Source organism: Bradyrhizobium yuanmingense, from assembly GCF_029167105.1.
In the GTDB taxonomy this organism is placed as follows: domain Bacteria; phylum Pseudomonadota; class Alphaproteobacteria; order Rhizobiales; family Xanthobacteraceae; genus Bradyrhizobium; species Bradyrhizobium yuanmingense_A.
Genome location: NZ_JARFML010000003.1, coordinates 173,015 through 288,357 on the forward strand (window position 1 = coordinate 173,015; position 115,343 = coordinate 288,357).

Here is a 115,343-nt window from a genome sequence, read left to right on the forward strand (position 1 = left end):
TGGCCGGATGAGCTCAAGCTTGCGGTCAACGTCTCGGCCGCCCAGTTCCGAAACCCGCGCCTTATCGAGATTATCGCCAACGCACTCGCGGATTCGAAGCTATCTCCGCATCGACTTGAACTCGAAATCACGGAATCCGTTCTCCTCATGAACAGCGCGGAGACGATCGCAACGCTCCATAAGCTGAAGGCGCACGGTCTCCGAATCGCCTTGGACGATTTTGGGACCGGCTATTCCTCCCTCAGTTATCTCCGCGGCTTTCCGTTTGATAAGCTCAAGATTGACCAGTCGTTCGTCCGCGATGCGACGGCGATGACTGGATCGAAGCTGATCGTCAGGTCCATCATTGGCCTCGGAAAAAGCCTCGGCATGACCACGACAGCGGAGGGAGTCGAGACGATGGAGCAGTTGAACCAAATGAGGGCGGAAGGCTGCGATGAGGCCCAAGGGTACCTGATCAGCCGTCCGGTGCCTGCTACTCAAGTCGCGTCTACGATCCTGGCATTGAGCAAAGGCGTTAAGAAAGATCGCTGGCGCAATGTGATCGCCAGTTAGAGCGCTGGATCCGCGCAGCAGATAAGGGATCAGGACGATCCGTCCCCTCAGCCATTACGCATGGTCGGCGTACAGAACGCAGAGCCAGCAACCTCGACGAGGGGCACCCACGTTGCCGAAAGTGGGCCTGCCGAACGCAGGCAAGAGAAAATAGAGCGCCACTGCTGACCACGTCCCACGCCGGGTCGGTAAGCGGACTTACCTGTCACTGGCGAGCATCGGCGCGATCCTTCAACCTGAAGGTTTACCCTCAGTTAGGCTCGCCGCCTTATCATCATGAAATGGGATCCGGTCAGATCAATCGCAAAACGCAGGTGCCGTCGTGGCTGAATGCGGCGGCGCTGCTGATTGCGAGTTGGATCGTCATCGTGGCACTGTCGCTGCAGGTGCGCCCGGGTGCCGAGGTAGTGGCAGTGGCCTTCCCGCCATGGTGGGGCACCGAGCAAGTCTTCCTGGCCGTGGCATCCGCCAATGCCGCCATTGTCCGGACGACCGCCATATCCGTTCTCTTGGTGGTGCGGCCCGACGACCACGATGGATTGACGCGGCTGCGCCAAGCCGGCGCCTGGCTGATGCTCGACCCGCAGGCGGTCGCCGCCTGCCTCAGGGCAGATGATTTGAAGCAGACGATTTGACAAATGGGTTGAGGATAGAGAATGACGTTCGAAGGCAATGAATTGGGACGCTTGCGGCAGTCCACGACCAGGATCTTGCTCGCCGTACTCTGGGTGCATGCGCCGATTTCTGCGATCGTTGGTACGACGCTCGGTGGCAATTGGCTTATGCCTTGCTCCTTCATGGTCGCCATGGCCCTGACGGCGACGCTGTCGTGGCGTATCGCAGGGGATAGCACTTCAACTCACTTGGTCTTGGCCGTGGCCTTGATGGCCGGCGCGTCAATGCTTGTCTTCCAGTTCGCAGGTCATCATTGGCAAGTCGACATGCACATGTACTTCTTTGCAGCGCTTGCAACCCTGGTGGCCTATTGCGATTTCCGGCCGATAGTCGCCGGCACAGTGGCGGTCGCGCTGCATCATCTGACGCTAAACTACATTTTGCCGGCGGCCGTGTATCCTGGCGGTGCTGACCTCGGCCGCGTTGTTCTCCACGCCACAATCCTTCTTATCGAAGCCGGCATATTGATCTGGCTCGCACATACGCTGTCGCAATTGTTCGAAACGGCGGCACAGAAAACTGCGGAGGCCAAAGTCGCGAGCGCCGCCGAAGCGCGGGCCAATGCCGATCGCATCGAGGTCGAACGGACCAAGCTGGAGCGGGATGCAAAACGGCGAGAACTCTCCGTTGGATTTGAGCGCAAGATCAGCGATGTCGTCGAGGCCGTTGCCGTGGCGGCCAACCAGATGCAGGGTCTTTCCGCGTCGATGAATGACGGCAACGCGGAAACGGCGCGGCAGGCCGCGGCCGCTGCCGCTGCATCGACGCAGGCGTCCATGAACGTGGAAACAGTTGCGTCCGCTACTGAACAGCTTACAGCCTCGATCAACAACATCGCCGAACGGGTGGCACACGCCGCGCGAATCACCGGCAAAGCGGCTGCGGAAGCACGGCGCACCAATGCCGTCGTGGAAGGCCTTTCAACGCGTGCGCAGAAGATCGGCGAAGTGGTCACCCTGATTCAGAATATTGCCGGTCAGACCAATCTGTTGGCCTTGAATGCGACCATTGAGACCGCACGAGCCGGCGAGCACGGCCGGGGATTTGCGGTCGTCGCCAGCGAGGTCAAGGCACTGGCCAATCAGACTGCCAAGGCGACCGAGGAAATCTCCTCGCAGATTCAGAACATCCAGACAGCCACGGGCGACGCGGTCGACGCCGTCGGGGCGATCGGTAGTACTATCGCCGAGATCGACAAGATCTCCGGCGAGATCGCAGTCGCGGTCGATCAGCAGGGTGCAGCGACGCGGGAAATTGCGGGCAACCTGCAGCAGGCCAACGACCGCACCAAGGACGTCGACACGAGCATCGTTAGCGTCAATCGTGCGTCTGAGGAAAACAACCGCACAACAACACGGCTGCTCGAGGCTGCAAACGGGCTGTCATCCCAATCCGACCAGTTGAAGTCCGAGGTCGTGCGTTTTCTGGGTTCTCTGCAGGCGGCGTGAGCGTCCGGCGTGTTGACCGATGACGAATCCGCCGGGCGAGGACCCGAGACACCATCGGAGCAATCTCTGCTCGGCTTGACGGCACCGTCCGTGCCGTGCCCTGTCAGCCGCTCCTCGTCGGCGGAGGCGTTGGCGCACACGTGTCGTGCGCAGCAGCCGTCGAGGCCACCGAGCTTTTCCGCTTCGATCCGGCTTGGTTGGAAGCGGAGCTGACCCTGCAGTATGCGCGCTTACGACCGCTCCTAAGGCGCAAACCCGTAGATTCACGGACTCAAAAAATGTGGCGCGGACAGCTATTTTGTCCTGCAGCACCGGGGTTGGCCTATTTCATCGCTTTTCATGTTTTTTCCGGTGGGCCGCAGGCGGTTCGTCTGCGGCCATTTTGCACCCAGACCTCGAAGATGCTGCGGAGATGTTTGTCCTGCCGCAGCGCGCGCGATCTCTGCCTGTCCGCGGCGACTCCCGAGCCGCGAGCCGTCGACAAACGCCGGCTTTGCTCAAGCAGCCCGCAGGGCCGAAACTTCGAGGCTACGATTGCGCTTCAGATGACGAAGGAAGGTTGCTTAAGCCAGATCGGGCGGTGGCACCGAGGTCCTCTCCGAGCGGACTGGCGTCGTCTGAAGCATGCATCTCACGCTTCCGGTCCGGGCCGGAGCCCATCCGAGGCGACGGTGGTCAGAAACTGACACCGACGCCGACGTAGCTCGGACTTCCGACTTCACCTGCTATCCGCCGTTCTCCTGTGGGCACTCCGGGCAGGTATCGCGCCGATCGAATCCTGCATGTCGCGGATCTCGGTGACGGCTTCATCAGCGGAGACACCGGGCAGCGGATTCCGACGTGCGATGTCTAGGGGGCGTTCGCCTACATGCGGGTCGGCGCGGTCCTGCATCCAGCCGTGCTCCTCGCATTCGCGAATGGTACCGGCTTCCTGCAGGACGCTAAACGCCTATCCGCGCTGCGTCCACATCGTCGGGCGGTTTTTCTTGAACATCAGTATCGAGATTCTTCCTGCCGCTCTTCGTCCGGGCAGGGATTCAAGATCGTCGAGCCAGCGGCTGTCCACGTGTTCCGCCCGCCATGTGTGCAGTTACGCTGCACAGAACTCGCTGGTTCACCTCGCCTGTGCGGGGTCTTCGCCGGTCGCGGCGATCTTGAGCGCGCCACCGGGAAAGGCCGCAGCAGCGCCTTAGCCTCGTCCCATCGGGCATCCAGGACGCCGTGCTCTTCGGTCGCCGTCACGATCACCGGCATCGCCTTTGGATATTGTCCGCGCTCGGCTCGCAGGTGAGGAAGCCGTATAGGTCGCAGGTGACCTCGCCTCTCGCCTTGCGGACGCACGAAGGCGCGATGCCGGTTACCACGTCAATCTACCCAAAATTACTCAGATTGCGTTGCGCTCCTGCTAGGCGAACGCGCGCTGGATATCCTGAATGGAGCATCGATTGGCGGCCATCAGAAGCGCACCATCGCCCCGCTTCCCGCTGCCGGATGAGACCCTTCAGGAGCGCCCTCGTGTCAGTAGACCTTTGCATGCGAACCGCAGCTCACGCTTTCAAGTGGTCTGGCGACTGGAACAAGACGCGCTCGCAAGTCGCTGGGATTTGACGTGGCGACATGGATACGCTGTTTATCGCCGTATTCGAGATCTTGAGCTTCGGTGCCATTGTGGTGCTGGTCGTGCTCGGTCTTGGGATTATCGCCAGCATGATGGGCATCTTCAACTTCGCGCAGGGCGAGTTTGTCCTGCTCGGTGCCTACATCACCTATCTGGTACATAGCATTGGGTTTCCGGTCGCGCTAGGCATGATGGTCGCGCCGATTGCGGTCGGCGCGCTCGGGTTCATGCTGGAAATGGTCGTGGTGCGCCGGTTTTATGCCGCGCCGATCGTCGCCATGCTGGGCACCTACGCGCTCGGACTGATCATTCGCGAGGCAGTGCGCGGCCTGACCGGCGGCCTCTATCTTTCGGTGCCCGAGCCGATCGGCGGCTCCATTACCGTCGGCGCGTTGCATTTCGCTACCTGGCGGTGCGTTATCGTCGTCATCACCCTGCTCGTGATAGCCGCCAGCTATGCGCTGATCGCCTACACCTCGTTCGGCCTGCGGATCCGCGCCTCGCTGGAGAACCCGTCGCTGGCGCGTGTCTCAGGTATCTCTACCAGCATGATCTACAGCGTCACTTTTGCCTTTGGTGCGGCACTCGCGGGTCTCGCCGGCGCGCTGATCGTACCGGTTTTTTCGCTGTTCGCTGATCTGGGCATCCGCTTCCTTATTCAAGGCTTCGTGGCGGTGATGGTGGGTGGGATCGGATCCTTTGCCGGCCCTGTCGCCGGCGCCAGCGTAATCGGCACGTTCAGTGCCGCGCTGCCTTGGCTGATGTCGCCGGTGATAGCCGACGTGCTTGTCTTCGTGCTCGCCATCATTTTCATCAAGTTTCGGCCGCAAGGCCTTGTTTCGAGAAGAGGGGTCTGACCGATGATAAACGCCAGCCAACAACTCAGCCGCCGCCGTTTTCTTCGCAATGCCGCCTTCGCCTCCGCGGCGATTGCGATCGGCCCTGGCAGCTGGGTGATCCGCCCCAACTGGGCCAACGCCACAGAAGGCCCGATCAGGCTTGGTATCGCAACCGATCTTACCGGTTCACTCGGGTTTGCGGGCAACACGGACGCTAATGTTGCTCGCATGATCGTCAAGGAGATCAACGACAAAGGCGGTCTACTGGGACGCCCGATCGAGCTCCTGATCGAGGACACGGCCTCCAACGAGTCCGTCGCAGTCGGCAATGTCCGCAAGCTGATCCAGCGAGACAAGGTTGACCTTGTGCTCGGAGGCATTTCAAGCTCGATGCGCAATGCCATCAAGGACGTCATCATCTCTCGTGGCAAGACGCTCTACATCTATCCGGAGGGCTACGAGGGTAAAGAGTGCATGCCATATCTGTTCTGCACCGGGCCCGTACCGGCTCAGAATTGCGACCAGTTCATTCCCTGGTTGATCAAGCATGGCGGCAAACGTTTCGCGATGCCGAGCTCCAACTATATCTGGCCGCAAACGATCAATGCCTATGCGCGCAAGGTGATCGAGAACAGCGGCGGGGAGGTGATCTTCGAGGAGTACTATCCGCTCGATCAGATCGATTTCTCCTCCACAGTGAGCCGCATCATCTCCAACAAGGTGGACGTGGTGTTCAACACCATTGTCCCCCCAGGCGTCAGCCCGTTCTTCAAGCAGCTCTATGAAGCGGGCTTCGCCAAGAACGGCGGGCGTCTAGGATGCGTCTACTATGACGAGAACACACTCGAAATGAACCAGGCCCATGAGATCGAAGGTCTCGCAAGCAGCCTTGACTACTACAAGGCGTTGACAGCCGAGGATCCCGTGAGCGCCAAAATCCAGGCGGCTTACGACAAGCAGTTTCCTGCCAAGTTCCGATTCTCGGCAGGAAGCGCTGCCACAGGCACTTATCGAGGACTCAAGCTGTGGGAAGCCGCAGTCAAGGAAGCCGGTACGATCGACCGCGACGCGGTAGCTGCCGCCCTTGATCACGCCAAGATCGAGGAGGGGCCGGGCGGGCCGGCGGAGATGGTGCCCGGGACGCGCCACTGCAAGATGAACATGTACATTGGTGTGGCTAAGGGCGGCCAATACGAAATCGTAGCGCGCAGCGCCGGCCTGGTCGCCCCGAAGGAGTGCTGAATGTCGCAGCTATCGTCGACCCGCACCGGAACACGTGCAGCGCCAAGCGTGATCGAAGCGTCTCGAACTCCCACTATCGGTGCACCTGTAAGTGCCGAACCCGGAAGGGTACTTCCAATTATCGAAATGGCGGTGCTGATCATCGCCGCCGTCGCACCGCTAACGCTGCAGAACTACATGACCGTCTATGCGACCAGGGTGCTCATTCTGTGCCTGTTCGCACTATCCTTCGACTTGGTCTGGGGTTATGCGGGGATCTTGAGCTTAGGTCAGTCGCTGTTCTTCGGCATGGCCGGGTACGGCGTGGCACTACTTTCACGCGACTTCCACATTGCGTCGCTCTTTGCCGTAGTTCCCCTTGGTGCTCTGATCGGCTTAGTCGCTGCGTTGCTGCTGGCCGGTTTCCTGCTGCTCGGCCGTCACACATCAAGTGTCGTTTTCGTCTCGCTCGGCAGTATGACCGGAGCTTACGCAGCCGACCGGCTGGCGCGCGGCTCTTATTACCTCGGCGGTCAGAATGGAATCCCTTCGATTCAGTCGATGAGCATCGGGTCTTACACGCTGAACGAGGGACCGGGCTTCTATTACTTGGCCCTCATCATTCTGATTGTCGTTTACCTGTTGTCGCGCTTTTTGTTGCGCTCGCAGTTCGGGCTTGCGCTGGCGGGATTGCGGGAGAACGAACAGCGCATCGCGTTTTTCGGCTACAAAGTGCAGCACCTGAAGGCGATCATTTTCGCGATAGGTGGGGCGATCGCGGGCATCGCCGGAAGTCTTTATGCGTTCCATGAGGGCTTCGTCTGGACCACCATCCTGGGCGTCGTGATGTCAACCCAAGTCGTTCTCTATGTCCTGTTCGGCGGCTCCGGGACATTGATTGGTGCGGTGATCGGCACCGCAATCGTCGAAGGTCTCAGTTTCTGGCTCTCCGACAATTATCGCGACATCTGGCCGATCATCCTCGGCCTCTTGCTACTGCTCGTCATCCTGTTCCGCCCGCTCGGTCTGATCAGCCTGGTGCTCGGTGAGCGGGAGCGTGTCGGTACCTTCCGCCCGAGCCCGAAAGAGATACGTGATGCCGCTTCTTGAAGCCGTCGGAATATCCAAGGTCTTCGGCAAGCTGACTGCGCTGGACAATGCCGCGCTCACGGTTGACGAAAAGGAATTTCATGGCCTCATCGGGCCGAACGGATCCGGTAAGAGCACGTTGATGAAGTGCCTGGCCGGTGCGGAGGTGCCGACGCAAGGGAAGGTTAGTTTCGCCAATACTGACATTACCACTTTCACACCGACAGAGCGTGCACGAGCGGGCATGAGCCTGAAGTTTCAGATCACCTCCGTACTGCCGACGCTCACGCTGTACGACAACATCCTGCTAGCGCTACAGGCCCAATCCTCGCTGCTCGACCTGGTGTTCTCGCGCACCCGAGGACGGCAGCACGAGCAGGTCATGACGATGCTTGCCCAATTCCGCCTCGTTGATCGCGCCTTTGATGCTGCGGCCGCGTTGTCGCATGGGCAGCAGCAATGGCTGGAGATCGCAATGGCGCTCGCAGGCCGTCCACGCCTTCTGCTCTTGGACGAGCCGACCGGCGGCATGAGTCTCGAGGAGCGACGCGTCACCGGCGAACTGCTTCAGCCCATCAAACAGCATTGCTCGCTCATCATCGTCGAGCACGACCTGGATTTCATCCGCGACATCTGCGACCGGCTGACGGTGCTCGATCAGGGCAGGATCCTGGCCTCAGGTACGGTTGCGCAGATCCAGGCCAACGCCCACGTCCAGGAGATTTATCTGCGCCGTGCCTGAATTGCTCGACATCAAGCATCTCGACGCGGGCTATGGGCGCAGCCAAGTCCTGTTTGGCGTCAGTATCGCTATCCCCCCGCGCGGCGGTGTGGCTGTCCTCGGCCGCAACGGTGCTGGAAAGAGCACGCTGCTGAAGACCATCATTGGCGAACTGCCGATTTGGAAGGGCGAGGTGCAATTCGACGGCCGAGCCATCAAGCGCCGCCGGACTGAGGAGCGGGTGCGCGCCGGCATCGGCTACGTGCCGCAGGAGCATTCGGTGTTCGCGCGCCTCTCGGTTCGCGACAATCTCGCGGTCGGATCGCTTTTCCACCGGGATGCATCGGCTATGGATCGGGTAATAGGCATGTTTCCGAAGCTCGGCCAACGCCTGGATCAGCCGGCCGGAACGCTCTCAGGCGGCGAGCGCAAGATGCTGGCGATTGCGCGTGCGATGCTGGGAAAACCAAAGCTCCTGTTGCTGGATGAGCCGACCGAGGGTGTCTGGATCGGCGTTATCGAGGAGATCACCGAGCGCTTGAGCGAGCTTGCCAGGGACATAGCAGTCATTATCGTCGAGCAGCATCTCGATCTCGCAATGCGCGTAGCGGACCACACTCATGTGCTCGACCGCGGCCGGCTCGCGCTGTCGGGCCCTTCGCGGGAGTTGCGGGCTGATCCGCGGCTTTTGACCTATCTGGCACCTTAGGAGCATCAGCGCCAGGGCTGTCATCTGGCGGACGGAAAAGTAGCTTCATCGATTTTTTTACAAAGAAGGTGTGGGAGGGGGCGATGCCTGAATCGATCAGTCAGTTTGTTCATGCGTGCGAAGTCATCGATGTGCATGAACATCACATGCCAGAGATCGCACTCAGCCGCGACGTAAACCTCCTGAAGCTATTTCAACAGAGCTATGCGGCTTGGACAAGCAATGTCCTGCCATCCGAACCCAAGGCCGATAGCAGTATGATATCTGCTGCAGCTGAGCCGACCAGTTGGGAGGCTCTTGCGCCATTTTTGGAGAACAGCGGCTCGAACGCATTCGTGCGGAATCTCGTTGGTGGAATAGCTGACCTTTACGGCGTTGACGAAATTACCCGTGAAAACTGGGAGGCTGTAGACGCTTCAGTACGCTTGCGCCACAAGGATGCGAAATGGCCAGGCCAAGTCATTGAGCGTGCCGCCATCAAGAGGATCGTAACGGACCCTTTTCTCGATCCATTGCTCAACCCACGCCCGGCCCTTGGCGAGAACTACGACGCAGTTCTCCGCATCAACGCATTTGCCTTCGGCTGGCATCCGGAATCCCACGATCACAATGGAAACTCCGGACATGCGTTGCTCCGACGGCTCGGCATGCAGGTAAAAACCTTCGATGATTATTGCGCGGCGATCCGCGAGCTCGTGACCGGTTGCGTCCGGCGCAATCAAATTGCGCTCAAGAACGCGCTGGCCTATGATCGGAATCTAAGCTTTGACGAGCCGAACGAGGAGCTGGCTCGGCAGGCCTGGGGACAGATGTCTCCATCCCCAGCGGCTCGCAAGGCGTTCAGCGACTTTGTTGTCGACTTGTTTTGTCAACTCGCGGGCGAGGCGGACCTGCCGGTTCAAACGCACCTCGGAACCGCGATCATAAGCGGCTCACATCCCCTTCGGATCGCCGGATTGATTGAGCGTCATCCTCGGACCCGCTTTCTGCTGATGCATTTGGCGTATCCCTGGAGCCGGGATTTATTGGGAATGGCGTTTGCGTTCCGAAATGTCTGGCTAGATTTGTGCTGGTCGTTTCTCTTGAGCCCATCTCATTTCAAGCTCGCGTTGCACGAGGCCATTGAAGTGATGCCGGATGACTCGCGATTGATGCTCGGAGGAGATTGTCTGCACGTTGAGGAGACGTTCGCCGCGATTCAGAACGCACGCCAACTCGTTGGTGAGGTTCTGTCCGAGAAAATCGCGGGCGGCTATTTCCGATTCCGAGACGCCGAGCGCTTGGCGGTAAGAATCCTTTGCAAGAATGCGAGCGAGTTTTTTGGACTGTCTTGAATAAGAGTGCAGTGTCGACGCTAGTACGGCGGGGACTTTAGGTTCCCGCGAGCCCAAACAGTTACGGGATGGTGGGACAAAAACGGTCGTACCGAATTGTCATCGTTTCTGACGCGACTGCGGCGTCAAAAGGGGTCGTGGGGAGAATCCGACTGGCTGAGACTGTAAAGGGTTGCCTGCACGTGGAAGTCCACGAGGCGCTCTTGGGGTACTCTGGCTCAACCTCGGCCGTTTGTAGAGATTACGGGGCCGGCGAGTTGCTTGAGCGCTGGGGCGGGAAGGTCCTGCAGGACGCCGTCACCAACATCGAATACGCCGGTTTGGGTTTGTCCAAGGTGAAAGCGGGCTACGAAGCCTGAGTGCGGGCGCGGCGCAAGCGCTGATCAGGTCAACGACAGCCGCTTGTTCGCGTAACGGCACCTCCTATGATATGCGCTGCTTCCAAGGTGACCGGATGATGGCGCAGGTCCGCTCTCGGGGCCCGCGAGAACCGTCGTCGGCTATTGGACGAGGAGCGGACGACACGGCGACATCTCGGCACGTCGCAGTTTGACCATAGCGGTCCTAGTGATGGACCGGCGCGCGCGTTTGAGCGATGTCACCGCGCCACTTGGCATTCCTTTCTCTACGAGGCAAACTGGTCTCCAAAAATCTTCCATATCGGGGTATTTGATGGGCCAGATAAAAATCGTTTCGGTGCGCGACCAAGAGCGAGTGGGGGCGCGGCGCATCTACGAAGTGTTGCGCAGCCAAATCTTGGCGCGCACTTATGGCGCCGACGGTTTGCTTCCATCGTCTCGGGCTTTGGCTGGCGAACTAGGTGTGTCGCGATCAACCGTTACGGTCGCCTTTGAGCAACTTTCTGCCGAAGGCTTCATCGAAATCCGCCAAGGCGCTCGACCACGCGTGGCACGCGCTGTTGTCGATAGCAAAAACCCGTCGCGCGTCGTGGCTCGTCCTCCAACGCGTGCCATGCCGCTGTCGAAATTTGGAGAGCGGCTTCGCAGCGATCCTCCACGCTGGGACGCGCCGGCTCGTGATCTTGTGGCAAACTTCAGATATGGCGACATATCACCGGCGGACTTCCCCGTGCTCGCCTGGAGAAAGGCGATTGTTTCTGCCGTCACGAAGCGGCCCGAACGCCTGGCGTACGACGATCCCTGTGGGTCCCTACGGCTGCGAACAGCGTTGCAAGGTTATCTATGGCGCTCAAGAAGTGTACAGGCTGAAATCGATCAGATCGTGATCGTGAACGGATCTCAACAGGGGCTCGATCTCTGCGCTCGGCTGTTGCTCGACCGGGACGACCGCTTCGTCATGGAAGATCCCGGCTACCTGATGGCGCGGCATACGTTTGCGGCGACGGGAGCTATCGCTGTCCCCGTGTCCGTCGATGGCGATGGACTCGAAACTGAGCGGCTTGCTGGTATCGACGCTCGTCTCGCCTACGTGACCCCCTCGCACCAATATCCGCTCGGCGGCGTGCTGCCGATTGCGCGACGACACCAACTTCTTACTTGGGCTAAGCAACGAAATTCGTCCGTGATCGAAGACGACTACGACAGCGAGTACCGGTACGATACCAAGCCAGTGCCTCCACTTCATGCGCTCGAGGGCGGTCACAACGTCATTTACCTCGGAACGATTTCGAAGACCCTCTCGCCCACGCTCCGCGTCGGATACCTTGTCGTGCCGGCTACGCTTCGGCCCGCATTCGCTGCTGCCAAACAGATTATGGACCGACACACGCCGTTGGCCGAGCAGGAGGCGCTCGCGTCGATGCTTGAGAGCGGCGCCTATGACAGATACGTCCGGCGCGCCCGCAGACGCAACGCCGAGAGGCGCCAAGCGCTGCTTGACGCGATTGCCCGCCGGTTCGGAGACCGCGTCCGGATAGAGGGCGCGGCCGCCGGTCTTCACCTCGTCGTATGGTTTGACGATATCCCGACAAGCGCTGAGGAGGCTTTGATCCGATCGGCCCGAACACAGGGGCTCGGCATCTATCCGGTTTCCGCGCTGTACGACCGTCGCCGTCGGGGCCGCCATATTCGAACGGCAGCTGTTGGCCTTGTTATGGGGTACTCGGCGCTCGACCTTCGGCAGATTGATCTAGGCTGCAAAATACTGGCGGCGGTGGTAGGAGCGTTCGCTCGATCAACTGGACCAGCAAAATCGTCGTGAAGTGGCTGTTTCAAACAGGGCATATAGCCGGTATCCCCGCTCCGAGAACGGAGACATGCGATGTACATCCCCCCAGCCTTCAAGGACGACGACGTTGAGAGTATTCGGACGACTATCCGGAACGCACGTCTAGCCAATTTGGTTACCGCCACCGCTGATGGCCCGATTGCCACTCCTCTTCCGCTTTTCCTCGATGAGACGGAGGGCGAGTGCGGCGTGCTGTATGGACACCTCGCGAAGGGTAACCCGCAGTGGCGTCTCCCGCCGCTTGGTGAGGCTCTCGCCATTTTCAACGGCCCTGAAGCCTACGTGACGCCGTCTTGGTACGCCACCAAGCAGGAGACCGGGAAGGTCGTCCCGACATGGAATTACGTCGCCGTGCATGCTTACGGCCCGCTGGAGTTCTTTCAGGAACCGGAGCGGCTGCTCGAGGTAGTGACGCGTCTGACGAACAAGCATGAGGGGGTGCGGGCCAAACCGTGGGCGGTCTCGGATGCTCCGGCAGACTTCATCACATCCCAGTTGCGCGGCATCGTGGGGCTGCGAATCCCGGTCTCCCGATTTGAAGGCAAGCGTAAGATGAGCCAAAATAGGCCGGAGGCGGACCGCGTCGGTGTAATTTCGGGGCTTGCTGCGAGCGAGAATGCTCAAGATCGCGAGGTGGCGCCTCTCATTCCGCTTCCTACTTGAGCATTTGCTCGTTCATCGGAGCCGGCCCAAGCCCATGACGTCGGGCGCCAAGGCGGAGGGCCGGTTCGGCAAACAGGACTTCGCCTATCTGTCGGATGGGGACGTCTATCGCTGCCGGTCCGGTCAGTTGCTACCCTATCATTACACCGGCATCGACCATGGGATGACGCTGCGCCGTTACTGGTCGACGACGGCGTGCCAAGGCTGCGCGATCAAGAGCCAATGTACGCAGTCCAAGGAGCGCCGCATCACGCGCTGGGAGCATGAACATGTGGTCGGAGGTCCAAAGACGGCTCGCTTCCAATCCCGACGCCATGCGGACGCGACGCGAGACGGTCGAGCACCCCTTTGGCACGATCAAGGCTCGTATGGGGGCGACCCACTTCTTGGTGAAGTGCCTACGGAACGTCGCCGCCGAGATGGCTTTGCACGTCCTCGCCTATAACCTCACTCGGGTGATGAACATCGTCGGCAAACCGAGCCTGATTGCAGCCATCCGCGCCACCTGAAGGCGGGGAATCGCGTCCAAAAGCGCGATCGCGCGTCGCTATAACCAGCTTGGCCGGCTATTGGACGATCCGATGCCAAAACATCGGCGGCCTGAGTGTCGACCACGGCCGCTTCCGAGCTATCCGTTTCCACACAAGCAAGACCCAGAGCAGAAGTCGGCCTCTACCTAGGTCAATGATTGAACCAACACCTAATCGGCTCGCTTCCTACAATTAGCTCGGACAGAGCGGATGGAAATGAGTGCTGAAATGCAAGGTCTCTTTCGCACTTCCGTTCAAGCAAGTTCGCGAAGGATATCACTAAGATGATCGATGCAACGCCGGCAAAGTACGGCCACTGTTCGCCACTCATTGAGACTCCGTAGCAGGAGGGTTGGCAATCATCGAACGCGGCTGATCCTTTTGTCAGTGCGCGTACTTGTCGATCCAGATTCCAATGCCCGTTTAGCCGTGCGGGCGTGATGTTTGACCTGTGACAGCGTAAGCCGCTCCGTCCCAGATAGTGCGTCTGGATAACCGCCGCTCCATCTTGAGGCGGCTGGGCCCCCCGCACCATATGGCAGCCGCCGCAAGCGATGACCGCGTTGACCAAGTAGCTGCCGTGCTCGATCAGAGTCTCGGCTGCGGCTCTCGTTCCGGCGGCACACAAGGCGAGTACAGGGAGAAACCAAAACATCGCCCCGGCCCGTGGTTCTAATAACGTGCCGCTTTCATACTGCTGCCGGGCGGCCTCGCCAGATGTGAATTGGTTCACGTCCCCGCAAATGTTTTTGCTCGCTCGTTGGCTCACCTGAGCGGTCGCTCCTGCGACGCCGGCAAGTGGCCCTTGGCTGCCCATCGCTCAAAGGACCGGGACATCCGCTTTCAGGAGGCGAGCCGAACAGCAGTATCTGCGCTGCCGAGGGCAGTCTTCGACCCTGAGGAGACTTCCCATCCTCATCGGCGGCAACGCAACTCCACCTCAGCGTCCGGGTGATCTTATCGATGTGGAACAGTAGCGGGCCTTCTGCGTCTTCTGAAGAAATGAGACGCGCCGATGCCGCCAGACGAGCCCTCCAGATCCCTGCTCCGTTGCCCAAAGCCCAAGAGGCCACTCACGCTCCTAGACAAGGTATGGCACCCGAAAAAGAAGGATCATCTTCGTATCTGTAAATGCGAATGCGGCCATTTGGTTTGGAGGACTAGGAACGCCTTGCCTCTTGGCAATTACAGCGCCATGACCAAGTCACCGCCCGACCCAATTCCAGAGAAGCCGTCCGAGACGAATAAGCGCGTCATGGATGAGATTGAGCGGGAGCTGGAGGCGGACCTAAAGCGCAGGTTGCCACCACCCGACAATGAAGGACCACAAAGTTCTTCGGGCGAGGGTGATTGAGGGATATCCCTTTCCCCTGATCCATCCGGCGAGTTCCAGGCAGCGGTCGACATTTGATGGAAGCGATCGCATGGTTTGCAAGGTCGAACGGTCGGCATTGCGTGACCGTGCCGTTGCGGAAGGAATCGACCAAACGACACTATAGCCACGTGTATGAAGCATCGGGCCACAATCGAGCAGATTGCGAGCGAACAATACGATGCGGGCAAGGAGATGCCCGTTGTTTGGGGCGGCACGCCGCCGGCTCCATGAGACGAGTGTGAGGACAACTGAACGTCGCCTTTTGGCCTGATGGCGAAGTCCGGTTGCTGATCGGGAGACCGGAAGTTGCCCAGCGTCAGTCAGACGGGCGCTGTTGCCCCTCAGCGGATTTTCCGGCTAACTTGTTTACGCTTCCTTGAAGGGAGTGGACGAGCAAAGCGAACAATTGTCTTTGCTCTATCAAATGATACAACGGCACATGCACAAATCCTGCAGTCTGTCATCAACACCGAACGGCCCTTGGCATTTACCGGTGATGAGACCGCTCGTTGCGCTCCCGCCCTTCTCAAACGTGGGGCAGCAACATGCCGATCAATCGCCTTCTCCCAGACAGCTTGACGCCTGAGCAGCGGCACGTCATCCAACTCGCGTTCAATCTCACATTGCGCAAGTTGGACTTGGTGGATCGTAACGATCCCGTCTGTGAGATTGTTGCAAGGAGGGTCATCGAGATCGGGGCGTCCGCTCCCCTAAATGCCCTCACTATTGCCGAGATTGCATCGAAACAGATGGACCCGAGGTAAGTCCGCATTAGGTCGGGACGCTCCACGTTACGCCGCTCCTTCTGAAGCCGAAACAGCTCTCAAGGGGTGACCGCACCTTGCCGCTACCGGGAAACTCTGTCTATTCAGGAAGCGTGATCCTGCAATCCACATTGACCTGCCCAAATTGCGGCCATCAAATTCACGGAAACGATGCCGACCGATGGATGCCAGTTTTTCTATGACTGCAGCGGATGCGGTGCACGGCTAAAACCTAAGCCCCGGGACTGCTGCGTTTTTTGCTCCTACGGCTCGGTACCGTGCCCACCCATATAGGAAGGTGACAGCTGAAGCTGCTGCGGCCGCTAGCGCGGGGAAACTGCGCCCGCGCCGCGATGTGCCGAATCATCTCGCCGCGCGCCGATATGTGCGGCGACGTCGCCGTCCCGCTTGGCGAGAAGGCGTTGCTCCGTGGCGTAAACAATAAGGTAACTCTCCACCGCTTTCCGACCTCCAAGTTGGCTGAGTGTCTGCACCGATGTGACCTCGCCCTCGCGGGCGCGCGGAAACAGCCGAACAGCCACTTGACCCGGAAAGCGACGCCGAACTCGGTGCCTTCAATTCAACGCGGGCGGTAGAAGCGCGGTTGGAGGCAAGTTCGCGCCGGGATATTGCTGGCCGAGGCCGTCCGGCACCTAAGAGCGTGCGATCAACGTTCACGGAAAAAGCGCTCACGGCCGCTTTGCTATCTTCCGGCCGCTTTCGAGCTGCCGATCTCCGAGGAGGGTCTCAAGCGCGTCCGATCGAATCCCGGGATTATCGCCTAGCCTATGACTAAATGTTTCCGGCAGACAGGGCTCGGTCCGACGAGCCGAGTTTGCGGATAAAGCACGGCATTGTCACGACGTGGCCAATTACGCGGGCCGCTCAGTTGCCGACGATGCGCGTGATAGCTTCGGGCGCGCCGATGAACTCATAGGGATTGAACAACTGGCCGACGGCACAGGAAACTACGGTCGACGTCGCTGAGCGCAGCTTCGTCGCACACCTGCGCCTAGCGTTCCTTGATTGTCTTGATTTGCGGGTCGCGATAAGGATCGCCTCTCCCTCATTAAGCAGGAACAAGGGCGCGGCTTTCAGGCAGAGCGCGATTTGGCTCGCACGCTCCTGTCCGGTGACCGTTGCACGCAATCGCCGAAGATAACGAAGCGGATGTACGAAATGGACATGGCAAGCCCGTTGCGGCGGTCAACGATCGCGTTTCAAAGCGCGATCAATTGCATTCACAGCGCGGATGACCGCAATCGGCGCTTCGTTCATAAAGCGGCTTCGCGTGCAGCTGATATAATCTTTGCCGGGCGAGCAACATCGTCCGACAAAAGCGTCCAACAAAGCTGAAGCCTCAGAAAAATTGTTGGTTAATATCCGCGATAGTTCGGCAATCGTTTCTCGAAGAAGGCGTTCATTCCTTCCTGCTGGTCAGCCGTGCTGAATGCGCACCGAATTGCCTGCCGCTCGAATTCGAGCCCAGCATCCAAAGTGGTCTGAAAGGCGGCGAGAACGGCTGCCTTGGCGAGCTCGATCGAACGGGGCGGCTTCTGGGCGATCATTTCGGCGATTTCGAGCGCTCGCGCCTGTGCCATGCCGGTTTCAACAACTTCAGCGACGAGGCCGGCCTGCATCGCAGCACGGGCAGAAATGGGTTGGCCAGTCAGTATCATCAGCATGGCCATAGATTTCCCTGCCGCTCGCGTTAGACGCTGAGTTGCGCCGTCGCCTGGCAAAATCCCGATGCTGATCTCAGGCTGTGCAAACCGCGCTCCTTCGCCTGCAATGGCGATGTCAGCAAGCAAGGACAGTTCGTGACCGCCACCAAAGCAAATTCCCTCAACCGCGGCGATAAGAGGCTTTGGGAAACTGGCGATGTCCCGCCACGCAGAACGTCGCGCGGGATTGTCGATTGCCTCAAACCCGCGCTGCTGCATCTCCTTGATGTCGGCCCCGGCAGAGAAAAACGCTTCGTTCCCGCAAAGGACGACGCAACGAACATCCTGATCGGCCGCGGCACGCCGCAAGGTCGCTGCAAGCTCCGCGATCAGATCGTTGCTCAAGGCATTTCGTTTCGGCGCCCTGTTCAACCTCGCAACGCGCACATGGGCCTTAGGAGTGGTCGAGTGGATGAGATCGGACTTCTCCGTCATTGAGGGGGTCTCCTGAAGGAAATGAGAAAGCCTGCGATTAGGCTGAAATCGATTTCTACGCAATAGCGCCTTATCTCGGCTCATTTCATTCATTTCAGCTGCTTGCGCGCTTTGCGTTGAGCACCCGAAGGCAAGCTTTTACTGCTGATACAGTCCAAACCGCTTCGTTTCGCGGCTTGACTCCTTAATCCGATGTGCCTACGTTCATGAAATCGATTTCAGGAATGTGGGCGGCGGCCGCTAGCCAGCAGCGCCGGGCGTGCAGCTGTTGAGGAATCTCTTGGCGGCGCGGCGTCTACCAACAGAACAACAGCTTTCTCAGAAGCGCGCTTTATCAACTGGAGGAAGGAAATGGGACACAGGCTCGGACGCGTTCTATGCGCAATGCGTTCTGCGGCGTCTGCTCTTGAGCAGCCGCGCAAATCGGAAGCGCTGCTCATTATCACTTGACTAAGGTCGCCCAAAAGCCGGCCGTGGGATCGCGCGACTTAATCGCCCACCAAGCAAGCCTGTGGGCGGCATTGCTGGGTGCCTCGTGACGCCTGCGTCTCCATCGCTGCGAGCCGCCCGCTCAACTCGATGGATACCATAGGCACTGCACCACTTCGCGCAGTAGAGCCAACGAGCGATTGCTCACTCTTGCTCGACCCGCCACATCGTAAACGCCATTGACCGAGCCTGAGGACACATGAACATTATTGCTCAACCCAGTGCGCTATCCGTTCAACTTGAGAATCAGGTTGCGTTCAAAAGGATGACTGTCGGCCTCGGAGGAGGCGTAGCCCTTGAGTGGTACGACTGGGGTGTATACGGCGTGATGGCAGCTTTTCTCTCGCCACACTTTTTCCCTTCGGACGATCCCTCAACCTCGTTGCTCGCAGGGCTGGCTGTGTACGGGGCGGGTTTCTGTTCGCGGCCAGTGGGGGCGGCTTTGCTGGGTCCGGTCGCGGATCGCATTAGCCACAAACGGGTGATGATGATCTCGGTGACCGCGATGGCCGTATGCTCGCTGCTAATCTCGATCTTGCCGACTTACAAGGACATCGGTCTCACGGCAGCCGTGGCGTTGCTTATCATGCGACTCATTCAGGGGCTTGCCACTGGAGCCGAGGCGGGTGTGGCAAACGCCATCGCGATTGAACTGGCCCCGCCGGGAAAGGAAGGCCTTTATCTGGGTTTCATCGGTGGTACGTGCATTCAGCTAGGCTACCTTGGATCCAGCCTGGTCGCCTTTCTAGTGAGTGCCTCGGTGGCTCCAGAAGCGATGCGCGAGTGGGCCTGGCGTTTACCCTTCGCTGTCGGTGGCGTGCTCGGCCTGCTAGTCATCTATTTGCGCACAAGCCTGCCGGAGACCTTGATCCATCGGGCTATGCATCGCCAAGATGAATTATCGCGCATTCAAGAAACGACCATCGGTGTGTGGAAGACGCTCTGGAGTGTGCGGCTCTCGCTGCTCGCCGTTATCCTGGTGATCGGCTCGGTGCAAATCGCCAATTACGCATGGAATACGGGCCTGCCCAACATGGCCAACACCGTATTCAAGGAGGACAGCACCTGGGTATACGGGATTATGACGCTCATGGGCTTGAGCTGGATGCTTGCCGCCCCCCTTGTCGGCGCCTTCGCGGATAAGGTGCGCCCCTCGCGCGCATTCACGCTGCTGCGCCTACTGCTCATCCCATGCTTCTTTTTGACATTGCTCTATTCGCAAAAGAGTATCTCGACGTTCTTCCTTGTCACGGTGTTCGGCGGCGCCATCGTAGGTTTCAACATGGCCCTCTATAACTTCATCGCTACCACCCTGATGCCGCGTGCCGTACGCACCACCGGCGTAGCTCTTGGCTATGCGCTCGGCGTCTCATTGTTTGGCGGGACCTCGCCGTATCTGCTTGTGTGGTTGCAGCGCGAGCACATGGCCTGGATGTTTCCTGTCTATGGATCGTTGATAGCTCTCTTGAGCGTAGCGGTCTACCACTTCGCCAAGAGGCGTGGCCGCGTCTACATTGGTGACTGAACGCCTTTGCCACTTGCGCCACCAAGGCACACGCGCAGAGCTTTCATTATTAGACGCACAACATGTCGCAAGGAGCATGGGATCGGAGCGAGCATCTTCGCGAGCACCGAACACGTGAGCAGTTCTTCATCGCAGCCCGGGCCGCTTCTGGGCGATGACGTCCATGAATTGGAGTCCATCGAATGAAAACGCCATCATCGCCGCACTTCACACCCGTCGACTTGCAGCGATACTTCAATGCCAGTCGCCTCGAGCTCGACGAAGGGTTCGAAAGCCGCCCAGGCGATACCGGCTGGATCGATTCCCTGCGGGGGCCGCAGACGCATCGCGGCATGCCATTTTTGTTCGGCAACGACGCCGGGTCGGATGTGCTCGCTTTGCGGCCTGGGGAGGTTCCTGTCGTGATCGCGCTGCCACGCGCTTTGGCCAGCTACGTGCTCTTTGTGCAAGTGGTGGGGGATCATCGGCCTGCGAACCCTCAAGGATTCGGGGAGGTCGGGCCGGCGACGCTGCCGGTGGAAGGCAATTCGCTCGCCGATCGGGTGGCGACATACATGCTCCGCTACGCCGACGGCAGCGAGGCCAACGTGCCGCTGCTGCGGCGGTTCGCGATCCAGCAGAACCATATCTCCTGGAGCGCGAGTGCATTTGCGGCCCTGCCGTTGCGCGGTCCCATCGTGCACGCAAGCACCGGGGAAGATTTCACGCTCGGCAGAGCGCCGGGCAAGAGCTTCTTCCATGGCGAAACCCGTACCGAATCGGGTCGGATGGATCGACAAGGCGAAAACGTGTGGCTTTATGCGCTCCCCAATCCGCATCCGCAGAAGGAGCTCACCTCGCTAAACCTGCGCGCCGAGCTAGAAGTTTCGCTTCTCTTTGCCCTGACCACGACAAACCTCATCGAGCATCCGCTGCGCCTCCAGGGTCGTCGCAAGCTGAAGATGCGGCTGCCGCCCGGAGTGCATCTGAACAAGCTTGGCGAGCTCGACGTCGACCATCGGGGCGAACAGATCGGCATCGATCTCGGCACGGTGATCTCCGCCCGCGCGGTGCTCGACTATACGAGATCGGCCTGGCTCGGTGACGAGCACGACGTGCAGCCCCTGCGCTCCAAGGACGAGGTCATCGTCGAGTACTCTGCACATCCCGACGCACGGCTGTACCTCCGCGCCGAGGACGGCGGCTTGCACGTTGCCGACCTACGGTCGCTGACTGCCGGCAACGCGTCGGACAGCTCCTTGGAGGTGGTGCCCATCGCGCCGGCGACAAGGCCTGTCAGGATCCGCATCGTAGACAAGGGCAATGGCGTTCCTGTCGCCGCACGCCTGCACATTCATGGCGCGGATGGGGAGTATCTGCCGCCCAAGGGGCACCACCGCAAGGTCAATACCGGCAGGTTCGAGGACCTCGCCGGCGAGTTTGCGAACGGGTTGAACCAATACGCCTATGTGGATGGCAGCTGCATGGCGGACCTGCCGATCGGGCCCGTGTTCGTGGAGATCAGCAGGGGCTTCGAGGTGCGGCCCCTGCGCCGCATCGTTGAAATCACCGCGAGCACGGACGAGCTCACCTTCGAGCTGGACAGGGTGCTGCGCTGGCGCGAACAGGGCTGGGTCACTTCGGATACGCACGTCCACTTCCTGAGCCCGCAGACAGCCCTGCTGGAGGGCAAGGCGGAGGGCGTCAACGTGGTCAACCTGCTCGCGGCGCAATGGGGCGAGTTGTTCACCAACGTCGCCGATTTCGATGGGCGCACGACGCTCGGCGCGAAGGATTTCGGCGGCGATGGAGAGTTCCTGGTCCGCGTCGGTACCGAGAATCGGATGCAGGTGCTCGGGCACATATCGCTTCTCGGCTACGAGGGCGAGATCATCCATCCGCTGTCCTGCGCCGGATCCAACGAAGCGGCTATAGGCGATCCCCTGGAAGCCACCATGGCCGAGTGGGCGCAGCGTTGCCGGCAACAGGGGGGACTGGTCGTGATGCCGCATGCGCCCAACCCACAGGCGGAGCGGGCGGCCGACATCGTGCTCGGCCTGGTCGATGCTATCGAAATGATGTCGTTCAACCCGCGGACGGCGCAGATCAGCGCATTTGGCCTGGCCGACTGGTACCGTTACCTCAACATCGGTTATTACCTGCCTCTGGTCGCCGGGTCCGACAAGATGGACGCGGCCGCGCTCCTCGGAGGATCGCGGACCTATGTGCAGCTGGGCGCGCGCGATTTCACGTATCGCAACTGGATGGATGCCGTACGCAGCGGCGACACGTTCATCACGGTCGGACCGCTCGTGGACATGACAGTGGAAGGACGTCGTCCCGGGAGCAAGATCGCGCTTCCTCCTTCAGGCGGGACCGTCAACGTCGGCTGGCGCATCGAATCGGTCAGCGTCCGCCCGACAAGAGTGGAGCTGATCCGCAACGGCACCGTGGTCGATGAAGTTCGATGCGACGACTTGTCGTGCAGGGGCCACCTCGCGTTGTGTCTCACGGAGTCCTGTTGGATCGCAATACGCGTTCGAGGCAGTGTCGCCGGGCGCGAGGCGGACATCGCAGCCCACACCAGCGCGGTGTATGTCCAAGTCGGTGACCAACCGATCTTTGCCACCGCGGACGCAGTGTCGGTCCTCGCGCAGATCGAGGGATCGATAGCCTATATGGATACGCTGGCTCCCAGGGCCGATGAAGCGCGGCACTCGCGGCTACGGGCTGCTCTTGAGCTTGCACATCATCGCCTGCATCACCGGCTCCACGAGCTCGGCGCCAGCCATGAACATGCGCCGGTTCACTCCGTTCACGTAAAACGCGAGCATTAAATGACGAAGGCTTTGGAACAATCACCTGCTGGTCCCTTTCGGCCTACCTTGAGCCTGCGGCTCTGCGGCGCACCCGCGCCATAGCAGGTCCCGGCCAAGGCATCGTTGTAAGCAAAGCGCGCAGGTGCGGGGCGGAGCTTGAGTCCATACTTTCCGTTCGAGCATCGAATCGCCCGGCGAACGTCAATGAATGGCCCCTGAAGAAGCGATTTCACAAGCAGCCGCCGGCGCGCCGACGGCAGGATCACTGACCGCGAGTTCGCTGCCGCCTTGCGGGGCGTTCGCCCGACCTTGGCGGCGCTGTCGATGACCGCATGACCAAACGATACGGCAGCAGAACACTTCTGGGGACCGGGGTCCCCGCAATGGCATTGATGAGGTAATCGGCTGCGCCCCGGCCGATTTCAGCCGCGGGAACGCTAATTGTCGTGAGCGGTGGGTCCATCTGGGCTGCGAGCTCAACATCGTCAAATCCTGTGATGGAAAGGGCCGCCGGGACGATTGATCCCATTTTACGGGCTTCCGCCATTGCACCGATGGCGAGCGTATCGGTCGTGCACACCACCGCTGTGGTATCGGGATGGTCAGTGAGCAGTTGACGAAGCGCGTTACGCCCCTGGACGAGCGAATAATCTGTCCGGATGATCTGGGTCGGTTTGAGCGGGATTTCGACTTTCGCAAGTGCTCGCTGAATACCCTCCAGCCTGGCACGGGAGCGGTCGTTGGAGGGAGAATTGACATTGGCAATCACCCCGAAACGGACGTGCCCAAGCCCCAGGAGATATTCGGTCATGTCGCGGGTGGCGCCTTCATTGTCGATGCCGATCGCGGGAATGCCGCCAGCTGCCTTGGAAACGTAGGTTGTGATCACGGGGACAGCGGCTTGTTCGATCAGCGCCCTCAGCTCGCGTCCATGGGAGCCACCGACCAGCACAATACCGTCAATGCCGCGTTCGATGAGACTCTGCAGCTCCTGCAATTCGCGACGCTGGTCATATTGGGAATTGGCGATGAACAGAGTGTAGCCGCTTTCGCTAAGGCGGTTCTGCAGTGCTTCGACGCCTTCTGCAAAAATACCGAGCGCCAGCGTCGGAACGATCACGCCGATCGTACGCATGCGCCCGGATTTCAAGGCCCTCGCAGCGCTGTCGCGGGTATAGGATAGGTCGGCAATATGCCGCATCACCTTGTCGCGTAGCTCCGGCCGGACGATTTCAGGATGATTGAGGACGCGCGACACTGTCGCCGGCGAGACATTTGCCTTGCGCGCGACGTCCTCAATCTTCACACGCGCTTGTTGGCGGGCCTTGGGCTCGATTATTGGCTTCTTGTTCATCTGGGCATCGATCAGTCGAAAGAGGGCATGATCTCTGATCTCTATAAACCACCCGATTGCCACACTTCTCAAGCCCAGCGTGCGGACAGGTGACATTTTCCCCGTGCGCAAATGCTGGTCCGATCCGGCGGCACGTCGGTTGTCGGCGCTTCTTAGGCCGCTTGACTCCGCCGCTCACAATGTCTGTTTATGAAATCGATTTCAGAGATGCAATGATAGAATACCGTCACCTCAGGAAAGTTGAAGGCTACAGAGCATGGTCGATCTTCTAAGCGGCATTCGCGTGCTGAGCTTCAATTACTTCCTGATAGGCCCTGTCGGCGCGCAGTTTCTCGCAGATCTGGGTGCGGATGTGATTGCCGTCGAGCCGCCTGCGGTGCGTTTCAACGGGAGCTGTCGTCTCCCAGGTCACCGCTGTCAGGGCTTCAAGCCAATATGGCATCCTGCAGGAGTTTTTGGGTGGATCCACGCTATCGCTCGGCTCAAAATGGGAGGCGGCTTCTGGCTGCCCTGGAGCGCGAAGCGCGGGCGCGGGGGTGGATGGTCGAGGTGTCTCTTCCTTCGGCAGGCCGGTCCGATGCCGAAAGGCTCGTCGCATTCTATGAGAGCATGGGCTTCGCACCGGCCGGTGAACGGAGACGATGGAGAATTGTGTGACCTGGCTATCTGTACACACGGCACCGGCCCATCCAGCCCTCCGGGCCTTTTCGCAACTGTGACGGGGACGATCAAGCCTTCAACGGAAACGGGGATCGACTAAGCAAGATACGGAGCCGATTAGGGAGCTCGCCCGGTCCATTTTAGCTCACCAAAGTCACAAACAACGTGGTGCCGCTTCTAATGAGTCTTCATGATCCCGGCTATCTTAAGGCGCTACGAGTGGACCTCATCCGCGAGAGCCCGAGAATCACCGATCTTGCCAGAAGATATGCCGCGCTCGGCGTACCGCAGAACACATCCCTCGATGGCAGGAGTCATGCATGACTGACGTCTCCAGCCCTGATGAGGGCCTTCTTCTATTTCGCAACCACATCAACAAGCTGGACAAGCAGCTGGTGGAGATTCTCAGCCAGAGACTCTCCGTCTGAGCTGAAGTTGCACGCTACAAAACGGAACGCGGAATCGCGATGATGCAACCGTCTCGTATTGCAGAGGTAAAGGCTCGTTGCGCCAAGATCGGGACCGAACGCGGGCTGCGCAGGGATTTTATTGAAAATCTCTATGCGCGGATCATAGGAGAAGCCTGCGAGCTCGAAGCCATGATCATACACGAGCGAAAGGCCATCTCCTGATGGTCCGCATCTACACGCTCGGCCCAGCGAGAAGCTGTCGCCATCATGCAACTTCGAGGCATGAGACATCGTACTGGTAGACGATCTCGTGGCTGGAGCGGCTGAGGCTGCGGATCGCCGAGACAGCTATGTCCTCCAATGTAGCGCGCACCTGAATGTCCACCTCGTGACGGAGCAATATCGCGATCGTCTGCAGGTTGTCGACACCTTCATACTGCCCACGCAGAGCACCGCGGTTCTCAAACGCAAGGACGTAAAAGAGCCTCGGACGCTGGGTTCTTCCTGAACCAACAATGGGGTATATCGACACGAATGCTTGGAATCAGCTGATTTTAGAAACGACAAAGCCGGTTGTTGAGAAAAAACTCCTTGAAGGCGTGTATGATGCCGGCGTTGCTTACAGCAGATCGGCGCTCGAACATCCCGACGAGATCGAGGCATACAGGAGATTAGCGAGGTGGTGACGACCTGGCTGCTATATGGCCCGCGTCCCCGCTATTCCGGTACGATCATCCGCAGTCCCTATCCTGAGTTGCATGACGCGCTGCCCTGAAAAATCACAAGAACCTGAAGAGGACCGTCATGACCTCATCCCCTCCCGATGCAAGAACGAAACTCGTCCTTGTCGCTTTGACCATTGGTGCCTTCGCCATCGGCCTGGACACTTTTGTCATCATTGGCGCGCTTGATGTGATCTCTCGTGACCTCACGATTTCAACGGGTGCGGCGGGCTGGATCATCTCGATCTACGCAATCTGCTACGCCGTTTTCGCGCCGCTGAATGCCTGGATGTTTAAGACCATGAGCCGCCGCAATGTCCAGATCCTGTCCGTTTCGATTTTCATCGTTGGCAATCTGGTCTGCGCGATCGCGCCGAATTTCATAATCCTTGCGGCAGGTCGGGTCGTTTCGGCCTACGGCGCGGCGATGTTCACCCCGGCGGCTACCGCGCTGGCTACCGAGCTCCTGCTGCCCGCCCGCAAGGGGATCGCGTTGTCCCTCATCTTCGGCGGCATGACCGTTTCACAAGTTGCTGGCGTTCCGGCCACCAGCTGGATCGCAGATGCGATCGGCTGGCGCTATGCTTTCGTCCTCGTCGTCATCGCGGGGCTTCTCGCATTGCTGATCTTCACCCCCATGATGTCTGGAATCCGTGCTAACGCGCCCGAGCACGGAAAAGGTCTTACCTCGAAAGAGTTCCCCAAGATCATCTATGGTGTCCTTTCCGTGACACTGTTCGTCTCATCTCCGAATTCGTCGTCTATTCCTACGTCAGCGTCTTCATCTCCGGTTCTCTGCTTGCCGGGGTCCCGCTGCTCTCGGCCGCGCTCCTTGCTTATGGATTCGGAGCCGTGACCGGAAACGCAGCCTGTGGCTTTCTGACCGATCGTTTCGGGCCCTACATGGTCCTCATCGCGGCGGTCGGGGCACAACTACTCCTGTTGGTAGGACTTGTCGCTTTCGGACAACATGGTTTCCTCACCCTGGTCATCGCCTTCCTCTGGGGCAATGTAAGCTACATGTATCTCGTCCCCATCCAGCACCGGCTCCTCGGCGTAGCCGGGGATAGGTCGAAGCTGGTTCTGGCGATGAATAGCTCGACAACCTTCGCAGGCATCGCTATCGGCGCTTTTCTCGGCGGAGTTATCGTCGAGATCAGTGGGGTCAAATTCCTGGCCCCGGCGTCCATCCTCATTGGCCTTGTCGGCATAGGGCTTGCTGTTGCCTTCGTGCGCGATGCAGAACCGGCGAAAGCTGCGAGTGGGGAAGGTACAGGATAGACGAGTGGCGGACGCGTGTCAGCGCGCGAGATTTTGCCGGAGCGCGAGCAAATCTGGCATCGTGGTCTCAATCGGCTCGCGTGATCCAGAAACATCTCGATCTGTCAGCGCTGTGACCGCGAGCGGCACCAGAAACGAGGTGACAAGTGCATTCATACCCATGCCGAGGCTCGAACAGACGCCAGCAATCTCATCAAGCTGGAATGCGCGCGCTGTACCGATACCGTGTGCCACTACGCCCGCCGGAAAGCCCCGCGCCCGATAGTCACTGATCCCGCTTCGGTTTATCATCTCTTTCCGCTGAGTTGCACTTAATGATGCTTCGCAAATTGACCTAGCTGGCTCGCGATCCAACCGAGCGAAAGAGGGCGACAGCCGCGTTCCAGAAACTGACATTCGCGAATTGCCGAAGTCAGCGCCGGGCGGCCGTAAATGTGCTAGTTCTCTAGCTGCTTGCTAAGCTTCCGCGCTGGTCAACTACCGGACCTAGTGATTTGATCGAGGGCATGGCACATGGCAAGTGTTGGCTAATGTACGTCAGTCTTGGCCTTGGGGTGCACAGATTAGCTGAAGGATTGAGCACCGACCCTCCAACCCGCGGTATTCTGTGCGCTAAGGCGCGCTCCGACAGGTTTTTGCCAAGATCCGCGATCGAGTTTGCACGCGACTAGATCACTCGCGGCAGAGAAGCATATGGCAGAAATTGTGAAGGAAATATCTGGTACGCCGTCCTGATCCTGCAGTGTCCAGATCGGCGAGCACACTGCGATCTCATACCTCGTCAAGCCACTCTCGTTTCGGATCAGTCCAGCCTTCACGGAGAACTAGCTACAATGAGTACGATCGACGTCGAAAAGCCTCTCGATGCCAGCCGGGCAAGACGCCTGAAAGCCGCAACGAGCAGTCAGCATGACAGCATCGACAAACAGATCACGGCACAGAACCCATTTGCGAACCGCGAACGGTATGGTCGCTTCGTGACCGTGCAACGTGAATTCCACCGTGCCATCGATGGTCTGTATGTCTCTCACGAGCTCGGCCGATGGTTGCCCGGTCTCTCCTCGCGCCGGCGCCTCGGCCTGATCGAGCAGGACCTCTGCGACCTTGGCATCGCGGCAGCAAGCCCTCGCGATACGTTGGAACTCGGCTGCGAGAGCGCCGAAGTCGACCTGCCGACGGCGATCGGTTGGCTCTATGTCGCGGAAGGCTCGAATCTCGGCGCCGCATCTCTACTCAAAGCGGCCGGAAGTCTTGGGCTGTCGGAGTCCTTCGGAGCGCGTCATCTGGCGGCAGCCCCAGAGGGGCGCGCTGCGCATTGGAGGGCGTTCACGAGGGCGCTAGACGCCGTGGACCTGTCTGTTTCCGAGGACGAACGCGCCGTCGCCGGGGCGCGAGCCGCTTTCTCCCATGTGCAGGAACTGGTGTCCGACCTGCACCGACCGGCGGCGGGGATTTGACAGGAGCTTTGCTGCAGGCAGCCGAATTGATCAGCATAAGCCTCTCCCAAGTCACCGCTGTCGCGGCTTCAGGCCCATCCTGCAGGAGTCTCGGGTTGATCCACGCTATCGCTCGGCTCAACGTGAGAGGCGGCTTCTGGCTGCCCTGGACCGCGAAGCGCGAGCGGCCGGGGCGGTGGTCGAGGTGTCTCTTCTTTCGGCCGTCGCCGAGAGGCTCGTCGCATTCTATGAGACCATGGGCTTCACACGGCCGGTGAACGGAGAGGAAGAGGATTGTGCGACTGTACACAAGACACCGGCCTCATCCAGCCCTCAAGGCCTTATCGCAAACGCGACGTGATCAGCCTTCAAGGAAAACGGAGGATCGACTAAGCAAGACATGGAGCGAGCGCTTTTCTCGGCGAGGTTATCGTCGAGCTCAGCGGGGTCGATCCTGGTGCGGCGTCCACTTGCTGAGAGTGGGCGTTCGAAGTAGTGCGTGAACTCCACTACAAGAGGATGACGAAGAGGCCGATATCAGGTGATACGCTCAAATATCGACCTCCTCTTCAACGCGCCGCAGACCCCACGATAATCCGGTCGGGCTCGAATTGCCAGCATGCAGGCGCAGGCTGGGTCAATCATTTTGGTCCGGCGCGAGAATATGCGGGATCTTTACGTGTTGGTCTCGCGCCGACCTCACGCGGCTCGCGTGATCCACAAACATCTCAGCGATCTGTCGTTACCGGTCCGACTGAACGACTTGGCGAATGCATGGAGCGCTCTCGGTAAGTAGCACCTGGATTTCGTCAAGTATCCCACGCCAAAGGTTTCAGTTGAGTGGACATCGAAGCTAGTCACCGGTCTGGCGCGATGAATTCAGAATGGATCGCAGCTGCGGTATTAACGGCTGCATCGACTGGTAGATTTCCAAATGCGGGCTGACAAAGAAGATAGTTGGCGCCGGCCTCCTCCAGATGATTAAGAACGGTCTGCCGTACAGAAGCGCGCGTTCCTACGACGCACAGTTCACTTTCGATTGCGGCCTCGAAGGTCGGGGGAAGGTTGGCCGGCAGTGATATGTTATTCAACTCGTAAAGGTACTTAAAGCTGCTGAGCCAGCGTTCGTAAGCAGGTGCGGCGAGCGAATGCGCCTCTGCCTCAGAACGTCCAATCACGATCATGCGGAGCAAAGCAATAAACAGGTCCCTACCGTCGGCGGGACGCTTGGTGTTTCCATGGGCGCGAAACACGTCGGTGACTTTGCGAACAACAGAGGACGGCCCCACACACGCAAGGTTTGCGCCATTGGCCGCCGCCCAACTGGCTGACTCTGGCCGATTTGTGGCGACCCATGTCGGGGGGTGCGGACGCTGGTGAGGCGAAAGGGTCAAAGGAACACCGTCGAGAACAAAATGCTGCCCCCGATAGTTTAGAAGGCCGCCATTCATCGCATTAACAAGGATTTGGGAAGCTTCCTCGTAACGACTAGAAGCCACTTCCGCATCCACCCCGAAATAAGTCAGCTCCATCGGGAGGGAGCCACGACCAATACCCACTTCAAGTCTGCCATTACTCAAGTGATCCAACATGCAGATCTCCTCGAACGCACGCAAGGGGTGATAGAGGTTAAGCAGCATGACCAATTGACCGACACGAAGCCGCCGGGTGCGCTGTATGACGCTGGACAGAAACAAGTTCGGCGAGGGGCTTCGTCCATGGGGTGTACAGTGATGCTCCGCCAGATGATACGCGTAGAAACCGAGCCGATCGTAGGCCTCGGCCAAGACCAGACGGTCCGCGTATTGTTCGGCGATATTGCGCCCATCCTCATCAAAATGATCGAAGATGCCGCAAGTTAGATTTGAAGAAAGGATGTTAGTCACTCGATTATCTCCAGCGAGAAGTTGAGGTCCGCTGACTGTCAAACGCCGTAGCGGCCCTAAACGGAATGCGTTGCTTATGATGCAGGCCGGTATTCATCGCCTGCGGCGATAACTCTATGGATCCAGAGCGAAGGACGCCCCAAAATCGTCCGTCGCACGTGCCAGACGCTCGGATGAGTGGTCTGTCATCAAGAAGAGCGGTCTGCTCCCCGACGAACCGTGCCGACGGCTGTAAGAAATGCGTCCATCTGCTCCCTCGTGCCGATGCTAACGCGAATGCAATCTTCCAGGCCGTCATCCGGAAAGCAGGCGACAAGGACTTTCTGACTTTCCAAAGCGCTCTGCCACCATCTGCCGTCCTGACCCGCAGGCACACGGGCGAGCAGAAAATTCGTGTGCGAGGGCATTACAGAGAACCCGAAGTCGGAGAGCGCGCCCGAAACTCGCTGCCGTTCATGCTTGATGTGGCTATGGTTCTCGTCATAAGCGCGACGATGCTGAAGGATGCTCATGCCGACGGCATGACCAACCACATTCATGTTGAACACATTCTGGATGTTCCGAAGCCTCCCGATCAGCTCGGGATGACCGAACGCGAAGCCAACGCGAATGCCCGCAGCTGCGTAGCTCTTGGAGAACGTACGCAACACCAGAACATTCGAGTAACTATTCACCAGATGCAGTGCGTTCTCAGGTGCGAAATCGATATAGGCCTCGTCCAGCACGATTAATCGGTTACATTGCGCTAGGAGGCGCTCGATCTCAGCGACCGGCACGAAGGCGCCCGTTGGATTATTCGGATTAGCTAACAGAATGAACTTGGCATGTTTAGCAGGGCCGAACAGCAAGTCATCGATCGGCAGGAAGCCAAGTTCGTTGCAGCGGACTTCAAGAAACTGTGCCCCTTGTAACGTGGCAAGCTTGCGGTTGAACGAAAACCCTGGCGAGATCATTGCGATGCTGTCACCCGGAGCAAGAAAAGCTCTATAAATTAGGCTAAGAAGTTCAGATGATCCATTACCAGCCATGACGCGATCTGCGGACATGCCATAGGCAGCGGCCGCTGCTTCCCTCAGGCTGACATTGTCATTCTCAGGATACAGGTAGTGCCGCTCTAGGGCTGCAATTGCACTCCGCATCACGATGCTTGGCAACGGAAATGGATTCTCATTCGTATTTAGCTTCACGTAACTATCATCCGGGGCTGGCCGGCCAGCCGGGAGAGCGTCCAATTCGCGAGCCATCGGAGTAAGCGACGACAACAGATCTCGTAATTTTGCGTCTGTCATGATTGTTTCCCGTTTCCATCGGTAGAGGTGTTTGCGCGAGAGGCGCCGCAAGCGCGGCTAGCTGGGGGCTGGAGTGTTTGAACTAAGCAGCCTCAGTTGGGGCCGCGCATCGGGTCAGGGCCGGCAAAGGTCGGCTGAATTCACCTGGGCGGGCGAGTTATCTTCAATGTTGTAAGCAGAGGCGACACTCTCAATTGATCTGGACTATCGAGACACGTTCGCTGTCCGTCGTCTTGAGCTCTGCAAGGATTGAGCGTACCGATGTGTCCCCGCATCAGACAGGTTCCTGAAAGGATCCTGAGGTCGAGTTCTTCAACGAGTGACGCGCTCTTCAGTTGACTAGCTGGAAGCAATGCTGATTCTCGTCGGCTGTCTACGATGACCATGCGTTGCTCTGAACAGGGCAGTCAGCTGAATGGGTACTTGCGAAAAGCTGACATTTGTTGCTCCAGATGTCGCGCCGACCTCGCAGTCAACCTTCTCGTTCCTGCCGCGGTACCAGCAGTCCGGCACAATGATGCTTGACTAAGGCAGCTTGTTACGAGCAGGCGGAGCCTGTTACTGGCAGAATCAATGAGTATCAGCCGCGGACGAGCGGATCCGCATGGCTTGTCTGGCGAGGTCTCTCGTCCAGAGACTGGAGCCATATCGATCATCGTCTCGCTGTCCAGTACATTCCTCGATCCTTTGCGCCCGAGCAGTTTGTGGCCGATTATCCTGGTGGGCGACGACTCATCCGCTCCCCCGACACCTCTTGTCGAGAAGTGCCGAAGTGGCGCCTCTGCGACCCAAGCCGCGGCTTAGCCGGAGTTCGTCCGGTCTTGCGCCACCGCCTCGTTGTCTTAGACCGTACAATGTGACGCCACGTGCGATTCAAGCCCCTAGCGCTGATTTACTAGCCTCCACAGGGTCGAAAGCGTTCGAGCGAGGCTGCCGCGAGCGCGAAGCGTTCTTGAGCAGAACCCCACTAGACCAAAGGTCTACTCGTTGCACGAGCCGGAGGTGGGCTGCGTCAGAAGGAGCAGAGCACAGCGATTGTACGAGTCCGGCGTCAAGTTCTGGGCCGCCATCGGCGCACGTCAGGAGGGGCAGTTCGTAGCCAATGTGAAAGCGAAGCCGTGCAATAGCTTTGACGGCGACACCACTTGCAACCGTCATCCTCCAGATGGAGGTGATGATCAAATACCATCGAGCGCGCGGTCCGCGACAAAGGCCATCGCGGCTACGTCCCGCCTGATTAAAAGCTCAGGGTGTTGATCTCAGGACAGAAACGGCGGGTGGCGACCACAGATCAAAGGCGAGCTTCCAGGGCGTTCCACTGTCGAGCCGGTCATCGGCCAAATCAGATCCGAACCGAATATCGCGATCTTGTGTCCCGCTACGCCAGACGCGGGGTCATAACGGTTTGAGTCGCGGCCGATCGGGCCGGCCAGGTAGATACTGACCGGTGGCGCCCAATCCTTGACAATCAATTTGCCTCGGTGTGATTGCCCGAGCGGGCATCGAGGTCCTTCAACTTGAAATGCTGGATTTTGCCCAACTCCGTTCGGGGCAACTCGTCAGTAAAGATGATCTCGCGTGGCGCCTTGAAGCGTGCGAGCTGCGTTCTCACATATTCGATCAGCACGTCCGCCTCAATCCGAGCTCCAGGCTGCTTGACCACGTAGGCGACCGGCACTTCGTCCCAACGAGGATCGGGCCGGCCGACAACGGCGCATTCCGCGACATCCGGATGCTCCGTAAGCACACGCTCCACCTCCGCCGGGTAAATGTTTTCTCCGCCGGAAATGATCATATTCTTCTTGCGATCGAGCACCCAAAAATATCCATCCGCGTCGCTTCGTCCGATGTCGCCAGTATAATACCAGCCGTTCCGCAAAACCTCGCGGGTTGCGTGTTGGTTGTTCCAATATTCGCAGAAGAGATTGGGCCCGCGTACAGCAATCTCGCCCGCAGTGCCGGGCGGTAGCTTATCGCCGGCATCATTCGTGATTGCCGCTTCGCAGCATAGGCCCGCTCGTCCGGTCGAGCCATCGCGCGTGAGATCGCCGCGTAACCTTGTATAGAGAGCAATAGGACTGGTTTCCGTGGAGCCATAAACCTGCAGCACGGTTATCCCGCGTTCGGCCAATTGTCCGATAACGTGTCGCGGCACCATGGTTGAACCCGTGGAGATGGCCTTCAGGGAGCATACGTCGACCCTCGGCCATCGGGGATGATCGGCCAGAGCTTGGATCGTAGCTGGCACCAGTACGGTTAACGTGGGCCGATCGCGCTCAAACGCTGCAAGGGTTGCTTCTGGCGTAAACCGGCTGTGGAGCGTAACTGTCGCGCCGTAATGCAAGGCGGGCGTGGTCAGAATGTTGAGGCCGCCGACGTGAAACAATGGCAACACGGATAGGATATGGTCGGTCGGGCTGAGCTCATGCATGTGCCGACTCATGACGCCATTCCAAAACAACGCTTCCTGGCGCAGCACAGCGCCCTTGGGTCGTCCTGTGGTCCCCGACGTATAGACGATCAGGAGTGGACAGGACAGATCGACATACGCGTTGGAATCATCACCGCGCGCTTCCTCGAGCAGCTCACACCACTTGCTTCCGCCGACGGGATCAAAGTCGAGTCCGATAATGGCCGCAAAGGGCAACTGCTCCGCCACCGGCGGCAGAATTCCCTGGAAGGCCTGTTCTAGCACGAGGACTTTGATACCAGCATCGGACAGGATGAAGAGCTGCTCCGCGATCGCAAGTCGCCAGTTCAATGGCACGAGAATTGCGCCGAGTCGCGCGCAAGCATACAGCAGAACCAGATAATCGGGCCGGTTCAAGCTGAGGATCGCAATGCGGTCCCCTCTCTCGACGCCGAGCCGGGTTTTCAAAGCGCGCGCGGCCTGTTCGATACGACGGAGGAAAGCGACATAGCTCAAAGTCGTCCCCTCGAAATGGATTGCCGCTTTGTCGCCTTCAAACGCCGCGTTGCGCTCGATCAGTGTGCTAAGATTAATCATCAGTCGCTCGCTCTTTTTGGCGTTGACATCGTCTTCGTTCCGACGCGCTCAGAATGTGAGATTCCGATCGTGCTTCGAGGGACTCGATTGCGCTCTCATTGCTCGATTGACGAGCGGCTTCCGGGCGATCGCCAGGCCCGTGCGGCGAGCCCATCCAAGATCCCGTTTGTACCGCCACTAGGCCGCTCTCGTTGCTCCCCAATGACCGCTCGCGACAGAATGCCTCCGGCAACCGGAGGGACGACGTCTACCGGATAGGCTGCCTCGCTACGGAAATTGTTGTCCATGATCAGAATGTCCTCTCGATGTGCACGCGAATTGCGTTTGCGTCGGCATCGATCCAGTTTAGCGCTGCGGCCGATGCGATCATCTTTCGGTAGGCCGTTTCCCAGGATTTGTCGTCCGGCCGGCCCGGCAAAACAGGAATCAGATCAATAGGCACCAGTGCATTATCCCGGTCCACGATCACAATCCCTCTTAAGGAAGGCGATCCAACAGTGGCTTCGGCCTTGAACACGAGCTTAAGCTTATCGAGATCGAAGGCATCTCGCAGGTGTAGGCCACGTTCAGGTAAGTATTCGATGATCATTGCGATGTGTGTGGGAAGATCGGCCGAGCCGTCATTGATGGGAGTGGTTCTGTGCGGCCGAAGTAGTACTCAGCCCTCGGTCAACGTTCGGAGCGCGCCCCTGAAGTTTACCAGCGGCTGGCCCTGTCTCGTTCGCGCCGCGACGATGCGCCCAACAAAGATTCCGTGCGTGCCAACCATTTGATGGTGATGCAAAACGCATTCGAGCACGCAGATTGCGCTTGACAGGACCGGTATGCCCAACAGGCCTTCATCCCAAGGGGCTTCCTCAAAACGATGAACGCCTTTGGCACCGACTCGGCCGGCGAAACGCAGTGCAAGGTCTTGCTGATCACTGGCAAGAAGGCTGACGCCAAAGCCGCCGTTGGCGAGTATGGCAGTGTAAGTCTCGGAAGTCGTACCAATACAGACCAGTAAACAGGGAGGCTCCAGACAGAGCGAGGTGATAGAACTGACCGTTAGCCCTCGTCGGTCGGGCCCTGTACCCGAAGCCACAATGGCTACACCGCTCGCTAGATTCCGCATGGCTTGGCGAAATTCGTTCGCGTCGACCGACTGAATATCGCCCAGAGGCGAAGGCAAGTGCCAAGTCATGGCGCGCCTATGAAGTCATTCTTCATTCTCTTCAGCTGCGCTGCGGGAGACTGCATCGGCGCGCTAGGGGTCTCAAACCCAGCCCGGTTCTCCCTCGACAGCCGCGCGCCAGCTGCTATCGGTACGGCGAGTCTACGACCGTAACTCGGCTCCAAAGAACCCGCTATTGGCGCAGGCACCACCGTTGCTAGCCGAGGTTGCCGGTTAATGGTGTGAACCATGCAATCAGTGTGATTCATCATTGGGTGACCTGTGACGAGGTGGGTTGGACGATGCATATCGGCCAGGGCGCGTCGCGACAGCCGGCAGCTCATGGAGTCCCGGGTCGAGCAGATTGCCACCAAAAGGCATAGGCCGATGACGGTCTTGCCGAACGGAAGCCGGAGATGATGAAGCCGGAGCGAAACAGTCTGTGCTCCATCAATACGTTCCGGGGTTAACGGCAGGCTGGCGTGATAGCAGCGCAAGGGTTGCTGCCGTGACATCGGACTGCCGCATCAGACTCTCGCCGACGAGAAAGGTTGAGACGCCAGCCCGTGAGAGCCTGTGTAGATCAGCATTCGCAAAGATGCCGCTTTCGGAGACAGTTAGACGGTCTCCAGGAACCAGCGGCGCCAGCCTTTCGGTGGTCGCTAGCGTCGTAACGAAAGTACGCAAGTTCCGATTGTTGATGCCAATCAGTGGCGAACGAAGTGTTAGCGCGCGGTCTAGCTCCTCTCGACCATGGACCTCAATCAGGACGTCCATACCATATGTGTGTGCGGCGGCTTCGATCTCGCGGGCAGCGCCGTCGTCGAGAGCCGCCATGATGATCAGGATGCAATCAGATCCATAGGCGCGCGCCTCGACGACCTGATAGGTATCGAAAATGAAGTCCTTGCGCAGTATCGGCAGACTTGTTGCAGCTCGCGCTGCCGTCATGAAATCGAGATGTCCCTGAAAGGACTTCCCATCCGTCAGGACTGAGAGGCAGGCCGCTCCACCGGCCTCAAAGGCCGTCGCCAGCAAGGACGGGTCGAAGTCGGAGCGAATGAGGCCTCTGGAGGGGGAAGCCCTCTTTATCTCGGCGATAAGTGCGTACTCGCCCGCAATATGCTTGCCGCGAACCGCGCTGACAAATCCGCGTGGCGCCGGAGCACGCCGTGCGAGCGCCTCGATCTCCGATAGCGGCACCGCTCGCTTGGCGTAGACAATCTCTTCGCGCTTATAGGTCTCGATCCTGCGTAGAAAGTCAGACATTGGCTATCCCGCTGTCATGCGTTTGACACTTCAATCAGACGTTTCAGTCGTGCCGCTGCAGCGCCCGTATCGATCGATTGCTGTCCAATGGCGACGCCCTCCTTTAGAGTCTTGGCGTGGCCGGCGATGACCAGCGCCGCGGCCGCGTTGAAAGTCGCGATGTCGCGATACGGACTCAGTTTGCCGTCCAGCACGCCTTGTAGCGCGACTGCACTGGCCTCAGCATCGCCGCCCCTTAGATCTTCTTCGCTACAGCGGGTGAGGCCTGCTTCCTCCGGCGTCACTTGGAATGTGCGGATACAGCCCTCGTCAAGTGCGGCGACAAAAGTCGAGCCGGTAAGAGTGATCTCGTCGAGCCCGTCCGAACCATGCACCACCCACGCCGACTCAGCGCCAAGAGCCTTCAGCACTTGCGCGAAAGGCTGCACCCAGCGGCGCGAAAAAACTCCAACCAGCTGCCGCGTGATCCCTGCCGGATTGGCCAGCGGGCCCACCATATTGAAGATGGTGCGGGTCGCAAGCTCCACCCGTGTCGAGCGGACGTGCTTCATCACGGGATGATGGACGGGCGCATACATAAATCCAATACCAGCTTCGCGCACACAGCGACCAACCTGGTCATGATCGAGATCGAGCTTTACGCCGAGCGATGCGAGGACATCGGCAGCGCCTGAGCGCGAGGAGGCTGCTCCATTGCAATGTTTTGCAACCGGTATGCCGGCGCCTGCGACAATGAAAGCGGCACAGGTCGACACGTTCACCGAACCGGAACCATCTCCTCCCGTCCCGACAATGTCGATCGCCTGAGCGGGCGCGCTCACCCGCAGCATTTTGCTGCGCATGGCCGAAACCGCTCCGGTGATCTCCTCTACGGTTTCGCCCCGCACCCGGAGCGCCATCAGCAGACCGCCGATTTGTGAAGGCGTGGCCTCGCCGGACATGATTATCTCGAACGCTGACGCTGCTTCTTCGCGGGTCAGGCCTGCGCCGGAGGCGACTTTCCCAATGATAGACTTGAGTGAATCCATGGTGATTGCGAGCCGTACCTTGGTTGCTGCTGGTCGCGAAAGTTGATGGGTGATCTGGGCAGTCGGGTGCACGCAGAGAGTTGTCAGCTCTTGATCTCATCGGCTAAAGCCGAACATGCGCTCGGAAAGTCACGCTGCGATATCTGTTCGCGGCGTTTCTTTGCGTTCTTGCTGCAGCTCGTCGAACCCGCAGGCAAGGTGACGCTTTCGGCTGCGTCCGTTCCGGTGTGTTGCGCGGCGTACCGCCCGGTGCCTGGCTCATGAGAGTGCGCCGGTGCTCGCGGTCTGTCGGTGTCAAGGCTATTAGTTCGATGCCCAACGGTTCTTCCTCTATGCGGATCTTATGCGCGCAAATGCGCTGGCACTGTCGGCGCTCTGGTTTGAGGTTAGCGTCACGATCACCCTCAGGCTACGACCTGACGCAACGTACGGTTCAAGTCCTGCGATGCCGTTCAGCGGTCTATTCTGCCGGAGGATCGTTCACATTCGCAAACCAACAATGCAGCTGCCGACGCCAACCACGGGCAAGTAGAAGAATTATGCGTCGCGGACGAAGCGGCTATCGGCTGTACCGGAATATCGTCGTACGATGGCGATCTTTCCGAGAATAGCGCCAGAGCGCACAAAGGTTGGGCTTTGCGTCAGGGTGAGAACGAGAAGCGCTAGGTCGTCTTGCGGAGGTGAACCCTGGTTTCAACTTGGAGTGCCGGTGCAATCGTTTGGTTCGCCAAACCAGGCTAGCAAATTCGACGGTGTCGGCATTGGCGCTGCCTTTGAGATGACGCGAGTTAGCCGTGCCGAGCCGCGACATCCCGCCATCGCGTCATTTTCACTCGTACCGCAGCGCGGCGCGCCTAATGACGATCCTGGTCTGGACATGGCAAGAGCCACCATGCGCGACGGCTGCAGGCCAGCGTCCATCGGGGCAGCACGCTGCCTGATGGGGCAGGGGACCTAACTGCGCCAAAGACGTGTCAAGATTGTCTCCGTGCGAGCGATTGTCAGGCCGGCCTTCTCGAGAGCATCCAAGATCTTGCCTGCAACCACTCGTGGGCTGCCCTGGTGCTCTTCACTCAGGTCAACCGATAGCACGCCGGCGATGAGCGCAAGCGCTTTGTTGCGCGACGCGCAGTCGTAATCGGCATACTCGCCACAAGCACTACAGGCGATCACCGGCCGGCCAGTCCAGGGATCGTGCAAGGCGCTCTGGCACCATTTATCTGCGTGGCATTTCGGGCACAGCATAGTTCGATTCCATGACGGCTGAACTTCGCAAGATATGGCAGTCAGCTGGACGACTGCTTAGCTGCTCTACGTCCGCGAAAGCGCAGAGATTGCACAACCCACCTTGCAGCTCCAGGAATGAACAACACGATCGAGACGAGCGCGGTAGGAATCCAACGGACGGAGAAAGCCGTGTCTCCCAATTTGATGCGTGAGTAACCAGCGCGATCAAGGCAAGTAGGAGGGAGTCCCCAAGGAGGACCGGCTCTAAGAAACGTCGATCGACGTTCGGTTGAATTATTGTCATCAAACGGATCTGCTATCCTCCCGTAGGCTCCGCTCGATGTCAAAGTGGGCCGCGCAAAGCCGGCTCAGGCCGCGGTTCGTCACTGAGAAATTCAAGGGAGTGTTCGCTCCTGTCTGAGCCGAGCGCAAGGCGATGCTTGGCTCCGTAACGGTGCCTCGCGATCCAAGTGTTGCGGATTATACCCGACGGTGTTTCGAACTTTCCACGATGCGAGGTCCTCATTCGGGAGTGCCGATAAGCGCGGTGCTTTCGATGAGCGCGTTTAGGAACGGGAATGGCACGCCGGCTCTGATGTAACGGAGGAACACCGTGGCTTTTCCTTCATCTGATCTTGATCTCTGGTACCCACCGCTACATTCTGAAGACGCCGTAATGGGGTGGTTCGATCGGCGCATTCAGTGAGGCGCTCAGAACGATAGCAAGAGCTGTCCTGGTGTCTACCGGATCAAGAATTCCGTCGTCCCATATCTCGGAGGTCGCATAGTAGGCGTTCGAGCGCTCTCGATACTCTTCCACAATGGGCTGGCGAATGGCGGCCAGCTCCTCGTCCGAAAGGCGTCTACCATGGCGCGCCAATTGTTTTGCCTTGACATGTGTGAGCACGCCCACCGCTTGTTCGGCGCCCATTGCTGAGATCTGAGACTGCGGCCATGAAAACAAAAAGCGTGGATCGAAAGCCCGTCCTGCCATAGCGTAGGTACCGGCTCCGTGGGAGCTGTTACAAACGAGCGTGAATTTGGGCACAGAGGCTCCAGCGACGGCCATTATCAACTTAGCGCCATCCTTGGTTATGCCGCGCCTTTCGTAATCTCGGCCAACCATGAAGCCGGTGATATTCTGCAGGAAGACAAGGGGTGTTCGGTTCTTGTCGCACAGCTGAATGAAATGTGCACCTTTCAGTGCGCTTTCGCTCAGGAGCACACCATTGTTGGCCAGGACACCGATTTGATAGCCATGGAGCTGTGCAAAGCCACACACCAGAGTGTCGCCATAGCACCCCTGGTACTCATGGAATCGACTGCCGTCGACCAGACGAGCGATGACCTCTCGCATGTCTAGTTGCACGCGTGGATCCCTTGGAAGGATGCCGTAAAGTTCTGATGCGTCGTAGGCGGGAGGCTCCGGAGCGGTTCGATTGATAAGGGTCTTCGCGGGCTGATCGAAACGAGCGACGATTTCCCGAGCGATCGCAATCGCATGTGCCTCGGACGTTGCGAGATAGTCGCACGTCCCCGACACGCTGGTGTGCACGCGACCGCCGCCAAGCTCTTCGGCGGAAACCACCGCGCCAGTGGCAGCCTTGACGACCGGAGGGCCGCCGAGAAAAATCGCTCCCGTGCCCTCGACGATAATGTTGTAGTCACTGAGTGCCGGAACGTAGGCGCCTCCTGCGGTGCAATGACCCATTGCGATCGCGACCTGCGGCACTCCCATCTTCGAGAGTATGGACTGGTTCCGAAAGATTCGTCCGGCATGATACTTGTCTGCAAAGAATTCCGCTTGCATCGGTAGGAAGCCGCCGGCGCAGTCACACAAATGAACCACGGGCAGCCGATTCTCGATCGCAATGTCCAAAGCTCGCACGATCTTCTTGACCGAATGCGGATACCAAGCCCCGCCTTTCACACTGGGATCATCCGCGTGAACGATGATCTCGCGACCGGCAACGATTCCTAGACCGACGACTTGGGCCGCACCCGGCACCTCACCGTCGTACGCCCTGTTGCCAGCTAATGTCGAAAGCTCCAGGAACGGCGTATCAGGATCGAGCAAGGCCTCGATCCGATCACGAACAAACATCTTGTTCTGCTGCTGCAGCCGCTCGATTTCTCGCGCCGGCCGGTCGAAGCGGATGGCATGCTGGAGTGCCTTCAATTCGGTTGCAAGCCGCTTATTGTGAAGTTCGTTGAGCCGAAACCCTTCCGATCTTGGGTCTACCAGAGAGGCAATCCGCTGCATTCTAGATTCCTTCCTCTAAAAGGCTAACCAGCAAAGCGTCACGCTCGAAGCTTTCACCTTCCTTGAAGTGAATGCGGCTGACAACGCCATCCCTTGGAGCGCGTATAGTGGTTTCCAACTTCATGCTCTCGATGGTCATCAAGGGCGTGCCGGCGGACACGGATTGCTCAGGCGAAATGGTGATCGAAACCACGATCCCTGGAATTGGCGCGCGAGCCATCAGATGATTGGCTTCTCGGCTTGCCGAAGCGAGAGCTCGCATCGGATCACGATAGCGCAAACTGCGCGTCAGTCCGCGCATATGCAAATGGATTGTCTCACCATCGATGACGAACCTGACTGGCTCGCGTTCGCCCGCGATGGTGAGAGTACCGCGACCCTCCCCTTGGTGGGAGAAACTCAGTAAGGCAATCACCCCATTATCCAATCGAAGGCGATATCCATCCTTGCAGCGTACCAGCCATAACGGATAATCGATGCCATCGATCTCAAAGCAGTGTTTCACCTCAATTTCTCCAGCTGCCTAGCGCTGCGTGAAGCTCGGGCACGGCATCTGCCGAGTCACGGACCGGTCTTGTCAGCAGAGCGGCTGCCGCCAAGAAAGCTGGGAGTGCGGATCCGGAGTCGCCCTCGGCAAGCGAAGGGTTTTCGTCCAGGTATCCCGTATGAACTTGCCCGCGCAAAAATCCGTCGTCCGCTAGCATACGCGCCAGGAAGCTCGCGTTTGTTTCACAGCCAAGAAGTACCAGTTCCCGTATGGCGCGACACGCCTTCTGCGCAGTTTCGATGCGGGTGGGCGAATGTACGATAATCTTCGCAAGCAATGGATCGAACGCTGTCGTAACTCGCTGACCTTCCAAGATGCCACTGTCGATCCGCACGCCATCGCCTTCGGGATAATCGAGCATAAGTATCCTGCCGGTTGTGGGGGCGTACCCGCGTTCCGGCGCTTCTGCACACAGCCGGACTTCGATCGCATGCCCTTTTTGCACGATGTCGGATTGCGCAAATCCGAGGCGGAAACCAGCGGCGGCATAGATCTGTTCGGCAACAAGATCGATGCCGGTGATCATTTCGGTCACTGCATGCTCGACCTGTAAGCGCGTGTTCATCTCGAGAAAATAGAAGTCTACTCCGTCGAAAATGAATTCGACAGTGCCAGCATTACGATAATCGGCGGCACGCGCGATTCCGACCGCAGCGTTGCACAGCCGTTGTCGCATCTCGGAGGACAGCGACGGCGACGGCGTCTCCTCGATAATCTTTTGGAATCGTCGCTGGACTGAGCACTCGCGCTCGAAAAGATGCACCACGTGTCCAAACGTATCGCCGAGCACCTGAACTTCAAGATGCCGGGGGCGTTCGACGTATCGTTCGACGTAGAGCCGACCGTCTCCGAAGTACCGTTGAGCCTCACTGCGAGCTTGTGCAATCGCGTCCTCCAGCGAATCGAGATCGCGTACAATCCGCATGCCCTTGCCACCACCCCCCGCCGAAGGTTTGACGAGCAAAGGCGCGCCAACTGCTCGAGCTCGGCTTAAGAATGTTCCCGGATCGTCCTCTTCAACTGCGCTAGGTACGACCGGAAATCCGTTCCGCTGGACGAAGTTGCGAGCCCGAATCTTATCGCCCATCAGTGCTATGCTTTCGGGAGCTGGACCCACGAACGTGATGCCGGCCTTCATCACCTCGCGGGCGAACTCTACATTCTCCGATAAAAAGCCGTAACCAGGATGAAGAGCGCCGGCACGCGCTTTGTGGGTAGCAGCGATGATCTGGGCGATATCGAGATAAGCCGCAATGGGCGTACGCCCGCTAATGGCGATAGCGATGTCGGCCATGGAGACGGCGAGAGTGCCCGCATCGACCTCGTGGTATACGATAGCAGAGCGAAGGCCGAGCTTGCGTAAGGTCTTGATGATACGTACAGCAATCTCGCCCCTATTGGCGATCAAAACTGTATCAAAGGGCAATTGCTTCATTTTCCAGATCGTTCGTCAAAAACCAAGCCCACGATTAGCTCGCAAGCCCTTGGGGGGCTATCGCAGCGACGGAGGTCAGCCTGGGGAGCACTCACTTGGGAGTGTTGAACTTCTTCGGAGCTGACGGGGCCGAGAGACTCGGAGGTCTCCGGCTGATCGACTTCGAGCCGCTCTATCTGCAAGACGTCGTGTTGCGCAGCTCACTCCAACCACTGGTGGCCATCGATGACAGGCCGCTACGTCTGACCACCTGATGAAAGACTGAGACCAAGTACGCGCGCTCCTGTTCTGTGTCTTGTTCGCTTGGTGATGGGCGTCCTCGGCAGGCAGCACGATGATTGCTGAAAGATGTCTCTTCTCGCCATTGCTGATGCGCTACATGCGCAAGCTCCTGGTCGTTAAAGTGAGAAATCTGATAGGCGCGCCGAGAAGTACCTCGGCGATTGCTACTGGCGAAGTCCACTAGCTGAGGCATTTGACGAGACTCGCCAGCCGCCGAGGCATGAAACGAGAAGGGTGCACCGGGGCGCAATGGGAGCGCAAGATTGTGAGACATACCAATTCTCTTAGCCGGAAGCGGTTGAATGGCCAGACACGGCCGTCACCTGGTTAGAACCTTACAATCTGACGCCACGTGCGATTCAAGCTTTATGTCGCGACTCGCACATTTCACGAACGATTGTCTGAAAGACGGGCAGACAAGGCTCATCTTCATTGCCGCTGAGATGTCCAAGCGGTTCGTCAAGCGAACCGGCGATCCGAAAAGCTTGTTCGCCGCGCTTGACCCCTTGCTACGCCGCTTTACCGAATACCAAGCCATCTTTGTAAGTGATCGACAGACGATGACAAATGGGGCTGCATTGTGAAGCGCGACCTACGGGATCTTACGTAGGCCACGTGTCGCATTTTCTTGATATATCGAATGCATGTTCGTTTGCATGAAAGAAAAGAAAGCATTCTGCGATGCCAAACACTGGCGGCGCCGTGCGGAAGCGACGCGGTCGAAAGCGGCGTCCCTTGATAGCGAAAGATCCAGAGACAGGCTCATCAAGATCGCCGAGGAATACGAGAAGCTGGCCCGATTAGCGGAGGGGCGGCAGGCGAGTGATAATGAGCCAGAGTGTTGATCGCTAGTTCTGGCGCTTCATCGCCTTCGAGAAAAGTCGCAAGCGAGCTGCACGCATAGACTTGCTGGTCTGGCGAGGACGTCCATGTCCGCGCCGGCCTACGGCGCGATGGCAGCTCGGCGATCTAATGTGTTCAGATGAGCTACGGGGCTCGTGCGGCCATAGCGTTATGTTGGTATAGCAATGAGCTAATGATCACTTGCTGGTGGTAACGCGTCCGCCGGCATGACGAGCGTTCGTGCACGGAAGAGGCCCGATCCGTGCTGCCAGCGCTGCGCGTACCCTCATTATTGGCTAGCCACCCTGTCGCGCTGGACTGGGCCTGAGCCAAGCTTATGTCGGATTGCCCAACAGCCGGCGAACCTGGCATAGCGACGCGTTGGTCTGCGCTTGGACCGGGTAGGGCAAGTCGTAGCGATCTGCGGCCCGGGAACGCACTCAGTACGACTGGTAAGTGCGGCAAACGTATCCAAAGCCAGGCCGCTTGCGGCGCCTTTTCCATCATGATAGAGCCCCGGCAGACGAGCGAAGACAGACGAAGACCAGTGCCGCCAAGCATGATGGCCGCAAACATCGAAACATCTGAAGCGGTCCGCGACTGCGATGCTTAGGGACTCTACACGCGAACAGGGCCGTCGCCATCAAGGCCAGGTCTTGTGTTGCGTCATTCACGTCTCCTCTTTGCATTGCGAGTGAGACACAGGGCTTGCAATACTGTCCGCCAGCCATGACGAAATCCCAGCCGAGACCCCGTCTGAATAATGCTCCGGTTTACACAACACAGCGGTCGCTCACGTGAGCGAGCTTGTTGCATGATGTGAGCCGCACAATTGCTGCGGCTGGGGAATATGACTTCGGTCCGAAAAGCAGGACAAGTTTCTCGACCTTTCACATAAAAGGGTGCGGTGATTGCCGCATCGATGTTGCATGCCTCGCGACGATCGGTTCGGCTTCGGTGAGGCGTTGGAACTACTTTGAAAACGAAAAGAGAATCTCGACCGCACTATCGACGGACCGTTATCGCCGCCGTCGGTTTCCAAACACCGGCGGCTTGAATCAGAGACGATCCGTACAACGGAGGGAAAAAGGTACCTATGATCCCGATCCCGATCCAATTAGGTTTTCCGTTGCGATGGAGCGAACGTAGCTATACGAAGTGTGCGTCGGTGTTTAGCCATCGGCTCGCCGTCACGCCGAGCGAACGATCATGTTCACTAAGGCGTTTTTTTGAGGAGCGACTGAAGTGGCGATGGGAACTGTGAAGTGGTTCAATGCGATCAAAGGCTATGGATTCATCAAACCAGACGAAGGCGGTCCTGACGTGTTCGTGCACATCTCTGCGTTGAAGAAAGCAGGACTGACCGAGCTGCCAGAAGGGCGCAAGATCAGCTACGAACCAGTGACCGGCCGCCATGGCAAAACATCAGCCGAGAACTTGCGCACTGATTAAGCTCTGCTTTCGTGCGGCCTCGATGGTGACGCGCGGCATGGGTAGGGATTGCGCCTGCGCTACGGTAGCAAGTCGCGGCGAGGATATGAAAAGCGATCCGCATAATAGGCAGCGAGCGGGATCGTGATTGGCGCCGACGACTTGCAGACAATCCCTCTGAGCCGGGCGCCGGAAAACCGAGCCTGATCACGATCGGCGCGAAGAAGCAGCGCCCGTGCAAGCATGACGCTAGCGAGCTAAGCTTGGGACGCGTAACTCCCATTGCAAGCTCGAACAAGTGCTCCCGTTCGCAGACGATCGCTCGCTAAGCGAGGTGGTTCTCGGGCAAGGAAGTTACACTCACTGGCGCGCTGTCGTCACATTGGGGGAGGCTCGTGCCTCCCCAATTCGACGGCGCAATTGGGTGTTGGTACACGCGCTGACCACGCCCGCTTTCGCGATTATCGCGTCCGCGGCGAAGAACAGTTGAGAAACCCACCAGCCTGCCAGTAGGTCTCGTGGGAAAAGGAGCACAACTGAGCGCGGTGTATCGCCCGGACACCACCAGCTGCGGTTCGGCCGTTGGGGGCGCTGCGGTGCCGCCCACCATGAGGCGCGCAGCGGCGGCCGAAAACTGCGCTGGCGCAAAAGATCGATTGGGTGGGCCGCGTCAGCGGTTGGCACCTATAGACATTGCCAACCTGCGAAGAAGGCCATTCGTTGCGTGACGCATCGGCTCATCTCATATGGAAAGTGTTGCTCGTTGCACCATGGGTGTTGACATAGGTCAATATGGTCTGCCGCAAAGTATGCTAGAATGTAGGCTAAACGAAAGCGAGAGCGTAGGCCTTGTACAAACTCCTCGAGCAAATAGTTGCCGATTACATGACACTTCAGCCGAGGACGGTCAGGCGCGACACGACGATGCGCGAGCTCGGCGATCTCTTCAAGAAGGAAGACTTCAACGCTTATCCAGCCACGGATGACGGGCGGGTGCTCGGCATAGTCTCAAAGTTCGACTACCTATCCTGCTTTGTCTTCTCGGCCGCGCGCATGGTTCCGAGATACCCCGATCTGATGCAGCGTACGGTAGCCGATGTAATGACCTCAGAATTCATCTATGTTGCCCCGGACACCAAGCTCACGCGGGTACTTGAGCTGATGGTCAGCCATGATCTCAGGAGCATGCCGGTGCTCGAGGCGGATCAGCGGCTCGCCGGCATTATTTCCCGGGAAGATGTCTTGCACGCCGTCCAGGATTGCGCGCAAGCAGCGCAGTCCTGGTCAAAGGCATCTGAGCTCGGGGCTAGCTCACCTTCACCCGGTTTCGATTAGCAATTCAAGTTAAGGCATTCACTTAGCTCTCCTCTATAAGCTCAAGGCCGAAAGATGGCGTCCAAGTCGCAGTTTCTTAGCATCAGCTTCGCTAGTGATTTGGGTGTACAAGCACAGCTTCGGCCATCCAAAGTTATACCCGACGCCCGGCTTGCGTCTGCACGGGAGGTCGCAGCGGCGTGATACCGGCTTAGCGGAGGTGACCGAGTTCAAGATCGCAATCGTCTGAGACGAGCGCGAGCGGAAGCCCCGCCTTGGTGGCTGGCAGCACTGCGCATTAGCGAACACTCCGTCGCCGCTGGCGCCAATGTCAGGCTACTGACGCTCTCCTCTTGGCGCGAGGGAGTGCTGCTCCGTCTGCCATAGGACTAAAGGGCGCGCAAACGAGCATAATCTCTTCACATTCTACGTTCCTATTTGGTCGGTTCGATTCCAGCGCATGTCCGGAACTGCTTGCCATCCGCCAGCACGTGATCGTCAAGCCGCGTCGCAGAAATCATCTCATGCTTGGCGCGCATCGGTTTGAGAATTACCGCGTGCTCCTCCCGGACCGTTGAACTACCGGAGCTGGATGCGGAGATAAGACGCGCAAGCGCTATGCGACGCGAAGGCCTGATCAACGATAAAACCATTGCGGCTCATGCAGTAGATCGCTTCGTTGAAATAGCGCTTGTCGGCGTGCACTGTTCGCTATCGCTTTCCGCAGTTCCTTCGCGCCCGATGTGCAGCTTCGAAAGTTGGCCCATTCTCGAGCGAAAGCGACGCGTCATCTGTCGCAAAAGCGCCGATGTCCACGGCGCAACATCTCAACCAACCCTATGGAATGCTGTAGATCGCGCCACGCGGCACGGCGTTCATGAAAACCTTCGTCGAGCTGAGCCGCGGCTCTGGGATGGGATCCGCGCCTTTCGTGTGTCAAATTCCGTTGGGATACACTGAGAGCAATCCTTCCGAGACGCGGAATGGAACCACGGTCGCCGTACAGAGCTACTAATTCGCGCGCTCAAGTCTGAAACTTTGCTCGCATCTGCAGGTTACACGAATTGTAGACATGGATCGCTATGACATACTCGTTGGTTGAAAATTCCGCTAGCTGTGCTAACAGCGCCGCCTAACGAGGAGTAAGGAGCTAACAAGTTGAAACGTCCTACCAAAAAGAAACTAACGCGACGCGAGTGGACGCCCGCTGATCTGCGGGTTCTCAAGAAGCATTCAAAGGATCGAACACCGGTTTCGAGAATATCGAAGGAGATGAAGCGAACTGCCGGCTCACTTCGTCAAAAGGCACTCGTATTGGGCATCGGCCTGGGTCATCAGCGCTAACAAAGCTGAGGAGTTGCGCAGCGAGTAGGCTGCGTGGCCTTCCTCTTGTGCATATAATCTCGGCGGCGTCAGCTTAGTAGATCGCCTCGTTAGCGGCGGTCGCAAGACGTGCGCGGTGTCCTACCGCTCGAATGAAGCTGGCGCCTCGTAACTGCACGCTGCACCCGGTTGACGTTGTTGGTGTAGGCAGGGCGCGTTGAGCTCGTTCGTCAGGTCCTAGACGTGGAACGTGATGCGGGTCCGGTCAACGACGGGTAAATACGCCTTGGGAATGTCAATAAACGCGAACACATCGAACGTTGTGTATATCGCGGAGATCTTTTCGGCAAGGCAACAAATGAGACCGCCGCTCAACTCACGCGCATCGGGCTGACATTCCTTGGTACAGCCGCGCTTTGTCTTCTGGCCTTAATCAGTCCGGACAGTGCCCGTCTAGGCGGCAGCGAAAAGATAAAATTGCCTTGGCCGGCCAAGTGTCGTTCTTCGCGTTGATGTTACTTGGGGTCTTTGTTCTTTAGCTCGAGATAACCTCTTGAAGGAGCTTCTCACCGCGAAGACCATCAGCCGTCCGGAAAGGGATCTATTGGCTGCTGGCGATCTTTTTCGTTCGAGGGCGTGCTAAGAGGCGGTTCGTGCGATGCCTCATCAACAAGCGCGAATTGAGATCTGCTTCTGCATAGTCACTAATACTCCGGCTGGAAAGGTTCATGAGCTCACAGGCGTTAGGATGCGGATTGTTGTCGCGACATATTCAGCACGATTTGTCAGCCTGAATAGCGTGCTCTTAGTTCTTGCTTGCCGGCTGTGAATCGTTAGACGGGCAGCCGAAGCCAAACGTCGTGGCTGGACAACGTACCCGCCGGAGTTGCTACCTCCATATCGACGACGCGCAATGACCCCGGCTGGTCATCATACAGGTAGCGAAGGTGCCAGATCGGACCGAGTTCCGGTATAATGGCGAGGTCATCTAACGCAGTCGCGATGTATCGAACGGCATCGCGATGCGCTATCGGCGCGGAGAACATCGTGTCCATCAGCGTGGCAAGGCTCATACCCTCCACGAGCATGGTTCGCGCGACTCCGTCTCCATGTACGTGCCTAAGGGCCGATACGACGGCCGCGATCGCGTCAGGATACTTGAGAGGCACGGTAGATTCGGTGTGTCCGCGGTCGGTGATTGCTTGTGTTTCGCAGGGCGACCGACGTGCACTATAGCACCTCGGCACGAACCTGAGCCACGCCGCGATCCATAATCCGCAAGCTGCCCGCGGCGGCTAGCGAGATATCGAGGAGGCGGCCATGGACCCATGGTCCGCGGTCGGTGATACGAACCACCACCGACTTATTCCTGTCAAGATCAATGACGCGGATTTTCGTCCCGAACGGCAGATGGCGGTGCACCTCGGTCAGCAGATTCCGATCAAACGATGGACCGCTCGCTGTCTTGCGTTTGGGATGCGAATACTATGAGGTCTTTCCGGAAAAGACTCTATTGAATACGGAGTGCCTGTACGATCATTCAAGGGCCTTGTTCGTTCGGAGCTTGGGCTTGCGGCTCATCCTTTTTGTCTCATCAAGTCCTTCAGGAGCGGGCTCGCGTGAGCCTTTGGGATGATGGACCATCTGTCATTGAACGTTTGCCCGACAGCAGAAGTCGCGTGAAGCCCGGTCCAAGCGGTAAGGCCTTTGCGCTGTTAGATCATTCGGCGGCGTTCAGACCCTGCTCCGTGGACTCATAGCGCTGCCCGTGCTTTACCAGCCAACCACCTTCAACCATATTCTGCGCCAATCGTAACGAACATGCCGGTTGGCTGCCGCCTGGTGATATACGCCATCTCGGCGCTCGGCCAGAAAGCCGTTAGACGCGCACGAACCGCAGCGTCTTAAGCATGCGGGGGAATGAGGATGATGGAGTTCGCCATTATTCCCCGAGCGCGCGCCCTCAGAACGTTCCGGAGCTCAGCCTGGGCGACGAGAACGGAGCGACCTTAAATGCCACGCCGCTCGTGCCCGCGTGGCGGGTGACAGGACGATGAGGTGCAGTACGAAGCGAAGAAGACGCGCCGATTGGCCTTGAAGAAACCGGCTGGGCAGCAGCCGTAAGAAAGGCTGACCGGCGGGGCGTCCATTATTCTTAGGAACGAGCGTCTCCGCAGCCAGTTTAAAATTCAGTCTTGCGTGCCCATACTTTCGCAAGGCATGTTGCCAACGAGGCCCCAGTTCCCCCGGCTGGGGTCTTCGTTTTGCGTCCGATTCACAAAGTTGAATGCGCAAGGGATGTTTTTTTGCAGGGGAAACGGCGTTTGCCGAGCAGACAGCGGCAGACCACTCGGTCCCAGCTCGCTTTCGATCCGAAAACCCTAAAGCCTGGGCCGGTGTGGTCTACGCCCGGGGCAAGTCTTTTCCTTCCAGCAGCCGCACATCAGTACATAGGTCCCGCTTTCATGGAGATCACCTGTTCTTCGGCAGATGTATGGATCGAACTGATCGACCTCACTCTCTAGCGGCGTGCCTTAAGCCCGAGCGCGCAGAAAGAACGACCCCAGGCCTGGATCAAGGACCCAGGGCTGGGGCCGCTCCGGCTATGGACTGCATAGCCTTGCGCCTAAGCACATGTTGATCAATGTCATTCGGGAGCAGGGGTTGCGGAGCAGATGTGAAAATAGATGAACTTCCAAAGAAACTTTCGGCCGGTGAGCTAGCTTAGGTTAATTGTTGAGAAAGCTAACGGCTTGTGCTCCGCTTTTCCCCGCTCCCGCAGCCCGCACACCATCAATTCCGCACCTGCGGTCACTAGCGGTCGACTGAGCCGAGTGGAAAGCTCACTCCGATAACCTGTTAGCATTTACAAGTGCGCCGATTGCCAGAAGCTCACCTGGGACGATTGACCCCACCCCGAATAGAAATTAGCAGGGAACACTTGGACTGAAGGTCCATTAATTGCGTGAACGATTCAATCGGGGAGCGGCCATGGGTATCGAGCGGATGCACACGCCCAGATATTGGCAAATGCGCGCTGAAGAGTTTCGCACGAAGGCCGACAACGCCGAGCATAGTCAGATCCGAGAAACATTGCGCAAGGCTGCCCAAAGTTACGATGAACTAGCCAAGCGCGCCGAGCAAATTCGAACCGTGCAGGACGCCGCCGAGTAAGGCCTTAGTTGGCGCCATGCCCTAGATCTAACTCAAACGACCGCCGCATGAAACCCCGGGGTTGGACAGTCGAACGCTGCAGCCATGCTTCCTTCCTAGGGCACGGACCAGGTGACGAGACCATGACCGAGGGACAGAATGTTCTGCGGGTTAGGGGAGGCCGGCCCCACCCATCTTACGATCCTCGAAATTACTCCGGCTCCGGCGTGCGCTTCAAATAACAGATTAACGCCATTGCAGGGAATGAAATCAGCTATGGCGCAGACCGACCTTCTGCACTTGCCGTTTCGCTAAGCAAGACACACGAATAGAAGCAGCCGGGACAAGTGCAAGAGCCCCGTTCCAGAATTGATCGGCACGATTCCGTTGCCTGCAGCAACTGGGCGCTTCGGATGATGTTGCCGGGTGACGAGGCCTGCGGGACGAGAAAACAGTAGCCTCTCGTTCGCTTTCGGCCCAGAACTACTCCGCCACGCCGCCGCGATCGCAGATATCCACTTGAGCAATGACTAGAAGCCACATCCTATCAGGCGGATACGCCGTCCCGGGCCGATGAAAGTCTCGCGGGCGTCTTTGCGAAGTTAGGAACGAGCTCTGGGCTTCCTATTCCTTTTAGACGCAATCGGGAGCCTCATCATGGCGACGCAAATCGTGATGGATCACAGCGGCGACAGCAGGCACTTCTAACCAGGATCACCTCTTTCGATCCGACCGCCGAAGAGACGTTGTTCTTCCCTCGGCTGGTCGGCGGGTGATCACCAAGTGAAGAGAAAGATTGGTCACGTCGGCCGGTGGCCCATTCGAAGCGTGGCGGCTGGTAGGCTGTATCAGGCAGCTAAGGACGAGAGAACGATTCAGGCTCGTGCGCTACGAGATCTGCGTACTTGGCTTTCGCCCCAGCAAGGTTCGAGTTTGATACGAAGGGGTACTTCGACGTCCTAGGATGCGATACCGGGAAGCGGTACCTCATCCGGCAGGGAACGTCCGCTAACGTCAACGAGATCGAAGAGTATGGGCGGCGCGGAATCGGGTGGTGCTTCGTCCTGCTGGGGGCTTGGCCCAGGGTGACGCTCGCCCAGAAAATAGCTCTGAAAACGGACGTGGAGCGCGCCTTGAATATCGCCGACGCAAGCCATCCGGACCAATCATACTCCAGGGTTCGTGAGCGAAGTCAATGACATGGCGTGGAGCCCCACAGTGAGCCGTGCCGACTTGGGTCAGGCGAAAGGCGTGGTTCCGAGGCGGGTACTGAATTCCATTGTGGAAGGCCGACGGCCCAGCCACTCCAGCTGTCAGATCAGGCCTGAATTGTCCTGGAGCGGCTGCCAGGCGAGGGGCACCTTTTCTCCGGCCGCGAGTCCAGCCTCGGGGAAGGCACCGCCGGGGGGCGCTGGGCCGGCATTCTCCCAAAGGACAAGGCCGCGTATGTCCCCCGCGGCCCCGTCCCAAAGGACACCTTGGGCCTGATGGTCACCGAATTCTGTAATGACGTCGGGTTGCGGGTTTTCTCCAATGGGCTACGATGCAACCTACTTTAGAATTTTGTATTTGGACCTACCCATTGGCAACAAGCATTGAATCGATCGTTTCGGCTTATGTTCGTCTGAAGAACCGGCAAGCCTTGGAAAATATGCGAGACCTTCGGCGCCACTTGCTCGAGCAGCTACGGTCCACATCAGGCATTAATCCAACTGACTCTCGGGATGCTTTACTTGATGATCTCCGAGTGATCGAGGAGGGATTGGAGCAGCTCCAGCTGAGGCACTAACGGGCGGCCCGCCAGTTCACGGTGGCGAGCCTGTGTTTCGGTTTCGCGGGATGTTCTTACGCACCATTGGGCACCTGGCCTGCTCTGCTGATCCAATTTACTTTTTAGTGTAGGCACGTCCACCAACTCTCTCGTGGAGGCGCATGTCGCCCGAAGTAACCCGGCACATTGCAGAGCAAGAGCAGAGGGTCGCGAATTTTGTCCGCAATGGCTATGATACGACCCAGGCCCAAGAGCTGCTCGATAACTTCTACGAATCTCATATGCAGCACATCGCAGACCGTGACCGAATCCTCGGAGAGCTGGGGCAGTAAGGCCGCTTCAGCAGGCAGCTCCGGCGCTGATCTGTTCCGACCTTTAGCGGCCTAGTTCGAATTTGAGGGACCTGTTTTGCGGAGGCATAAACGGGCATGCGCGATTCTTACCAATCTTGTCAGTGCGGCGCGGTCTACATCTGAACCGAGGCAATGGCCTCGTCGGCAGATCGCCAGGAAGGGGACCACGGCAGAGGGAATGCCAGTCAGACGCTTTTTGGCCGGCAAGAGGCTTGAGTCAGATCGAGGGGGCGGGCCAAGAGTGGAATTTCAGTCATCGGTTGTCGAAATTTGTTCGTCCTGCCGCGGGATGATTGTGGTGACCAAAGCCACAAGTGAATGGGAGCACTCCCTCGTACAGAAGCCCTGGCGCCCAAGTCCCCTTCACAGGGACCGATCCATTCTCTGTTCTACGCTTTCCTGATCGTTTGAGCGAGGACGTGCCCAATCATGCGATGCAGGAGAGTGGATACTTTATGCGAATGTAAGTCTCTGCAAATGATGATTGGTCTGCTCGTATGAGCTCCACCACAGCTGAAAAGCGTCGATGCCAGATCGAGCGCAACCTGAAATTACACCTGATACACCTCTTCGCCTTGCTGATGCCGTGAAGAGAGCGTTTCCTCTAGGAGGAATGACTGTCGCGGGATTGCGCCGTGAGCGTGATCGTAGCCGGTTGATCATCGAGAAGATTGCCGGCAAGGAATTTACAACGCTGGCGTATATCGAACGGATGCGAGAGCTATGCCGCGAAGAAGCAAGGGCGCCAGACTCCAGCTCAAGGCCACCCGCCGCGATAAAAACGGAAAGGTCACTCACCAAGCAACATGGATCATCAGAGACAACGGACGGGATGTCAGCACAGGCTGCGCTCCAGATGAGATTGCGGTCGCAGAAGAAAGACTAAGGGACTACATAACCTCCAAGCACACCCCGAAGCGACGAGTTCGGCACATAGACGATATCGCAATTGCAGATGTCCTCTCGATTTATTTGGATGCGCAACTAGACAAGCTTCGCAGTCGCTTCAATGTCCACTTCGAAAACGAAGATACCATCCCCGACGTCCGTAAGCTCAAGAAGCGAATCGAACGATTGAATGATTGGTGGGGCGCAAAAATGCTTGGCGAGGTCAATGGTGAAGCATGTCGCTCCTACACCAAAAAACGTCGCCAAAGGGGCGGTGCTCGCCGAGACCTTGAAGATCTCCGTGCCGCCATCGGTCACCATGCAGACGAAGGGTATCATCGGGAAATCGTGAAGGTCTCTCTGCCTGAGAAGGGTGAGCCGAGAGACAAGTGGTTGACGCGCAGCGATGCGGCCAAACTGATCTGGACCTGCTGGCGCTATCGCGAAATGCAGAAGGGCTCGCGTCAGCCGTTGAATGATATAAAGGTCCCAACGAGCAAACGCCCACTCCGACATCTTGCTCGCTTCATCTTATTGGGAATTTACAGCGGCACCCGTGCGGGGGCTATCGCAACCGCATCTCCTATCCCAGCGCTTGGTCGCTCATACGTGGATCTGGAGCGAGGTCGCTATTACCGTCTGAAGCAGGGCGCCGCGAAAACCAACAAGCGACAGCCGACTGTGCCGATCCCGGTGCGCTTGCTTGCTCACCTGCGGCGCTGGCATCGGATTGATCCAGAGGCAAAGCACTTTGTCGAGTACAATTCAAAGCCTGTGAACTCGGTAAAAACGGCATTCAGGACTGCCGTTAGGCTTGCCGGAATTGGTCCAGGAATCTCACCTCACACTTTGCGGCACACCGCAGCGACTTGGCTCATGCAGAGAGGTGCGGATCCTTGGCAGGTCGCAGGTTATCTCGGAATGTCGCTCGAGGTGCTACTCAACACGTACGGCCATCACCATCCCGACTATTTGTCCGATGCGGTTGAGAAAATAGCCAAGCGCGGACCAGCCGGCGAACGAAAGGAGCACGTTTCTGGTGCGGTTTCTGGTGCGGTGATCCCGATGAAGCGAAACGACTCCTCGTAAGTCTTTGATTTCATTGGTGGGCCCGGCAGGACTCGAACCTGCAACCAGACCGTTATGAGCGGCCGGCTCTAACCATTGAGCTACAGGCCCCGCCGCGAGGCGGCCGCGTGCTAAGCGCGGCCGGCAACGGTGCGCGGTTCGTTTACAGGGCCGGAGGCGGGGGTGCAATGCTGGCTCTGGGCGGATAGGAACGCCGGCACGGCCTCATGGGTCGTTTTCGAATACCCGAAATTTGCCAATGATGCCTGTATAACCCTGTTTTGCCCGACGGAGCAAGCCGCCTTTTCGGGAGGTTTTTCAGTGTGGGTGGTAACCCATTGAAATCACTGGACCCGTCTACTGTGCATGGGGTTGTTTTCGCAGTTTTGTTTTGAGAGGGCCTGTTGGCCCCCTCGAACATGGTGCGGCTGCGCTCGGCGGCACGGCCGCCGCCTAGTCCACCGAGACCCCGGCGAACTCGACCACCTTGCGCCACTTCGCGGTCTCGTTCGCGACCAGCTTGCCGAACTCGGCCGGCGTCATCGGCTTGGGGATGCCGCCGGTCTCGGCGAGCTTCGCCACCAGCTTCGGGTCCTTCAGTGCTTCGCCGACGGCCTTGTTGAGGATCTCGATCACCTCGGGCGGGGTGCCCTTCGGCGCGGAGATGCCGTAGAAGCCGACCGATTCGAAGCCCGGCACGGTCTCGGCGATTGAGGGCACGTCGGGCACGCTCGGCCAGCGCTGCGGCGAGGTCACCCCGAGCGCGCGGACGTTGCCGCCCTTCACCTGCTCCATTGCCGAGGGCAGATTGTCGAAGATCAGCTGCACCTTGTTGGAGATGATGTCGGGGAAGGCGACGGCCGAGCCGCGATAGGGCACGTGCACCATGTCGCACTTCGTCATCGCCTTGAACAGCTCGGCCGACATGTGCACCGAGGTGCCGTTGCCGGAGGAGGCATAGGTGATCTTGCCGGGATTGGCCTTGCAATAATCGATGAACTCCTGAACCGTCTTCGGCGGAAACGCGTTGGAGACGACCAGCATGTTGGTGAGCTGCATGATGCTGGCCACCGGGGTGGTGTCGCGCAAAGAGTCGAACGGCAGCTTCTTGTAGAGCGAGGTCGAGATCGCGTTGTTCGGCGCGACGAACAGCAGCGTGTAGCCGTCCGGCGGGGCGTTGATCGCAGCGGCGGCGGCGATGTTGCCGCCGGAGCCGGTGCGGTTCTCGACGATGAATTGCTGGCCGAGCCGCTCCGACAGCCACTGCGCCATGATCCGCGCCACGATGTCGACCGGGCCGCCGGGGGAAAAGCCGATCAGCCAGTGTACGGGACGATCGGGATAGGCTGCGGCGGCGGGAGGGGTGGCGCTGAAAAGACCCAACAGCACTGCGAGCCCGAAAACACCGTGACGCAAAATTCGCAACATGACACCTCCCATTGTTCTATTGTCGTTGCGCGGCATGCTTTCATAAAAACCGGCGGCTGCCTACATCGCCGCAAGTCGGTGTTGACGCAGACCCGTCAGGGACGACCATGAGATTCGCGATGATCCTTCTCGGTGCGGCGCTGCTCGCCAGCCCCGCCACCGCCCAGACCGGAGGCACGGCCATTCCGACCGCGACGATCAGCTCGACGCTCAGTCTGGGAACCGCGACGCCCGGCGGCGGCTTCCCGCTCTATGGCAACGCCTTCGCGGAGCTGATGAACGCGGCCGATCCGCAAATCATCATCGCCCCGCGCAACACCAAAGGCAGCAACGAGAACATCCCGCTCTTGGAGAAGGGCGAGCTCGATCTCGCGCTGGTCGCGGGCGAGCCGGCCTACGAGGCCTTCGCCGGCATCGGCCGGGCGAAGGTAGCGTTGAAGATCCTCACGGCGATCTATTCCAACCCCGGCATGTTCGTGGTGCGCGCCGACAGCCCGTACACGACCATCCGCGATCTCGTCGGTCAGCCCGTCGCGTTCGGCGCCAGGGGCTCGGGCCTGCCGATCCTGGCTCGCTATGTGCTCGATGGTCTCGGCCTCAAGCAGGACGAGGACTTCAAGGCTGTTTATCTCGACCGCGCCAGCGACGGCCCCGCGATGGTCGAGGACGGCCGCGTCGCTGCGCTCTGGGGCGCCGGCATCGGCTGGCCCGGCTTTGCCGCGGTCGCCGCGAGCGCGTCGGGCGCGCGCTTCATCGCGCCAGTAGCGGACGAGATCGCCCGCATCCGCGCCAAGCATGCGTTCCTGAAGCCGCTGACCGTGCCGGCCGGCTCCTACCCGAAGCAGACCGAGCCGATCGCCTCGCTCGGTTCCTGGAGCTTCATCCTCACGCGCGAGGATCTGCCTGACGACGTCGCCTACCGTCTCGCCAAGACGCTGCACGGCGTCGAGGCGACGTTCTGCAGGAAGCTCGCGCAGGCCTGCGAGACCACCGCCACGAACACCGTCGCGGCGGCGCCGAGGCCGGAGCTGCTTCATCCGGGCGTCGCTAAGTACTTCCGTGAGATTGGCGTGATGAAATAGCTCTCTTACTTCCCTTCTCCCCTTGTTGTGGGAGAAGGTGGCGCGAAGCGCCGGATGAGGGGTTCTCTCCATTCGCAACGCTGTCCGTGAGGAGAGAACCCCTCACCCGGCTTCGCTTCGCGAATCCACCCTCTCCCACAAGGGGGAGAGGGTGCACCGTCATCGCGGCCTCATACTCGCCAATCTCACTTCTTCACCAGCGGACAGGCCGGGTCCGGCGGGCCGAACGCCTTGTCGCCGGAAATCGTCGTGAGGATCTTGTAATAGTCCCAGGGATACTTGCTCTCCTCGGGCGTCTTCACCTGCACCAGCCAGAGATCGTGCACCATCAGATTGTCCTCGCGAAGCTTGCCGTTGCGGGCGAAGAAATCCTCGATCGGCTTCTCGCGCATCTTGGCCGCCACCTTCAGCGGATCGTCGGTGCCGGTCTCCTTGATGGCGTTGAGATAGTGCAACACGCTGGAATAGACGCCGGCCTGCCACATCGACGGCATCTTGTTCATCTTGGCGAAATAGCGCTTCGACCATTCGCGCGTCTTGTCGTCCATGTCCCAGTAGAACGAGGTGGTCAGCAGCAGGCCTTGCGCTGCCTGCAGGCCGATGCCGTGGATGTCGGTGATCAGCGCGAGCAGCGCCGCCATCTGCTGGCCGCCCTTGAACACGCCGAACTCGGCGCCGGTCTTGATCTCGTTCATGTTGTTGGGGGGACCGGCGGCGATGCCGATGATCTTGGCCTTGGAGGCCTGCGCCTGCAGCACGAAGGAGGAGAGATCGGGCGTCGCCAGCGGCGGCCGCACCGAGCCCAGCACCTTGCCGCCATTGGCGGTGACGACGGCGGAAGCATCGCGCTCCAGCGAATGGCCGAAGGCGTAATCGTCGGTGATGAAGAACCAGCTGTCGCCGCCGCGCTTGACCACCGCATCCGCAGTGCCGACCGCGAGCGCGCGGGTGTCGAACACCCATTGGATGGCGTAAGGCGAGCAGAACTTGCCGTGGAAGTCCGCGGTGCCGGTGGAGTGGGTGATGAACAGCCGCTTCTTCTCGTTGGCGATGGTCTGCACCGCGAGCCCGACCGCCGAGACCGGCACGTCCACGATCAGATCGACCTGCTCGACGTCGAACCAGCGCCGCGCCAGCGAGGCGCCGATGTCCGCCTTGAGCTGGTGGTCGCCGATCACGACGCTGATCGGCTTGCCGAGCACCTTGCCGCCGAAATCGTCGATCGCCATCTGCGCCGCGGTCACCGAGCCCTGGCCGGTCGGCGCCGAGGCCGGGCCGTTCATGTCGGTGAGCACGCCGATCTTGACGACGTCGTCGGAAACCTGCGCCGACGCCGCGCCGGACAGCAGGGTCGCCAGCAAGGCGGCCGCGACCGGCACTCCAAATCTGATTGGGTTCACGCTCGTCCTCCCTGATCCGGCTCGTTGGCCGGTGTTGCTTGTCCGGGTATGGCCCGGTCGAATTGGTTTCTTTTGCAACTATTAGGGGGCTGGCGTCAATGTCAGGCTGCGAAGCGGATTTGTCCTGCGGGAGAGGGATCGTAGCCGGTCAGCTCCTCCGCGCGCTGTCGCAGCCGCCGCTCGTTCAGGAAGCGGAGCAAGGCCTGCATGGCGGGGCGGAAATAGCTGCGCTGCCGCATCGCGAGGTCGAAATTCTCCCAGACCAGCGGCACGAAATCGAGACCGGCCGAGCGCGCCGCGGCGCGCGTCGCGATGCCGCAATCGGCCTGGCCGGCGCGAACCAGCTCGGCCAGATCCGGGCCGGTCAGCGCCGGCGTCTCGATCCGGCGCAAGTCCCGCATCGAGGCGCCGGCGCGCTTGAGCAGCACGTCGAGCAGCATCTGCGCGCCCGTGCCCTGTTGCCGCATCGCCATCCGGGCCCCGGCTGCGAGCACGTCGGGCAGGCTGTGCAGGTGCTTGGGATTGTCGTGTGGCAGCAGGAGACCTTCTTCGCGGCGGACGAACGCGACCAGCACCGCATCATGCAGGTCCGGCGTGGTGCGCAGGGCTTCGACACTGGCATCGCTGGCGAAATTGTCGCCGGCGTCGAGCGCGTGGAAGTGCACCGCCGCAGCCATCACCTCATTGCGCTGCAAGCGCTCGAGCCCGCGCGCGCTGCCCTCGCTCATCGATCCGAGCCCGGAGCCGGACTCGCGCAGGCTCCAATCGAGCAATTCGTCGTGGCTGCCGCCGACGACCGGCGGCGGCTCGGCGATCAACATGCCGGCCGGGCGCGCGAGGCCCGACAGGACCCAGAGGTCGAGCTCGTGCCGTGGGAACAGCCATTTCCCCGTCACCTTGCTGCAGGGGATCGCACCGGTGGTGACGAGTTCGTAAAGCTTGCGTTCGCCGAGCCGAAGGTAGTCGGCGGCTTCGCTGGTGGTCAGGAATTCCATCCTGCATTCCTATGCAAATTCTTGCTTCTTTTTGACGTCCGACGCAGGTGGAATTCTGCATTTCAGATTTTTGTCGCGGGGAACCATGCCCGATCATCTCGCTGCTTTGCAACACATCCGCACGCGCGATTTCTGCTTTGGTGAACGATCCTCAGGAGATCGCGCGCGGTGCGCCTCGATGCAGTTGCCGAAATTTCCCGGCCGGCAGCGCAAAAGCGCGTCACGAGTGCGGCGCAATCGATCATCATCATGACGGCGTCATAACCGAGGGAACCCGATCATGGGCCGCCTGTCCGTTGCACTTGCGCTTCTCTGCGGCCTTACCGCAGGCTTTGCGGCGTCGGCCGCGGAGGACCGCAGCATCGTCCTCGCTTCGACGACGGCGACGCAGGAATCCGGGCTGCTCGACTATCTGCTGTCGATCTTCCGCGACAAGACCGGCATCGACGTCACCGTGATCGCGCGGCGTGCCGACGAAGTGCTCGATGGGGCGCGGCGGGGCGAGGTCGACGTCGTGCTGATGCACGCGCGGCCTCAGGAGGAGAAGTTCGTCGCCGACGGCTTTGGCGTGAAGCGCTACGATGTGATGTACAGCGACTATGTGCTGATCGGGCCGAAGAGCGATCCCGCGGGCGTGAAGGGCAAGGACATCGCGACGGCGCTGAAGGCGATCGAAGCCAAGGGCGCGCCGTTCGTGACGCGCGGCGATCGATCGGGCACTCATGCCGCGGAGCTCGCGCTTTGGATCGTCGCCGGCATCGACATTGCCCGCGCCAAGGGCGCCTGGTATCGCGAGGCCGGGCCCGGCATGGCCGCGTCGCTCGAGACCGCGCGCGCCGCCAATGCCTATGTGCTGGCGGATCGCGGCAGCTGGATCGCCTTCGTCGATCGCGGCGATCTCGACATCGTCGTCGAAGGCGACCGGCGGCTGCTCAACCAATATGGCGTGATGCTGGTGAACCCTGCGAAGTTCCCGAACGTGAAGAAGGACCTCGCGCAGACTTTCGTCGACTGGCTGACGTCGCCGGAGGGGCAGGCGGCGATCGCCGGCTACAAGGTGGACGGGCAGCAGCTGTTCTTTCCCAATTCGGACAGGTCGGGCGGCTGAGGCCGGCACCGCCGGCGGTTGCCAAACCGGACGATGCATGGTCCTCATGGCGCATGACCCAGCGCCTGCCGCCCTCGCTCACGCCGCTCGACACCGCGCTCGCCGCGCTGCTGCGGGGCGTTGATCCCGTCGCGCCGATGGAGGTGCCGCTGGCGGACGCAATCGGCTGCATCGCTGCGGGTGCGCCGCTGCTTGCCGGCTATCCTTCGCGGGACGTTGCGGCCGTAGATGGTTGGGCGCTATCTGCCAACGATCTCGTCGGGGCGTCCGCTTACTCGCCTGTGCCGCTGGCAATGGCTCCTGTATGGGTCGAGGCGGGCGAGGCGATGCCGGCGGGATGCGACTGCGTGCTCGATGTCGACGCTGTGGAGACGTCGGGGCCGCTTGCCCAGGTGCTCGCAGAGGGCGCGCCGGGGCAGGGTGTCAGGCGCGCAGGCAGCGACATCGCCGCGCGCAGGGCCGTGGGGGACGCCGGCCATCCCATCCGTGCGGCGGACCTGTTGCTGGCGCGTGTGGCGGGCGTGGAGAAAATCGCTGTAAGGCGGCCGCGGCTGCGCATCGTCAATGTGCCGGGTGGGACGGTCACGGCGCAGACGATTGCCGAGATCGCGCACAGAGCGGGACTGGATGTGGAAACGCGTCCAGCGCGTGCGCGCGATGCAGCGTCGATTGCCGATGCGCTCGATGCGTCCTCCTGCGATGTTCTGCTGATCATCGGCGGCAGCGGCGTCGGCCGCCAGGACGCCGCCATCGCCGCCCTGGCCCGGCGCGGCGAGGTGATGGCGCACGGCCTTGCGCTGCAGCCGGGACGCACCGCTGCGGTCGGACGGCTGGGACGGGTTCCCGTCGTCGCCTTGCCCGGCCCACCCGATCATGCGCTTGCAGCTTGGCTTGCACTGGTGCTGCCGCTCGTCGATCGTTTGTCGGCGCGTCGGCCGCGTCGAAAAGTGTCGCTGCCGCTTGCGCGAAAAATCGCCTCCAGCGTCGGCATCACGGAGATCGCTCTGCTGGCTGAGGAACATCGTGCCTGGATGCCGCTTGCCGTGGGCGAATGGCCGCTTCAGGCCATCGCCCGTGCGGACGCATGGCTGCTCATTTCCGCCAGCGACGAGGGATTTGCGGCAGGTACGCCGATCGATGCGTATCTGATGCGGGCGTGATAAGGGTTCTGGCATGACGATGATCCCGAAATCACCGGACCGCAGCGCGCTCGAGCAGGAGCAGTTCCTCAAGATCCTGTCGCGCGAAGAGGCCTTGGCGCGCTTCGAGGCGGCCTTGTTCCCGCGCGCGCTTCGAACTGAAACGCGCAAGCTCGCAGCCGCGCTGGGCGCTGCCCTCGCCGAAGATATCACGGCGCCGATCGACGTGCCGCCGTTCGACCGCTCCAATGTCGACGGCTTTGCCGTGCGTTCCGCCGACCTTGCGGCGGCCGGGGAGGGCGCGCCCGTGCGCCTCGCGCTGAATGGCGAGACCGTTCATTGCGGGACCGCGCCGGCGCTGCAGGTGGCGGCCGGAACCGCAACGGCGATCGCCACCGGCGGTCCGTTGCCGCGCGGCGCCGATGCCGTGGTCATGGTCGAGCACACCCAGCCGGCCGGCCAGGATGCGATCGATGTCCGTCGCGCCGTCTCGCCGGGGCAATTCGTCTCGTATGCCGGGTCCGACATCGCGCGGGGCGAGGCGCTGCTGCGCGCCGGCACCATCATCGGCTCGCGCGAGATCGGCATGCTGGCGGCTTGCGGCATCGCCGAGGTGAGTGTCGCGCGCAGGCCGCGGGTTGCCGTGATCTCCACCGGCGATGAGCTGGTTCAGCCCGGCGAGGTGCTCGCGCCCGCCGGGATCTACGATACCAATGGCGCCATCGTCGCGGCCGCGGTCGACGAAAACGGTGGCGAGGCCGTCTTCCTCGGCGCCGTGCCGGACGACGAAGCCAGGCTCGAAGCCGCCATGCGCAACGCGCTTGCGGAAGCCGACATGCTGGTGCTCTCGGGCGGCACGTCGAAAGGTGCGGGCGATCTCTCTCATCGCATCATCAGCCGACTCGGCGCACCCGGCATCATCGCCCATGGCGTCGCGCTCAAGCCCGGCAAGCCGTTGTGCCTTGCGGTGTGCGACGGCAAGCCCGTCGTGATCCTGCCGGGCTTTCCGACCTCGGCGATGTTCACCTTCCACGACATGATCGTGCCGGTGCTGCGCCGGATGGCCGGACTGCCGCCGCGCTCCGATGCCAAGGTGAACGCAACGGTGCCGGTGCGCATCGCCTCCGAGCTCGGCCGCACCGAATTCGTCATGGTCTCGCTGGTTGAGGGCAGGGAGGGCCTCATCGCCTATCCCTCCGGCAAGGGGTCTGGTGCGATCACGTCCTTTGCTCAGGCAGACGGCTTTCTGCGCATCGATGCACTTGCCGACCAGATGCCGGCCGGCACCGAAACCGAGGTGACGCTGTTCACGCCGCATGTGCGCGTGCCGGATCTCGTCATCGTCGGCAGCCATTGCACCGGCCTTGATCTCGTCACCGCACAGCTCGCGCATGCTGGTCTCACCGTGCGCTCGATCGCGGTCGGCAGCCTCGGCGGGCTTGCAGCAGCCAAACGTGGCGAATGCGATCTCGCGCCGATCCATCTGTTCGACGATCGCAGCGAGAGCTACAACACGCCCTATCTCGTCGAGGGACTCGAGCTGGTCGCCGGCTGGCGGCGGATGCAGGGCATTGTCTTCCGCAAGGGCGACAAACGTTTCGAGGGCCTGAGCGCAAAGGATGCTGTTGCCGCAGCGCTCGCCGATCCCGCCTGCATCATGGTCAACCGCAACCAGGGCGCCGGCACGCGCATCCTGATCGACCGGCTGCTCGGCGGTGCGCGTCCGGAAGGCTACTGGAACCAGCCGCGTTCGCACAATGCGGTGGCGGCGGCCGTCGCGCAGCACCGGGCCGATTGGGGCGTGACCATTGCGCCGGTCGCCCATGCGGCCGGCCTCGATTTCATTCCGCTCGCCGAAGAGCACTACGATTTCGCGCTGGTGACCGCGCGCAAGGACCGGCCGGCGGTGCGGGCTTTTCTCGATGCGCTCGGCTCGAACGCAGCGCGCGCCGCACTCGAGCGCGCGGGTTTCCGGCCAGCGTAGATATCAGCTGGATCTACGGTTGCGACGCCTGGTCGGTGGCGCCGGCGGCCTGAGCGGCCTGCTCTCGCTTGCGCTCCCGTTCCTCGGCCTCGGCCAGCGCACGCCGTGCGGCGGCCGGCAATGGCTTGGGGTCGGGCGGCACCTCGACGATGTCAGGCTTGCTCAGCTGCCTCGTGCGATCGATCGTCTCGGAGAGTTCGAAGACGAAGTCGACGAATTCGAAGATCGTATTCAAGAGAGGGGCGGCCATGGCTTCGTCCGGGGAATGTCCAGACCTGTGGTCGCTCCCGTTCCAGGTCCGGTTCAAGACGTCATGAACTTGGGGGGGCGCCGCAGCGACCAAGGAACATGAGCCAGGTCATGACCGCATCGACGCCCCTCAATTTCCGCAAAATCGCTGCTCTCGTCGCGGCGGCCGGCACGCTGTTCTGGCTCTACACCTTCCATTACATCGCGAATGTCCCGCCCGGAGACGGCAGCGGCTTTCAATGGCTCGCGGTGTTTCCGCTGGGCATGGTTTTCGGGGCGTTCTTCCTGCCGGCCTGGGTGCTGGTTGCGATCGGCCGTTTGCCGCGCTTCACCACTGCCGTCGGCATTTGCGGCCTGATCGCCTTCGCGATCATCTGGGCGCAGCTCCTCAACGAGTTTCCGAAATCATAGAGTCGCTAGGATGCCTCATCCAGCGCCGCCAGCCGCTCGGCCTCGGCAATGTCCTCGACCGTGTTGGCATTGAAGAACGGATCGAGCGGCTCGTTCGGCCAGGTCACCGTTGCGAGCGGATAGCGCGCGGTCCAGCGGTCGATCTTGCGGAGGTCTTCGTCCACGAGCGCGTGGCGCAGCTCATCGCGCAAGGCGACTCGCCACAGGCCGATCACCGGATGCGACTGCTCGCCTGAGGCTGCGACCGCAAGCTGCGCATTCTCACGCGCGCGCGCCTCATGCAGCTGCGCGACGAGGTCGCGCGGCAGGAACGGGCAATCGCCGGCGGCGCTGAGCACCCATTCGATCTGCGGCCGGTTCGCCGCGGTCCAGTCGAGCGCCGCGAGGATGCCGGCGAGGGGACCCGGGAAGCCGGGCACGTCGTCGGCGACGACCGGCAAGCCGTACGCGGCAAAGCGGGCGGGATCGCCGTTGGCGTTGAGGATCAGTCCGCTGCACTGGGGCGCAAGGCGCGCGATCACACGCTCCAGAATGGTGCGGCCGCCGATGATGCGCATCGGCTTGTCGCCGCCGCCCATGCGCCGCGCGAGCCCGCCGGCGAGCAGCACGCCGAGCGTCGGCGGAACGCGCGCCGCGAAAATGTCAGTCGTCACCGCCTTCACCCTTGCGCTTGTGCTTGGCCGATTCCTCTTCGACATAAGCGAGGTTCTGGTCGTAGACGATACGCTCTTCGCCTGCGAGCGCGATGAAGCGCTTTCCGCGGGTGCGCCCGACCAGCGTCAGGCCGACCTGCCGTGCGAGATCGACGCCCCAGGCGGTGAAGCCGGAGCGCGACACCAGGATCGGAATGCCCATGCGCACGGTCTTGATCACCATCTCCGAGGTGAGGCGCCCCGTGGTGTAGAGGATCTTGTCGGACGCGTCGACGCCGTGGCGGTACATCCAGCCCGCGATCTTGTCGACGGCGTTGTGGCGGCCGACATCCTCGGTGTAGCAGAGCGGCGTGCCCTCCTTGCACAGCACACAGCCGTGGATCGCGCCGGCCTCCAGATAAAGCGAGGGCATGGTGTTGATGGTCTGCGTCATCTGGTAGAGCCAGGAGGTGCGCAGCTCCGCCTTCGGCAGCGCGACGCTCTCGACCGCCTCCAAGAGGTCGCCGAAGGCGGTGCCCTGCGCGCAGCCCGAAGTCTGCGTGCGTTTCTTCAGCTTGGCCTCGAAATTGGTGTGGTGTGAGGTGCGCACGACGACCACCTGGAGGTCGTCGTCGTACTCGACCTCGGTGACCACGTCATTATACTTCAGCATGTTCTGGTTCAGCAGATAGCCGAGCGCCAGATATTCCGGGTAGTCGCCGATCGTCATCATGGTGACGATCTCCTGGGCGTTCAGATAGAGCGTCAGCGGCCGCTCCATCGGCACCTTGATCTCGACCCTGGCGCCGGTCTGGTCGGTGCCGGTCACGCTCTGGGTCAGGCGCGGGTCGTCCGGATTGGGGACGATCAGGGGCACCGGGGCTTTGTCGATCTTCATCATGGCGGCGAGGTTAGCATGACATTCGGGTCAAGCCGATATAAGCATGGCGGGGAGAGAGCGAAATGCCGCCTTGTCGTCATTGCGAGCGCAGCGAAGCAATCCAGGATCTTTCCGCAGCGGCAGTCTGGATTGCTTCGCTGCGCTCGCAATGACGGGGAGGGGATGGTGGTTCCATCGGCGAGTGCTGGTTGCTGGAAAAGAGAGCTGGGATGAAAGTCATCGGCCTTGCAGGCTGGAGCGGTGCGGGCAAGACAACGCTGTTGACGCGGCTGATCCCGCACTTCAACGCGCAGGGCCTGCGCGTCTCCGTGATCAAGCATGCGCATCATCAGTTCGACGTGGACGTGCCCGGCAAGGATTCCTGGCGCCATCGCGAGGCCGGCGCGGCCGAGGTTCTGGTGGCTTCGTCCAAACGCTGGGCGCTGATGCACGAGTTGCGCGGGGCGGCGGAGCCGCGGCTGCCGGAGCTGCTCGACAAGCTCTCCGCGGTCGATCTCGTCGTGGTCGAGGGATTCAAGCGCGAGCCGCACCGCAAGATCGAGGTGCATCGTGCCGCCAACGGCAAGCCGCTGCTGTTTCCGGACGATCCCGGAATTGCCGGGATTGCGACCGACGTCGCGATTGACACCAGGCTGCCGGCTGTCCATCTCGACGATATCGCAGCTGCCGCGGCGTTGATGCTACGGGCGGCGATGCCGGTCGAGGAAGCGGTAGCAAGAAGCGCCGCGACACGCTGACGAGGCACCATGGCGCAACTGTCGGACGATTGCTTTGCCTTTGGCGGCCCGATGATGTCGGTCGACGAAGCCGTCGACCTCATCACGACGCGCGTCAACGCCATCGTCGATCTCGAGACGGTGGCGCTGGTCGATGCAGACGGGCGCGTGCTCGCGCGCGATGTGGCCGCGCCTTTGCCGCTGCCGCCGTTCACCAACTCCGCCGTCGACGGTTACGCCGTGCGCAATGCCGACCTTCCGGCAAGCGCAGAGCAGGCCTTCCCGCTTGACGGCCGCATCCAGGCCGGCGGCCTTGCGCAAGCGCCGATCAAGCCCGGCCACACCGCGCGCATCTTCACCGGCGCGCCGATGCCGCCGGATGCGGAGACCGTCTTCATGCAGGAGGACGTCCGCATCGATGCTTCAGGCCGAATCGTGCTGCCGCCGGGGCTGAAGCCCGGCGCAAATGTGCGGCCTGCAGGCGAGGACATTCCCCAAGGTCAGGTCGCGCTGCGCGCCGGCCAGCGCCTGCGGCCGCAGCATGTCGCCCTTGCCGCCGCGTTCGGCCTGACAAGGCTCGACGTCGTCAGGCGCATCCGTGTCGCCGTGTTTTCGACCGGCGACGAGCTCGCCTCGCCCGGCGAGCCGCGCGCCGCCTCGCAATTGTTCGATTCCAATCGCTTCATGCTGATGGCGATGCTGCGGCGGCTCGGCTGCGAGGTCAGCGATCTCGGCATTCTGCGCGATGAGCGAGCGTCGCTGGCGCGCGGCCTGAAGCAGGTCGGAGGCGACCATGACCTGATTCTCACCACTGGCGGCGTCTCGACCGGCGAGGAAGATCACGTCAAGGCGGCGGTGGAGAGCATCGGCTCGCTGGTGCTGTGGCGGATGGCGATCAAGCCGGGCCGTCCCGTGGCGATGGGCATCATCGACGGCACGCCGTTGATCGGGCTTCCCGGCAATCCCGTCGCGAGCTTCGTGACATTCGTCCACGTGGTGCGCCCGACGGTGTTGGCGCTGGCGGGCGCCTTGCCGGAGCCGCTTTTGGCGATCCCGCTGCGCGCGGCGTTCACCTACAAGAAGAAGTCCGGCCGGCGTGAATATGTGCGCGCCTCGCTGCGGCGCGCGCAGGACGGCGGGCTCGAGGCGATCAAGTTCCCGCGCGAAGGGGCAGGGCTCCTATCCTCGCTGGTCGAGACCGATGGCCTCGTCGAACTCGGCGAGGACATCACGAATGTCGAGCCGGGGCAGGATGTCGGCTTCCTGCCCTACGCCAGCCTGATCTGATGCCTCCTGCCGTTGACGCAGCCGCTCCGCCTCGCCATGGTGCGGCCATGACCAGGACGACACTCGATCTCACCGGGCTGAAATGCCCGCTGCCGGCCCTCAAGACGCGCAAGGCGCTCAAGCCGCTCAAGGCAGGCGACCAGCTCGAAGTTCACTGCACCGATCCACTCTCGGTGATCGATATTCCCAATCTGATCCGCGAGACCGGCGACAAGGTCGAGATCACCGAGCGCAACGAGGCGCGCATCGTGTTCCTGGTCGAAAAGAGTAACGCCCGGTAGAAAGGCGAATGTTCACGGCGGCGTGGTTTGACTATGCTGCGCGTGCGGGAGAAATGGCCGGAGCTTCGCTGCAATGCGAAGGCGCCGATTATTTCGGTGGATGATCTCAAACCAATTTCTCAAACCTAAGACATCGGGCATGACTTTCTCAACACCGAGGGCAAGCGCAGCCGCAAGTCCCGCGGCGGGCCGCGAGCCTGCCGTCAAGCCCGGCAAGTCGGCCGCGGGGCCGGAATTCAGCGCGCTGGCGCAGGCTTCCATCCTGATCGTCGACGACGAGCCGGGCATGCGCAATTTCCTGGTGCGCACCCTTGCGCCGCGCTGCAAGCTGGTGGACGAGGCGGCCGATACCGACCAGGCCTCGCGCAAGCTCGATTCCAACCGCTACGACGTCGTCATTCTCGACAACATCATGCCGGGCAAGAACGGCGTCGACTGGCTCGCCGAGCAGCGCGCCGTCGGCTTCTTCGCCGATGCCATCCTGATCACCGCCTATGCCGATCTCGACACTGCGATCCAGGCGCTGCGCGCCGGTGCGGCCGATTTCGTGCTCAAGCCGTTCCGCTCCAACCAGATCCTCAACGCCGTGGCACGATGCCTCGACCGGGTTCGCCTCCAGCGCGAGAACTATGTGCTGCGCTATGCTCTGCGTGCCTCGTCCGACCGAACCCTCCTGCGCGACAATCTGATCGGACAATCGGCAGCGACGCTGCGCGTGCGCGAGACCATCGCACGCGTGGCGCACCTGCCCACCTCGGTTCTCCTCACCGGCGCATCCGGCACCGGCAAGGAGGTCGCGGCACGCTCGATCCACTCGCTGTCCGACCGCGCCGACAAGCCCTTCGTGCCGGTGAATTGCGCGGCGATCCCGCCCGACATGATCGAGGCCGAGCTGTTCGGACACCTCAAGGGCGCCTTCACCGGCGCCGATTCGGGGCGCGAGGGCCTGTTCCTGTATGCGCATGGCGGGACGCTTTTCCTAGACGAGATCGGGGAGCTGCCGCTGCCGATGCAGAGCAAGCTGCTCCGCGTGCTCGAAGACCGCCGGGTCCGCCCGGTCGGCTCCGAGCGCGAGGTTCCGGTCGACCTGCGCCTCATCTTCGCGACCAATGCCGAGCTGCAGAAGGAGGTCGAGAAGGGCCGTTTCCGCGCCGATCTGTTCTACCGGCTCAACGTGATGCAGATCCGCCTGCCGCTCCTGAAGGACCGCGGCGACGACGTGCAGGAGCTCGCCACCATCTTCATGAGCAAGCTCTCGGTCCAGCTCGGCATGCCGCCGGTGCCGATCGACGCCTCGGTGCGGGCGGCGCTCGCAAGCTACGACTGGCCGGGCAACGTGCGGGAGCTGCGCAATCTGATCGAGCGCACGCTGATCCTCGGCGCCTTCCCCGACGATTTCGCCGGTCCCCGCAACGACAGTCAGCCGGCGCCCGCCGACAGTCTCGCCGAGCTCGAGCGCCATCACATCCTCGGCGTGCTGAAGGAGGTCAATGGCAATCGCGAGGAGGCGGCGCGGCGCCTCGGTATCTCGCGCAAGACCATCGACCGCAAATGCGCGTTGTGGGATGTCTGATGCGGCCGGCCGCAGCGGCGAGCCGGTGCGGGGGCGCTCCGTCCGCTTCCGGCTGCTCGCGATCGCGCTGCTGCCGATGCTGGTCATCCTGCCGCTCCTGCTCGGCGTTGCGATCTATCGCTGGAACGCGAAGTTCGACGCGACCCTGATCTCCAAGGTGAACGGCGATCTCACCATCGCCCATCAATATCTCGCCCGCATCCTGGAGAAGACCGGCGTCCAGCTGCGGGCGCTCAGCCTGTCGGCCCGCTTCCACGAGGTGCTGGCGACGGATGCGCGCGGCTCCTTGCGCGACCTGCTCGACGAAACCCGCAAGGAAACCGGCCTCGATTTCCTGTATCTGACCAACGCTCGCGGCGACGTCCTGGCCTCGTCGCCGCCGCTGCAGCATCGACCGAGAAGTGACTGGCCGATCATCACGTCGGCGCTGTCGGGCGAGGTCCCTGCGACCGGCATCGACATTTTCGGCAATGACGAGCTCGCCGCCATCTCGTCGGCCTTGGCCGAGCGCGCGCGATTGGACCTCGTGCCGACCCCGAACGCGGTGCCGACCGACCGCAGCACGGAGACGCGCGGCATGGTCGTGCATGCGGCGAGCCGGGCGATGCTGCCGGATGGCGGCGCCGCCGCGCTGGTCGGCGGCACGCTGCTCAACCAGAATCTCGAATTCATCGACACGATCAACGATCTCGTCTATCGCGCGGCGAGCCTGCCGGAAGGCAGCCAGGGCACCGCGACGCTGTTCCTGGACGACGTGCGGATATCGACCAACGTCCGTCTGTTCGAGGGACGGCGCGCGCTCGGCACGCGCGTGTCGGCCGCGGTGCGCTCGGCCGTGCTGGGCGAGGGGCGCACCTGGCTCGACAGCGCCTTCGTGGTCAACGACTGGTACATCTCCGCCTACGAGCCGCTGGTCGACAGCTACGGCAAGCGCGTCGGCATGTCGGCTTTCTGGAGAAGCCATTCAGCGAAGCCAAATACCAGACATTGGTGATCATCGTCGCTGCGTTCATCGCAATTACCGCCGCGACGGTGCCTATCTTCCTGCGCTGGGCGAGTTCCATCTTCATGCCGCTGGAGCGCGTCACGGCGACGATCTCCGAGGTGGAGCGCGGCAATCTCTCCGCCCGCACCAAGATGCCGGCGTCGGGTGACGAGATCGGCCGCGTCGCTGTTCATCTTGACAGCCTGCTCGACCAGATCCAGGAACGCGACCGACAGCTGCGGGAATGGAACGAGGAGCTGAATGTCCGCGTGCGCGAGCGCACCCGGGACCTCGAGCACGCCAATCTCAAGCTCGAGGCGACCACCAAGCAGCTCATCATGTCCGAGAAGCTCGCTGCGATCGGGGAGGTCACTGCCGGCGTTGCGCACGAGATCAACAACCCGATCGCGGTGATGCAGGGCAATCTCGACGTCATCCGCAGCGTGTTCGGCGCCGATGCCGACAAGGCGAAGGTCGAGTTTCGCCTGCTGGACGAGCAGATTCACCGCATCAGCCAGATCGTGACCAAGCTGCTGCAGTTCGCGAGGCCGGAGGAATATGCCGGTTATGTCGAGCGCCATGCCCCGGCCAGCGTGATCTCCGACTGTCTGCCGCTGGTGCAGCATCTTCTGAACAAGACCGAGATTGCGGTGGTGAGGGACGACCGCGCCAGCCGGCTCGTGCTGATGAACCGCAACGAGCTGCAGCAGGTCCTGATCAATCTCATCGTCAACGCGATTCACGCTATGCCCGACGGCGGAACCCTGACGCTCCGCTCTTTCGATGCCGAGCGCGACGGCCATCAAGGCGTCGCCGTCGAGGTTGCCGACACCGGCATCGGCATGAGCACTGAGGTGATCGAGAAGATCTTCGATCCCTTCTACACGACGAAGCAGCGGCAAGGCACCGGGCTCGGCCTCTCCATCAGCCAGATGCTGATCGAGCGACAGGGCGGACAAATCACGGCGGAAAGCCGCGTCGGCTCCGGAAGTACATTCACGGTCTGGCTGCCGGAAGCCGCCTGATTGGACATTTTGTCCGAGGCCTTCCGGACATTCTGTCCGGCGCAGCGCATTGCGCTGCGGGAAGTCGTTGAATCGTCACGATGCGACTTCTGGCACGCGCGTTGCTCATCTCAAGTCAGGGTGTTTGAGGGGAATGAGGGCGCGCTAGCCGTCACTGCAACACTGCTCGCGAGGCGAAGGGACCTCGCCGCGATCAGCTGCTTGCTAGGTGCAAACGAGGCAATGCGCACCAGACGATTCCGCTTCGGCACGAAATCCGACCTGTCATGCGCTGCTGCCAGGCGCGCACGGCCGGTCTCAAACCGATGTGCCGGCAAGGCCGCGCCTGGGAGGAAACGCTGATGACGACTGCCGATACCGTTCTTGCACCGGTTGGTGCTCCCGGCTTTCTCGATCGTGAACGCACGATCGCGACGGCCGGTTTCAATCGCTGGCTGGTGCCGCCGGCCGCACTGTGCATCCATCTGTGCATCGGCATGGCCTACGGTTTCTCGGTGTTCTGGCTGCCGCTGTCGCGCGCGATCGGCGTGACCGCGCCGAAGGCGTGTCCCGACATGTCGCTGGTGCAGGAGCTGTTCACGACCAGCTGCGACTGGCGGGTCGCCAGCATGGGCTGGATGTACACGCTGTTCTTCGTGCTGCTCGGCATTGCGGCGGCGGTCTGGGGCGGCTGGTTGGAGCGCGTCGGCCCGCGCAAGGCCGGCTTCGTCTCGGCGCTGTGCTGGTGCGGCGGTCTCTTCCTCGGCGCGATCGGCATCTACACCCATCAGCTCTGGCTGCTGTGGCTGGGGTCGGGCGTGATCGGCGGCATCGGTCTCGGCCTCGGCTACATCTCGCCGGTGTCGACGCTGGTGAAGTGGTTCCCGGATCGACGCGGCATGGCGACCGGCATGGCCATCATGGGCTTTGGCGGCGGCGCCATGATCGGCGCGCCATTGGCGAACCTGTTGATGAACTACTTCAAGAGCCCGAGTTCGGTCGGCGTCTGGGAGACCTTCGTCGCGATGGGCGTCATCTACTTCGTGTTCATGATGATTGGCGCATTCCGCTATCGTCTTCCGCCGGCCGGTTGGCAACCCGAGGGCTGGACGGCGCCGGTCAAGGCCAACGCGATGATCTCGAAGAACAACGTGCATCTCAATGATGCGCACAAGACGCCGCAGTTCTGGCTGATCTGGTGGGTGCTGTGCCTGAACGTGTCGGCGGGCATCGGCGTGATCGGCATGGCCTCGCCGATGCTGCAGGAGATTTTCGGCGGCAAGCTGATCGGCCTGCCGGACGTCGGCTTCAATCAGCTCGATGCCGGACAGAAGGCGCAGATCGCCGCGATCGCGGCCGGCTTCGCCGGGCTGCTGTCGTTATTCAACATCGGCGGCCGTTTCTTCTGGGCCTCGCTGTCGGACAAGATAGGGCGCAAGAACACCTACTATACGTTCTTCATCCTCGGCATCGCACTCTATGCGCTGGCGCCGACGTTCGCTGCGATGGGTTCGAAGCTGCTGTTCGTGCTCGGCTTCGGCATTATCCTGTCGATGTATGGCGGGGGCTTTGCGACCGTGCCGGCCTATCTCGCCGACATGTTCGGAACCCAGTTCGTCGGTGCCATCCACGGTCGGCTCCTGACGGCATGGTCGACCGCGGGCATCATCGGCCCCGTCGTGGTCAACTATATCCGCGAGTTCCAGCTTGCGGCCGGCGTGCCGCGTGACCAGCTCTACAACACGACGATGTACATCCTGTGTGCGATGCTGATCGCGGGCCTGATCTGCAACTATCTGATCAGGCCGGTCGATGCGAAGTGGCACATGAAGGACGCCGATGTGGCCAAGCTGCAGGCGGCGAGCGCCAGTGCCGCAGCCTTGGGGCCGCACGGCTCCTACGGCATCGGCTTTGGCGGACTCGACACCAAGGCGGCGCTGTTCTGGGCCTTCGTCGGCGTTCCCCTGGCCTGGGGTGTGTGGAAGACGCTGGAGAGCGCGGTCAAGATCTTCTGATCGTGCCTGCGCCGCGAGCGGGAGCGCGCCATTCGCGCTCCCGCGATACGATTTCGCTATCGCAGCATGGGAAGCCTTTATTGATCTCCAGACCAATTCAGGCTTCGTTGACAATCAGGCGCGTTGTGACCAGCGCAAGACCGTGTCCGGGCAGCAATCATGGTTGACCTTGGGTCGCGCTTAACTGCTTTCATCACCATGATATTCTTCTTGGCATCTGGCATGCCAGAGGTTTAGACTGGAGTCGTTCCAAAAGACGAGATCGAGACGAATCGATGAGCCACGACGTGCATGAGGTCCGCCCCTTCGAGCATCCCGGTGAGGGACGCCGGCGCGCCAAGGCCACGCCCAAGGGGCGCCAGGTCGATCCGACCGCCGCGCACGAGATCGAGCAGCTGCTCGGCGACCGACCTCGGCGGCGCGATCTCCTGATCGAATATTTGCACCTGATCCAGGACAAGTACCACCAGATCTCGGCTGCGCATCTGGCCGCGCTCGCCGACGAGATGAAGCTCGCCTTTGCCGAAGTGTTCGAGACCGCGACGTTCTACGCGCATTTCGACGTGGTGAAGGAAGGCGAGCCCGACATTCCCCCGCTGACGATCCGCGTCTGCGATTCGCTCACCTGCGCGATGCTTGGCGGCGAGAAGCTGCTCGAAGATCTGCAGAGCAGGTCAGGTCCCGGCATCCGCGTCGTGCGCGCGCCCTGTGTCGGCCGCTGCGACACCGCACCCGCTGCCGAGGTCGGTCACAACTTCGTCGATCACGCCACCGTCGCCAATGTGATGGCGGCGGCCAAGGCCGGCGACACTCACGCGCATCTGCCCGAATATGTCGACTACGACGCCTATGTCGCCGGCGGCGGTTACAAGCTGCTGGGCCGCCTGCGCTCCGGCGAGTTGTCGAAGGACGATCTCCTGAAAGCGCTCGACGATGCCTCGCTGCGCGGGCTCGGCGGGGCCGGCTTCCCCACGGGACGCAAATGGCGCGCGGTGCTGGGCGAGCCCGGGCCGCGGCTGATGGCTATCAATGGCGACGAGGGCGAGCCGGGCACGTTCAAGGACCGGTACTATCTGGAAACCGATCCGCATCGTTTCATCGAGGGCATGCTGATCGGCGCGCATGTGGTCCAGGCCTCCGACGTCTACATCTATCTGCGCGACGAATATCCGGCCTCGCGCGAGATCCTCCAGCGCGAGATCGCAAAGCTTCCGCCGGGCGGCCCGACGCTGCATCTGCGGCGCGGCGCCGGCGCTTACATCTGCGGCGAGGAATCCTCGCTGCTGGAGAGCATCGAGGGCAAGCGCGGCCTGCCCCGGCACAAGCCGCCTTACCCGTTCCAGGTTGGCCTGTTCGGCCTGCCGACGCTGATCAACAATATCGAGACGCTGTGGTGGGTGCGCGACATCGTCGAGAAGGGCGCCGATTGGTGGAAGGGCCATGGCCGCCACGAGCGCCATGGTCTGCGCAGCTTCTCGGTCTCGGGACGCGTCAAGAATCCCGGCATGAAGCTCGCGCCCGCGGGCATCACCGTGCGGGAGCTGATCGCGGAATATTGCGGCGGCATGGCCGACGGCCATCAGTTCTATGCGTATCTGCCGGGCGGCGCGTCCGGCGGCATTCTGCCGGCCTCGATGGACGACATCCCGCTCGATTTCGGCACGCTGGAGAAATACGGCTGCTTCATCGGCTCGGCTGCGATCGTGATCCTGTCGCACAAGGACAGCGTGCGGGCAGCCGCACTGAACCTGATGAAGTTCTTCGAGGACGAGAGTTGCGGCCAGTGCACGCCGTGTCGCGTCGGTACCCAGAAGGCGGCGCTGCTGATGCAAAGGCCGGTCTGGAACCGTGCCTTGCTGGAAGAATTGAGCCAGGCGATGCGCGATGCCTCGATCTGCGGGCTCGGACAGGCGGCATCGAATCCGCTGTCGTCCGTGATCAAATATTTCCCTGACGAGTTCAAGGAAGCGGCCGAATGACCAAGATTACGTTCGAGCTCGACGGCAAGCAGGTCGAGGCCAAGCCCGGCGAGACCATCTGGCAGGTCGCCAAGCGGCAGGGCCGCGACATTCCGCATCTGTGCTATTCGCCGGCGCCGGACTATCGCCCCGACGGCAATTGCCGTGCCTGCATGGTCGAGATCGAGGGCGAGCGCGTGCTGGCCGCGTCCTGCAAGCGCACGCCGTCGGTCGGCATGAAGGTGAAGACCGAGAGCGCCCGCGCGACGGCTGCGCAGAAGATGGTGATGGAGCTGCTGGTTGCCGACCAGCCGGCGCGCGAGACCAGCCACGATCCGGATTCGAAGTTCTGGCACTGGGCCGAGACCACTGGCGTCACCGAGAGCCGCTTTCCCGCCGCCGAGCGCTGGGCGACCGACGCCAGCCATCCGGCAATGCGCGTCAACCTTGATGCCTGCATCCAGTGTGGCCTGTGCGTGCGCGCCTGCCGCGAGGTCCAGGTCAACGACGTCATCGGCATGGCCTACCGCAATGCCGGCGCAAAGATCGTGTTCGACTTCGACGATCCCATGGGCGAGTCGACCTGCGTTGCCTGCGGCGAATGCGTGCAGGCCTGCCCGACCGGCGCCTTGATGCCGGCCGTGATGCTCGACGACAAGCAGACGCGCGTCACCTATGCCGACAAGAAGGTCGATTCGCTCTGCCCGTTCTGCGGCGTCGGCTGCCAGGTCACTTACGAGGTCAAGGACGAGAAGGTGATCTATGCGGAAGGCCGCGACGGCCCCGCCAACCACAATCGTCTTTGTGTGAAGGGCCGCTTCGGCTTCGACTACATCCACCATCCGCATCGCCTGACGAAGCCGCTGGTGCGGCTGCCGAACGCGAAGAAGGATGCCAACGACCAGGTCGATCCGGCCAATCCGTACACGCATTTCCGCGAGGCGAGTTGGGAAGAGGCGCTCGACATCGCCGCCAAGGGCCTCGTCAAGATTCGCGACGAGAAGGGCGTGAAGGCGCTCGCCGGCTTCGGTTCGGCCAAAGGTTCGAACGAAGAGGCCTATCTGTTCCAGAAGCTGGTGCGCACCGGTTTCGGCTCCAACAACGTCGATCACTGCACCCGGTTGTGCCACGCATCCTCGGTCGCGGCCCTGTTCGAGGGCCTGAGCTCGGGCGCGGTGTCGGCGCCGTTCGCTGCCGCCATGGACGCCGAAGTCATCGTCGTGATCGGCGCCAATCCGACCGTGAACCATCCGGTCGCCGCGACCTTCATCAAGAACGCGGTCAAGCAGAACGGCGCAAAGCTGTTCGTGATGGACCCGCGCCGGCAGTCGCTGTCGCGTCATGCGACCAAGCATCTGCAGTTCAAGCCGGGTTCCGACGTCGCCATGCTGAACGCGATGATCAACACGATCATCACCGAAGGCCTGACCGACGACCAGTACATCGCCGGCTATACCGAGGGCTTCGAGGACCTCAAGGAGAAGATCAAGGAGTTCACGCCGGAGAAGATGGAGCCGATCTGCGGCATCCCGGCGCAGACCTTGCGCGAGGTGGCGCGCACCTATGCACGGGCAAAATCCTCGATCATCTTCTGGGGCATGGGCATCAGCCAGCACGTCCACGGCACCGACAATGCACGCTGCCTGATTGCGCTCGCGCTGATCACCGGCCAGGTCGGCCGTCCCGGCACCGGCCTGCATCCGCTGCGCGGCCAGAACAACGTGCAGGGCGCTTCCGATGCCGGCCTGATCCCGATGTTCCTGCCGGACTACCAGCCGGTCGGGCGCGATGACCTGCGCGGCAGCTTCGAAAAGCTCTGGCAGCAGGATCTCGACCCCGTCCGCGGCCTGACCGTGGTCGAGATCATGAACGCGATCCATGCCGGCGAGATCACGGGCATGTATATCGAGGGCGAGAATCCCGCGATGTCCGATCCCGATCTGCAGCACGCGCGCCACGCGCTGGCGATGCTCGATCATCTCGTGGTGCAGGACCTCTTCGTCACCGAGACCGCGTTCCACGCCGACGTGATCCTGCCGGCCTCGGCCTTCGCCGAGAAGGACGGCTCCTTCACCAACACAGACCGCCGCGTGCAGCTGGCGCGTCAGGTGATCAAGCCGCCCGGCGATGCGCGTCAGGACCTCTGGATCATCCAGGAGATCGGCAAGCGCATGGGCCTGCCGTGGAATTATGCCGGACCCGGCGACGTCTTCACCGAGATGGCGGAACTGATGCCGTCGCTGAAGAACATCACCTGGGAGCGGCTGGTGCGCGAAGGCGCGGTGACCTATCCGGTCGACGATCCGAACAAGCCCGGCAACGAGATCATCTTCACCACGGGCTTCCCGACCGCGAGCGGCCGCGGCAAGATCGTGCCGGCCAAGGTCATCCCGCCGGACGAGATTCCCGACGACGAATATCCGATGGTGCTCTCGACCGGCCGCGTGCTGGAGCACTGGCACACCGGCTCGATGACGCGCCGCGCCCAGGTGCTCGACCAGATCGAGCCCGAGGCGGTCGCGTTCATGTCGCCGAAGGACATGCGCAAGAAGAAGCTGGCGCCCGGCGATTTCATTCGCCTGGAGACCCGCCGCGGCGCCGTCGAGGTCAAGGTCCGCTCCGACCGCGACGTGCCGGAGAACATGGTGTTCATGCCGTTCTGCTACGCCGAGGCGGCGGCGAACCTGCTCACCAACCCGGCGCTGGATCCGTTCGGCAAGATCCCGGAGTTCAAGTTCTGCGCGGCGAGGGCCGAACGCGCCGTGATGCAGGACGCGGCGGAGTAGGCCTCGCCGGGAACGACGGCTGGAGCGTGGCGGGAAATTTCCACCCACACCGTCATTGCGAGCCACCGGGTCCGCGCGACGCGGCCCGATGACAGGCTCCGCGAAGCAATCCAGACTGCCTTCGCGGCAAGATTCTGGATTGCTTCGTCGCTTCGCTCCTCGCAATGACGGTGGTAAATACCGTTCATGTCCAAAGTCACCCCCGCCACACGCGCACTCGCGGCCGCTGGTGTTGCCTTCACCGTGCACACCTACGACTATGATCCCGACGCCGAGAGCATCGGGCTCCAGGCGGCGGCCGCGCTCGGCGAGGACCCGGTGCGCGTCCTGAAGACGTTGATGGCGCTGGTCGACGGCAAGCCGGTCTGCGTGGTCGTGCCGTCCGACCAGGAAGTCTCGATGAAGAAGCTGGCGACGGCGGCGAGCGGCAAGTCGGCGCAGATGATGAAGCCGCCCGAGGCCGAGCGCGTCACCGGCTACAAGGTCGGCGGCATTAGCCCGTTCGGGCAGCGCAAGCCTGTGCGCACCGTGATCGAGCAGAGCGCGCTCGCCCATGATCTGGTCTATCTCAATGGAGGCCAGCGCGGCTTGCAGGTCCGGCTGAAGCCCACCGATGTGCGGGATGTTCTGAAGGCGGTCGTGGCGGATGTGCTGGCTTGAAGGCAAAGGGGTGGGATCATGAGGTGGCCGCTGTTCCTGTGGCTTCAGGTCCTGCTCTGCGTGCCGGCCGAGGCGCATCAGATCAACCTCGTGACGGCGCGCGTGGCGCTGGCCGGCGATCGCACGGTGAGCGTCGAACTGGGACTGAAGGGCAGCGATGTCGATCGCCTGATCGGTTCGAGAATCTATGATGCGCGCCAGGACGCGGTCGATCCGACTGCAGTCGAAGCAGCTAGGCCCGCGATCCTCGACTATCTCGACAGGCACCTGGTCGTGACGGGCGGCGGCACGGCTTGCCCGCGGCGCGATGCCGCGGTCCTGCCCGACGGTGACGGCGTCATTTATCGCACCAGTTTCGCTTGCGCGAACGCGCCCGGCGACATCGTCTATCGTTCCACCGTGTTGACCGAGCAGGACAAGACTGCGCGCCAGGTGGTGCTGATCGCGCAAGGAAAGTCCGAGGCGCAGGCCTTGCTCGATGCCACCACGACGACGGTCACGCTCTCCACGGCGCCGCCGTCGCTGGTCTCGACCGCGCAGCGCTATCTCGTGACGGGCATCGAGCACATCTTCCTCGGCTACGATCACATCGCATTTCTGGTTGCAGTCGTCTTGTGGGCACGCAGGTTCGTTCCCGTGGTCAAGATCGTCACCGCCTTCACCGTCGCTCATTCGTTGACGTTGTCCCTCGCGGCGTTGAACGTCCTGGTCATCCCCAGCCGAATCGTGGAGCCCGCAATTGCGGCTTCGATCGTGTTCGTGGCTGTCGAGAACTTCTTTTCGCGCGATGTCGACCGGCGCTGGCGCGTCGCTTTTGTGTTCGGCCTGATCCACGGCTTCGGCTTCGCCGGCGTGCTGCGCGAGATCGGCCTGCCGCCGGATGCGGTCGTGCCGGCGCTGGCTGCCTTCAATGTCGGCGTCGAGATCGGGCAGATCGCGATCGTCGCGCTGATGTTGCCGGCGCTCGGCTTGTTGGACAGGCTGACCGCGGTCGGCCGGGAGGAGCCGGCGCGGGCGGCGCGGCTGGTGTACGCCATGTCCGGCGGGATCGGTCTTCTGGGCGGATATTGGCTGCTGATACGAGTGTTCGAGGCATGATCGCGCCGGCGATCGGCCCTATTGCTTCTGCAACAATTTCAGCCGGCAGCGCAGTGCCTCGCGGATATGCGCACGCGCCAATTGCTCGGCCTTGTCGCCATCGCGTGCGGCGATGGCGTCGATGATGGCGCGATGCTCGCCGTGACTCGTCTTGGGCCGGCCTGAGACCGTGAACGTGGTTGGGCCGAGCAGGGCGATCCAGTCCTGCAATTCCCGCGAGGCGTTGTCGAGATAGCGGTTGCGCGCCGCGCGGCAGATGGCCTCGTGGAAGGCGCGGTTGAGCCTTGCCATTTCCTTTGCCATCTCGGCGGCGTCCGTCGCGGATGCCTCGACAAAGGCCTGCTCGATATCGCGGAGCGCGTCGATCTCCGGCGCCGAGGCGTGCTCGGCGGCGAGGCGCGCGGCGGCGCCTTCCATAATCTCACGCATGGCATAGAGCTCGAGCACCTCGGAGATGTCGAGATTGCGGACGATCAGCCCGCGGCCGCCGGCAGGCGCGACGAAGCCGCGCGCGGCGAGCCGGCCCAGCGCTTCCCGCACCGGCGTGCGACTGACCTTCAGCCGCTGGGCGACCTCTTCCTCGCGCAGCCGGTCGCCGGCGCGGTAGCTTCCGGCCTGGAGCGCTTCGCACAGCGAGCGGAACACGGCCTCGCCGAGCGCAACGCCGCCGCCGCGCGCGATCGTTCCACTTGAGCTTGCCGGACGCCTGGCCATGATCCCTCGATGCGCATCCTGCCCATGCAGAGACGCCGCTTGCATCTCTAACGTATATCTTTGTATACAAAAGTGCGCAATGGCGGATCAGGGCGTTCAAGGCCGCCTGCTGGAAGAATGTCTCCAATTTGGCCGCATCGGGCGGACGGGATGAGCAGCAAATACGACGTGCTGGTGATCGGCGGCGGCAATGCGGCCCTGTGCGCGGCGATCAGTGCGCGGCGCGGCGGAGCGTCAGTGCTGGTGCTCGAGGCCGCACCAAAATTCTACCGCGGCGGCAACACCCGCCACACCCGCAACATGCGCTGCGCCCATGATGCGGCGACCGAAATCCTGACCGGCCCCTACACCGAGGAGGAATTCTGGGAGGATCTGCTGCGCGTCACCGGCGGGCAAACCGACGAGGTGCTCGCCCGACATATGATCCGCGAATCCAAGGACATCCTGAACTGGATCGTGGAGCAGGGCGTGCGCTGGCAGCCCTCGCTCGGCGGCACGCTGAGCCTCGGCCGCACCAATTCCTTCTTCCTCGGCGGCGGGCGGGCGATGCTGAACGCGCTGTATCTCACCGCCGAACGGCTTGGCGTCGCCGTCGAATACGACGCCGAGGTCACCGATCTAGTGATCGAGGACGGCATGTTCCTCGCCGCCCGCCTCAAGCGGCCGATCAAGGGCGAGACCGAGATCCGCGCGACGTCATTGGTCGCCGCCGCCGGCGGGTTCGAGGCCAACATCGAATGGCTGAAGCAATATTGGGGCGAGGCGGCCGACAACTTCCTGATCCGCGGCACGCCCTATAATCGCGGCTCGATCCTGAAGATGCTGCTCGACAAGGGCGTGCAGGAGGTCGGCGATCCCACTCAATGTCATGCGGTCGCGATCGATGCCCGCGCGCCGAAATTCGACGGCGGCATCATCACGCGGCACGACTCCGTCGTGTTCGGCATCGTCGTCAACAAGCATGCCCAGCGCTTCTACGACGAGGGCGAGGACCTCTGGCCGAAGCGGTACGCGATCTGGGGCCGGCTGGTCGCGGCGCAGCCCGACCAGATCGCCTACATCATCTTCGATTCCACCGTCGTGACCAGCTTCATGCCGACGTTGTTTCCGCCGATTGCCGGGCAGACAATTGCGGAGCTCGCCGGCAAGCTCGCGCTCGATCCGGTCGCGCTGGAAAAGACCATCACCGAGTTCAACGCCGCGGTGCGGCCCGGGACCTTCGACCACACCATTCTGGATGATTGCGTGACGGAGGGCATCACGCCGCCCAAGACGCATTGGGCGCGCCGGATCGAGACGCCGCCTTTTCTCGCCTATCCGGTGCGGCCCGGCATCACCTTCACCTATCTCGGCACGCGCGTGAACAAGGAGGCGCGGATGCTGATGAAGGGCGGCAAGCCGTCGGCCAACATGTTCGCGGCCGGCGAGATCATGGCCGGCAATGTGCTCGGCAAGGGCTACGCGGCCGGCATGGGCATGACGATCGGCAGCGTGTTCGGGCGAATCGCAGGACGGGAAGCGGCGAAACATGCACGGAACTAGGATTCTCGACGAAGCCGACCGTCTGATGACGGTCTGCAATTCCTGCCGCTATTGCGAGGGCCTGTGCGCGGTGTTTCCGGCCATGGAGATGCGCCGCGCCTTCTCGGACGGCGATCTCAACTATCTCGCCAATCTCTGCCATTCCTGCGGCGCCTGCTACGTCGATTGCCAGTTTTCGCCGCCGCACGAATTCAACGTCAACGTCCCCAAGACGCTGGCGGTCGCGCGCGCGGAATCCTATGCGGCCTATGCCTGGCCGCGGCCGCTATCCGGCGCCTTCGCGCGCAACGGCCTCGTCATCAGCATCACCGCCGCGCTCAGCATGGCGGTCTTCATTCTCGGCTTTGCCGTCCTGAATGACCGCGGCGTGTTGTTCGGCGTGCACACCGGGCCGGGCGCCTTCTACAAGCTGATGCCGCACAACGCGATGGTCGCGCTGTTTGGCGCCGCATTCCTCTACGCGATCCTCGCACTCGTCATGAGCGTGCGTGCCTTCTGGCGCGACATCGGCACACCGATCGGCGGCCGCGCTGACGGCGGCTCGATCTTTCAGGCGATCCGCGACGCCGGCGAGCTGCGCTACCTCCATGGCGGCGGCGTCGGCTGCTACAACGAGGGCGACAAGCCGACCGACCGGCGCAAGCTCTATCACCACCTGACCTTCTACGGCTTCCTGCTATGCTTTGCAGCGACGTCGGTCGCCACGCTCTATCACTATCTGCTCGGCCGCGAGGCGCCGTATCCGTGGTGGGACCTGCCCGTGGTGCTCGGCACGCTCGGCGGCATCGGCCTGATCGTCGGGCCGATCGGGCTGTTCACAGCCAAGATGCGGCGCGATCCCGCGCTGCTCGACGAATACAGCTACGGCATGGACGTCGGTTTCATCGCCATGCTGTTCCTGACCGGCCTCACCGGCATGCTGCTGCTGGTGCTGCGCGAGACCGGCGCGATGGGACCGCTGCTCGCCCTGCATCTCGGCGCCGTGTTCGCGTTGTTCATCACCGTGCCCTACGGCAAATTCGTGCACGGCATCTATCGCTTCATGGCCCTGGTGCGCTATGCGCAGGAGCGGCGCAGCGAAGCCGGCTCTTGAGGGCCGTGCGAGGCTGAATTATCCCTTGAGCCATTCGCGAGGAGTTGCGAATCGCCCTGGGGAGCCCGCGCTCATGTTCATGTTCCTGCCCATTCTGCTGGCGCTGGCGGGCTGCGCCTTCGCGTGGCGCTCGCGCGCCGGACTGAGCTATGCGCTCTGGAGCGCAACGATCCTCGTCACAGTCGCCTGGTTCTTCCACCATGCCACCGACCCGCTGAAGTTCTCGTTCTGACCGCGCGACAAAGGGAGACGGCAATGAGCGGGCAACGATCAGTCGGCGCGATCCTGAACATGCTGGGGCTGCTCGGCATCTCCTCGGTTCTGGCGGTCGCGTTCTATTATCAACTGGCGCTCGGCGAATTGCCTTGCCCGCTTTGCCTGCTGCAACGGGCCGGCTTCATCGCGATCGGCATGGGCTTCCTGTTCAACCTGCGCCTCGGCGAACGTCCGTCTCACTACGCGATGATCCTCATCGCCAGTCTCGTCACCGGCTTCATCTCGTTGCGGCAGGTGTCGCTGCATCTTGCGCCCGGCGATCCCGGCTACGGCTCGGCGCTGTTCGGGCTGCACTTCTATACTTGGGCGCTGATCGCGGCGGTCGGGGTGGTCTGCTATGTCGCGGTCGTCTTCGTCCTGAAGGATGTGGCGGGCGAACGGGAGGGAAACGCGCCGATAGGCGGGCTGGCTTCGAACGCAGCGTTCGCGATCTTCACCCTGCTGGTCGCCGCAAATCTCCTGTCCACCGTGCTGGAGTGTGGGGCCGGTCAGTGCGATGACAATCCGGTCCGCTATCTCTTGCTGAGGTGAGGAGGCCGTCGCGCCGGCGTTGGTCGGTGCGACGGCCGTAGCCTTATGCCACCTCGCGCTCGGGCGGGGATGCCTGCTCGCGGGCCATCGTCGTGGCCGTGACATAGTCGGTCTTGCCGGTGCCGAGCAGCGGCACCTTGTCGACCACCATGATCGTCGCGGGCACGGTCAGCTCGGAGGCCCCGATCGCCTTGGCCTGAGCCTGCATCGCGCTGCGCTCGGCGTTCTTCTCCGTCGTCAGCAGCACGATGCGCTCGCCCTTGCGCTGGTCGGGGATCGAGACCGCGACCGAGCCGGCCTGCGGCCACAACGACGCCGCGATGGCTTCGACCGCCGACAGCGAGACCATTTCGCCCGCGATCTTGGCAAAGCGCTTGGCTCGGCCCTTGATGGTGATGAAGCCCGCCGCGTCGATCGAAACGATGTCGCCGGTGTCGTGCCAGCCGTCGGGGAGCACCTCGAGCACACCGGGATTTTCGGCCCTGAGGTAGCCGAGCATCACGTTCGGGCCGCGCACCGAGAGCCGCCCGCCTTCCTCGATGCCGGGGACCGGATCGAGGCGGCTTTCCATCAGCGGCGACAGGCGTCCGACGGTGCCGGGGCGGTTGGCCATCGGCGTGTTCATCGCCAGCACCGGCGCCGTCTCGGTGACGCCATAGCCTTCGAGGATGCGAATGCCGTAGCGCTCCATGAAGACCTGCCGCGTGCGGTCCTTGACCGCCTCGGCGCCGGCGATCACGAGGCGCAGGGTGCGGAAGTCGTAGGCGTGCGCCGAGCGGGCATAGCCGGTGAGGAACGTATCCGTGCCGAACAGGATCGTGGCGCCGGTCTGGTAGATCAGCTCGGGCACGATCCGGTAGTGCAGCGGCGAGGGATACATGTAGATCGGAATGCCCGCCAGCATCGGCATCATCATTCCGCCCGTGAGTCCAAACGAGTGGAACACCGGCAGCACGTTGAACACCTTGTCGTTGGCGTTGGCGTCGACCCGCGCCAGCGCCTGCGCCGCGTTGGCGAGGATGTTGCGGTGGGACAGCACCACGCCCTTGGGCGTGCCTTCCGAGCCCGAGGTGAACAGCACGACGGCGGGATCGTTGGCCTGGCGGGGCACGCGCGGCGTGGTGCCCGCGAGCAGGCCCTTGATCTTGTCGGCGAGGCCGATCGAGGCGCGGACGTCCTCGAGATAGACCACGCGCGCTTCCGCCGCGATCGCGGTCATCAGCTTGTCGAGCTTGCCTTTCTCGATGAAGGCCTTCGACGTCAGCACGGTCTTGACCTGCGCGGCCTTCATGGCGGCGAGCACGTTGACCGGACCGGCCGAGAAATTGAGCATCGCCGGCACCCGGCCGCTGTTCTGCAGCGCCATGAAGACGACGGCGACGCCCGCCGAGTTCGGCAGCAGCACGCCGACATTCTCGCCGACGGCGGTGCCGCTCTCGAGCTTGCGGCTCAGGACCTGCGCGCCGAGGATCAGCTTGCGATAGGTTAGCTTGGTGCCGAGCGCGTCCTCGATGATGACCTTGCCGGTGTCGCGGTCGCGATAGGCGTGTCCGAGTGCTTCGAACAGCGTGTGATCGAGCATGGCGTTCTTGACGAGGGCGTCGATCATGACGTCCTGCAGTGCGGCGCCGGCGGCGTTGCGGCGTGCCTTGCCCTTGAGCGTTTCGTCGACCGGAAGCTTGACCGGCGGCAGGATCGTGACCGTCACGCGCGGAAACCAGGACCGCTTGATCTGGCTGGAGTTGAGATAGCTGAGATAGGAGCGCTGCGCGCCTTCGATGCGGACCGGAACGACCACGGCGTCGGCCTTGTCCGCGATCATCGCGGTGCCGTCATACACCTTCATCAGCGAGCCCGAGACGGTGATCCGTCCTTCCGGGAAGATCACGACGGGCTCGCCCGCGGCGACGAGCTTGATCAGGTCGCGCGCGGCCAGCGGCTTGGTCGGGTCCATGGTGTAGTGCTTGACCGCGCGCAGGAACGGCTTGGCCCACCAGGCCTTGGCGATGCCGGTATCGACTGCAAAGCTCGCGTCGATCGGCAGCACGGCGTGCAGCAACGGGCCGTCGATCAGGCTGACATGGTTCGGCGCGATCAGCATGCGCGTGCCCGGAGGCGGCAGGTTTTCGAGGCCGCGCACCTCGGTACGGAACAGGGCACGGAACAGAAGGCCACCGGCATCGCGCACGCCTTCCTTGCCCCACTTGGTCAGCACGAACCACACCGCGCCGAAGCTGGCGACGCCGAGGCCGAAGAAGATCCAGCCGATGTGGAGACCGGCCGCCTGCAACAGCGCGACGAACAGCGAGCCGACCACCATGAAGGCGGCCTGCAGAACGTTGCCGGCGGCGATGATGCGGGCGCGTTCGGAAGGTTCGGACCAGGCCTGGACCGCGGCAAAGGACGGGACGACGAAAAGACCGCCGCCGAACGCGAAGGCAACGAAGTCGGCCAGCATGCGCAGCCCGCCGAACGAGGTGGCGAAGCCGAGCGCGGTGATGTCCTGCCCCTTGGCGGTCACGCCGATCGCCCAGGCGAGATCGAGGCCCGCAAACCCCATGATGATGGCGCCGATCGGCACCAGCGCAAGGTTCGGGCGAACGTGGCTGAGACTGGCGGCAAACAGCGAGCCGATGGCGATGCCGATCGCGAAGATGGCAAGGCACAGCGTCACGACGCCCTCGGTGCCGCCGACCACCTCCTTGATCAGCGCCGGCAGCAGCGACAGCACGATGGCGCCGACCAGCCAGAACCAGGAGACGATCACGGTGCCGTCCCACAGGCGACGGTCGGCGTAGAGCGTCCTGAGCAGGCTCACCGTCGAGGTCCAGGGATTGGCGTCGACGGGCAGCTCGGGCGCGGAGGGCGTCGTCTGCGGGATGCGGGAGGCGAACGCCCAGGACAACACGGCCAGCACGACCACGGCGGACGCGACCCAGCCCATATGCGCGGAGCCGGCCACGAACTGGCCGCCTGCGACGGTGCCGAGCAGGATCGCCATGAAGGTCGCGCCTTCGACCAGCGCGTTGCCGGTCGCGAGTTCGCCGAGCTCGAGCTGGTCCGGTAGCATCGCGTATTTCACCGGGCCGAACAGGGCGGCGATGGTGCCGAACAGCGCGAGCGCCGCGAACAGCAGCGGCACCGAATGCAGGAAGAAGCCGGCCGCGGCGAAGCAGGCTGCGAAGATCTCGACGAATTTGAGCCGCCTTGCGACGACGGATTTGACGTATTTGTCGGCGAGCTGGCCGCCGAGCCCGGACAGGATGAAGTAGGGGAAGATGAAGACGGCGCCTGCCACCGTCACCAGCGCATCGCCATGGCTCGTCGCGGCGCTGTAGAGCAGGATGATGACGAGCGCGTTCTTGAGCACGTTGTCATTGAGCGCCGAGAAGAATTGCGCCCAGAACAGCGGCGCGAAGCGGCGTGACGACATCAATTCCCTGATCATGACTAGTCCTGTTTTGGCAAGGCAGACTGAGGTTGTTACGTTGTCTGTGAAACGTCACGACCGGAAGCATAGGGCGAACGATTGCGCGGCAACCAAGTTGCTGGCCTGCTCTGTCCCCTCGGTTCCTCCGATCCTGTTGGTCTCCAATCGGCATCGTTAGGTTCGCAAATATCCGGTCGAGGTCGGGCGGAGCGGCCTCGCTCGCCCGGATATGGCGCCGGGCGATGAAGGAAAAGCTGACCCGCATCGTCGAAATCCGCCGGATCGGCCACGCCCGTCCGGACATGGTGAGTCCATCCTTGCAGTCGGCGCTTGCATTCGAGCCGACCTGCGTGCGCGCGCCTCAGGTGAGATGGGCGAGGTGGCGAAACGGCGAGAAGCGGCCGAGCAGGCTGAACCGGCGCTGCTCCTGACGCGCACGGGCACGATTGGTCCGCCACAGCCGAAAGGTCGCCCGGCGCTCGGCGAGCACGCCCGCGACGTCGCAGGCATTGGCGATGCGATTGATCGGCGCCATGGCGAACCGCAGCACGGCCCGGCCGAGCCCGGTCGCGAGGGCGGCGGCGTCATCGACGAAGGTAGTGGCGATATCGACAGCAAGGATTTGCATTTTCCAGGTCTCCAGGCTAAATTGAACAATGTTCACATGAGTAGCTTGAAAATGAACAATGTTCAAGAAGAATCGCTGCGCGACCAGAAAAAATTTCGGCGCCGGCTCCAGATCGTCGAGATCGCCCGCGGCATCATCTCAGCTAAGGGATTGAGATCATTGAAGGTTCGGGACGTTGCCGAGGCTGCCGGGTGCTCGGTCGGCAGCGTCTATAATGAGTTTGGCGACTTCGACGGGGTCATTCTGACGGTGAACCGGGAAACGGTTCAGGCGCTCACGGCCCGGCTCCGTGGTGTTCCTGCCGAGGATCCGGTCCGCCAGCTTTATGGGCTCGCCGAGACTTATCTCGACTTCTTCGCCGCGCACGCCAATTTGCTGCGCTCCCTGTTCGAGCATCGGATGGAGGACGATCGCCCCTATCCGGACGACATCCTCCAGATGGTGATGGATGCGTTCGCGCTGATGCATCCGCCCCTGGTGCGGCTTTTGCCGGATGCGGACGACGTGAAGATCGCACTGCTGTCACGCACGCTGTTTTCCGCCGTGCATGGCATCATCTCGCTCGGCCTCGAGGAGCGCATGGTGGCCGTGCCGCCGCAGATGCTGCGCCAGCAGATCGAACAATTCGTCGACACCCATCTCGCAGGACTTGGAATTGCAGGACTTGGAATTGCAGGACTTGGAATTCGGCCCCTGCGGTGACGATGCCATTAGCCTCGTGCAGCGACCGCTTCGCGCGGGCGAGGCGCAACGACGACAACGTCCGATCGCCCATTCTCGACCTGAACGCGGTTGCGGCCCTTTTCCTTGGCGCGGTAGCAGGCCGCATCCGCGCGCCGCATCGCATCCTCGAGCGTGATGTTGCCGTCGGCGATGCAGGCGACGCCGATGCTTGCGGTCACGGCAAAGCAACGGTCGTCCCAGGCGAAATTGAACAGCTCCAGCGACCGGCGCAGACGCTCGGCGATGTCGACGGCATCGAAGGGCGAGCATCGCGGCAGGATCAGGCCGAATTCGTCGCCGCCGAGCCGGGCCACCAGATCATGCGCATGCCGGTCCTGCTGCAGCAGGCGCGAGACCTGGCAGAGCAGGCGGTCGCCGGCGAGGTGGCCGCAACTGTCGTTGACGCTCTTGAATTGGTCGAGGTCGAGCAGGATGATGGCGAGCGCACCCGCTGCGGCGTTGTCCAGCTCGGCTTGCAGGCGCGCCTCGAAGGCGCGGCGGTTGGAGAGGCCGGTCAACCAATCATGCGATGCCTGCCAGGCCAGGCGCTCCTTCTCGGCATGCAAGGCGTCTTCGAAGGTCTGCCGTTGCCGCACCAGGCGCCGCGTATGCCAGATCAGGAGCAGGATCAGCGCCGCGGCCGTGAGGATGTTGATGCCCGTCAGCGTCAGCTTGATCGCCCGGGATCCTTCGCCGAGGACGGTGGAGAATTGCTTGGCATGCACCGTGAACTGGGCATTGAGCTCCGATAGCCGCGACGACAGGAATTGCAGGCGGTCGTCGTCCTGAATGGGACCTTTCTTCAGCTCGGATCGAATGACCTCGCCGAACACGCTGAGCTCCAGCAGCATGGGATCGGTGGCGGTCCATTCCCTGATCGCGTCCTGGAGGAAGCTGACGCGATTGAAATAGCGAAACAGCCAGATCAGTCCCGGGACGTCATCGGGATGGTTGCCGCCTTGCAGAAAGCCGACGCGGGCGGCCTCGACGTCGACCGGATCGCGTTCCAGCGCCCAGCGCGCGAACTCGTCGCCGATGGGGACGGCGAGTGAAGCCTGATATTGCGCGAACTGGCTCGGTTCGCCCGAATGCAGATAGAGATTGAGGAAGTAGACCGCGTTCTTCTGCGAGCGCGACCAGAGTGCTTCGCCGGCGACATAGGCGCGGACCGACGACATCACCTCGAGACTGAATCCGGCGATCGCCGCCTGCAGCACGACGACCATCACGAAAGGCGAGACGAGCTTGATGACGTGAAGGAGGTTGCCGCCCTCCGCCGACGCCGCTGTTCTGCGAAACACACTGGTCCCCAAGTCGATCGACGCGCCCTAGAGGGCGTTGCGCCTGCAACGCAAAGTAGACGAGATGGTTGCTTAACTCGACCTGAAAAGTGCGAGGGATTGTGACGGACGGTGAAGGTAATGTGACCTGGATGCGCGCAGATCGTTTCAAATGCCGCGAAATCGGAGCTGATGCGATATCGCGAACCAATGCCTTGTCATTGCGAGCGCAGCGAAGCAATCCAGCCTGCCTCCGCGGCATCATTCTGGATTGCTTCGTCGCAAGAGCTCCTCGCAATGACGACGTAGCGGCGGACGGGCGCTACACGCTCTCCGTGGACGTGTGTCCTACACCAGCACCGGCTTGCGCACGCGACCGGCGTCGCCGAACACGCGCAGATAACGCTCGATTTCCGAGGGCAGGCCGGTCGCCTTCTCCGGATTGTCGGAGAGCTTGACGGCCGGACGGCCGTCGACCGATGAGACCTTGCAGACCAGCGAGATCGGATCGAGGCTGATCGAGCCGTCCGGCGTGCAGCCGACGAAATCGTTGGTGAGGTTGGTGCCCCAGCCGAAGGAGAGCCGCACGCGCCCTGCGAAGTGGCGATAGGTGTCCTCGATCGAGCCGACGTCCATCGCGTCGGAGAAGACGAGTAGCTTGTCCTTGGGGTTGCGACCCTGCTTCTGCCACCAGGCGATGATCTCCTCGCCGGCCTGGATCGGCGGCGCGCTGTCGGGGCGGAAGCCGGTCCAATCGGCGACCCATTCCGGTGCATCGCGCAGGAAGGTCCTGGTACCGAAGGCGTCGGGCAGCGCGATCAGGAGGTTGCCGCCGTAAGTCTGACGCCACTGGTCGAGAATGCGGTAGGGCGCCCAGCGCAATTCCTCGTCGTCCCTGGCGAGCGCGGCGGCCACCATCGGCAGCTCGTGCGCGTTGGTGCCGATGGCTTCGAGATCGTTGTCCATCGCGAGCAGCACGTTGGACGTGCCGATGAAGGAGGGGCCGAGGCCTTCCTTCACCGCCTCGACGCACCAGCGCTGCCAGAGGAAGCCGTGACGGCGGCGGGTGCCGAAGTCGGACAGTCGCAGGTTCTCGAGCTTGCGCAGCCGTTCGACCTTGGTCCACAACTTGGCCTTGGCGCGGGCGTAGAGCACGTCGAGCTCGAAACGGCCGCGGCCCTTCATGGCCGCACGCGAACGCAGCTCGTTGAGGATCGCAAGCGCCGGAATCTCCCACATCGTGGTGTGGGTCCAGGGTCCGTGGAAATGCAGCTCGTACTGGCCCTCGACCTTGCGCAGCTCGTATTCGGGAAGGCGGAATTCCGCCAGCCAGCGGATGAAATCCGCCGAGAACATATGGGTCTTGCCGTAGAAGGTGTTGCCGGCCAGCCAGATCAGCTCCTTCTTGGTGAAGCGGATGGTGCGGGCATGGTCGAGCTGGGCGCGCAGCTCGCCCTCGTCGATGATCTCGGCAAGGCGCACATGGCGCGAGCGGTTGATGACCGAGAAGGTCACATTCTGACTCGGGTAATCCTCCCGAATCATCTGCAACATCAATAGTTTGTAGAAGTCGGTATCGAGCAGGCTGCGGATGATGGGATCCAGCCGCCAGCTGTGATTGTAGGTCCGGTTCGCAATGTCAGTCACTGTCATGGGGGGATTTTAGCGCGGCTCCCCCTGCGCAACCAGTGGGTTTGGGAAGGGCAGTCTTGCGGAGCGAGGCGCCTGATATCAGGACATGAGAACGGCAGGTCAGAACGTGGCGGCCGTCGCCGCGACGGCCTCAAGCTGGCTCCTGACCCAGCGGTGGGCCGGGTCCTTCTGGTAGCGCTGGTGCCAGACCATGAACATCGGCAGCTCGGCCAGGGTCTTCGTGCGGGACGCCAGCGGGATCGGTGTTTGCGCAAAGCCGCGCATTACGCCGGACGCGAGCAGGCTCGGCATGCTCGCCAGCATCTGTGAGCCGCGCAGGAACGACGGCACGCCGGAGAAGCTCGGCACGGAGATCGCGATGTCGCGGTGGAGCCCGTTCGCTGCCAGCCGGCGGTCGAAGTCGAGTCGCTCATTGTCGGTATAGACCACGGTGATGTGACGCGCCGCGAGATAAGCGCTGTGGCTGGCCGGCGCGGCGCGCGCTTTGGGATCGTAGTAGCAGACGTAGTGATCCCTCAGCAGCCGCTTCTGCACGATGTCGACGCCGGACGGCGGCAGCGGCGTGATCAGGAGGTCGCAGCGGTTTTCGCGCAGCATCGCGGGCGAGGGCGATTGCGAGGGGATCACGCGCAAATTCAGGCTCTTCACTTGTGCGGCGACATGATCGAAGAACCGCGGCAGCAGCAGGTCGCGCTGGAAATCGTTGGCCGCGATCGTCAACGACAGCTGTGCGCGGGGCGGCTCAAAGCTGACGCCGCCGGCGAAGCTGCGCATCTCGTCGATCAGCGCGCGTGCCTTGCCGGCCAGTGCCTGCGCATGGGCCGTCGCAACGATGCCGCGGCCGGACTTGGCGAACAGCGGATCGCCGGCAATCCGCCGCAGCTTGTTCAACCCGTGGCTGACGGCAGACTGGGTGAGGCCGAGCCGCGTCGCTGCCGCCGTCACCGAGCCTTCCTCCAGCACCGCCAGGAACAGCTCGAGGGCATGGCCGTCGAGGGCTAAATGATCGATTTCCTTCATGCAATTCATTATAATTCATCTATTTATCTTGAGAATAGGGCGGCTCATGCTCTCCCGATAGGCCGGCCCGATTTCCGGCTCCCAGGGAGAGACAACGCCGATGAATGCCCAGGCGCCAGCCTTGCGGGATCCCCGCCTCAACCGTCCCGAGCCCTTCACGCCGCCGCTCGGCGACAACGGCTTCTTCCAACGCGACCGCGCGATCCATCCGCCGGCGCATGCGCCCGGCTACAAGTCCTCGGTGCTGCGCTCGCCGCGCCAGTCGCTGCTGTCCTTGGAGAACTCGATCTCGGAGATCACGGGGCCGGTGTTCGGCCACAACGATCTCGGGCCGCTCGACAATGATTTGATCCGCAATTACGCCAAGGACGGCGATCCCGTCGGCGAGCGCATCATCGTCCACGGCCGCGTGCTGGACGAGACCGGCCGAGGCGTTCCGAACACGCTGGTCGAATTCTGGCAGGCCAATGCCGGCGGCCGCTACCGGCACAAGAAGGACACCTATCTGGCGCCGATCGATCCGAATTTCGGCGGCTGCGGCCGCGCGCTCACCGACGACACCGGGTATTACTATTTCCGCACCGTGAAGCCGGGCCCCTATCCCTGGCGCAACTACGTCAACAGCTGGCGCCCCGCCCACATCCACTTCTCGGTGTTCGGCTCGGGCTTCGCCCAGCGGCTGATCACGCAGATGTATTTCGAAGGCGATCCGCTGATCCCGGTCTGCCCGATCCTGACGACGATCCCGGACAAGGACGCGCTCGACCGCCTCGTGGCGCCGCTCGACCTCAACGCCTCGACGCCGTTCGACTCGCTCGCCTACCGCTTCGACATCGTGCTGCGCGGCCAGCGCTCCACTTACTTCGAAAATCGCACCGCGGGGAACTGACGCCCATGCCGCAACCGCTCAATTATCTCAAGGAAACCGCCTCGCAGACCGCCGGGCCCTACGTCCACATCGGCCTGATCCCTGCGATGGCCGGCTTCGACATCTTCGAGAAGAACTTCTCCAACGTCCTGGTGACGCCCAACACCAAGGGCGAGCGCATCACGCTGGAGGGCAAGGTGCTCGACGGCACCGGCACGCCGCTGCGCGACGTGCTGCTGGAGATCTGGCAGGCCAATGCGGCCGGCCGCTACAACCACCCCGCCGATCGCTCGGCTGGCGCGCTGGATGACGAGTTTCGCGGCTGGGGCCGCGCCGGCTCCGATTTCGACAGCGGCCTCGTCACTTTCGAGACCATCAAGCCGGGCGCGATCACCGACAGGACGGGGCGGAAATGCGCGCCGCACGTCAACGTCTGGATCGTCGCGCGCGGCATCAATATCGGCCTCAACACGCGGCTCTACTTCTCGGACGAGGAAGCGGCCAACGCTGCCGATCCCGTGCTCAACCTGATCGAGCAGCCGGTGCGCCGCAAGACATTGATCGCAACCCGCAGCGAGCGCGCCGGCAAGATCGTGTATTCCTTCACGATCAATCTGCAGGGGCCGGAGGAGACGGTGTTCTTCGACGTGTGAGGTGCCGGGCGGCCGTCCTCCGATCATTCCACCCGGTCGTCGCGCCTGATCGTTCCGCGCGCGAGGAATTGCTGCCGCACTTCGCGCGATCCCGGCCGATCGGGTGGATCGCGCCCAACTTGTGGTTTCAACTCCACCAGATCGATGAATACGTCGGCCTGCCGGCGCAGGTCGTCGGCGACCATGGGCGGCTGAGTGGAGAGTGTGGAGACGACCGTCACGCGGACTCCGCGGCGTTGCAAGGCCTCGACCAGCGAACGGAAATCCCCATCGCCCGAGCACAACACGATCTGATCGACGTGCTGGGCGAGCTCCATTGCACTCACGGCAAGGTCCACATCCATGCTGCCCTTCACCTTGCGGCGGCCGCTAGCGGCGTCGATGAACTCCTTGGAGAGCTTGGTGACGACGGTGTATCCATTGTAGTCGAGCCAATCGATCAAGGGCCGGATCGACGAATATTCCTGATCCTCGATGATGGTCGTGTAGTAGAAGGCCCGGAGCAACGTACCTCGGCTCTGAAATTCGCTGAGCAGGCGCCTGTAGTCGATCTCGAAGCCGAGCGCCTTGGCGGTGGCATGGAAATTGGAGCCGTCGATAAAGAGCGCGCTCTTCCCAAGCGAAGACATTATGCACAACTCCCGGGTTCGGCACGAAAGCCGACCGTCCAGCCGAAATGGCGCGACGTATCGGCGGGAAACTGCTTGAGCGCGCCGATGGCTTGCTGAAAAAGCGGCGCAGACGACCGGACAGGGTTGGCCGCCTTGCGCCAAGGTTAGGGAGGTTCGATGCCACCAGCGCCAGGGCGCCGAATGCCGTCACGCTAGGGCGAGGGCATGCCCCGCTCAATTGTACGGAGGTAAAGCGCCTCTATCCAAAGGATGGGGCGCTATATACGAAGGTAAGTGGCACCGAGAGACATCGCGGTTCTGCGGCGCGTCGATCAGACGTGCCCTGGTCCTTTGTCCGATGCGTCAGCCTTCGCCGTCATGCAGCCGCGCGCGAAACGCGCGCGGTGAGACCCCCGTGGCGGCAGCGTAGACCCGGCTGAAATAGGCGGGGTCCTCGAAGCCGAGGGCGTAGGCGATCGTCGAGACCGGCAGGTTGGTGTAGACGAGGTTGCGTCGCGCCTCCCGGATCAGGCGGTTGAGGATCAGATGCGAGGCGGTGTCGCCGGTCGCCGCCCGCGTGATCCGGTTGAGATGCGTCGGTGTCACCGCCAGCGCCTCGGCATAGTCGGCGACGCTCCAGCGCTCCAGATGATGCTGCTCCAGCAGCGCCTCGAAGCGGCGGAACAACCCGCTTTCCGCGGTGCCGTTGCCGCCGCTCTCGCCCGTGAGCGCGCGGGCCACGAGCCCGATCATGGCCGACGACAAGGCGCGCAGCACATGCGCACGGCCGAAGTCGCGCGCGGCGTGCTCGGCGAAGATCTGCTTCATCGTGGCGCGGATCTGCGGCGTGCCGCGCACCACGGCGGACCGCGACAGCGCACCGCGCAGGCCCTCGGCGGCGAGCAGCGCTTCATCGAGAATCTCCGCGGCGATGGTCAACACCCACCCTTGCGTGTCGGGCACGAAGCGGAAGCCGTGGACGTGGCCGACTGGCACGTTGACGACCTGCATCGGCCTCAGCGGCACAACACGCCCGTCGAGCGTCGCCTCGCCGCCGCCGCGCTCGATCAGCAGCACCTGGTGCAGCCGGGCATGGCGGTGCACGGCCAGCGTCCAGTCGTGCAGTACCGAACGCGAGGCGATCGTCTCGCAATGTACGACATCGGGCAGATCGCCGGACTCGCCGAACAGATTGTAGACCCGGATGGCCGGGGCGGGGGGCGCGCTTCTCATGTTCGAATAGTACAAGACAAAGGCGAAACCCTCCATCGGTTTGCGGCTTAGTGTATGCAAAAAAATGCCGACGGGAGGACGCAAAAATGAAAGTTCAGGTCTGTATCATCGGCGGCGGGCCGTCCGGGCTGTTGCTGTCCCAGCTCCTGCACCTCAAGGGCATCGACACCATCGTGCTGGAGAAATACAGCCGCGACCACGTGCTGGCCCGGATCCGTGCCGGCGTGCTCGAGCACGGCTTTGCCAAGCTGATGCGCGAGGCGCAATGCGGCGAGCGGATGGACCGCGAGGGCGAGATCCACAACGGGTTCGAGATCGCCCATGACGGCGTGCTCTCCCACATCGACCTGCACAAGCATTCCGGCGGCAATTCGGTCCTGGTCTACGGCCAGACCGAGCTGACGCGCGACCTCTACGAGGCGCGCGACCGGGTCGGCGGCAAGGTCGTGCACAATGCCGAGGACGTCACGCCGCACGATCTGACGTCGGACCGGCCCTACGTGACGTATCGCGCCAACGGGCAGACGCTCCGCGTCGATTGCGACTACATCGTCGGCGCCGACGGCTTCCATGGCGTCAGCCGCAAGTCGATCCCGAAGGACGTGCTGCGCGAATATGAGAAGGTCTATCCGTTCGGCTGGCTCGGCGTGCTGTCGCGCACCAAACCGGTATCGCCCGAGCTGATCTACGTGAAGCACGAGCGCGGCTTTGCGCTGTGCTCGCTGCGCTCGCAGGTGCTGAGCCGCTACTACATCCAGGTGCCTTTGACCGACAAGGTTGAGGATTGGAGCGACGATGCGTTCTGGGCCGAGCTGAAGCGCCGCCTGCCGGACGAGGTCGCCGGCCGCCTGATCACCGGCCCGTCGATCGAGAAGAGCATCGCGCCGCTGCGCAGCTTCGTCGCCGAGCCGATGAGCTATGGCCGCCTGTTCCTCGCCGGCGATGCCGCGCACATCGTGCCGCCGACCGGCGCGCGCGGATTGAACAGCGCGGCGTCCGACATCTACTATCTCTATCACGCGCTGCTCGCGCATTATCAGAGCGGCGACGATGCCGGTCTCAAGGGCTATTCCGCCAAGGCGCTCGCGCGAATCTGGAAGGCACAACGCTTCTCCTGGTGGATGACGATGATGCTGCACCGCTTCCCCGACCGGATCGAATATGAGGATCGTCTGCAGCAGACGGAGCTCGACTACCTGCTCTCGTCCGAGACGGCGCAGCGTCTGCTTGCGGAGAATTATACGGGGCTGCCGTTTTGAGTTAGCTGCGCCAGCGCTGGTGTTTTTCCTTCTCCCCTCGTGGGAGAAGGTGGCTAGGCGGCCTTCGGCCGCCGTCCTTAAGAACGCCGAAGCGGAGCTTCGGCTATGGCGCCGGATGAGGGGTTGCTTCGGCGCGCTCTCATGCGAGAGTTTTGCGCGCGGAGAGAAACCCCTCACCCGTCTCGCCGCTACGCGGCGAGCCACCCTCTCCCACAAGGGAGAGGGGGATCAGCGCCCGTGGCTGGCTGCGCTACTTTCCTTCCAGCGTATTGACCGGAATCCAGTCCGGCGGCGGCGGAGTCTGCGTCAGCACGTTCGCACGCTTGGCGAACCGGGCTGACGCAGGATCGATCTTCGCGACGCCATCGAACGCGTCGGCCGCCTTGGCAAACTCCCGTGCCCGCCAGCACGCCAGCCCCTCTGCATAGGCAGCGGCGACCTTCGCCTGCTCGGCGCTCTCCGCGCCCCTTTCCGCCAGCGGCTCGAACACCCTGATCGCCTCGCCGCGGCCCTGCACCCTGATCGCATCGAGCTCGCGCCAGGCGAAGCTATCGCCGGTCTGCGCCATCGTGGTTTCCGAGGCCATGATCGCGGTGCCGTAATATTTGTTGGCGCCTTCGAGCCGCGAGGCGACGTTCACGGTGTCGCTCATCACGGTGTAGTTGAAGCGGCGGCGCGAGCCGATATTGCCGACCACGGCTTCGCCGCTGTTGAGCCCGATACGGTGCGACAGGCCGTGACCGGCGAAGGCGGGATGTCCTTCATTGAGCTCGGCCAGCGTCTCGTGGCATTTCAGCGCAGCACGCACCGCATTGCGCGCGTGGGCGGGATCGTCGGCCGGGGCGCCGAACATGGCGACGATGGAATCGCCGATATATTTGTCGACGTAACCGCCATGGCCTTCGATGATGTCGGTCATGGCGGACAGATATTCGTTCATCAGCGTCACCAGCTCGACCGGCGTCATCGTCTCGGCGATCGACGAGAAGCCGCTGAGGTCGGAGAAGAACATGGTGACGTTGCGCATCTCGCCGCCGAGCGCCGGCATCTTGCCGGAGGCCACCATGGTCTCGATCACCTCGGGCGCAAGGTAAAAGGCAAAGCTCTTGCGCAGGAAGCGCTCGTCGCGGTCGGCCAGCACGAAGCGATAGCCGATCATGATCGCGAGCGCGGCAAGGCTGGCGAGCGCCGGCTCGGTCAGCGGCAGCGCCAAGGCATGGACGAATGCGCCGACGGCAGCGACCGCGTAGGCGATCGTGAGACCGAGCCAGGCGATCAGGGCGCCACTCGGCGCAAACACGCCGGCTGCGCAGGCGATGACGGCCGCGAACGCGATCGTGAGAAGGGTGCGCGAGGGAAAGCCGAGCTCGGTCACGGCATCGCGCTCGACCAGGTTCCGGACCGCAGTGGCGTGCACGAACACACCGGCGATGTCGCTGCGGGCCTTTTGCGCGGTGCCGGCAGCCGCGGGCAGGGCACATCGCGCCGACGGCGTTCCGTCATAGCCGCCGGACAGGCGCATCGAGGTGAGCTTGCGGTCCTCGAAGTTGAGGACGGTCCCGAGCAGCACGACCTTGCCCTCGAAGGCGCGCCGGAAGAAATCGCGGTCGCCTTTTTCGACGCAGGCACGCAGATCGGCAAAGGAGAAGGTCGGAACGTCGCGGCTGAGGCCGCGGAAGTTGAGCGTCAGCGTGTTCGGCACGGCGCTCGGGATTGCGTAGCCGGATAGCTCCGCCGCACCGGATCGCGCAATTTCGAGCTTGGCGCCGAGCGCGCGGGCGGCGAGCTCGACCGCCATTGTGGGCACCGGCTTGCCGTCGATCGAGAAGCTGAGCGGCATCCGCCGGATGACATCGTCGGCGTCGGTGTGGACATTGAGCGCACGGACGTTGTTTCGCACCGCCAGCTGCTGTGCACGGTAGGGCACTTCCGGATGGTCGTTGCTCAGGATCTCGCCGAGCACCAGCTTGCCGTTGTCGGAGATCTGCCGCAGCGCGATCAGATAGTCCCGGTCAAATCCGCGCATGCGGGCGCCGAGCGGCGCGTCACCAAAGGGAATCTCGGATTGCTCGATCGAGTTCTTGAAGATAACGTCGAAGCCGATCACCTTGGCGCCGCCGTCGCTGATACTGCCGAGCACCCGGCCGAGCTCGCGCGTCCAGGTCTGCGTCGGCGATCCCTTGAAGGGCGGGGTCTCGTAGGTTTCGCCGTCGATGGCCACGACGACGACCGGCGACGTCGCGGGATCGCGGCGCTCGCCGACAACCTTCCCACGCAGTGCGGTGAGGATGTCGAGCGAGAGGCCTTGCAGTGCCTGTAGCGGCGGGGACGTGAAGACCGCGCCCGCAAGGAGCGCGATCAGGATTGCCGCAACGATGTCCCGTCCCCCGATCCGCCGCATCGCCCCGTCGCCAATTCCGCTTATTCGAGTCCGCCTATTCGAGCCGCAGCAGGCGGCCGATGATCGGGGTCGGCGAGGAGGTGGCGCTGGCGTCGATCTGGAAGGTGTAGCGTTTGGCACCGAGAATGGCGAGGTAGCTGCCGCCCGGGGTCAGTGTCGTTCCGGCCTTGGCGAAATCATAGAACTTGCCGCCGACCATGGCGTCGCGCTTGAGCGGCACGCTGATCGTGGGCTCCTTGCCGTCGGTGCGTTCGATCACCAGCGTGCCGCCGGCTTTGGCCTGCACCAGTGGCGAGACGCCGTAGAGCGTCGGCAGCTTGGCGGGTGCACCCTTGGGGTCCGAGCGCACGGTGCGGAAGGTCGTCGCGGCGCTCTGGTTCGCTTCGCGCTCGGACAGTTTTGCCGCATTGGTGTCGCAGGGCACCTTTTCCCGCTTGACCTCGCCCAGCTGCACGGTGCTCTGCTCGGCGCCGACCAGGACGACACCTTCGCTGATGGTCTCGCGCTGGCAGGATTTCAGGTAGCTGAGCGTGATGCTGGCCTTGGGCCCGAGCTTGATGATCTTGCCCGGCGCCACGTAGTCCATGAACGCGATGCCGTCGACCTTGCCCTGGACGTCCTCGACGATCGCGGCGGGAGTCTCCGCCAAAGCGGGGGCCGCAAGGCAGAATGCGCCGACATAGGCACCGATCAGGCTTTTCATGGGAATTCTCATCCAATTCGACGATGCTCTGGTGCCCGTCCTGGTTCGATGCCTAGCAGCAGGGGGCCGGGGCAAGTGTGACCAGAATCACTCTCAGCTCTTGGTGCCACTTTAGCAGGAACAGGTTCAAACCGGCGACCGGAGAAAAATGGTGCGGCGGCAAGATGTTGGCGGATCGATCGGGTCAGGCGGTCGAGCCGCCGGCCTCGGCCGCATGGTCTGCGTCTGACGAGCTCGCCGCCGCACTCTCTATTTCGGGAGCGAGAGGGGCGGCGGCGCTCGGCAAGGGACTTGTCCGCTGACCGCCGGCGATCTCGACCACCTCGTCCCAGCGCAACAGGAAAGCCTCGACGCAGCCAGGGTCGAACTGTCGCCCGGCGTTCTCGACCAGGTAGCCGCGCGCGACCTCGAGCGGCATTGGCTCCTTATATGGTCGCCGCGTCGTCAGGGCGTCGAAGACGTCGGCGACCGCGACCACGCGCGCGGCGATGGGGATGTCATCCGCCCTCAGGCCGCTCGGATAGCCCGCGCCGTCCCAGCGCTCGTGATGGCCCGCGGCGATTTGCGCGCCAAGCCGGATCAGCTCGCAGCTGGAATCGGCCAGGATCCGCTCGCCGATCGTCGCATGCGTTTGGATCACCGCCATCTCCTCGTCGGTGAGCCTGCCCGGCTTGAGCAGGATATGGTCGGGAATCGCGACCTTGCCGACGTCGTGCAGGGGGGCGGCGAGATAGATGTCGCGGCAGAGCCGAGCCGGCAGGCCGATCGGCTCGGCGATGATGCGGCTGTAGCGGGCGACCCGCAGCGTGTGCTCCCGGTGTCGCTGTCGCGGTATTCGACCGCCAGCGCGAGCCGCAGGATGATCTCCTCCTCGCGCTCGCCGAGCTTTCGTGTCGCAACCGCGACTTCGCTGGCCAGATGCGCGGCGCGGTCGTTCAGCTTGCGTACGGCTGCACCAAGCTGAACCAGATTCCGCAGGCGCACCGTCATCTCGACGCTCTGCGGCTGCTTGGGCAGGAAATCGGTTGCACCGGCTTGCAGCGCTTCCATCTTCACGTCATCGGTCTGACGCGAGGTGATCATCGCGATCGGAATGTCGGCGCGGCCGGGAAGTCTGCGGAAAGTGCGGATGAAGCTGATGCCGTCCATATGCGGCATCTCGTAGTCGACCAGCACCAGATCGAAGGCGCGCTGCTGCGCGCAAGCCAGCGCCTCCACGGGATCGAGGAAGGTCGTGGCCTCGACGAGGCCTTCAGCCTCGATGTGGTGTTTCAGGAAGTTGAGGACGGAGCGGCTGTCGTCAACCAGGAGCGCTTGGGTCAGCATCGGGCTCTGTTTGCTGGCAAAGGCACGAACCCAAGCCATTACCTCAAGCCAATTTAACGCGAAGCAAATGCGAGGCGAGTGCACGTCCGATGCCAATGCCCGGCAGGTTGTGCATGCCCGCACGCGGTTGCGCGAATTCCATGCGAATGTGACCCGTAGTTGTACGGATGCCCGCGTTAGGAGTTTGCTCACCGGATTCGCGTCAAACGAGTAGCGGAATTTTAGCAAAGGCGGATGCAGCGATGGCGCTCAATCCCACGGAGCCGAAGTGGTCGTTGCGGTTGCCCGCCGATTGCAGCATTGCGGCCATCCGCAATGTTTATGATCTCATTCGCGAGGCGTTCGGCCGCCAGGAACGGCTCGAGATCGACTGCTCCAGCGTCGACAAGGCCGACGTGACCTCGATCCAGCTGCTGCTGTCGACCGCCAAGACCGGCGAAGCCCAGGGCCGCCCGGTGGTCCTGACCTCATTCTCACAGTCGCTGCGCAACACACTTCGCCGTGCCGGCTTCGCCAGCGAGGCGATGATCGATCAGCATTTCCCGCAAAAGAAAGATGGCACCTGATGGCCACGATTCTGACCGTCGACGATTCCCCCAGCATCCGGCAAATGATCAAGGTCGTGCTCGAGCCGGCCGGGCACAATGTGATCGAGGCCGGCGACGGCGCGCAAGGGCTCGCCAAAGCCCAGGCCGGCAAGCTCGACCTCGTCATTACCGACCTCAACATGCCCGTCATGAACGGGCTTGAGCTGATCCGCGCATTGCGCAAGCTGCCGAGCGCGGTCGGCATGCCCATCGTGTTCCTGACCACCGAGTCCAACGACACGGTGAAGCAGGAAGCCAAGAGCGCCGGCGCCACCGGCTGGATCACCAAACCGTTCAAGCCTGAGCAGTTGCTGGCCGTGGTCGGCAAGCTGGTGCGCGCATGAGCGCAATGGACCCGACCGAGATCTTCCGACAAGAAGCCAGCGAGCTGTTCGAAGTTCTCGAAGGGGCCCTGCTCGATCTCGGCCAGCGTCCCGACGATCGCGAACTGGTCGATTCCGCCTTCCGCGCCCTGCACACGATCAAGGGCTCGGGCGCCATGTTCGGCTTCGACAAGGTCGCCTCCTTCACCCACGAATTCGAAACCGCCTTCGACCGCGTCCGCAAGGGCGAGATCAAACCGACGCAGCAGCTGATCTCGGTCGCGCTCGCCGCCAAGGACTACATCCGCGCCTTGATCGAAGATCCGCAGTCGACCGACGACATCATCGGCGAAGCCATCCTCGACGACCTCAGGCGCTTCGTGTCGTCGGACCAGCCTTACGGCCCGGTTGCCGAGGTCGCCGAGGCGCCGCCGCTGGCACCCAGCGAGAGCAGGCAGGCCGGCTGGCACCTCTACATCGAGTTCGAATCCCATATCCTGCGCAACGGCTCGAACCCGCTCGACCTGTTGGAGGACCTTTGCAAGCTCGGCCCCTGCTTCGTCGTCCCCGTCACCGATGGCATCCCCTTCCTCGACGAGATGGACCCGGAAGACTGTTATCTGAAGTGGGACGTCAAGCTGCACGCTGCCTGCGACAAGGACGCGATCGACGACGTCTTCATGTTCGTTCAGGACGAGATGAGGCTGACGCTCTCGCCCCTCGAGCAGGTCGAAGCGCCTGCGCCGGCGCCTTTGTTCCAACTCCTCGACGAAGAGCCGGCCCCGCCGGTCGAGACGGTTGCGCAAGTGGTGGAATCGGCTGCCCCCGTCGCGGCGCCTCCCGCTGCACAACCCGAGCGCAAGGCTGAAGTTGCAAGCGAACCGAAGTCCGACATCAAGCTCGAGACGGCGCCCGTGCGCCGGGAGGATGCCAAGCAGGAACGGGGCATCGCCACCGTCCGCGTCCAGGCCGAGCGCCTCGATGAGCTGATGGACCGCGTCGGCGAGCTCGTCATCGCCCAGGCGCGGCTGACCCAGCTCGCGTCGACCGGCTCGGACCTTTCGATCAAGATGATCGCCGAGGAAATCGAGCGGCTTGCATCCTCCTTGCGCGACACCACGATGGGCGCGCGCATGGTGCCGATCGGCTCGCTGTTCGGCCGCTTCCGCCGCCTCGTGCACGATCTGTCGCGCGATCTCTCGAAGCCGGTCGAATTCGTCACCTCCGGCGAAGACACCGAGCTCGACAAGACCATGATCGAGTGCCTGGCCGACCCGCTGGTGCACCTGATCCGCAATGCCATCGACCACGGCATCGAGGACACCGCGACGCGCGCTGCCAATGGCAAGATTGAGCAGGGCCGCATCGAGCTCGCCGCCGTGCATTCCGGCGCCCAGGTGCTGGTCACCGTGAAGGACAACGGCGGCGGTCTCAACACCGCACGCATTCGTGCGAAGGCGGAAGAGCAGGGGCTGATCGCAGCCGGCGCCGTGCTGAGCGACCACGATATCCACCAATTCCTGTTCCACCCGGGCTTCTCGACCGCGCAGACGATCTCGGCGTTGTCGGGCCGCGGCGTCGGCATGGACGTGGTCAAGCGCACCATCGAGAACATGCGCGGCTCGATCGACCTGTCGACCCGGCCGGGCCAGGGCACCATTGTGACGCTGCGTCTGCCGCTCACGCTTGCGATCATCGAGGGCCTCCTGATCCGGGTCGGCGAAGGCCGCTACATCATCCCGCTGTCGGCGGTGGAGGAATGCATCGAGCTGACCGCCGAGGACGAACGCTCCCGCGGCCGCAATTTCCTCAACGTGCGCGGCAATCTCGTGCCCTTCCTCCGGTTGCGCGAGATCATGACCGCCTCCGGCGTGCCCGATCAGCACCAGAAGACGATCATCATCTCGACCGGCGAGACCCACGTCGGTCTGGTCGCCGACCAGATCATCGGCAACCACCAGACCGTGATCAAGTCGCTGTCCAAGCTGCACTCCGACGTCACCATCTTCTCCGGCGCGACGATTCTGGGTGACGGCACGGCGGCGCTGATCCTCGACGTCGCGCAGCTCGTCGCGCTGGCCCAGTCGAAGGTCGAGAAGCAGCATATCAGCGAGGCGGCGTGATGAACGGTGGTTTGGCGGGTGAGCATCAGTCCGGCGCGATGCAGGTCGTGATGATCGGCCTCGGCGAGGAGAAGTTCGCGCTCGACGCCGGTCTCGTGCGCGAGATCATCGATCCCGTCCCGGCGACCAGGGTGGCGGGCGCGCGCGCCTTCGTTCCGAGCGTGATCAATGTGCGCGGCAACGTCATTCCGCTCGCCGACCTGCGCATTCGCTTCGGCATGCCGCAGCTCGACAACTCGGCCGACACGCGCATCGTCGTCATCGAGCTCGAGCTGGACGGAGAGCCGGTTCTGGTCGGCGTCACCGCCGACAAGGTCTATGAGGTCACGGAGATCTCGCAGACCGACGTGCAGCAGACGCCGCGCGTCGGCATGCACTGGAAGCCGGAATTCATCCGCTTCATCGCGAAGTGGCGCGAAGAGTTCGTCATCGTACCGAACATGGAACGCATTCTGAATTGAGGTCAGGTCTCGGGCGAGACCTTCGGTAGGGGCTGGAAATGAGATTCACCGTTAAGGCAAAGCTTGCCAGTGCATTCGGCGTGGTCCTGTTGCTCTCGATGGCGGCGGGCGGTCTGGCTTACGTGAAGCTGAGCGAGATGATCGACATCGCGGACAGCCTGGTATCACGCTCTGGGCGGATGGAACGCGCGGCGGAGATCGAGAAGGGAATCTTGCTCCAGGTTCGCGCCGAGAAGAACCTCATTCTGGCACCCGAAAGCGAAGCGGATCGCTATATCGCCGAAATCGCCAAGCAGCGCGAGGTGCTTCTCAAGCTGAAGGATGAGATCCACGCTGCGGCCTCACCCGAAGGTAAGAAATTGCTTGAGCGTTTCGGCGTCGCCTATGCGCACATGAACGCGGTTCAGGATGAAGCGCTCAAGACCGCACGGACCGACAGGGCGAAGGCAGCCGAGCGCTCCATGGCCGAGGTTCGCAAGGCTCTCGACGAAGCAATGGAAGCTGCCGACGCATACATTGTGAACTCGAGGAAGAACATGGCCAGTCAGGCCGCCCAGGCGCACGCCGATGGCGATCGGGCCCACCTCATGCTGATAGCTTTCGTCGTTGCCTCGCTCGCGATCGGACTGGTTGCGGCAATCTGGATCTCGATCAGCATCTCCCGTGGTCTCGGCCGGGCGGTCGGGCTCGCCGGCTCGGTCGCCGCAGGCGATCTCACCCAGACGATCAAGGTCTCCAGTAACGACGAGATCGGCGATCTCACCAAGTCGCTGAATGCGATGGTCGAGAACCTCCGTCGAATCGTCTCCGAGGCGCTCACAGCGGCGCAGAACGTCTCCGCCGGCAGCCAGGAGCTCTCGGCAAGCGCCGAGCAGCTGTCGCAGGGCGCGACCGAGCAGGCCTCCTCGGCGGAAGAGGCCTCGTCCTCGATGGAGGAGATGGCGTCCAACGTCAAGCAGAACGCCGACAACGCCAAACAGACCGAGAAGATCGCGGGTCAGTCGGCGAAGGACGCGGAAGTCAGCGGCGCTGCGGTGAGCCGCGCGGTTGAGGCCATGCAGACGATCGCCGAGAAGATCACGATCGTGCAGGAGATCGCGCGCCAGACCGACCTGCTCGCGCTCAACGCCGCCGTCGAGGCCGCCCGCGCCGGCGAGCACGGCAAGGGCTTTGCCGTCGTCGCCTCCGAGGTGCGCAAGCTTGCCGAACGCAGCCAGGCCGCGGCCGCCGAGATCGGCACGTTGTCGACGGAGAGCGTGAAGGTCGCGCAGGAGGCGGGACAAATGCTGTCCAAGCTCGTGCCCGACATCAAGAAGACCGCCGAATTGGTCCAGGAGATCACCGCGGCCTGCCGCGAGCAGGACGTCGGCTCGGCCCAGATCAACCAGGCCATCCAGCAGCTCGACAAGGTCGGCCAGCAGAACGCCAGCGCCTCCGAGCAGGTGTCCTCGACCTCCGAGGAGCTCGCTTCGCAAGCCGAGCAACTCCAGTCCACCATCTCGTTCTTCCGGATCGAGCATTCCGGGCGGGACGAAGCGGCGACGCCCGCGCCGATCGACCGCGCCGTCAGCCAGCTCAGGGCCAAAGCCGCGCACATGGCGGCGGCGGATCGCAGCACCAGGAAGCCGGCCCCGGTTCGCAAACCGGCTCGCGCGATGAAGGTCGCCGGCGGCGGCGGTTTCGCCTTCGACATGCATGACGGCGAGGACGAGCGCGACGCCGAGTTCCAACGCTGATCAGCCGGTCCGGCCCCTAAGCCGGACCGCATTCATTTCCAAACCCCCGGATCCCTGGACTGCATCATGGCCGCAACTTCGCAATATCTGACGCTCGGGCTCGCCGGCGAGACGTTCGGCATCAGCATCCGCAATGTCCGTGAGATCCTCGACATGCGGCCGATCTCGCGGCTTCCGCACGCCCCGAGCTTCCTGCTCGGCATGATCGACGTGCGCGGCAGCGGCTATCCGATTGTCGACCTCCGGACCAAGCTCGGCCTGCCGAGCGTGGCCGCCACGGAAGCCACCCGCATCATCATCCTCGACGTGCCGATGAAGGATCGCCTGGTCGGCGTCGGCTTCGTCGCCGATTGCGTATTCGAGGTCACCGACATCGACGAGCAGGCGATCGAGCCGGTGCCGGAAGTCGGTGGGAAATGGCAGTCCGACTATGCAGCCGGCATCGGCCGCAAGGGCGAGAAGTTCGTCGTGATCTTCGATCTGGCCAAGCTGATGGCCAACGAGGAGATTCCCGGCCGGGCCGGCGCGGAGGCCCCGCGGGCCGCCTGAGTTCTAGTGCGAAGCGTTGCAGATCGTAAGCACCCACAATCAATGAGACAGAAAATGAGATTCACCGTCAAATCCAAGCTAGCGAGCGCCTTCGGCGTGGTCATCGCGCTGTCCATGACCGCTGGTGCGGTCGGCTACATCAAATTGTCCGAGATGATCGCGACCGCCGACCAGCTGGTCAGCCGCTCCAATCGCATTGAGAGGGCTGCCGAACTCAAGGAGGGCGTGCTGTTCCTGTTGCGCGACGAGAAGAACGCGATCCTCGCCGCGACCGACGCGGAGAGTGACGAGATCGCCGCTGGTCTCGTCAAGACCCGCGAAGCGATCACCAAGTCCAAGGACGAAATCTACTCCGCCGCGAGCGAAGGCGGAAAGAAGCTGATCGATAGGTTCTCGGCGGCATTGGGCAGGATGAATGCGTTCCAGGACGAGACAATCAGGCTGGCCCGCACCGACAAGGCGAAGGCCCTCGAGCGCTCGATGCGCGAAGGGCGCAGGTTGGTCGAAGATGCGCTGGAGAGCGTTGACGGCTACATCAAGTACGCGAAGAAGAACATGGCCGACCAGGCGGAGCAGTCAAAGCAGGACGGCGTGCGAGCCGAGATGCTGCTGATCAGCCTGGTCATCGCCTCGCTTCTGATCGCGGTCGCTTCCGCGACGTGGATCGCCGTCAATATCAGCCGCGGGTTGGCCCGTGCAGTCGGTCTTGCCAATGCGGTGGCGGTCGGCGACCTCAGCCAGAAGATCGCCGTGTCCAGCAATGACGAACTCGGCGATCTCGTGTCATCTCTCAACGCGATGACCGCCAACCTGAATGCCACCGCCGCGATCGCCAACGAGATCGCGCAAGGCAACCTGACCGTGGAAGCCAGGCCGCTGTCGGACAAGGACACGCTGGGCCTCGCGCTGGAACGCATGATCGAGAAGCTTCGCCACATTGTGTCAGAAGCTCTCACCGCGGCGCAGAACGTCTCGGCCGGCAGCCAGGAACTGTCCGCCAGCGCCGAGCAGCTCTCGCAAGGCGCGACCGAGCAGGCTTCGTCCGCAGAGGAGGCCTCCTCCTCGATGGAGGAGATGGCTGCGAACGTGAAGCAAAACGCCGACAACGCCAGCCAGACCGAGAAGATCGCTGCGCAGTCCGCCAAGGATGCGGAAGCTTCCGGTGCTGCGGTCGGCCGCGCCGTCAACGCGATGCAGACCATCGCCGAGAAGATCACGATCGTCCAGGAGATCGCGCGCCAGACCGATCTGCTCGCGCTCAACGCGGCCGTGGAAGCCGCACGCGCAGGCGAGCACGGCAAGGGCTTTGCGGTGGTCGCCTCCGAAGTGCGCAAGCTCGCCGAACGCAGCCAGGCGGCTGCGGCCGAGATCGGCACGCTGTCGACCGACACCGTCAAGGTGGCACAGGAGGCCGGCGCCATGCTCTCCAAGCTCGTTCCGGACATCAAGAAGACGGCCGAGCTCGTCGAAGAGATTACCGCAGCCTGCCGCGAACAGGACGTTGGCTCGGCCCAGATCAACCAGGCGATCCAGCAGCTCGACAAGGTCGGCCAGCAGAACGCCAGCGCATCCGAGCAGGTGTCCTCGACTTCCGAGGAGCTCGCCTCGCAGGCCGAGCAGCTGCAGTCGACCATCGCCTTTTTCCGCATCGAGCAGGGCGCAAAGAGCCAGGCCGCCGCGCCGATCGACCGCGCGGTCAACCAGCTGCGTGCCAAGGCGGCCACCATGGCAGCCGCCGAACGTCCGGCGAAGAAGCCGCAGGCCAAGCCGGCGCGCGCCGTGAAAGCTGCCGGTGGCGGCGGTTTCGCCTTCGACCTGAATGACGGCGAGGACGATCGCGACGCCGATTTCCAGCGCTGAAGTCACCAGATAATCGACCCGCCTTTACGGGGCGGGTCGACCTATCGTCCGTAACGGCGTGAACGCGTGAGACGTAAGATGGCCCCAACGGCCCGACATTCAGTGCAGGCGACGGCCATACCGGACGGGGGCATGCAGCCATGATGCCCGCCCTGCAGGATACGGCCGTGCACCTGTCGGACCGCCACTTCCGGACCATCGCCGAATTGATCGAGAGCCAGGTCGGCATCAAGCTGCCGCAGGGTAAGCGGCTGATGCTGGAGGGGCGGCTGCACAAGCGCGTGCGCGCGCTGAACTTCTCCGACCTCAACGAATATGTCGAGAACCTGTTCGAGGCGGATCATTTCGAGACCGAGCTGACCCATCTCATCGATGTGGTGACGACCAACAAGACCGACTTTTTCCGCGAGCCGCAGCACTTCACCTTCATGCGGGACGTCGCGGTCCCCGCCTTGCTCAGATCGCACGGACGGAAAGACGCCAACCTGAAGATCTGGAGCTCGGCGAGCTCCACCGGCATGGAGGCCTACACCGCCGCGATGGTGCTGGATGACATGACGCGGAACGGCTCGCGATTCCATTACCGCATCCTCGGCACCGACATCTCGACTGCGGTGCTGCGCCTCGCCAGGACCGCGATCTACACCCGCGACGTGCTCGCGCCGGTGCCGGAGCCGTTCGTGAAGCGCTATTTCTCGTCCTCGCGCGACAAATCGCGCGGCGAAGTGCGGATCATACCCGAGCTACGGCGCATGACGCACTTCATGAGGATGAACCTCATGGACAAGTCCTATCCCGTCGATCGCGACGTCGACATCATCTTCTGCCGCAACGTCCTGATCTATTTCGAGCGCGAGACCCAGCGCAAGGTCGTCGAGCAATTGTGCGGCCATCTGCGTCCGGGCGGCTATCTGCTGGTCGGGCATTCGGAATCGATGATTCACAGTGCCGTGCCGGGGCTGAAGCAGGTTCAGCCAACCATCTTCCAGGTCTAGGCGGAGCGCAACCACGATGCCGAGGGAGAAAGTTCGCGTTCTGATCGTGGACGATTCGGCGTCGGTGCGCCAAATCCTGCTGACGATCCTGAGTGAAGACCCCGAGATCGAGGTGATGGCGACGGCGTCCGACCCGTTCGTGGCGGCCAAGCGGCTCGAGAAGGAGCTGCCCGACGTCATCATTCTCGACCTCGAAATGCCGCGCATGGACGGCATGACTTTCCTGCGCAAGATCATGGCGCAGCATCCGATCCCGGTGATCATCTGCTCCTCTCTGACGGAAGAGGGCTCGAACGTGATGTTCGAGGCGTTCGAGGCGGGGGCGGTCGACATCGTGCCGAAGCCGAAGATCGACACGCGGCAGGCGCTGCTCGAATGCTCGACGCGGCTGCGCGAGGCCGTGAAGTCGGCGGCGCGCGCCCGGGTGCGCCCGCGGGCGGAACGCCGCGCGATCGAGAAGAAGCTGACCGCCGATGCGATCATCCCGCCGCCGGTGCCGGGCAAGGTGCGGCCGACCACGGAACGCATCGTGTGCATCGGCGCCTCGACCGGCGGCACCGAAGCGCTCAACGACGTCCTGGAGATGCTGCCGCCGCATTGTCCGCCGCTTCTCATCGTCCAGCACATGCCGGCGGGCTTCACCGCGGCCTTTGCCAAGCGGCTCGACGGCATCTGCCAGATCAGGGTCAAGGAGGCCGAGGACGGTGAGCCGGTGCTGCCGGGCTGGGCCTATATCGCGCCCGGCGCGCGGCACATGCTGCTCCAGCGCATCGGCCTGCGCTATCAGATCGCGATCAAGGACGGGCCGCCGGTGTCCCGGCACCGCCCCTCGGTCGACGTGCTGTTCCGCTCCGCCGCCCAGCATGCCGGCGCCAACGCGCTCGGCGTGATCATGACCGGCATGGGCGATGACGGCGCGCGCGGCATGCTGGAGATGAAGAAGCTCGGCGCCGCGACGCGCGCGCAGGATGAAGACAGCTCCGTGGTGTTCGGCATGCCCAAGGAAGCCATCGCCCATGGCGGTGTCGAGAAGGTCGTTTCGCTGCACCAGATCCCGCGCGAGATCATGCTCTGGTATCAGGCGGGACATCCTGCGGTGGCAGGCTGATGGCAATGTCGCTCATTCCGGCCAATACGCTCACCGAGGCGATCGCAGGGATCGAGGACGTCTCCTCGCGCATCGAGGACGTGTTCGCGCGCGTCGGCCACGAGCTCGGATGCGGCCATCTCATCTTCAAGGAGCTGAACCAGGGTCTCGCGGTGCTTTCCGCCGAGCTCTCCGGCGCAGAGATCGAGGGCGCTGCGACGGCACTGCAGGAGATCGCCGCGCGGCTCAGCGAGCTGGCGCAGGCGCTGCCGGCCGAGACCGCGCTGCTCGAGACGATCGGCAGGAGCACGGCGGAGGCGTCCACTCTGCTCAAGCCGCTATTCAAGCACATCCAGATGATCACCATCATCGCCCGCAGTGCGCGGATCGAGGCGGCCTCGCTCGATGGAGATCGCGAGGGCTTCCTCGCCTTCACGCAGGAGGCCTACGATCTCGGCAAGGCGGTGCAGGGTGCGATCGCGGGCTGCGCGCGCGATCAGCAGCACCTGTCGGAGGCGGTCGCCACCGCATTCGGCCGGCAGAAGGAGTTCGAGGGCCGTTACCGCAATCAACTGGCCGCGGAGAGCGCCGAGCTCGGCTCCGCCCATTCCGGCCTGCGCGACCAGCGCGGCAACAGCAGGCACCTCGCCGATCTCGCGAGCGCCAGCACCAGGAAGATCGCCGAGGCCGTCGGCAGCGCGATCATCTCCCTGCAGGCCGGTGACAGCACGCGCCAGCGCCTCGAGCACGTCTCTTTCGGCCTCCGCCTCGCTTCGGGATCCGCCCCGAGCCTCGTTCCGGAACCTGTCGCCAGCGGGGACGGCGCGCGCGCGATTTGCCAATTGCAGGCGGCCCAGCTCAGGGATGCCCAGCGCGAGTTCGGCGGCGACATCGGCCAGATCGTTCGCGCGCTGACCGCCATCCTGCATGACGCGGGCAGTGTCGTCGGCCACGGCCGCACGCTGTTCGGCGGCGAGGACGGCGGCTCGTCCTCGTTCCTGGCGCGCATCAAGCAGACGCTGGCGCACGCCTCGGCCCTCATTACGACCTGCGAAGGCGCCGGCCGCTCCGTGGACGAGGCGCTCGCGATCGTCGAGGATACGCTGACGAAGTTCCGCCAGGCGATCGCCGGCCTCGCCGAGGCGACGGTCGACATCACGCTGATCGGCATGAATGCGGGCCTCAAGGCGAGCCATCTCGGCAGCCGCGGCAGCGCCTTCGTCGTCATCGCCAACGAGCTCAAGGCCACCGCCGACCAGGTCTCGCTGGGAGCGGGACGCTTGAGGCCCGTGCTCGACGGCATCGAGCGCTCGGCGACGGAACTGAAGCAGCTCCGCGTGCAGGGTGATCCCACCCAGCTCGCCAAGCTCGAGCCGCAGATTCTCCAGGCGCTGCGCGAGGTCGAGGCCGGCAATGAACGGCTCGGCAAGCTGATGAGCCGGCTCGTCGATGAAGGCGCGGAGTTCGAGCGGCTGATGAACTCGGCGCAAGGCCTGATGAGCACGCTAGGCGAAGATTCCGCGGCGTTGCCCGCGGTCGCCGCGCGGCTCGAGACCGCGAGCGCGGGCGCCCAGAGGCCGCGGCCGCAGGCGCAGGACGAGGCGATGCTCGACGAGCTGTTTGCGCGCTACACGATGGAACGCGAGCGGGACGTCCACCGCCAGTTCCTGCAGACGCTCGGGCTGAGCTCGCTCGCCACCACGCGCCGCGTCGAAGTCGTGGAAACGGCTGACGACGGCATCGAATTGTTTTGACGTCGCTGCGTGCCGCCGGGTGCGGCCGCAGAAATTTAACGGATTGATTTTGCAGGGCGTTAACCGTGGCGGAATGCTCGCCGTGTCTGTCATTGTCGCGCCTCAAGCTTCGTTGCAAA

Annotated in this window: 85 protein-coding genes, 1 tRNA gene and 8 pseudogenes (1 of these 94 cut by a window edge); 61 read left to right on the top strand and 33 right to left on the bottom strand. The window is 62.1% G+C overall.

Annotation, left to right across the window (positions count from 1 at the left end; all coding sequences use genetic code 11):
* From P0R31_RS05605 to P0R31_RS05675, 13 genes and pseudogenes are all read left to right on the top strand, one after another.
* Positions 1 to 555: the end of an EAL domain-containing protein gene (locus tag P0R31_RS05605; RefSeq protein WP_275513181.1), read on the top strand. 2,343 nt of this gene lie to the left of the window's left edge; the window shows 555 of its 2,898 coding nt (coding positions 2,344–2,898); its start codon lies beyond the left edge, outside the window; its stop codon occupies positions 553 to 555.
* A 281-nt stretch (positions 556 to 836) separates the two neighbouring features.
* Positions 837 to 1,190, top strand: coding sequence for a hypothetical protein (locus P0R31_RS05610; protein ID WP_275513182.1), 354 nt, complete (start codon positions 837 to 839; stop codon positions 1,188 to 1,190).
* 21 nt (positions 1,191 to 1,211) lie between these two features.
* Entirely contained in the window at positions 1,212 to 2,678 is a 1,467-nt protein-coding gene (locus P0R31_RS05615) for a methyl-accepting chemotaxis protein (protein WP_275513183.1), read from the top strand.
* Positions 2,679 to 4,295: 1,617 nt separating this feature from the next.
* The gene (locus P0R31_RS05630) at positions 4,296 to 5,153 is read left to right on the top strand and encodes a branched-chain amino acid ABC transporter permease (protein ID WP_275513184.1); all 858 of its coding nucleotides are present in this window, start codon (positions 4,296 to 4,298) and stop codon (positions 5,151 to 5,153) included.
* Positions 5,154 to 5,156: 3 nt separating this feature from the next.
* Positions 5,157 to 6,377 (top strand): substrate-binding protein, encoded by a 1,221-nt coding sequence (locus P0R31_RS05635; RefSeq protein ID WP_275513185.1) that lies wholly within the window; start codon positions 5,157 to 5,159, stop codon positions 6,375 to 6,377.
* A gap of 126 nt (positions 6,378 to 6,503) precedes the next feature.
* Positions 6,504 to 7,466, top strand: a complete 963-nt coding sequence (locus tag P0R31_RS05640) for a branched-chain amino acid ABC transporter permease (protein ID WP_275513338.1) — start codon at positions 6,504 to 6,506, stop codon at positions 7,464 to 7,466.
* Positions 7,453 to 8,187: an ABC transporter ATP-binding protein gene (locus tag P0R31_RS05645; RefSeq protein ID WP_275513186.1), complete on the top strand. Its 735-nt coding sequence runs from the start codon at positions 7,453 to 7,455 to the stop codon at positions 8,185 to 8,187. The genes P0R31_RS05640 and P0R31_RS05645 overlap by 14 nt, the downstream gene beginning before the upstream one ends.
* A complete protein-coding gene (locus P0R31_RS05650) occupies positions 8,180 to 8,875 on the top strand; it encodes an ABC transporter ATP-binding protein (protein WP_260380518.1) in 696 nt (231 codons plus the stop codon). The genes P0R31_RS05645 and P0R31_RS05650 overlap by 8 nt, the downstream gene beginning before the upstream one ends.
* Before the next feature lie 83 nt (positions 8,876 to 8,958).
* The gene (locus P0R31_RS05655) at positions 8,959 to 10,209 is read left to right on the top strand and encodes an amidohydrolase family protein (RefSeq protein ID WP_275513187.1); all 1,251 of its coding nucleotides are present in this window, start codon (positions 8,959 to 8,961) and stop codon (positions 10,207 to 10,209) included.
* Between the two features lie 672 nt (positions 10,210 to 10,881).
* Positions 10,882 to 12,390 carry a PLP-dependent aminotransferase family protein gene (locus P0R31_RS05660; protein WP_275513339.1) on the top strand — a complete coding sequence of 503 codons (1,509 nt, stop codon included), beginning with the start codon at positions 10,882 to 10,884 and terminating at the stop codon, positions 12,388 to 12,390.
* 60 nt (positions 12,391 to 12,450) lie between these two features.
* Positions 12,451 to 13,080: an FMN-binding negative transcriptional regulator gene (locus P0R31_RS05665; protein ID WP_157285425.1), complete on the top strand. Its 630-nt coding sequence runs from the start codon at positions 12,451 to 12,453 to the stop codon at positions 13,078 to 13,080.
* A gap of 25 nt (positions 13,081 to 13,105) precedes the next feature.
* A pseudogene (locus P0R31_RS05670) lies at positions 13,106 to 13,589 on the top strand (transposase); the annotation flags it as partial.
* Positions 13,590 to 15,862: 2,273 nt separating this feature from the next.
* A pseudogene (locus P0R31_RS05675) lies at positions 15,863 to 16,043 on the top strand (GDCCVxC domain-containing (seleno)protein).
* Between the two features lie 1,082 nt (positions 16,044 to 17,125).
* On the opposite strand, the gene P0R31_RS05680 reads toward P0R31_RS05675, so the two are convergent.
* A complete protein-coding gene (locus P0R31_RS05680; RefSeq protein WP_275513188.1) occupies positions 17,126 to 17,908 on the bottom strand; it encodes an enoyl-CoA hydratase-related protein in 783 nt (260 codons plus the stop codon).
* A 688-nt stretch (positions 17,909 to 18,596) separates the two neighbouring features.
* Here P0R31_RS05680 and P0R31_RS05685 point away from each other — a divergent pair.
* Both P0R31_RS05685 and P0R31_RS05690 read left to right on the top strand, forming a co-directional pair.
* Entirely contained in the window at positions 18,597 to 19,922 is a 1,326-nt protein-coding gene (locus P0R31_RS05685; protein WP_275513189.1) for an MFS transporter, read from the top strand.
* A 182-nt stretch (positions 19,923 to 20,104) separates the two neighbouring features.
* The gene (locus P0R31_RS05690; protein ID WP_275513190.1) at positions 20,105 to 22,738 is read left to right on the top strand and encodes a CehA/McbA family metallohydrolase; all 2,634 of its coding nucleotides are present in this window, start codon (positions 20,105 to 20,107) and stop codon (positions 22,736 to 22,738) included.
* Positions 22,739 to 22,982: 244 nt separating this feature from the next.
* Here the strand turns inward: P0R31_RS05690 and P0R31_RS05695 are convergent, their stop codons facing one another.
* A complete protein-coding gene (locus tag P0R31_RS05695; RefSeq protein ID WP_275513191.1) occupies positions 22,983 to 24,074 on the bottom strand; it encodes a LacI family DNA-binding transcriptional regulator in 1,092 nt (363 codons plus the stop codon).
* Positions 24,075 to 24,330: 256 nt separating this feature from the next.
* Between P0R31_RS05695 and P0R31_RS41010 the strand changes: the two are divergent.
* The 6 genes and pseudogenes from P0R31_RS41010 to P0R31_RS05715 all read left to right on the top strand — a co-directional run.
* Positions 24,331 to 24,399: pseudogene (locus P0R31_RS41010) on the top strand (hypothetical protein); the annotation flags it as partial.
* Positions 24,400 to 24,509: 110 nt separating this feature from the next.
* The gene (locus P0R31_RS41015) at positions 24,510 to 24,731 is read left to right on the top strand and encodes a GNAT family N-acetyltransferase (protein WP_430516804.1); all 222 of its coding nucleotides are present in this window, start codon (positions 24,510 to 24,512) and stop codon (positions 24,729 to 24,731) included.
* A 446-nt stretch (positions 24,732 to 25,177) separates the two neighbouring features.
* Positions 25,178 to 25,366, top strand: a pseudogene (locus P0R31_RS41020) (chorismate mutase); the annotation flags it as partial.
* Between the two features lie 293 nt (positions 25,367 to 25,659).
* Positions 25,660 to 25,830, top strand: a complete 171-nt coding sequence (locus P0R31_RS05705; RefSeq protein WP_275513192.1) for a hypothetical protein — start codon at positions 25,660 to 25,662, stop codon at positions 25,828 to 25,830.
* Positions 25,831 to 25,948: 118 nt separating this feature from the next.
* Complete coding sequence (locus tag P0R31_RS05710) at positions 25,949 to 26,722, top strand: MFS transporter (RefSeq protein WP_275513193.1); 774 nt, start codon at positions 25,949 to 25,951, stop codon at positions 26,720 to 26,722.
* On the top strand, positions 26,662 to 27,147 hold the full coding sequence (locus tag P0R31_RS05715; protein ID WP_343299300.1) for an MFS transporter: 486 nt from the start codon (positions 26,662 to 26,664) through the stop codon (positions 27,145 to 27,147). The genes P0R31_RS05710 and P0R31_RS05715 overlap by 61 nt, the downstream gene beginning before the upstream one ends.
* 105 nt (positions 27,148 to 27,252) lie before the next feature.
* Here P0R31_RS05715 and P0R31_RS05720 read toward each other — a convergent pair.
* Positions 27,253 to 27,543 (bottom strand): annotated as a pseudogene (locus tag P0R31_RS05720) (LrgB family protein); the annotation flags it as partial.
* A 437-nt stretch (positions 27,544 to 27,980) separates the two neighbouring features.
* On the opposite strand from P0R31_RS05720, the gene P0R31_RS05725 reads away from it, so the two are divergent.
* A complete protein-coding gene (locus tag P0R31_RS05725; RefSeq protein ID WP_275513195.1) occupies positions 27,981 to 28,604 on the top strand; it encodes a biliverdin-producing heme oxygenase in 624 nt (207 codons plus the stop codon).
* Positions 28,605 to 29,440: 836 nt separating this feature from the next.
* Here P0R31_RS05725 and P0R31_RS05730 read toward each other — a convergent pair.
* The 10 genes from P0R31_RS05730 to P0R31_RS05775 all read right to left on the bottom strand — a co-directional run bounded on the left by P0R31_RS05730 (position 29,441) and on the right by P0R31_RS05775 (position 43,687).
* Positions 29,441 to 30,469, bottom strand: coding sequence for an LLM class flavin-dependent oxidoreductase (locus P0R31_RS05730; protein ID WP_275513196.1), 1,029 nt, complete (start codon positions 30,467 to 30,469; stop codon positions 29,441 to 29,443).
* Positions 30,470 to 30,657: 188 nt separating this feature from the next.
* On the bottom strand, positions 30,658 to 31,758 hold the full coding sequence (gene hisC, locus P0R31_RS05735) for a histidinol-phosphate transaminase (RefSeq protein WP_275513197.1): 1,101 nt from the start codon (positions 31,756 to 31,758) through the stop codon (positions 30,658 to 30,660).
* A gap of 1,468 nt (positions 31,759 to 33,226) precedes the next feature.
* Positions 33,227 to 34,762, bottom strand: a complete 1,536-nt coding sequence (locus tag P0R31_RS05740; protein ID WP_275513340.1) for a class I adenylate-forming enzyme family protein — start codon at positions 34,760 to 34,762, stop codon at positions 33,227 to 33,229.
* A gap of 292 nt (positions 34,763 to 35,054) precedes the next feature.
* Positions 35,055 to 35,354 carry a hypothetical protein gene (locus tag P0R31_RS05745; RefSeq protein WP_157285440.1) on the bottom strand — a complete coding sequence of 100 codons (300 nt, stop codon included), beginning with the start codon at positions 35,352 to 35,354 and terminating at the stop codon, positions 35,055 to 35,057.
* 69 nt (positions 35,355 to 35,423) lie between these two features.
* A complete protein-coding gene (locus P0R31_RS05750; RefSeq protein WP_157285441.1) occupies positions 35,424 to 35,948 on the bottom strand; it encodes a flavin reductase in 525 nt (174 codons plus the stop codon).
* 420 nt (positions 35,949 to 36,368) lie between these two features.
* Positions 36,369 to 37,187 (bottom strand): indole-3-glycerol phosphate synthase TrpC, encoded by an 819-nt coding sequence (gene trpC / locus P0R31_RS05755; protein ID WP_275513198.1) that lies wholly within the window; start codon positions 37,185 to 37,187, stop codon positions 36,369 to 36,371.
* Positions 37,188 to 37,201: 14 nt separating this feature from the next.
* On the bottom strand, positions 37,202 to 38,215 hold the full coding sequence (gene trpD, locus P0R31_RS05760) for an anthranilate phosphoribosyltransferase (RefSeq protein ID WP_275513199.1): 1,014 nt from the start codon (positions 38,213 to 38,215) through the stop codon (positions 37,202 to 37,204).
* Between the two features lie 1,882 nt (positions 38,216 to 40,097).
* On the bottom strand, positions 40,098 to 41,705 hold the full coding sequence (locus P0R31_RS05765; protein ID WP_275513200.1) for an acyl-CoA carboxylase subunit beta: 1,608 nt from the start codon (positions 41,703 to 41,705) through the stop codon (positions 40,098 to 40,100).
* A 1-nt stretch (position 41,706) separates the two neighbouring features.
* The gene (locus P0R31_RS05770) at positions 41,707 to 42,210 is read right to left on the bottom strand and encodes a biotin/lipoyl-containing protein (protein WP_275513201.1); all 504 of its coding nucleotides are present in this window, start codon (positions 42,208 to 42,210) and stop codon (positions 41,707 to 41,709) included.
* 1 nt (position 42,211) lies between these two features.
* Positions 42,212 to 43,687, bottom strand: a complete 1,476-nt coding sequence (locus P0R31_RS05775) for an acetyl-CoA carboxylase biotin carboxylase subunit (RefSeq protein WP_275513202.1) — start codon at positions 43,685 to 43,687, stop codon at positions 42,212 to 42,214.
* 650 nt (positions 43,688 to 44,337) lie between these two features.
* Between P0R31_RS05775 and P0R31_RS05780 the strand changes: the two genes are divergently transcribed.
* The 4 genes from P0R31_RS05780 to P0R31_RS40840 all read left to right on the top strand — a co-directional run bounded on the left by P0R31_RS05780 (position 44,338) and on the right by P0R31_RS40840 (position 48,901).
* Positions 44,338 to 44,553 (top strand): hypothetical protein, encoded by a 216-nt coding sequence (locus P0R31_RS05780; RefSeq protein ID WP_275513203.1) that lies wholly within the window; start codon positions 44,338 to 44,340, stop codon positions 44,551 to 44,553.
* A 1,504-nt stretch (positions 44,554 to 46,057) separates the two neighbouring features.
* Positions 46,058 to 46,264 (top strand): cold-shock protein, encoded by a 207-nt coding sequence (locus tag P0R31_RS05785; protein ID WP_275513204.1) that lies wholly within the window; start codon positions 46,058 to 46,060, stop codon positions 46,262 to 46,264.
* Between the two features lie 828 nt (positions 46,265 to 47,092).
* A complete protein-coding gene (locus tag P0R31_RS05790; RefSeq protein WP_275513205.1) occupies positions 47,093 to 47,578 on the top strand; it encodes a CBS domain-containing protein in 486 nt (161 codons plus the stop codon).
* Between the two features lie 1,137 nt (positions 47,579 to 48,715).
* The gene (locus P0R31_RS40840) at positions 48,716 to 48,901 is read left to right on the top strand and encodes a hypothetical protein (protein WP_343299298.1); all 186 of its coding nucleotides are present in this window, start codon (positions 48,716 to 48,718) and stop codon (positions 48,899 to 48,901) included.
* A gap of 812 nt (positions 48,902 to 49,713) precedes the next feature.
* Here the strand turns inward: P0R31_RS40840 and P0R31_RS05795 are convergent.
* Entirely contained in the window at positions 49,714 to 49,953 is a 240-nt protein-coding gene (locus P0R31_RS05795; protein ID WP_275513206.1) for a hypothetical protein, read from the bottom strand.
* 157 nt (positions 49,954 to 50,110) lie between these two features.
* Positions 50,111 to 50,341 (bottom strand): annotated as a pseudogene (locus tag P0R31_RS41025) (septal ring lytic transglycosylase RlpA family protein); the annotation flags it as partial.
* Between the two features lie 1,530 nt (positions 50,342 to 51,871).
* Here P0R31_RS41025 and P0R31_RS05800 point away from each other — a divergent pair.
* Together P0R31_RS05800 and P0R31_RS05805 are read left to right on the top strand one after the other, a co-directional pair.
* Positions 51,872 to 52,054: a hypothetical protein gene (locus tag P0R31_RS05800; RefSeq protein WP_260380497.1), complete on the top strand. Its 183-nt coding sequence runs from the start codon at positions 51,872 to 51,874 to the stop codon at positions 52,052 to 52,054.
* Positions 52,055 to 54,880: 2,826 nt separating this feature from the next.
* Positions 54,881 to 56,134 (top strand): tyrosine-type recombinase/integrase, encoded by a 1,254-nt coding sequence (locus tag P0R31_RS05805; protein ID WP_275513207.1) that lies wholly within the window; start codon positions 54,881 to 54,883, stop codon positions 56,132 to 56,134.
* Between the two features lie 14 nt (positions 56,135 to 56,148).
* Here the strand turns inward: P0R31_RS05805 and P0R31_RS05810 are convergent.
* Both P0R31_RS05810 and P0R31_RS05815 read right to left on the bottom strand, forming a co-directional pair.
* Positions 56,149 to 56,224, bottom strand: a tRNA-Ile gene (locus P0R31_RS05810).
* Between the two features lie 342 nt (positions 56,225 to 56,566).
* Positions 56,567 to 57,541, bottom strand: coding sequence for a Bug family tripartite tricarboxylate transporter substrate binding protein (locus tag P0R31_RS05815; RefSeq protein ID WP_275513208.1), 975 nt, complete (start codon positions 57,539 to 57,541; stop codon positions 56,567 to 56,569).
* Positions 57,542 to 57,648: 107 nt separating this feature from the next.
* On the opposite strand from P0R31_RS05815, the gene P0R31_RS05820 reads away from it, so the two are divergent.
* Complete coding sequence (locus P0R31_RS05820) at positions 57,649 to 58,623, top strand: TAXI family TRAP transporter solute-binding subunit (RefSeq protein WP_275513209.1); 975 nt, start codon at positions 57,649 to 57,651, stop codon at positions 58,621 to 58,623.
* Positions 58,624 to 58,808: 185 nt separating this feature from the next.
* Here the strand turns inward: P0R31_RS05820 and P0R31_RS05825 are convergent, their stop codons facing one another.
* Both P0R31_RS05825 and P0R31_RS05830 read right to left on the bottom strand, forming a co-directional pair.
* The gene (locus P0R31_RS05825) at positions 58,809 to 60,023 is read right to left on the bottom strand and encodes an ABC transporter substrate-binding protein (RefSeq protein WP_275513210.1); all 1,215 of its coding nucleotides are present in this window, start codon (positions 60,021 to 60,023) and stop codon (positions 58,809 to 58,811) included.
* A gap of 101 nt (positions 60,024 to 60,124) precedes the next feature.
* Positions 60,125 to 61,018, bottom strand: a complete 894-nt coding sequence (locus P0R31_RS05830; protein WP_275513211.1) for a helix-turn-helix transcriptional regulator — start codon at positions 61,016 to 61,018, stop codon at positions 60,125 to 60,127.
* 280 nt (positions 61,019 to 61,298) lie between these two features.
* Here P0R31_RS05830 and P0R31_RS05835 point away from each other — a divergent pair, with 280 nt between their 5' ends.
* The 3 genes from P0R31_RS05835 to P0R31_RS05845 are packed head-to-tail and all read left to right on the top strand — an operon-like array spanning position 61,299 to position 65,249.
* Entirely contained in the window at positions 61,299 to 62,126 is an 828-nt protein-coding gene (locus P0R31_RS05835) for a substrate-binding domain-containing protein (RefSeq protein WP_275513212.1), read from the top strand.
* 53 nt (positions 62,127 to 62,179) lie between these two features.
* Positions 62,180 to 63,286, top strand: a complete 1,107-nt coding sequence (locus P0R31_RS05840; protein ID WP_275513213.1) for a molybdopterin-binding protein — start codon at positions 62,180 to 62,182, stop codon at positions 63,284 to 63,286.
* A 13-nt stretch (positions 63,287 to 63,299) separates the two neighbouring features.
* Entirely contained in the window at positions 63,300 to 65,249 is a 1,950-nt protein-coding gene (locus tag P0R31_RS05845; RefSeq protein WP_275513214.1) for a molybdopterin biosynthesis protein, read from the top strand.
* Between the two features lie 13 nt (positions 65,250 to 65,262).
* Here P0R31_RS05845 and P0R31_RS05850 read toward each other — a convergent pair whose 3' ends face one another.
* Positions 65,263 to 65,499: a hypothetical protein gene (locus P0R31_RS05850; RefSeq protein WP_275513215.1), complete on the bottom strand. Its 237-nt coding sequence runs from the start codon at positions 65,497 to 65,499 to the stop codon at positions 65,263 to 65,265.
* A 110-nt stretch (positions 65,500 to 65,609) separates the two neighbouring features.
* Between P0R31_RS05850 and P0R31_RS05855 the strand changes: the two genes are divergently transcribed.
* Complete coding sequence (locus P0R31_RS05855; protein ID WP_109145958.1) at positions 65,610 to 65,909, top strand: hypothetical protein; 300 nt, start codon at positions 65,610 to 65,612, stop codon at positions 65,907 to 65,909.
* A 5-nt stretch (positions 65,910 to 65,914) separates the two neighbouring features.
* On the opposite strand, the gene mobA is transcribed toward P0R31_RS05855, so the two are convergent.
* Complete coding sequence (mobA, locus tag P0R31_RS05860; protein WP_275513216.1) at positions 65,915 to 66,571, bottom strand: molybdenum cofactor guanylyltransferase MobA; 657 nt, start codon at positions 66,569 to 66,571, stop codon at positions 65,915 to 65,917.
* The gene (gene fdhD, locus P0R31_RS05865) at positions 66,552 to 67,442 is read right to left on the bottom strand and encodes a formate dehydrogenase accessory sulfurtransferase FdhD (protein ID WP_036011418.1); all 891 of its coding nucleotides are present in this window, start codon (positions 67,440 to 67,442) and stop codon (positions 66,552 to 66,554) included. Before fdhD ends, mobA begins: the two co-directional genes overlap by 20 nt.
* A gap of 209 nt (positions 67,443 to 67,651) precedes the next feature.
* Between fdhD and mobB the strand changes: the two genes are divergently transcribed.
* The 10 genes and pseudogenes from mobB to P0R31_RS05915 all read left to right on the top strand — a co-directional run bounded on the left by mobB (position 67,652) and on the right by P0R31_RS05915 (position 81,805).
* Positions 67,652 to 68,179 (top strand): molybdopterin-guanine dinucleotide biosynthesis protein B, encoded by a 528-nt coding sequence (mobB, locus tag P0R31_RS05870; protein ID WP_275513217.1) that lies wholly within the window; start codon positions 67,652 to 67,654, stop codon positions 68,177 to 68,179.
* 9 nt (positions 68,180 to 68,188) lie between these two features.
* Entirely contained in the window at positions 68,189 to 69,445 is a 1,257-nt protein-coding gene (locus tag P0R31_RS05875) for a molybdopterin molybdotransferase MoeA (protein ID WP_275513218.1), read from the top strand.
* 47 nt (positions 69,446 to 69,492) lie between these two features.
* Positions 69,493 to 69,726: a sulfurtransferase TusA family protein gene (locus P0R31_RS05880; RefSeq protein ID WP_275513219.1), complete on the top strand. Its 234-nt coding sequence runs from the start codon at positions 69,493 to 69,495 to the stop codon at positions 69,724 to 69,726.
* 139 nt (positions 69,727 to 69,865) lie between these two features.
* Positions 69,866 to 71,299 (top strand): sigma-54-dependent transcriptional regulator, encoded by a 1,434-nt coding sequence (locus P0R31_RS05885; protein WP_275513220.1) that lies wholly within the window; start codon positions 69,866 to 69,868, stop codon positions 71,297 to 71,299.
* Positions 71,292 to 73,309 (top strand): annotated as a pseudogene (locus P0R31_RS05890) (sensor histidine kinase). The gene P0R31_RS05885 and the pseudogene P0R31_RS05890 overlap by 8 nt, the downstream one beginning before the upstream one ends.
* A 341-nt stretch (positions 73,310 to 73,650) precedes the next feature.
* Positions 73,651 to 75,303, top strand: a complete 1,653-nt coding sequence (locus P0R31_RS05895; protein ID WP_275513221.1) for an OFA family MFS transporter — start codon at positions 73,651 to 73,653, stop codon at positions 75,301 to 75,303.
* 275 nt (positions 75,304 to 75,578) lie between these two features.
* The gene (locus P0R31_RS05900; RefSeq protein WP_275513222.1) at positions 75,579 to 77,282 is read left to right on the top strand and encodes an NADH-ubiquinone oxidoreductase-F iron-sulfur binding region domain-containing protein; all 1,704 of its coding nucleotides are present in this window, start codon (positions 75,579 to 75,581) and stop codon (positions 77,280 to 77,282) included.
* Positions 77,279 to 80,047, top strand: a complete 2,769-nt coding sequence (fdhF, locus tag P0R31_RS05905) for a formate dehydrogenase subunit alpha (RefSeq protein ID WP_275513223.1) — start codon at positions 77,279 to 77,281, stop codon at positions 80,045 to 80,047. Before P0R31_RS05900 ends, fdhF begins: the two co-directional genes overlap by 4 nt.
* Before the next feature lie 186 nt (positions 80,048 to 80,233).
* Entirely contained in the window at positions 80,234 to 80,707 is a 474-nt protein-coding gene (gene ybaK / locus P0R31_RS05910) for a Cys-tRNA(Pro) deacylase (protein ID WP_275513224.1), read from the top strand.
* Positions 80,708 to 80,725: 18 nt separating this feature from the next.
* Positions 80,726 to 81,805 (top strand): HupE/UreJ family protein, encoded by a 1,080-nt coding sequence (locus tag P0R31_RS05915; protein WP_275513225.1) that lies wholly within the window; start codon positions 80,726 to 80,728, stop codon positions 81,803 to 81,805.
* Between the two features lie 18 nt (positions 81,806 to 81,823).
* Here P0R31_RS05915 and P0R31_RS05920 read toward each other — a convergent pair whose 3' ends face one another.
* Positions 81,824 to 82,519: a GntR family transcriptional regulator gene (locus tag P0R31_RS05920; protein WP_275513226.1), complete on the bottom strand. Its 696-nt coding sequence runs from the start codon at positions 82,517 to 82,519 to the stop codon at positions 81,824 to 81,826.
* A 150-nt stretch (positions 82,520 to 82,669) separates the two neighbouring features.
* Here P0R31_RS05920 and tcuA point away from each other — a divergent pair, with 150 nt between their 5' ends.
* The 4 genes from tcuA to P0R31_RS05940 all read left to right on the top strand — a co-directional run bounded on the left by tcuA (position 82,670) and on the right by P0R31_RS05940 (position 85,961).
* Positions 82,670 to 84,061 carry an FAD-dependent tricarballylate dehydrogenase TcuA gene (tcuA, locus tag P0R31_RS05925; RefSeq protein ID WP_275513227.1) on the top strand — a complete coding sequence of 464 codons (1,392 nt, stop codon included), beginning with the start codon at positions 82,670 to 82,672 and terminating at the stop codon, positions 84,059 to 84,061.
* The gene (gene tcuB, locus P0R31_RS05930; protein WP_275513228.1) at positions 84,048 to 85,154 is read left to right on the top strand and encodes a tricarballylate utilization 4Fe-4S protein TcuB; all 1,107 of its coding nucleotides are present in this window, start codon (positions 84,048 to 84,050) and stop codon (positions 85,152 to 85,154) included. Before tcuA ends, tcuB begins: the two co-directional genes overlap by 14 nt.
* A 73-nt stretch (positions 85,155 to 85,227) precedes the next feature.
* Positions 85,228 to 85,386, top strand: a complete 159-nt coding sequence (locus P0R31_RS05935; protein ID WP_275513229.1) for a DUF5993 family protein — start codon at positions 85,228 to 85,230, stop codon at positions 85,384 to 85,386.
* A gap of 23 nt (positions 85,387 to 85,409) precedes the next feature.
* Positions 85,410 to 85,961 (top strand): disulfide bond formation protein B, encoded by a 552-nt coding sequence (locus P0R31_RS05940; protein ID WP_275513230.1) that lies wholly within the window; start codon positions 85,410 to 85,412, stop codon positions 85,959 to 85,961.
* A 43-nt stretch (positions 85,962 to 86,004) separates the two neighbouring features.
* Here the strand turns inward: P0R31_RS05940 and P0R31_RS05945 are convergent, their stop codons facing one another.
* Both P0R31_RS05945 and P0R31_RS40845 read right to left on the bottom strand, forming a co-directional pair.
* Positions 86,005 to 89,409 carry an acyl-[ACP]--phospholipid O-acyltransferase gene (locus tag P0R31_RS05945; protein WP_275513231.1) on the bottom strand — a complete coding sequence of 1,135 codons (3,405 nt, stop codon included), beginning with the start codon at positions 89,407 to 89,409 and terminating at the stop codon, positions 86,005 to 86,007.
* 343 nt (positions 89,410 to 89,752) lie between these two features.
* Positions 89,753 to 90,019 carry a hypothetical protein gene (locus tag P0R31_RS40845; RefSeq protein ID WP_343299299.1) on the bottom strand — a complete coding sequence of 89 codons (267 nt, stop codon included), beginning with the start codon at positions 90,017 to 90,019 and terminating at the stop codon, positions 89,753 to 89,755.
* A 51-nt stretch (positions 90,020 to 90,070) separates the two neighbouring features.
* Here P0R31_RS40845 and P0R31_RS05950 point away from each other — a divergent pair, with 51 nt between their 5' ends.
* On the top strand, positions 90,071 to 90,721 hold the full coding sequence (locus P0R31_RS05950) for a TetR/AcrR family transcriptional regulator (RefSeq protein WP_275513341.1): 651 nt from the start codon (positions 90,071 to 90,073) through the stop codon (positions 90,719 to 90,721).
* 8 nt (positions 90,722 to 90,729) lie between these two features.
* On the opposite strand, the gene P0R31_RS05955 is transcribed toward P0R31_RS05950, so the two are convergent.
* The 3 genes from P0R31_RS05955 to P0R31_RS05965 form a co-directional block, all read right to left on the bottom strand.
* Positions 90,730 to 92,043 carry a GGDEF domain-containing protein gene (locus P0R31_RS05955; RefSeq protein WP_275513232.1) on the bottom strand — a complete coding sequence of 438 codons (1,314 nt, stop codon included), beginning with the start codon at positions 92,041 to 92,043 and terminating at the stop codon, positions 90,730 to 90,732.
* A gap of 327 nt (positions 92,044 to 92,370) precedes the next feature.
* On the bottom strand, positions 92,371 to 93,675 hold the full coding sequence (gene pncB, locus P0R31_RS05960; RefSeq protein ID WP_275513233.1) for a nicotinate phosphoribosyltransferase: 1,305 nt from the start codon (positions 93,673 to 93,675) through the stop codon (positions 92,371 to 92,373).
* A gap of 99 nt (positions 93,676 to 93,774) precedes the next feature.
* Positions 93,775 to 94,704: a LysR family transcriptional regulator gene (locus tag P0R31_RS05965; RefSeq protein WP_275513234.1), complete on the bottom strand. Its 930-nt coding sequence runs from the start codon at positions 94,702 to 94,704 to the stop codon at positions 93,775 to 93,777.
* 91 nt (positions 94,705 to 94,795) lie between these two features.
* Here P0R31_RS05965 and pcaH point away from each other — a divergent pair, with 91 nt between their 5' ends.
* Positions 94,796 to 95,584 carry a protocatechuate 3,4-dioxygenase subunit beta gene (pcaH, locus tag P0R31_RS05970; RefSeq protein ID WP_275513235.1) on the top strand — a complete coding sequence of 263 codons (789 nt, stop codon included), beginning with the start codon at positions 94,796 to 94,798 and terminating at the stop codon, positions 95,582 to 95,584.
* Positions 95,585 to 95,589: 5 nt separating this feature from the next.
* Complete coding sequence (gene pcaG, locus P0R31_RS05975; protein ID WP_275513236.1) at positions 95,590 to 96,216, top strand: protocatechuate 3,4-dioxygenase subunit alpha; 627 nt, start codon at positions 95,590 to 95,592, stop codon at positions 96,214 to 96,216.
* 23 nt (positions 96,217 to 96,239) lie between these two features.
* Here pcaG and P0R31_RS05980 read toward each other — a convergent pair whose 3' ends face one another.
* Together P0R31_RS05980 and P0R31_RS05985 are read right to left on the bottom strand one after the other, a co-directional pair.
* On the bottom strand, positions 96,240 to 96,845 hold the full coding sequence (locus P0R31_RS05980; protein ID WP_275513237.1) for an NYN domain-containing protein: 606 nt from the start codon (positions 96,843 to 96,845) through the stop codon (positions 96,240 to 96,242).
* Between the two features lie 345 nt (positions 96,846 to 97,190).
* Positions 97,191 to 98,096, bottom strand: a complete 906-nt coding sequence (locus tag P0R31_RS05985; RefSeq protein ID WP_275513238.1) for a helix-turn-helix domain-containing protein — start codon at positions 98,094 to 98,096, stop codon at positions 97,191 to 97,193.
* Positions 98,097 to 98,146: 50 nt separating this feature from the next.
* On the opposite strand from P0R31_RS05985, the gene pobA reads away from it, so the two are divergent.
* Entirely contained in the window at positions 98,147 to 99,319 is a 1,173-nt protein-coding gene (pobA, locus tag P0R31_RS05990; protein ID WP_275508241.1) for a 4-hydroxybenzoate 3-monooxygenase, read from the top strand.
* Positions 99,320 to 99,569: 250 nt separating this feature from the next.
* On the opposite strand, the gene P0R31_RS05995 is transcribed toward pobA, so the two are convergent.
* From P0R31_RS05995 to P0R31_RS06005, 3 genes and pseudogenes are all read right to left on the bottom strand, one after another.
* Entirely contained in the window at positions 99,570 to 101,720 is a 2,151-nt protein-coding gene (locus tag P0R31_RS05995) for a CHASE2 domain-containing protein (protein ID WP_275513239.1), read from the bottom strand.
* Between the two features lie 34 nt (positions 101,721 to 101,754).
* Complete coding sequence (locus P0R31_RS06000; protein ID WP_275513240.1) at positions 101,755 to 102,423, bottom strand: hypothetical protein; 669 nt, start codon at positions 102,421 to 102,423, stop codon at positions 101,755 to 101,757.
* A 184-nt stretch (positions 102,424 to 102,607) separates the two neighbouring features.
* Positions 102,608 to 103,749: pseudogene (locus tag P0R31_RS06005) on the bottom strand (HD domain-containing phosphohydrolase).
* A 242-nt stretch (positions 103,750 to 103,991) separates the two neighbouring features.
* Here P0R31_RS06005 and P0R31_RS06010 point away from each other — a divergent pair.
* The 10 genes from P0R31_RS06010 (at position 103,992) to P0R31_RS06055 (ending at position 115,224) form a co-directional block, all read left to right on the top strand.
* Positions 103,992 to 104,315: an STAS domain-containing protein gene (locus P0R31_RS06010; RefSeq protein WP_197961182.1), complete on the top strand. Its 324-nt coding sequence runs from the start codon at positions 103,992 to 103,994 to the stop codon at positions 104,313 to 104,315.
* A complete protein-coding gene (locus tag P0R31_RS06015; RefSeq protein ID WP_008142319.1) occupies positions 104,315 to 104,680 on the top strand; it encodes a response regulator in 366 nt (121 codons plus the stop codon). The genes P0R31_RS06010 and P0R31_RS06015 overlap by 1 nt, the downstream gene beginning before the upstream one ends.
* Positions 104,677 to 106,782, top strand: coding sequence for a chemotaxis protein CheA (locus P0R31_RS06020; RefSeq protein ID WP_275513241.1), 2,106 nt, complete (start codon positions 104,677 to 104,679; stop codon positions 106,780 to 106,782). Before P0R31_RS06015 ends, P0R31_RS06020 begins: the two co-directional genes overlap by 4 nt.
* Positions 106,782 to 107,243 (top strand): chemotaxis protein CheW, encoded by a 462-nt coding sequence (locus tag P0R31_RS06025; protein ID WP_275513242.1) that lies wholly within the window; start codon positions 106,782 to 106,784, stop codon positions 107,241 to 107,243. Before P0R31_RS06020 ends, P0R31_RS06025 begins: the two co-directional genes overlap by 1 nt.
* A 38-nt stretch (positions 107,244 to 107,281) precedes the next feature.
* Complete coding sequence (locus tag P0R31_RS06030; protein WP_275513243.1) at positions 107,282 to 108,979, top strand: methyl-accepting chemotaxis protein; 1,698 nt, start codon at positions 107,282 to 107,284, stop codon at positions 108,977 to 108,979.
* A 66-nt stretch (positions 108,980 to 109,045) separates the two neighbouring features.
* Complete coding sequence (locus P0R31_RS06035) at positions 109,046 to 109,528, top strand: chemotaxis protein CheW (RefSeq protein ID WP_275513244.1); 483 nt, start codon at positions 109,046 to 109,048, stop codon at positions 109,526 to 109,528.
* Between the two features lie 54 nt (positions 109,529 to 109,582).
* Positions 109,583 to 111,388, top strand: coding sequence for a methyl-accepting chemotaxis protein (locus tag P0R31_RS06040; RefSeq protein WP_275513245.1), 1,806 nt, complete (start codon positions 109,583 to 109,585; stop codon positions 111,386 to 111,388).
* A 140-nt stretch (positions 111,389 to 111,528) separates the two neighbouring features.
* A complete protein-coding gene (locus P0R31_RS06045; protein WP_275513246.1) occupies positions 111,529 to 112,383 on the top strand; it encodes a CheR family methyltransferase in 855 nt (284 codons plus the stop codon).
* Positions 112,384 to 112,399: 16 nt separating this feature from the next.
* Complete coding sequence (locus P0R31_RS06050; protein ID WP_275513247.1) at positions 112,400 to 113,491, top strand: protein-glutamate methylesterase/protein-glutamine glutaminase; 1,092 nt, start codon at positions 112,400 to 112,402, stop codon at positions 113,489 to 113,491.
* A gap of 5 nt (positions 113,492 to 113,496) precedes the next feature.
* Positions 113,497 to 115,224: a chemotaxis protein gene (locus tag P0R31_RS06055; protein ID WP_343299301.1), complete on the top strand. Its 1,728-nt coding sequence runs from the start codon at positions 113,497 to 113,499 to the stop codon at positions 115,222 to 115,224.
* Positions 115,225 to 115,343 lie beyond the last annotated feature (119 nt).

What these genes read in the sequence shown, in the direction of transcription:
- P0R31_RS05610 (WP_275513182.1), top strand. Translation starts at nt 837, where the DNA reads ATGGGATCCGGTCAGATCAATCGCAAAACGCAGGTGCCGTCGTGGCTG.
- P0R31_RS05615 (WP_275513183.1), top strand. Translation starts at nt 1,212, where the DNA reads ATGACGTTCGAAGGCAATGAATTGGGACGCTTGCGGCAGTCCACGACC.
- P0R31_RS05630 (WP_275513184.1), top strand. Translation starts at nt 4,296, where the DNA reads ATGGATACGCTGTTTATCGCCGTATTCGAGATCTTGAGCTTCGGTGCC.
- P0R31_RS05635 (WP_275513185.1), top strand. Translation starts at nt 5,157, where the DNA reads ATGATAAACGCCAGCCAACAACTCAGCCGCCGCCGTTTTCTTCGCAAT.
- P0R31_RS05640 (WP_275513338.1), top strand. Translation starts at nt 6,504, where the DNA reads ATGGCGGTGCTGATCATCGCCGCCGTCGCACCGCTAACGCTGCAGAAC.
- P0R31_RS05645 (WP_275513186.1), top strand. Translation starts at nt 7,453, where the DNA reads ATGCCGCTTCTTGAAGCCGTCGGAATATCCAAGGTCTTCGGCAAGCTG.
- P0R31_RS05655 (WP_275513187.1), top strand. Translation starts at nt 8,959, where the DNA reads ATGCCTGAATCGATCAGTCAGTTTGTTCATGCGTGCGAAGTCATCGAT.
- P0R31_RS05660 (WP_275513339.1), top strand. Translation starts at nt 10,882, where the DNA reads ATGGGCCAGATAAAAATCGTTTCGGTGCGCGACCAAGAGCGAGTGGGG.
- P0R31_RS05665 (WP_157285425.1), top strand. Translation starts at nt 12,451, where the DNA reads ATGTACATCCCCCCAGCCTTCAAGGACGACGACGTTGAGAGTATTCGG.
- P0R31_RS05680 (WP_275513188.1), bottom strand. Translation starts at nt 17,908, where the DNA reads ATGACGGAGAAGTCCGATCTCATCCACTCGACCACTCCTAAGGCCCAT.
- P0R31_RS05685 (WP_275513189.1), top strand. Translation starts at nt 18,597, where the DNA reads ATGAACATTATTGCTCAACCCAGTGCGCTATCCGTTCAACTTGAGAAT.
- P0R31_RS05690 (WP_275513190.1), top strand. Translation starts at nt 20,105, where the DNA reads ATGAAAACGCCATCATCGCCGCACTTCACACCCGTCGACTTGCAGCGA.
- P0R31_RS05695 (WP_275513191.1), bottom strand. Translation starts at nt 24,074, where the DNA reads ATGAACAAGAAGCCAATAATCGAGCCCAAGGCCCGCCAACAAGCGCGT.
- P0R31_RS41015 (WP_430516804.1), top strand. Translation starts at nt 24,510, where the DNA reads ATGGCATCCTGCAGGAGTTTTTGGGTGGATCCACGCTATCGCTCGGCT.
- P0R31_RS05705 (WP_275513192.1), top strand. Translation starts at nt 25,660, where the DNA reads ATGGGGTATATCGACACGAATGCTTGGAATCAGCTGATTTTAGAAACG.
- P0R31_RS05710 (WP_275513193.1), top strand. Translation starts at nt 25,949, where the DNA reads ATGACCTCATCCCCTCCCGATGCAAGAACGAAACTCGTCCTTGTCGCT.
- P0R31_RS05725 (WP_275513195.1), top strand. Translation starts at nt 27,981, where the DNA reads ATGAGTACGATCGACGTCGAAAAGCCTCTCGATGCCAGCCGGGCAAGA.
- hisC (WP_275513197.1), bottom strand. Translation starts at nt 31,758, where the DNA reads ATGACAGACGCAAAATTACGAGATCTGTTGTCGTCGCTTACTCCGATG.
- P0R31_RS05745 (WP_157285440.1), bottom strand. Translation starts at nt 35,354, where the DNA reads ATGATCATCGAATACTTACCTGAACGTGGCCTACACCTGCGAGATGCC.
- P0R31_RS05750 (WP_157285441.1), bottom strand. Translation starts at nt 35,948, where the DNA reads ATGACTTGGCACTTGCCTTCGCCTCTGGGCGATATTCAGTCGGTCGAC.
- trpC (WP_275513198.1), bottom strand. Translation starts at nt 37,187, where the DNA reads ATGTCTGACTTTCTACGCAGGATCGAGACCTATAAGCGCGAAGAGATT.
- trpD (WP_275513199.1), bottom strand. Translation starts at nt 38,215, where the DNA reads ATGGATTCACTCAAGTCTATCATTGGGAAAGTCGCCTCCGGCGCAGGC.
- P0R31_RS05765 (WP_275513200.1), bottom strand. Translation starts at nt 41,705, where the DNA reads ATGCAGCGGATTGCCTCTCTGGTAGACCCAAGATCGGAAGGGTTTCGG.
- P0R31_RS05775 (WP_275513202.1), bottom strand. Translation starts at nt 43,687, where the DNA reads ATGAAGCAATTGCCCTTTGATACAGTTTTGATCGCCAATAGGGGCGAG.
- P0R31_RS05780 (WP_275513203.1), top strand. Translation starts at nt 44,338, where the DNA reads ATGTCGCGACTCGCACATTTCACGAACGATTGTCTGAAAGACGGGCAG.
- P0R31_RS05795 (WP_275513206.1), bottom strand. Translation starts at nt 49,953, where the DNA reads ATGAGCCTTGCCACGCTGATGGACACGATGTTCTCCGCGCCGATAGCG.
- P0R31_RS05800 (WP_260380497.1), top strand. Translation starts at nt 51,872, where the DNA reads ATGGGTATCGAGCGGATGCACACGCCCAGATATTGGCAAATGCGCGCT.
- P0R31_RS05805 (WP_275513207.1), top strand. Translation starts at nt 54,881, where the DNA reads ATGCCGCGAAGAAGCAAGGGCGCCAGACTCCAGCTCAAGGCCACCCGC.
- P0R31_RS05815 (WP_275513208.1), bottom strand. Translation starts at nt 57,541, where the DNA reads ATGTTGCGAATTTTGCGTCACGGTGTTTTCGGGCTCGCAGTGCTGTTG.
- P0R31_RS05820 (WP_275513209.1), top strand. Translation starts at nt 57,649, where the DNA reads ATGAGATTCGCGATGATCCTTCTCGGTGCGGCGCTGCTCGCCAGCCCC.
- P0R31_RS05830 (WP_275513211.1), bottom strand. Translation starts at nt 61,018, where the DNA reads ATGGAATTCCTGACCACCAGCGAAGCCGCCGACTACCTTCGGCTCGGC.
- P0R31_RS05835 (WP_275513212.1), top strand. Translation starts at nt 61,299, where the DNA reads ATGGGCCGCCTGTCCGTTGCACTTGCGCTTCTCTGCGGCCTTACCGCA.
- P0R31_RS05840 (WP_275513213.1), top strand. Translation starts at nt 62,180, where the DNA reads ATGACCCAGCGCCTGCCGCCCTCGCTCACGCCGCTCGACACCGCGCTC.
- P0R31_RS05845 (WP_275513214.1), top strand. Translation starts at nt 63,300, where the DNA reads ATGACGATGATCCCGAAATCACCGGACCGCAGCGCGCTCGAGCAGGAG.
- P0R31_RS05850 (WP_275513215.1), bottom strand. Translation starts at nt 65,499, where the DNA reads ATGGCCGCCCCTCTCTTGAATACGATCTTCGAATTCGTCGACTTCGTC.
- P0R31_RS05855 (WP_109145958.1), top strand. Translation starts at nt 65,610, where the DNA reads ATGACCGCATCGACGCCCCTCAATTTCCGCAAAATCGCTGCTCTCGTC.
- fdhD (WP_036011418.1), bottom strand. Translation starts at nt 67,442, where the DNA reads ATGATGAAGATCGACAAAGCCCCGGTGCCCCTGATCGTCCCCAATCCG.
- mobB (WP_275513217.1), top strand. Translation starts at nt 67,652, where the DNA reads ATGAAAGTCATCGGCCTTGCAGGCTGGAGCGGTGCGGGCAAGACAACG.
- P0R31_RS05875 (WP_275513218.1), top strand. Translation starts at nt 68,189, where the DNA reads ATGGCGCAACTGTCGGACGATTGCTTTGCCTTTGGCGGCCCGATGATG.
- P0R31_RS05880 (WP_275513219.1), top strand. Translation starts at nt 69,493, where the DNA reads ATGACCAGGACGACACTCGATCTCACCGGGCTGAAATGCCCGCTGCCG.
- P0R31_RS05885 (WP_275513220.1), top strand. Translation starts at nt 69,866, where the DNA reads ATGACTTTCTCAACACCGAGGGCAAGCGCAGCCGCAAGTCCCGCGGCG.
- P0R31_RS05895 (WP_275513221.1), top strand. Translation starts at nt 73,651, where the DNA reads ATGACGACTGCCGATACCGTTCTTGCACCGGTTGGTGCTCCCGGCTTT.
- P0R31_RS05900 (WP_275513222.1), top strand. Translation starts at nt 75,579, where the DNA reads ATGAGCCACGACGTGCATGAGGTCCGCCCCTTCGAGCATCCCGGTGAG.
- fdhF (WP_275513223.1), top strand. Translation starts at nt 77,279, where the DNA reads ATGACCAAGATTACGTTCGAGCTCGACGGCAAGCAGGTCGAGGCCAAG.
- ybaK (WP_275513224.1), top strand. Translation starts at nt 80,234, where the DNA reads ATGTCCAAAGTCACCCCCGCCACACGCGCACTCGCGGCCGCTGGTGTT.
- P0R31_RS05915 (WP_275513225.1), top strand. Translation starts at nt 80,726, where the DNA reads ATGAGGTGGCCGCTGTTCCTGTGGCTTCAGGTCCTGCTCTGCGTGCCG.
- P0R31_RS05920 (WP_275513226.1), bottom strand. Translation starts at nt 82,519, where the DNA reads ATGGCCAGGCGTCCGGCAAGCTCAAGTGGAACGATCGCGCGCGGCGGC.
- tcuA (WP_275513227.1), top strand. Translation starts at nt 82,670, where the DNA reads ATGAGCAGCAAATACGACGTGCTGGTGATCGGCGGCGGCAATGCGGCC.
- tcuB (WP_275513228.1), top strand. Translation starts at nt 84,048, where the DNA reads ATGCACGGAACTAGGATTCTCGACGAAGCCGACCGTCTGATGACGGTC.
- P0R31_RS05935 (WP_275513229.1), top strand. Translation starts at nt 85,228, where the DNA reads ATGTTCATGTTCCTGCCCATTCTGCTGGCGCTGGCGGGCTGCGCCTTC.
- P0R31_RS05940 (WP_275513230.1), top strand. Translation starts at nt 85,410, where the DNA reads ATGAGCGGGCAACGATCAGTCGGCGCGATCCTGAACATGCTGGGGCTG.
- P0R31_RS05945 (WP_275513231.1), bottom strand. Translation starts at nt 89,409, where the DNA reads ATGATCAGGGAATTGATGTCGTCACGCCGCTTCGCGCCGCTGTTCTGG.
- P0R31_RS40845 (WP_343299299.1), bottom strand. Translation starts at nt 90,019, where the DNA reads ATGCAAATCCTTGCTGTCGATATCGCCACTACCTTCGTCGATGACGCC.
- P0R31_RS05950 (WP_275513341.1), top strand. Translation starts at nt 90,071, where the DNA reads ATGAACAATGTTCAAGAAGAATCGCTGCGCGACCAGAAAAAATTTCGG.
- pncB (WP_275513233.1), bottom strand. Translation starts at nt 93,675, where the DNA reads ATGACAGTGACTGACATTGCGAACCGGACCTACAATCACAGCTGGCGG.
- P0R31_RS05965 (WP_275513234.1), bottom strand. Translation starts at nt 94,704, where the DNA reads ATGAATTGCATGAAGGAAATCGATCATTTAGCCCTCGACGGCCATGCC.
- pcaH (WP_275513235.1), top strand. Translation starts at nt 94,796, where the DNA reads ATGAATGCCCAGGCGCCAGCCTTGCGGGATCCCCGCCTCAACCGTCCC.
- pcaG (WP_275513236.1), top strand. Translation starts at nt 95,590, where the DNA reads ATGCCGCAACCGCTCAATTATCTCAAGGAAACCGCCTCGCAGACCGCC.
- P0R31_RS05980 (WP_275513237.1), bottom strand. Translation starts at nt 96,845, where the DNA reads ATGTCTTCGCTTGGGAAGAGCGCGCTCTTTATCGACGGCTCCAATTTC.
- P0R31_RS05985 (WP_275513238.1), bottom strand. Translation starts at nt 98,096, where the DNA reads ATGGAGGGTTTCGCCTTTGTCTTGTACTATTCGAACATGAGAAGCGCG.
- pobA (WP_275508241.1), top strand. Translation starts at nt 98,147, where the DNA reads ATGAAAGTTCAGGTCTGTATCATCGGCGGCGGGCCGTCCGGGCTGTTG.
- P0R31_RS05995 (WP_275513239.1), bottom strand. Translation starts at nt 101,720, where the DNA reads ATGCGGCGGATCGGGGGACGGGACATCGTTGCGGCAATCCTGATCGCG.
- P0R31_RS06000 (WP_275513240.1), bottom strand. Translation starts at nt 102,423, where the DNA reads ATGAAAAGCCTGATCGGTGCCTATGTCGGCGCATTCTGCCTTGCGGCC.
- P0R31_RS06010 (WP_197961182.1), top strand. Translation starts at nt 103,992, where the DNA reads ATGGCGCTCAATCCCACGGAGCCGAAGTGGTCGTTGCGGTTGCCCGCC.
- P0R31_RS06015 (WP_008142319.1), top strand. Translation starts at nt 104,315, where the DNA reads ATGGCCACGATTCTGACCGTCGACGATTCCCCCAGCATCCGGCAAATG.
- P0R31_RS06020 (WP_275513241.1), top strand. Translation starts at nt 104,677, where the DNA reads ATGAGCGCAATGGACCCGACCGAGATCTTCCGACAAGAAGCCAGCGAG.
- P0R31_RS06025 (WP_275513242.1), top strand. Translation starts at nt 106,782, where the DNA reads ATGAACGGTGGTTTGGCGGGTGAGCATCAGTCCGGCGCGATGCAGGTC.
- P0R31_RS06030 (WP_275513243.1), top strand. Translation starts at nt 107,282, where the DNA reads ATGAGATTCACCGTTAAGGCAAAGCTTGCCAGTGCATTCGGCGTGGTC.
- P0R31_RS06035 (WP_275513244.1), top strand. Translation starts at nt 109,046, where the DNA reads ATGGCCGCAACTTCGCAATATCTGACGCTCGGGCTCGCCGGCGAGACG.
- P0R31_RS06040 (WP_275513245.1), top strand. Translation starts at nt 109,583, where the DNA reads ATGAGATTCACCGTCAAATCCAAGCTAGCGAGCGCCTTCGGCGTGGTC.
- P0R31_RS06045 (WP_275513246.1), top strand. Translation starts at nt 111,529, where the DNA reads ATGATGCCCGCCCTGCAGGATACGGCCGTGCACCTGTCGGACCGCCAC.
- P0R31_RS06050 (WP_275513247.1), top strand. Translation starts at nt 112,400, where the DNA reads ATGCCGAGGGAGAAAGTTCGCGTTCTGATCGTGGACGATTCGGCGTCG.
- P0R31_RS06055 (WP_343299301.1), top strand. Translation starts at nt 113,497, where the DNA reads ATGTCGCTCATTCCGGCCAATACGCTCACCGAGGCGATCGCAGGGATC.